The organism is Streptomyces guryensis (genome assembly GCF_021261325.1).
Lineage (GTDB): Bacteria > Actinomycetota > Actinomycetes > Streptomycetales > Streptomycetaceae > Streptomyces > Streptomyces guryensis.
This window is the reverse complement of record NZ_JAJSBI010000014.1, coordinates 113,862-226,426: the sequence shown is the minus strand read 5'-3', so window position 1 is coordinate 226,426 and position 112,565 is coordinate 113,862. Positions and strand designations below refer to the sequence as shown.

At 70.4% G+C, this 112,565-nt stretch carries 100 protein-coding genes, 1 tRNA gene and 6 pseudogenes (2 of these 107 cut by a window edge); 49 read left to right on the top strand and 58 right to left on the bottom strand.

Annotated features, from left to right (window positions below; all coding sequences use genetic code 11):
- Positions 1-86: pseudogene (locus LJ657_RS27155) on the bottom strand (transposase) (its annotated part extends 285 nt beyond the left edge of the window); the annotation flags it as partial.
- A 413-nt stretch (positions 87-499) separates the two neighbouring features.
- Here LJ657_RS27155 and LJ657_RS27150 point away from each other — a divergent pair.
- Complete coding sequence (locus LJ657_RS27150) at positions 500-697, top strand: hypothetical protein (RefSeq protein WP_232651370.1); 198 nt, start codon at positions 500-502, stop codon at positions 695-697.
- A gap of 356 nt (positions 698-1,053) precedes the next feature.
- Here the strand turns inward: LJ657_RS27150 and LJ657_RS27145 are convergent, their stop codons facing one another.
- The 3 genes from LJ657_RS27145 to LJ657_RS27135 form a co-directional block, all read right to left on the bottom strand.
- Positions 1,054-1,812: an SDR family NAD(P)-dependent oxidoreductase gene (locus tag LJ657_RS27145; protein ID WP_232651369.1), complete on the bottom strand. Its 759-nt coding sequence runs from the start codon at positions 1,810-1,812 to the stop codon at positions 1,054-1,056.
- A 913-nt stretch (positions 1,813-2,725) separates the two neighbouring features.
- Positions 2,726-2,887, bottom strand: a complete 162-nt coding sequence (locus tag LJ657_RS27140) for a hypothetical protein (protein ID WP_232651368.1) — start codon at positions 2,885-2,887, stop codon at positions 2,726-2,728.
- A gap of 134 nt (positions 2,888-3,021) precedes the next feature.
- Positions 3,022-3,864, bottom strand: a complete 843-nt coding sequence (locus tag LJ657_RS27135; RefSeq protein ID WP_308117088.1) for a group II intron maturase-specific domain-containing protein — start codon at positions 3,862-3,864, stop codon at positions 3,022-3,024.
- Between LJ657_RS27135 and LJ657_RS27130 the strand changes: the two genes are divergently transcribed.
- The gene (locus LJ657_RS27130; RefSeq protein ID WP_308117087.1) at positions 3,760-4,887 is read left to right on the top strand and encodes a recombinase family protein; all 1,128 of its coding nucleotides are present in this window, start codon (positions 3,760-3,762) and stop codon (positions 4,885-4,887) included. The genes LJ657_RS27135 and LJ657_RS27130 overlap by 105 nt on opposite strands.
- On the opposite strand, the gene LJ657_RS27125 is transcribed toward LJ657_RS27130, so the two are convergent.
- Positions 4,852-4,936 (bottom strand) — tRNA-Leu (locus LJ657_RS27125). The two genes, LJ657_RS27130 and LJ657_RS27125, sit on opposite strands and share 36 nt — an antisense overlap.
- 183 nt (positions 4,937-5,119) lie before the next feature.
- Positions 5,120-5,569, bottom strand: coding sequence for a MarR family winged helix-turn-helix transcriptional regulator (locus LJ657_RS27120; protein ID WP_232651365.1), 450 nt, complete (start codon positions 5,567-5,569; stop codon positions 5,120-5,122).
- A 61-nt stretch (positions 5,570-5,630) separates the two neighbouring features.
- Between LJ657_RS27120 and LJ657_RS27115 the strand changes: the two genes are divergently transcribed.
- Positions 5,631-6,533 carry an LLM class flavin-dependent oxidoreductase gene (locus LJ657_RS27115; RefSeq protein ID WP_232651364.1) on the top strand — a complete coding sequence of 301 codons (903 nt, stop codon included), beginning with the start codon at positions 5,631-5,633 and terminating at the stop codon, positions 6,531-6,533.
- Between the two features lie 24 nt (positions 6,534-6,557).
- On the opposite strand, the gene LJ657_RS27110 is transcribed toward LJ657_RS27115, so the two are convergent.
- The 3 genes from LJ657_RS27110 to sucC form a co-directional block, all read right to left on the bottom strand.
- The gene (locus tag LJ657_RS27110; RefSeq protein ID WP_232651363.1) at positions 6,558-8,099 is read right to left on the bottom strand and encodes an aldehyde dehydrogenase family protein; all 1,542 of its coding nucleotides are present in this window, start codon (positions 8,097-8,099) and stop codon (positions 6,558-6,560) included.
- Positions 8,100-8,236: 137 nt separating this feature from the next.
- Positions 8,237-9,136: a succinate--CoA ligase subunit alpha gene (gene sucD, locus LJ657_RS27105; protein ID WP_232651362.1), complete on the bottom strand. Its 900-nt coding sequence runs from the start codon at positions 9,134-9,136 to the stop codon at positions 8,237-8,239.
- An 11-nt stretch (positions 9,137-9,147) separates the two neighbouring features.
- Positions 9,148-10,278 carry an ADP-forming succinate--CoA ligase subunit beta gene (gene sucC, locus LJ657_RS27100; RefSeq protein WP_232651361.1) on the bottom strand — a complete coding sequence of 377 codons (1,131 nt, stop codon included), beginning with the start codon at positions 10,276-10,278 and terminating at the stop codon, positions 9,148-9,150.
- 145 nt (positions 10,279-10,423) lie between these two features.
- Here sucC and LJ657_RS27095 point away from each other — a divergent pair, with 145 nt between their 5' ends.
- From LJ657_RS27095 to LJ657_RS27075, 5 genes are all read left to right on the top strand, one after another.
- Positions 10,424-12,106 carry a thiamine pyrophosphate-binding protein gene (locus LJ657_RS27095; RefSeq protein ID WP_232651360.1) on the top strand — a complete coding sequence of 561 codons (1,683 nt, stop codon included), beginning with the start codon at positions 10,424-10,426 and terminating at the stop codon, positions 12,104-12,106.
- Between the two features lie 10 nt (positions 12,107-12,116).
- On the top strand, positions 12,117-13,358 hold the full coding sequence (gene frc, locus LJ657_RS27090; protein ID WP_232651359.1) for a formyl-CoA transferase: 1,242 nt from the start codon (positions 12,117-12,119) through the stop codon (positions 13,356-13,358).
- Positions 13,359-13,362: 4 nt separating this feature from the next.
- Positions 13,363-15,507 (top strand): acetate--CoA ligase family protein, encoded by a 2,145-nt coding sequence (locus LJ657_RS27085; RefSeq protein WP_232651358.1) that lies wholly within the window; start codon positions 13,363-13,365, stop codon positions 15,505-15,507.
- A gap of 121 nt (positions 15,508-15,628) precedes the next feature.
- Positions 15,629-17,017, top strand: coding sequence for an OFA family MFS transporter (locus LJ657_RS27080; protein ID WP_232651357.1), 1,389 nt, complete (start codon positions 15,629-15,631; stop codon positions 17,015-17,017).
- A gap of 1 nt (position 17,018) precedes the next feature.
- On the top strand, positions 17,019-18,425 hold the full coding sequence (locus LJ657_RS27075) for an OFA family MFS transporter (protein WP_232651356.1): 1,407 nt from the start codon (positions 17,019-17,021) through the stop codon (positions 18,423-18,425).
- A 368-nt stretch (positions 18,426-18,793) separates the two neighbouring features.
- Here LJ657_RS27075 and LJ657_RS27070 read toward each other — a convergent pair whose 3' ends face one another.
- The 4 genes from LJ657_RS27070 to LJ657_RS27060 all read right to left on the bottom strand — a co-directional run bounded on the left by LJ657_RS27070 (position 18,794) and on the right by LJ657_RS27060 (position 22,155).
- The gene (locus LJ657_RS27070; protein WP_232651355.1) at positions 18,794-19,471 is read right to left on the bottom strand and encodes a GntR family transcriptional regulator; all 678 of its coding nucleotides are present in this window, start codon (positions 19,469-19,471) and stop codon (positions 18,794-18,796) included.
- A 139-nt stretch (positions 19,472-19,610) separates the two neighbouring features.
- The gene (locus LJ657_RS27065; RefSeq protein WP_232651354.1) at positions 19,611-20,549 is read right to left on the bottom strand and encodes a beta-ketoacyl-ACP synthase III; all 939 of its coding nucleotides are present in this window, start codon (positions 20,547-20,549) and stop codon (positions 19,611-19,613) included.
- Between the two features lie 162 nt (positions 20,550-20,711).
- A complete protein-coding gene (locus LJ657_RS48245; RefSeq protein WP_260844764.1) occupies positions 20,712-20,846 on the bottom strand; it encodes an MFS transporter small subunit in 135 nt (44 codons plus the stop codon).
- Complete coding sequence (locus tag LJ657_RS27060) at positions 20,815-22,155, bottom strand: OFA family MFS transporter (RefSeq protein ID WP_232651353.1); 1,341 nt, start codon at positions 22,153-22,155, stop codon at positions 20,815-20,817. The genes LJ657_RS48245 and LJ657_RS27060 overlap by 32 nt, the downstream gene beginning before the upstream one ends.
- 220 nt (positions 22,156-22,375) lie before the next feature.
- On the opposite strand from LJ657_RS27060, the gene LJ657_RS27055 reads away from it, so the two are divergent.
- Genes LJ657_RS27055 through fdhD form a run of 5 tightly spaced genes read left to right on the top strand, consistent with a single transcriptional unit; the run spans position 22,376 to position 28,825 of the window.
- Positions 22,376-23,347 (top strand): 2-dehydropantoate 2-reductase, encoded by a 972-nt coding sequence (locus LJ657_RS27055; RefSeq protein WP_232651352.1) that lies wholly within the window; start codon positions 22,376-22,378, stop codon positions 23,345-23,347.
- Positions 23,348-23,357: 10 nt separating this feature from the next.
- On the top strand, positions 23,358-25,283 hold the full coding sequence (locus LJ657_RS27050; protein ID WP_232651351.1) for a molybdopterin oxidoreductase family protein: 1,926 nt from the start codon (positions 23,358-23,360) through the stop codon (positions 25,281-25,283).
- A gap of 4 nt (positions 25,284-25,287) precedes the next feature.
- Positions 25,288-27,111, top strand: coding sequence for an NADH-ubiquinone oxidoreductase-F iron-sulfur binding region domain-containing protein (locus tag LJ657_RS27045; RefSeq protein WP_232651350.1), 1,824 nt, complete (start codon positions 25,288-25,290; stop codon positions 27,109-27,111).
- Positions 27,108-27,968, top strand: a complete 861-nt coding sequence (locus LJ657_RS27040; RefSeq protein ID WP_232651349.1) for a 2Fe-2S iron-sulfur cluster-binding protein — start codon at positions 27,108-27,110, stop codon at positions 27,966-27,968. The genes LJ657_RS27045 and LJ657_RS27040 overlap by 4 nt, the downstream gene beginning before the upstream one ends.
- An 8-nt stretch (positions 27,969-27,976) precedes the next feature.
- The gene (gene fdhD, locus LJ657_RS27035; RefSeq protein ID WP_232651348.1) at positions 27,977-28,825 is read left to right on the top strand and encodes a formate dehydrogenase accessory sulfurtransferase FdhD; all 849 of its coding nucleotides are present in this window, start codon (positions 27,977-27,979) and stop codon (positions 28,823-28,825) included.
- A 97-nt stretch (positions 28,826-28,922) separates the two neighbouring features.
- Here the strand turns inward: fdhD and LJ657_RS27030 are convergent, their stop codons facing one another.
- Entirely contained in the window at positions 28,923-29,450 is a 528-nt protein-coding gene (locus LJ657_RS27030) for an isochorismatase family protein (RefSeq protein ID WP_232651347.1), read from the bottom strand.
- A 19-nt stretch (positions 29,451-29,469) separates the two neighbouring features.
- Positions 29,470-29,907, bottom strand: coding sequence for a MarR family winged helix-turn-helix transcriptional regulator (locus LJ657_RS27025; RefSeq protein ID WP_232651346.1), 438 nt, complete (start codon positions 29,905-29,907; stop codon positions 29,470-29,472).
- A gap of 113 nt (positions 29,908-30,020) precedes the next feature.
- Between LJ657_RS27025 and LJ657_RS27020 the strand changes: the two genes are divergently transcribed.
- The 3 genes and pseudogenes from LJ657_RS27020 (at position 30,021) to LJ657_RS27010 (ending at position 32,715) form a co-directional block, all read left to right on the top strand.
- A complete protein-coding gene (locus tag LJ657_RS27020; RefSeq protein WP_232651345.1) occupies positions 30,021-30,938 on the top strand; it encodes a quinone oxidoreductase family protein in 918 nt (305 codons plus the stop codon).
- Positions 30,939-30,966: 28 nt separating this feature from the next.
- A pseudogene (locus LJ657_RS27015) lies at positions 30,967-31,493 on the top strand (LamG-like jellyroll fold domain-containing protein); the annotation flags it as partial.
- Positions 31,494-31,503: 10 nt separating this feature from the next.
- Positions 31,504-32,715, top strand: a complete 1,212-nt coding sequence (locus LJ657_RS27010; RefSeq protein WP_232651344.1) for a DUF5005 domain-containing protein — start codon at positions 31,504-31,506, stop codon at positions 32,713-32,715.
- Here the strand turns inward: LJ657_RS27010 and LJ657_RS27005 are convergent.
- Entirely contained in the window at positions 32,651-33,673 is a 1,023-nt protein-coding gene (locus LJ657_RS27005; RefSeq protein WP_232651386.1) for a bile acid:sodium symporter family protein, read from the bottom strand. The genes LJ657_RS27010 and LJ657_RS27005 overlap by 65 nt on opposite strands.
- 189 nt (positions 33,674-33,862) lie before the next feature.
- On the opposite strand from LJ657_RS27005, the gene LJ657_RS27000 reads away from it, so the two are divergent.
- Positions 33,863-34,726: a LysR substrate-binding domain-containing protein gene (locus LJ657_RS27000; RefSeq protein ID WP_232651343.1), complete on the top strand. Its 864-nt coding sequence runs from the start codon at positions 33,863-33,865 to the stop codon at positions 34,724-34,726.
- 158 nt (positions 34,727-34,884) lie between these two features.
- On the opposite strand, the gene LJ657_RS26995 is transcribed toward LJ657_RS27000, so the two are convergent.
- Entirely contained in the window at positions 34,885-35,883 is a 999-nt protein-coding gene (locus tag LJ657_RS26995) for an Lrp/AsnC family transcriptional regulator (RefSeq protein WP_232651342.1), read from the bottom strand.
- A 111-nt stretch (positions 35,884-35,994) separates the two neighbouring features.
- Here LJ657_RS26995 and LJ657_RS26990 point away from each other — a divergent pair, with 111 nt between their 5' ends.
- Positions 35,995-37,503, top strand: coding sequence for an MFS transporter (locus LJ657_RS26990; protein WP_232651341.1), 1,509 nt, complete (start codon positions 35,995-35,997; stop codon positions 37,501-37,503).
- Positions 37,504-37,743: 240 nt separating this feature from the next.
- Entirely contained in the window at positions 37,744-39,570 is a 1,827-nt protein-coding gene (locus tag LJ657_RS26985; RefSeq protein WP_232651340.1) for an AMP-dependent synthetase/ligase, read from the top strand.
- Between the two features lie 18 nt (positions 39,571-39,588).
- Here the strand turns inward: LJ657_RS26985 and LJ657_RS26980 are convergent, their stop codons facing one another.
- From LJ657_RS26980 to LJ657_RS26960, 5 genes are read right to left on the bottom strand one after another with little or no spacing between them, the layout of a single operon-like run.
- Positions 39,589-41,619, bottom strand: coding sequence for a PQQ-dependent sugar dehydrogenase (locus tag LJ657_RS26980; protein WP_232651339.1), 2,031 nt, complete (start codon positions 41,617-41,619; stop codon positions 39,589-39,591).
- Positions 41,620-41,630: 11 nt separating this feature from the next.
- Entirely contained in the window at positions 41,631-46,136 is a 4,506-nt protein-coding gene (locus LJ657_RS26975) for a glycosyl hydrolase family 28 protein (RefSeq protein WP_232651338.1), read from the bottom strand.
- Positions 46,137-46,147: 11 nt separating this feature from the next.
- Positions 46,148-46,933 carry a heparin lyase I family protein gene (locus LJ657_RS26970; RefSeq protein WP_232651337.1) on the bottom strand — a complete coding sequence of 262 codons (786 nt, stop codon included), beginning with the start codon at positions 46,931-46,933 and terminating at the stop codon, positions 46,148-46,150.
- A 4-nt stretch (positions 46,934-46,937) separates the two neighbouring features.
- Positions 46,938-48,125, bottom strand: a complete 1,188-nt coding sequence (locus LJ657_RS26965; RefSeq protein ID WP_232651336.1) for a glycoside hydrolase family 88/105 protein — start codon at positions 48,123-48,125, stop codon at positions 46,938-46,940.
- The gene (locus LJ657_RS26960; RefSeq protein ID WP_232651335.1) at positions 48,122-48,295 is read right to left on the bottom strand and encodes a hypothetical protein; all 174 of its coding nucleotides are present in this window, start codon (positions 48,293-48,295) and stop codon (positions 48,122-48,124) included. Before LJ657_RS26960 ends, LJ657_RS26965 begins: the two co-directional genes overlap by 4 nt.
- Before the next feature lie 299 nt (positions 48,296-48,594).
- Here LJ657_RS26960 and LJ657_RS26955 point away from each other — a divergent pair, with 299 nt between their 5' ends.
- Positions 48,595-49,431, top strand: coding sequence for an aldo/keto reductase (locus LJ657_RS26955; protein WP_308117086.1), 837 nt, complete (start codon positions 48,595-48,597; stop codon positions 49,429-49,431).
- A 95-nt stretch (positions 49,432-49,526) separates the two neighbouring features.
- Here LJ657_RS26955 and LJ657_RS26950 read toward each other — a convergent pair whose 3' ends face one another.
- The gene (locus tag LJ657_RS26950) at positions 49,527-50,138 is read right to left on the bottom strand and encodes a hypothetical protein (RefSeq protein ID WP_232651334.1); all 612 of its coding nucleotides are present in this window, start codon (positions 50,136-50,138) and stop codon (positions 49,527-49,529) included.
- 204 nt (positions 50,139-50,342) lie between these two features.
- Between LJ657_RS26950 and LJ657_RS26945 the strand changes: the two genes are divergently transcribed.
- Complete coding sequence (locus tag LJ657_RS26945; protein ID WP_232651333.1) at positions 50,343-51,038, top strand: glycoside hydrolase family 75 protein; 696 nt, start codon at positions 50,343-50,345, stop codon at positions 51,036-51,038.
- 69 nt (positions 51,039-51,107) lie between these two features.
- On the opposite strand, the gene LJ657_RS26940 is transcribed toward LJ657_RS26945, so the two are convergent.
- Complete coding sequence (locus tag LJ657_RS26940) at positions 51,108-52,064, bottom strand: class I SAM-dependent methyltransferase (RefSeq protein ID WP_232651332.1); 957 nt, start codon at positions 52,062-52,064, stop codon at positions 51,108-51,110.
- 136 nt (positions 52,065-52,200) lie between these two features.
- Between LJ657_RS26940 and LJ657_RS26935 the strand changes: the two genes are divergently transcribed.
- On the top strand, positions 52,201-52,977 hold the full coding sequence (locus LJ657_RS26935) for a phytanoyl-CoA dioxygenase family protein (RefSeq protein WP_232651331.1): 777 nt from the start codon (positions 52,201-52,203) through the stop codon (positions 52,975-52,977).
- A 104-nt stretch (positions 52,978-53,081) separates the two neighbouring features.
- On the opposite strand, the gene LJ657_RS26930 is transcribed toward LJ657_RS26935, so the two are convergent.
- Both LJ657_RS26930 and LJ657_RS26925 read right to left on the bottom strand, forming a co-directional pair.
- Complete coding sequence (locus LJ657_RS26930; protein WP_232651330.1) at positions 53,082-54,797, bottom strand: glycoside hydrolase family 6 protein; 1,716 nt, start codon at positions 54,795-54,797, stop codon at positions 53,082-53,084.
- Positions 54,798-54,843: 46 nt separating this feature from the next.
- Positions 54,844-56,313, bottom strand: coding sequence for a cellulase family glycosylhydrolase (locus LJ657_RS26925; protein ID WP_232651329.1), 1,470 nt, complete (start codon positions 56,311-56,313; stop codon positions 54,844-54,846).
- Positions 56,314-56,605: 292 nt separating this feature from the next.
- Between LJ657_RS26925 and LJ657_RS26920 the strand changes: the two genes are divergently transcribed.
- The 3 genes from LJ657_RS26920 (at position 56,606) to LJ657_RS26910 (ending at position 62,827) form a co-directional block, all read left to right on the top strand.
- Positions 56,606-59,524 carry a glycoside hydrolase family 48 protein gene (locus LJ657_RS26920; RefSeq protein WP_232651328.1) on the top strand — a complete coding sequence of 973 codons (2,919 nt, stop codon included), beginning with the start codon at positions 56,606-56,608 and terminating at the stop codon, positions 59,522-59,524.
- Positions 59,525-59,763: 239 nt separating this feature from the next.
- The gene (locus LJ657_RS26915; RefSeq protein WP_232651327.1) at positions 59,764-62,433 is read left to right on the top strand and encodes a cellulose binding domain-containing protein; all 2,670 of its coding nucleotides are present in this window, start codon (positions 59,764-59,766) and stop codon (positions 62,431-62,433) included.
- A 118-nt stretch (positions 62,434-62,551) separates the two neighbouring features.
- Complete coding sequence (locus tag LJ657_RS26910; protein ID WP_232651326.1) at positions 62,552-62,827, top strand: hypothetical protein; 276 nt, start codon at positions 62,552-62,554, stop codon at positions 62,825-62,827.
- 49 nt (positions 62,828-62,876) lie between these two features.
- Here LJ657_RS26910 and LJ657_RS49075 read toward each other — a convergent pair.
- The 3 genes and pseudogenes from LJ657_RS49075 to LJ657_RS26900 form a co-directional block, all read right to left on the bottom strand.
- Positions 62,877-63,561, bottom strand: a pseudogene (locus LJ657_RS49075) (rhamnogalacturonan lyase family protein).
- 110 nt (positions 63,562-63,671) lie between these two features.
- Positions 63,672-64,133 (bottom strand): annotated as a pseudogene (locus LJ657_RS49070) (rhamnogalacturonan lyase family protein); the annotation flags it as partial.
- Between the two features lie 321 nt (positions 64,134-64,454).
- On the bottom strand, positions 64,455-65,405 hold the full coding sequence (locus LJ657_RS26900; protein ID WP_232651325.1) for a helix-turn-helix transcriptional regulator: 951 nt from the start codon (positions 65,403-65,405) through the stop codon (positions 64,455-64,457).
- A gap of 40 nt (positions 65,406-65,445) precedes the next feature.
- Here LJ657_RS26900 and LJ657_RS26895 point away from each other — a divergent pair, with 40 nt between their 5' ends.
- Positions 65,446-65,961, top strand: coding sequence for a hypothetical protein (locus LJ657_RS26895; RefSeq protein WP_232651324.1), 516 nt, complete (start codon positions 65,446-65,448; stop codon positions 65,959-65,961).
- A complete protein-coding gene (locus tag LJ657_RS26890) occupies positions 65,958-66,425 on the top strand; it encodes a hypothetical protein (protein WP_232651323.1) in 468 nt (155 codons plus the stop codon). Before LJ657_RS26895 ends, LJ657_RS26890 begins: the two co-directional genes overlap by 4 nt.
- Here the strand turns inward: LJ657_RS26890 and LJ657_RS26885 are convergent.
- The 3 genes from LJ657_RS26885 to LJ657_RS26875 form a co-directional block, all read right to left on the bottom strand.
- Positions 66,403-67,152: a class I SAM-dependent methyltransferase gene (locus tag LJ657_RS26885; RefSeq protein ID WP_232651322.1), complete on the bottom strand. Its 750-nt coding sequence runs from the start codon at positions 67,150-67,152 to the stop codon at positions 66,403-66,405. The genes LJ657_RS26890 and LJ657_RS26885 overlap by 23 nt on opposite strands.
- Before the next feature lie 5 nt (positions 67,153-67,157).
- Entirely contained in the window at positions 67,158-67,463 is a 306-nt protein-coding gene (locus tag LJ657_RS26880; RefSeq protein ID WP_232651321.1) for a 4a-hydroxytetrahydrobiopterin dehydratase, read from the bottom strand.
- 128 nt (positions 67,464-67,591) lie between these two features.
- Positions 67,592-68,668 (bottom strand): ADP-ribosylglycohydrolase family protein, encoded by a 1,077-nt coding sequence (locus LJ657_RS26875; protein WP_232651320.1) that lies wholly within the window; start codon positions 68,666-68,668, stop codon positions 67,592-67,594.
- Between the two features lie 30 nt (positions 68,669-68,698).
- On the opposite strand from LJ657_RS26875, the gene LJ657_RS26870 reads away from it, so the two are divergent.
- From LJ657_RS26870 to narI, 6 genes and pseudogenes are all read left to right on the top strand, one after another.
- Positions 68,699-69,535: a helix-turn-helix domain-containing protein gene (locus LJ657_RS26870; RefSeq protein WP_232651319.1), complete on the top strand. Its 837-nt coding sequence runs from the start codon at positions 68,699-68,701 to the stop codon at positions 69,533-69,535.
- A 192-nt stretch (positions 69,536-69,727) separates the two neighbouring features.
- Entirely contained in the window at positions 69,728-70,591 is an 864-nt protein-coding gene (locus LJ657_RS26865; RefSeq protein WP_232651318.1) for a Sco1979 family transcriptional regulator, read from the top strand.
- 41 nt (positions 70,592-70,632) lie between these two features.
- Positions 70,633-71,445 carry an SAM-dependent methyltransferase gene (locus LJ657_RS26860; protein ID WP_232651317.1) on the top strand — a complete coding sequence of 271 codons (813 nt, stop codon included), beginning with the start codon at positions 70,633-70,635 and terminating at the stop codon, positions 71,443-71,445.
- Between the two features lie 498 nt (positions 71,446-71,943).
- Positions 71,944-72,144: pseudogene (narY, locus tag LJ657_RS26855) on the top strand (nitrate reductase subunit beta); the annotation flags it as partial.
- Complete coding sequence (gene narJ, locus LJ657_RS26850) at positions 72,144-72,638, top strand: nitrate reductase molybdenum cofactor assembly chaperone (RefSeq protein WP_232651316.1); 495 nt, start codon at positions 72,144-72,146, stop codon at positions 72,636-72,638. The pseudogene narY and the gene narJ, both read left to right, overlap by 1 nt.
- Complete coding sequence (gene narI, locus LJ657_RS26845) at positions 72,635-73,357, top strand: respiratory nitrate reductase subunit gamma (protein ID WP_232651315.1); 723 nt, start codon at positions 72,635-72,637, stop codon at positions 73,355-73,357. The genes narJ and narI overlap by 4 nt, the downstream gene beginning before the upstream one ends.
- A gap of 3 nt (positions 73,358-73,360) precedes the next feature.
- Here narI and dnaK read toward each other — a convergent pair whose 3' ends face one another.
- The 4 genes from dnaK to LJ657_RS26825 form a co-directional block, all read right to left on the bottom strand.
- Positions 73,361-75,229, bottom strand: a complete 1,869-nt coding sequence (gene dnaK, locus LJ657_RS26840; RefSeq protein ID WP_232651314.1) for a molecular chaperone DnaK — start codon at positions 75,227-75,229, stop codon at positions 73,361-73,363.
- A 157-nt stretch (positions 75,230-75,386) separates the two neighbouring features.
- Positions 75,387-75,815: an OsmC family protein gene (locus tag LJ657_RS26835; RefSeq protein WP_232651313.1), complete on the bottom strand. Its 429-nt coding sequence runs from the start codon at positions 75,813-75,815 to the stop codon at positions 75,387-75,389.
- A gap of 116 nt (positions 75,816-75,931) precedes the next feature.
- On the bottom strand, positions 75,932-77,938 hold the full coding sequence (locus LJ657_RS26830; RefSeq protein ID WP_232651384.1) for an alkaline phosphatase family protein: 2,007 nt from the start codon (positions 77,936-77,938) through the stop codon (positions 75,932-75,934).
- Between the two features lie 152 nt (positions 77,939-78,090).
- The gene (locus LJ657_RS26825; RefSeq protein ID WP_232651312.1) at positions 78,091-78,492 is read right to left on the bottom strand and encodes a hypothetical protein; all 402 of its coding nucleotides are present in this window, start codon (positions 78,490-78,492) and stop codon (positions 78,091-78,093) included.
- A gap of 83 nt (positions 78,493-78,575) precedes the next feature.
- On the opposite strand from LJ657_RS26825, the gene LJ657_RS26820 reads away from it, so the two are divergent.
- Positions 78,576-79,349 carry an MBL fold metallo-hydrolase gene (locus LJ657_RS26820; RefSeq protein ID WP_232651311.1) on the top strand — a complete coding sequence of 258 codons (774 nt, stop codon included), beginning with the start codon at positions 78,576-78,578 and terminating at the stop codon, positions 79,347-79,349.
- Positions 79,346-79,966 (top strand): DedA family protein, encoded by a 621-nt coding sequence (locus LJ657_RS26815; RefSeq protein ID WP_232651310.1) that lies wholly within the window; start codon positions 79,346-79,348, stop codon positions 79,964-79,966. The genes LJ657_RS26820 and LJ657_RS26815 overlap by 4 nt, the downstream gene beginning before the upstream one ends.
- A gap of 90 nt (positions 79,967-80,056) precedes the next feature.
- Here LJ657_RS26815 and LJ657_RS26810 read toward each other — a convergent pair whose 3' ends face one another.
- The 4 genes from LJ657_RS26810 to LJ657_RS26795 form a co-directional block, all read right to left on the bottom strand.
- Positions 80,057-81,139: an MBL fold metallo-hydrolase gene (locus LJ657_RS26810; protein WP_232651309.1), complete on the bottom strand. Its 1,083-nt coding sequence runs from the start codon at positions 81,137-81,139 to the stop codon at positions 80,057-80,059.
- Positions 81,136-82,383 (bottom strand): aminotransferase class I/II-fold pyridoxal phosphate-dependent enzyme, encoded by a 1,248-nt coding sequence (locus LJ657_RS26805; protein ID WP_232651308.1) that lies wholly within the window; start codon positions 82,381-82,383, stop codon positions 81,136-81,138. Before LJ657_RS26805 ends, LJ657_RS26810 begins: the two co-directional genes overlap by 4 nt.
- A 106-nt stretch (positions 82,384-82,489) precedes the next feature.
- Positions 82,490-83,233, bottom strand: coding sequence for a hypothetical protein (locus LJ657_RS26800; RefSeq protein ID WP_232651387.1), 744 nt, complete (start codon positions 83,231-83,233; stop codon positions 82,490-82,492).
- A 178-nt stretch (positions 83,234-83,411) separates the two neighbouring features.
- Positions 83,412-84,131, bottom strand: a complete 720-nt coding sequence (locus LJ657_RS26795) for an ANTAR domain-containing response regulator (RefSeq protein WP_232651307.1) — start codon at positions 84,129-84,131, stop codon at positions 83,412-83,414.
- Positions 84,132-84,218: 87 nt separating this feature from the next.
- Between LJ657_RS26795 and LJ657_RS26790 the strand changes: the two genes are divergently transcribed.
- Entirely contained in the window at positions 84,219-85,352 is a 1,134-nt protein-coding gene (locus LJ657_RS26790; RefSeq protein WP_232651306.1) for a PAS domain-containing protein, read from the top strand.
- Here the strand turns inward: LJ657_RS26790 and LJ657_RS26785 are convergent.
- Positions 85,333-86,127, bottom strand: a complete 795-nt coding sequence (locus tag LJ657_RS26785) for an RNA polymerase sigma factor SigF (RefSeq protein WP_232651305.1) — start codon at positions 86,125-86,127, stop codon at positions 85,333-85,335. The genes LJ657_RS26790 and LJ657_RS26785 overlap by 20 nt on opposite strands.
- A gap of 266 nt (positions 86,128-86,393) precedes the next feature.
- Here LJ657_RS26785 and LJ657_RS26780 point away from each other — a divergent pair, with 266 nt between their 5' ends.
- From LJ657_RS26780 to LJ657_RS26750, 7 genes are all read left to right on the top strand, one after another.
- Positions 86,394-88,187: a thiamine pyrophosphate-requiring protein gene (locus LJ657_RS26780; protein ID WP_232651304.1), complete on the top strand. Its 1,794-nt coding sequence runs from the start codon at positions 86,394-86,396 to the stop codon at positions 88,185-88,187.
- 134 nt (positions 88,188-88,321) lie between these two features.
- The gene (locus LJ657_RS26775; protein WP_232651303.1) at positions 88,322-89,251 is read left to right on the top strand and encodes an LLM class flavin-dependent oxidoreductase; all 930 of its coding nucleotides are present in this window, start codon (positions 88,322-88,324) and stop codon (positions 89,249-89,251) included.
- A 331-nt stretch (positions 89,252-89,582) separates the two neighbouring features.
- The gene (locus LJ657_RS26770) at positions 89,583-89,975 is read left to right on the top strand and encodes a DUF2795 domain-containing protein (protein ID WP_232651302.1); all 393 of its coding nucleotides are present in this window, start codon (positions 89,583-89,585) and stop codon (positions 89,973-89,975) included.
- Between the two features lie 136 nt (positions 89,976-90,111).
- Complete coding sequence (locus LJ657_RS26765) at positions 90,112-90,552, top strand: CBS domain-containing protein (RefSeq protein ID WP_232651301.1); 441 nt, start codon at positions 90,112-90,114, stop codon at positions 90,550-90,552.
- The gene (locus LJ657_RS26760; RefSeq protein ID WP_232651300.1) at positions 90,549-91,262 is read left to right on the top strand and encodes a diguanylate cyclase; all 714 of its coding nucleotides are present in this window, start codon (positions 90,549-90,551) and stop codon (positions 91,260-91,262) included. The genes LJ657_RS26765 and LJ657_RS26760 overlap by 4 nt, the downstream gene beginning before the upstream one ends.
- A complete protein-coding gene (locus tag LJ657_RS26755; protein ID WP_232651299.1) occupies positions 91,244-91,786 on the top strand; it encodes a type 1 glutamine amidotransferase domain-containing protein in 543 nt (180 codons plus the stop codon). Before LJ657_RS26760 ends, LJ657_RS26755 begins: the two co-directional genes overlap by 19 nt.
- Positions 91,786-93,891: a catalase gene (locus LJ657_RS26750; protein ID WP_232651298.1), complete on the top strand. Its 2,106-nt coding sequence runs from the start codon at positions 91,786-91,788 to the stop codon at positions 93,889-93,891. The genes LJ657_RS26755 and LJ657_RS26750 overlap by 1 nt, the downstream gene beginning before the upstream one ends.
- 14 nt (positions 93,892-93,905) lie before the next feature.
- Here LJ657_RS26750 and LJ657_RS26745 read toward each other — a convergent pair whose 3' ends face one another.
- Positions 93,906-94,184: a DUF6158 family protein gene (locus LJ657_RS26745; protein ID WP_232651297.1), complete on the bottom strand. Its 279-nt coding sequence runs from the start codon at positions 94,182-94,184 to the stop codon at positions 93,906-93,908.
- 57 nt (positions 94,185-94,241) lie between these two features.
- Between LJ657_RS26745 and LJ657_RS26740 the strand changes: the two are divergent.
- Positions 94,242-95,390: pseudogene (locus LJ657_RS26740) on the top strand (baeRF2 domain-containing protein).
- A gap of 94 nt (positions 95,391-95,484) precedes the next feature.
- On the opposite strand, the gene LJ657_RS26735 reads toward LJ657_RS26740, so the two are convergent.
- A complete protein-coding gene (locus tag LJ657_RS26735; protein ID WP_232651296.1) occupies positions 95,485-97,104 on the bottom strand; it encodes an ATP-binding cassette domain-containing protein in 1,620 nt (539 codons plus the stop codon).
- Positions 97,105-97,146: 42 nt separating this feature from the next.
- Complete coding sequence (locus tag LJ657_RS26730; RefSeq protein WP_232651295.1) at positions 97,147-97,803, bottom strand: histidine phosphatase family protein; 657 nt, start codon at positions 97,801-97,803, stop codon at positions 97,147-97,149.
- A 71-nt stretch (positions 97,804-97,874) separates the two neighbouring features.
- Here LJ657_RS26730 and LJ657_RS26725 point away from each other — a divergent pair, with 71 nt between their 5' ends.
- From LJ657_RS26725 to LJ657_RS26715, 3 genes are all read left to right on the top strand, one after another.
- A complete protein-coding gene (locus tag LJ657_RS26725; protein WP_232651294.1) occupies positions 97,875-99,368 on the top strand; it encodes a bifunctional phosphatase PAP2/diacylglycerol kinase family protein in 1,494 nt (497 codons plus the stop codon).
- Between the two features lie 99 nt (positions 99,369-99,467).
- Complete coding sequence (locus tag LJ657_RS26720; RefSeq protein ID WP_232651293.1) at positions 99,468-100,289, top strand: class I SAM-dependent methyltransferase; 822 nt, start codon at positions 99,468-99,470, stop codon at positions 100,287-100,289.
- A gap of 42 nt (positions 100,290-100,331) precedes the next feature.
- Positions 100,332-100,502: a hydrophobic protein gene (locus LJ657_RS26715; protein ID WP_232651292.1), complete on the top strand. Its 171-nt coding sequence runs from the start codon at positions 100,332-100,334 to the stop codon at positions 100,500-100,502.
- 27 nt (positions 100,503-100,529) lie between these two features.
- Here LJ657_RS26715 and LJ657_RS26710 read toward each other — a convergent pair whose 3' ends face one another.
- The 13 genes from LJ657_RS26710 to LJ657_RS26650 are packed head-to-tail and all read right to left on the bottom strand — an operon-like array spanning position 100,530 to position 110,281.
- Positions 100,530-100,814, bottom strand: coding sequence for a gas vesicle protein K (locus LJ657_RS26710; RefSeq protein WP_232651291.1), 285 nt, complete (start codon positions 100,812-100,814; stop codon positions 100,530-100,532).
- Entirely contained in the window at positions 100,811-100,999 is a 189-nt protein-coding gene (locus LJ657_RS26705) for a gas vesicle protein (RefSeq protein ID WP_232651290.1), read from the bottom strand. Before LJ657_RS26705 ends, LJ657_RS26710 begins: the two co-directional genes overlap by 4 nt.
- Complete coding sequence (locus LJ657_RS26700) at positions 100,996-101,751, bottom strand: GvpL/GvpF family gas vesicle protein (protein ID WP_232651289.1); 756 nt, start codon at positions 101,749-101,751, stop codon at positions 100,996-100,998. The genes LJ657_RS26705 and LJ657_RS26700 overlap by 4 nt, the downstream gene beginning before the upstream one ends.
- Positions 101,748-102,086: a gas vesicle protein gene (locus LJ657_RS26695; protein WP_232651288.1), complete on the bottom strand. Its 339-nt coding sequence runs from the start codon at positions 102,084-102,086 to the stop codon at positions 101,748-101,750. The genes LJ657_RS26700 and LJ657_RS26695 overlap by 4 nt, the downstream gene beginning before the upstream one ends.
- The gene (locus LJ657_RS26690) at positions 102,083-103,162 is read right to left on the bottom strand and encodes an SRPBCC family protein (RefSeq protein WP_232651287.1); all 1,080 of its coding nucleotides are present in this window, start codon (positions 103,160-103,162) and stop codon (positions 102,083-102,085) included. The genes LJ657_RS26695 and LJ657_RS26690 overlap by 4 nt, the downstream gene beginning before the upstream one ends.
- Positions 103,162-103,935 (bottom strand): DNA primase, encoded by a 774-nt coding sequence (locus LJ657_RS26685; RefSeq protein WP_232651286.1) that lies wholly within the window; start codon positions 103,933-103,935, stop codon positions 103,162-103,164. Before LJ657_RS26685 ends, LJ657_RS26690 begins: the two co-directional genes overlap by 1 nt.
- Positions 103,932-104,195, bottom strand: coding sequence for a gas vesicle protein GvpG (locus LJ657_RS26680; RefSeq protein WP_232651285.1), 264 nt, complete (start codon positions 104,193-104,195; stop codon positions 103,932-103,934). The genes LJ657_RS26685 and LJ657_RS26680 overlap by 4 nt, the downstream gene beginning before the upstream one ends.
- Before the next feature lie 4 nt (positions 104,196-104,199).
- Complete coding sequence (locus LJ657_RS26675; protein ID WP_232651284.1) at positions 104,200-104,970, bottom strand: GvpL/GvpF family gas vesicle protein; 771 nt, start codon at positions 104,968-104,970, stop codon at positions 104,200-104,202.
- Positions 104,967-105,398 carry a gas vesicle structural protein GvpA gene (locus LJ657_RS26670; RefSeq protein ID WP_232651283.1) on the bottom strand — a complete coding sequence of 144 codons (432 nt, stop codon included), beginning with the start codon at positions 105,396-105,398 and terminating at the stop codon, positions 104,967-104,969. Before LJ657_RS26670 ends, LJ657_RS26675 begins: the two co-directional genes overlap by 4 nt.
- A 43-nt stretch (positions 105,399-105,441) precedes the next feature.
- Positions 105,442-105,786, bottom strand: a complete 345-nt coding sequence (locus LJ657_RS26665; protein ID WP_232651282.1) for a gas vesicle protein GvpO — start codon at positions 105,784-105,786, stop codon at positions 105,442-105,444.
- A 45-nt stretch (positions 105,787-105,831) separates the two neighbouring features.
- Entirely contained in the window at positions 105,832-106,764 is a 933-nt protein-coding gene (gene ligD / locus LJ657_RS26660) for a non-homologous end-joining DNA ligase (RefSeq protein ID WP_232651281.1), read from the bottom strand.
- Positions 106,761-108,617, bottom strand: a complete 1,857-nt coding sequence (locus tag LJ657_RS26655) for a transketolase (protein WP_232651280.1) — start codon at positions 108,615-108,617, stop codon at positions 106,761-106,763. Before LJ657_RS26655 ends, ligD begins: the two co-directional genes overlap by 4 nt.
- Entirely contained in the window at positions 108,614-110,281 is a 1,668-nt protein-coding gene (locus LJ657_RS26650) for an NAD(P)/FAD-dependent oxidoreductase (RefSeq protein WP_232651279.1), read from the bottom strand. The genes LJ657_RS26655 and LJ657_RS26650 overlap by 4 nt, the downstream gene beginning before the upstream one ends.
- A 148-nt stretch (positions 110,282-110,429) precedes the next feature.
- On the opposite strand from LJ657_RS26650, the gene LJ657_RS26645 reads away from it, so the two are divergent.
- Positions 110,430-111,389, top strand: a complete 960-nt coding sequence (locus tag LJ657_RS26645; protein ID WP_232651278.1) for an LLM class F420-dependent oxidoreductase — start codon at positions 110,430-110,432, stop codon at positions 111,387-111,389.
- A gap of 10 nt (positions 111,390-111,399) precedes the next feature.
- Positions 111,400-112,491 carry an enolase C-terminal domain-like protein gene (locus tag LJ657_RS26640; protein ID WP_232651277.1) on the top strand — a complete coding sequence of 364 codons (1,092 nt, stop codon included), beginning with the start codon at positions 111,400-111,402 and terminating at the stop codon, positions 112,489-112,491.
- Positions 112,492-112,529: 38 nt separating this feature from the next.
- Here the strand turns inward: LJ657_RS26640 and LJ657_RS26635 are convergent, their stop codons facing one another.
- Positions 112,530-112,565, bottom strand: the 3' end of a protein-coding gene (locus tag LJ657_RS26635) for an SDR family oxidoreductase (RefSeq protein ID WP_232651276.1). It continues 1,002 nt past the right edge of the window; 36 of the gene's 1,038 nt are visible here — the last part of the coding sequence; the start codon falls outside the window, past its right edge; its stop codon occupies positions 112,530-112,532.

The window sequence follows — 112,565 nt, the reverse complement described above, 5'->3', positions numbered from 1 at the left end:
ACCAGCCGGTCAGGATGCCGCTTGCGCCCCGGATGCCGAACTCGACGCTCAACCTTCGGCAGCAGCGGCTCGATCACCGCCCACAACTCGTCATCGACTTCCTTACGGCTTCGGCCGAGCCACTCCGCACCCCCGGATCAACGGTCCCGGAGTGACCCAACCACCTCGAAGATCATTTCGTTAGGAGTTCTAAGGCTGCGGGCGAGGTCGATGGCAACTCCATGCAGACGCCCGTGTCTGTGACGGCCCGTAGTCCGGGTGGAGGGCCTCGACCTCGATTTGGTCCGCGAAAGGATGTTGTTCCCACCGCTTCTGGTCGCTGGCCGCCGCGTCGAAGGCCGCCCCTGGCGATCGGCTACTGGTGTCCTCCCTCAGGGGCGCTGCCGGATGCTCTGGCGCGCCGTCCCACGACGCGTTCGCAGTCTCCCCACCTGCTCTGCCTCCTGACTGATCGTTCCTGTGACCGCTTGTTCCTCAGAACCACAGTGGAGTGGACCGCATGCATCAGCGTGCTGCCGTCGTATTTCCCGGCCAGGGTGGCTACCTTCCCAACGCCCTGACCGCCATGGCTCACCTGGACGAGGTGGCTGAAGTGCTGGACCAGGTGGACAAGGTGGCTGCCGAGGCCGGCACCGCCTCGGCGAGCGCCCTGCTCACCGGACCGCGGCGCACCTTTGGTGGACTCCCTGGTGCGTGATCCGGAGCGGCTCCATCTGGCCATCTACGCCGGTTCGATCGCCTCCTGGCGGCTGCTCTCGGGTCGGGCAGCTCGACGAGGTCCACCCGCTGCGCCCGCCGGCCCCGGGGCAGCACCCCGTGTCCCGCGACCCGGGCGTTCTTGACCCAGTCGGACCGCGGGTACGCCTGGAGGATGTAGAGGGTGCCGTCGACGACCACCGGGGCACCGGATTGGTCCGGGGCAGGCCGCTTTGGCGGCCGGGGACCGTGAGCAGGTGCATGGGCCCGAAGGGCAGCCTCATCCGGTGGAAGAGGATGACGACCTTGTTGCGGACCTTGTGCCGGGGGAAAGGGAGCGCTACGTGGTCATGCCGGTCACCTTTCGAGGACGCGTCGCGTGATGGCCCGCACCACGGACCGCGGCATGGCCCGCATGAGGGGGAGCCTGATCCGGTACGCCAGACCGGGCACAGTGGACGTCTGCCCTGCGGCCACCGCGTCCAGCCCTGCCCGGGCCACCTGACCCGCCGTCAGCCACTTGATGTTGGACAGCGTATCGGCCGACATCCCGGCCGCCTCGTGGAAGCCGGAGCGGGTCAGGCCCGTGTGCACGGTGGTGACGTGGACTCCGTGGCGGGCGACCTCCATGGCGAGGCTCTCGCCGAGCGACGACAGGAAGGCCTTGGAGGCGGCGTACGTCGCGGAGCGCGGCTTGGGCAGGACGGCGACGAGCGACGAGACGTTCACGATGCCGCCGGCACCGCGGGCGATCATGCCCGGCAGACAGGCGCGGGACAGCCGCAGGGGGACGACCGCGTTGAGCACCGCCGTGTGCAGCTCGCGCTCGGCGGGCAGCTCCGCGAAGTAACCGGAGCCGCTCGAACCGGCGTTGTTGACCAGGAGCTCCACGGGCCGCTCGGGATCCGTGAGCCGCTCCTCGGCCATCGCGAGCTGCTTCTCGTCGGTGAGGTCGAGCTGGAGCACCTCCACGGTCACACCGTGTGCGGACTCCAGCTCGCTCGCGAGCTGCTCGAGCAGGTGACCCCGCCGCGCCACGAGGACGAGGTCGACACCCTCCTCGGCCAGGAGCCTGGCGAACGCCTCGCCGATCCCGCTCGACGCCCCGGTGACCATGGCCGAAGCGTACGGAAATCTCCGCATGACATTCCTCAAATCTCTTCGGAAATTAGACTGGAAACGTCCGGACACATTAGCCGCTGCCGCGGGTGACGAGCCAGCGAATGGAAAGCATGGGCAGCCCTGGGGGGCAGGTTTATTCCGGCTTAAGCGACGGTTCATCGGCCGATGGTGAAATTCTGCCGCACGATTGGCCAGACTTCGAAAGTCCGCCGCCTGCACCACGTCCCCGTCCTCGTCGAAATGGCTGGTGTCGTTTCCATGAGTCCCTCCGCGCAAACGCGGGAACCACAGTCCCTTACAGTCGCGGATCGGCGGGTTCGCTGTAGTTCGTAACGTGCTTGCGGGCGGCGGCCGGACGACCCTCTGGCGTCGGCATCGTCTGCGGTGGCAGACCCGGGCGACGGCCTGGTGGAGGCGACGCCGGCGCGACCACTGCAGGCCGTGACGGATCCGCTCCTGGGGTGATGGTGGACGGTCCATCAGGACCAGGAGGCGGGCGATCTCGAAGGCGGTCAGCGCGATCGGGACGAGCTGGCCGGGGCCGGTGGGGTCGCTCGGGTCCCCCTGTGTGGGGTTCTGCGTCCTGGCCGCCGCCGCGCTCGGCGGCGGCGCGTACGGCCAGAAAGGCCGCGGCCAGCTGGGAGAAGGTGATGTGCCGGTACCAACCGTGGAAGTGACGGACCTCGTAGTCGGCCATTCCGGCGGCGGACTTCGCGAGCTTGATCGCTTCCTCGACGCGCCAGCGGGCGCCGGGTACCAGAACAAGGTCCTCGACCGAGGTGTCCTCCGGTCCCCAGCCCAGGTAGTAGTCCCGTTCCTCGGGCGTCTCGGCGTGGCGCCGGGCGATCAGCCAGCGGGCCGTGCCGGATCCGACCGGGGCATCGGGGGCGGGGATCCGGCGCACCCACTACTGCCAGATGCGCGTCTCCAGCTGGGAGCGGCCGGCGGGCAGCTCGATCCAGCCGTCCTCGGCCGCGCAGCGTTCCACGAGGCGCGCGAGGTGGCGCCGGCTTGGCGACACCCACACCCGCATCCGCCATGACCGCATCGACCAATCCGGCATCGTCATCCTGCGCATGGCAGGCAGACTCCACCACATCGGGGTCGGACGAACCCACGCCCGAACCAGCGTCATCCTGCTCGTCGACGACCACCACGTCCGCATCGTCAACGCCACCACCGGCCAACTCCTGCGCGAGCTGATCATCGACCCGACCCGCGACTACCAACCCGAGCACCCCACCAACAATCGGGTAGGAGGGCCGGGTCGCCCGGCCCTCCTCCCACACCACCGGACATGCGGGCCACGCATCCGGCGGTTGATCCAGCTGATCTCAACCGTTGCCAGGTCGGCTTGAGCATGCGCAGACCAAGATCGTCCCAGTAGGCGTTGGGTAGTGCCCGCGCAAGGACGGGAGAGCCCGCGACTCGCCAGTAGCCCTTGCCGGTGCCTCCCCATTCACGGGAGAGCCGCTCATTGATGCCGAGCTTTCGCAGCATGACCTGGCGCGTCCTGGGGCGCTTCCACTCCTTCCAGCGGATCTGTCTCATCCTGCGGCGGAACCACTCGTCCAGCCCGCTGAACACCCGTGGGCTGTCCACGAGCTGGAAATAGCCCATCCAGCCAGCCGTGAAACGGTTGATCTCCGCGATGCGTTCATCCATCGCGATGCTCCACTTCCGCGAGGTCAGTTCCCGGATGCGGTCCTTCCAGCGCACCAGCGCCTTCCGGTCGATCCGGGTCTGAACCCCGCCGCCCCGGGAGTAGAAGCCGAACCCCAGCATCGTCATGCCAGAGGCTGAGACCACCTTCGACTTCTCCCGGTTGACCTTCAGTTTCAGCCGCTGCTCGACCACGGCCGTGACCGAGGCGAGCACCCTGTGGGCGGCCCGCTTGCTCCGCACGAAGACGCGAACGTCGTCGGCATAGCGCACGAACCGGTGACCGCGCCCGAACAGTTCCCGGTCCAGGTCGTCGAGCATGATGTTCGACAGGACGGGCGAGAGCGGGGAGCCCTGCGGGGTCCCCCCTGCCCCTCCGCCCACGACGCCACCCGCAACCCCCACCGCAAGAAGACCGCCTGGCAAGCCGGAGCCGTGAGAGCGATCCTCATCAACCCCCGCTACACCGGCTACGAGATCTGGAACAAACAGCGCAAGGAGGAGCACCTCTACGACATCGACGACGTCACCCTCGGCCACCGCACCCGCATGACACACAACCCGGCCGAACAGTGGGTGTGGTCCAACAACGCCGCTCACGAGGCCATCGTCACCACCCAGCTCTTCGGCACCGTCAAGCAGATCCGCCAGCAGCGCTCCCGCATGCCGCAGCGCCTCGAACGCCCCGGAGGACAGCCGCGGGGGCAACGGACGTACGCACTGCGCGGACGGGTGCGATGTGCAATGTGCGGGCGCAAGATGCAGCCCGCGACAATCCGCCACACCATCTACTACCGATGCGAGTTCAAGGAACAGGAACAGTCCCTCCACCCCGGGCTGGATCACCCCCGCACCGTCTACCTCCGGGAGGACGTGGTATGCCGGGCTCTGGACCGGTGGATCGCGAAAGCCTTCGCCCCCGACCGGCTCACCGCCACCCTCACCGCCCTCGCCCAAGCCAGCGCGGCAGCAAACGCGGCCGAAACGCCCACACCGCAGCAGACCCAGGCCCGCAAAATGGTCAAGGAGTGCGAGCGGCGTCTCGCCCGCTACCAGGCCGCCCTCGAAGCCGGCGCCGACCCCGCCGTCGTCACTCAATGGATCAACGAAGCACAGGCAGACAAGCAGGCAGCACGCAAGAAGCTCGACACGCCACCTGCCGCCACCCGAAAGAAGGAAACTCCCCTCACCGCCGACCAGATCCGGGAGATCACTGAGAAGCTCGGAGACATCGCACAACGGGTGCAGGCCGTCAACCCAGAGAAGAAGAGCCCACTCTACGAAGCCCTCGGGATCACGATCAGTTACGAACATGCAGGTAGGGCCGCGACCGTAAGGTCGAGGCCCTTGTCCGCGTATCGCTATAGCGAGTGTCCGAGGGGGGACTTGAACCCCCACGCCCGATAAAGGGCACTAGCACCTCAAGCTAGCGCGTCTGCCATTCCGCCACCCGGACCAGGTGTCTGCCGCCTGACCGGGGGTGTTCCCCGTGGCGACATGGACAACAATACCAAGGTTTCAGAGCGCCTTTCACCTGCATATCCGGGCCGTGGAGACCGGCACCGGACGGGTGGGAACGAGTCCTGAAAGGTGTCACGAGAGGTAATCGGCCCATTACGTCCGCGCACCGTACCGGCAGTCACTCCGGGCCACGTTCCTCCGCCAGCAACATCTGCAGGGCCCGCACGAGCGTGGCTGCCGTGCCCTCGTCCAGTGGGGCGAGGAAACGGCGCTCGACCTCCCGGCGCGCCTTCTCCGCCCGCCCCAGGCACTCCCGGCCTGCGGGCGTCAGCTCGACGATGTTCTTGCGCCGGTCGTGCGGACTGCGCCGGCGCTCCACCAGCCCCTGGTCCTCCAGCCGGTCGATGAGCGCCACCATCGTGGTGCGGTCGACGCCGAGCCGCCCTGCCGCTTCGACCTGGGACAACGGCACGTCACCGGACAACACGACCAGCACGGCCAGTTCATGACCGTCGACGCCGTACGGCGCGAGGGCCTCGGCGGATGCCGTGGCCAGCTTGGACTGCGCGTGCTTGAGGAGGTAGCCGAGCCGGGATTCGAGGGGTGCGGGTCTCGCGTCTGCAGCCATGGTTTCGACTGTAACCGCCACTGATCGTCAGCACTCCTGATGATTTAGTATGCTGACGAATATGACGACTGTGCGTTTCGGCATCAAGACCACCCCGATGCATGTGCCCTACGAGGACATCCGTCGCGTCTGGCTGGAGGCCGACGAAGTCCCGGAGATAGAGGACGCCTGGCTGTGGGACCACCTGCTGCCGGTCGCCGGCCCCAAGGACGGGCAGATACACGAGGGCTGGACGCTGCTCAGCGCGCTGGCCGCGCAGACCGAGCGGCTGCGGCTCGGCCTGCTGGTGACGAGCAACCGGGTCCGCCCACCGGCCGTGCTGGGCAAGATGGCGTCGACCGTGGACGTGGTCTCGGGCGGGCGGCTGGTGGTGGGGCTCGGGGTCGGGGGCACGCATCAGCCGCCGGGCGCGGGCGGGATTCCGGGCGCGAATCCGGCGGTCGCCGAGTACGAGGCGTACGGGTTGACGCTGGTGCCCCCGGCTGAAGGCATCGCGCGGCTGGCGGAGACCATCGCGATCCTGAAGCTGATGTGGACACAGGATGTCTTCGACTTCGAGGGCCGCTACTTCCGGCTCAAGGCCACACGGAACGAACCCAAGCCCGTACAGCGGCCGGGTCCCCCGCTGCTGATCGGCGGCTGGGGCACCCGGCTGCTGCGGTTGGTCGCCGAGCACGCCGACGTCTGGAACGTCCCCGGCCCGCCGCACAACAGCGTGGAGTTCGTCGCCGAACGCGCGCGAGTGCTGGAGGCACACTGCGCCGAGCTGGGGCGCGACCCCGGCGAGATCACGCGGTCCGTCCAGGTACTGGTGTCCTACGACGACCCGGCGGCGACGCGAGCCACTCTGCGCGCGCTCGTCGCCGCCGGGACGAATCACGTCGTGCTCAGCCTGCCGCGCCCCTATCCGCGAGGAGTTGCACGGTGGCTGGCCGACGAGGTGATCGCCGGGTGGCGCTCCTAGAGCGGGGCGCCACCCGGCCGCCGGTCACGGCATGAGGTGGTAGTCCGGGAAGTTCCCCGGCAGCCGCTCCCCCGCCGGGCCCTGCGTCACGGCACGCACCAGGAGCTCCCCGCCGACGAACGCGCCGCGCCAGGACGCGCCGAAGCCGCCGAACAGTTCGTCGCAGTCACCGCGGGAGCGCGGCTTGCCGTGACCGACCTTGAACGCCCGGATCTGCGGGGCCAGTCGGTCGAAGGTCGCCCTGTCGTCCGTGGAGAGGGTGGCCACCAGCGCGCCGTTGGACGCGTTCATCGCGGCCAGCAGCTCCGCTTCCGTGTCGACCAGGACGATGCTGTCGACCGGGCCGAACGGTTCCGCGTGGTGCAGGGGTGAGGACGGCGGCGGGTTGAGCAGCGTGACCGGCTGGACGTACGCCGATATGTCCTGGCCGGGGAGGAACCGGCCGTCGGTCTCGCTGCTGCGGTGCAGCGGGACCGCGCCCCTGTCGATGGCCTCGGCGACCTGGTCGCGCAGCTCCTTGGCCTTGGCCGCGTTGATGACCGGTCCGAAGTCCAGCTGCGGAAACGGGTCGTCGCTGTTCTCGACCGCCAGCGGGTGGCCGACCCTGAGCGTGCGCACCGCCGGGAGGTACGCCGCCAGGAACTCGTCGAACAGCTGCCGCTGGACGACGAAGCGCGGGTACGCCGTGCAGCGCTGCTTGCCGTAGTCGAAGAGCTTGGGGATCACCGCGGCCAGTGCGTCCCAGTCCGAGTGGTTCCAGATGCCCCAGGTGTTGAGCCCTTCCTGTTCGAGTACATGGCGCTTGCCGAGGTCGGCGACGGCCGTGGCGACCGCCGCGCCGGTGTCTCGGCCGCCGACGAAGGAGACGCAGCCGATCTCGGGCGCCCGCACCAACGCCTCCGACAGCTCGCCTCCGCTGCCGCTGACGAGGGTGGCGGGAATGCCCTCGCGGGCAGCGAGCGCACAGGCCAGGGTCAGACAGGCGACGCCGCCGTCGGTCGGGGTCTTGGCGATCACCGCGTTGCCTGCCAGTGCCTGGACCAACATCGCGTGAACGAGCACGCTCATCGGATAGTTCCAGCTCGCGATGTTGGACACCGGCCCCTCCAGCGGGGCCCGCCCGTCGACCATCGGGGCGATACCGTCGACGTACCAGCGCACGCCGTCGATCGCCCGGTCGACGTCCGCCTGGGCGAGCCGCCAGGGCTTGCCGATCTCCCACACCAGGAGCAGGGCGAGGAGTTCGCGGTGCTCGGTGAGGGCGTCGAGGGTGGCCGCGACACGGGCGCGGCGCTCGTCGAGGGGGACGTGCCGCCAGGCGCGGTGCTGGTCGAGCGAGGCGCTCACGGCCTGGTGTGCGGTGCCGCGGTCGAGGCGGGGCGGGCCGGCGATGGGGCTGCCGTCGACGGGGCTGGTGGCGGGCAGCGCCCGGCCGTCGGCCTGCCAGACGGAGTTCCAGAGGTTGAGGACCCGGTCGTCCTGGAAGGCCTCCGGGGCGACGGACAGGCAGCGCTGCCAGGCGTCGGCCCAGGACGTGCCCGCCTTGAGGGTGAGGGTTGTTGCCATCGGGGTTTCTCCGCTCTCGGTGCACAGTCGGGGGCGGGGGGTGCATGGCTCGTCGCGCGCCGGCTCGCACTGCCGTGCGCGGACGTCGTACGAAGGACGCCGTGAGACACCCGGTGGTGCGTCACGGTCGCCCCGCATCAACTATGAGCGGCCGCGCGCCGGCGTTCGAGACACGCGAGCACAAGTTTCGCCGTCTCGGTCGGGGTGTTTCCCACACTGACCCCAGCCGCCTCCAGCGCCTCTTTTTTCGCCTGTGCGGTGCCGGAGGAGCCGGACACGATCGCGCCCGCGTGCCCCATCGTCTTGCCCTCAGGGGCGGTGAAGCCGGCGATGTAGCCGACGACGGGCTTGGTGACGTACTCGCGGACGTATGCGGCAGCGCGTTCCTCGGCGTCGCCGCCGATCTCGCCGATGAGGACGATCAGTTCGGTGTCGGGGTCGCCCTGGAAGGCGGCCAGGCAGTCGATGTGGGTGGTGCCGACGACCGGGTCGCCGCCGATTCCGACACAGGTCGAGAATCCGATGTCGCGGAGTTCGTACATGAGTTGGTAGGTGAGCGTGCCGGACTTGGACACCAGGCCGATGCGGCCGGGCTTGGTGATGTCGGCCGGGATGATGCCCGCGTTGGACTGGCCGGGGGTGATCAGGCCGGGGCAGTTGGGGCCGACGACGCGCGTGCCCTGCGCTTTCGCGTGCGCGTGGAAGGCGACGGAGTCGTGGACGGGGATGCCCTCGGTGATGACGACCGCGAGGCCGATGCCGGCGTCGGCGGCCTCGACCACGGCCGCCTTGGCAAAGGCGGGTGGCACGAAGACGACGGTGGCGTCGGCGCCGGTCGCCTGTATGCCGTCGGCGACCGATCCGAAGACGGGGACGCGACGGTCGTCGAAGTCGACGGTGCGGCCCGCCTTGCGCGGGTTGACGCCGCCGACGACGTTCGTGCCGGCCGCGAGCATGCGCCGGGTGTGCTTCATGCCCTCGCCGCCGGTCATGCCCTGGACGAGGACCTTGCTCTCCTTGGTGAGGTAGATGGCCATGTCGGGCTCCTTCAGCCGCTGGTGGCGAGTCGGGCGGCACGGCAGGCGGCGCCGTCCATGGTGGTGGCCTGCTGGACCAGGGGATGCGCGCGCTCGTCGAGGATGGCTCGGCCGCGGGCCGCGTTGTTGCCGTCGAGCCGCACGACCAGAGGTCTGGTCAACTGCACGCTGTCCAGGGCCTGCACGATGCCGTCGGCGACCGCGTCACAGGCGGTGATCCCGCCGAAGACGTTGACGAAGACCGACTTCACGGCCGGGTCGGACAGGATGACGGAGAGGCCGTCCGCCATGATCTGGGCGGAGGCTCCGCCGCCGATGTCGAGGAAGTTGGCGGGGCGGGCGCCGCAGCCCGCGACGACGTCGAGGGTCGACATGACCAGGCCCGCGCCGTTGCCGATGATGCCGACCTCGCCGTCCAGCTTGACGTAGTTGAGGCCCTTGGCGGCGGCGGCCGCCTCCAGCGGGTCGTCGTGCTCCATGCCCTCAGCACCCCAACGGGCCTGCCGGAAGCGGGCGTTGTCGTCGAGGGTGACCTTGCCGTCGAGGGCGAGGATCTGCCCCTGCTCGGTCCGCACGAGCGGGTTGACCTCGACGAGGACGGCGTCCTCGCGGACCAGGACCTCCCACAGTCGCACGAGGACGTCGACGGTCTGCGCCGGCAGTCCGGCCGCCTCGGCGATCTCGCTCGCCTTCGCCGAGGTCACGCCCTCGGCCGGGTCGATGTGGACCCGGGCCACCGCCTCCGGCCGGCTTGCGGCGACCTCCTCGATCTCCATGCCGCCCTCGGCGGAGGCGATGGCGAGGAAACGGCCCGCCGCACGGTCGAGCACGTAGGAGACGTAGAACTCGCTCTCGATGTCCACGGGTTGGGCCAGCATCACCTTGCCGACCGTGTGGCCCTTGATGTCCATGCCGAGGATCTGGCGTGCGGTGAGCTCCGCGGCGGCCGGGTCCGCGGCGAGCCTCACCCCGCCCGCCTTGCCGCGCCCACCGGTCTTGACCTGCGCCTTGACTACGACACGACCGCCGAGCCTGCGGGCGATCTCGCGTGCTTCCTTGGGCGAGTCGGCGACCTCGGCCCTCGGCACCACGATGCCGTGTTCCTCGAAGAGTTGCCTTGCCTGGTGTTCGTACAGGTCCATTTCGGCTCCTGACTCAAAAGTGCCGCACGCCCCCTGGACACCACCCACCGGATGCGGGATAACAAGGTTCATACAGTATTCGTCGACTGTATGCAATGTACCGCGAGAGCAGTTCGAACCCCCTACGAAGGGACAGGACTTCGCCATGCCCGACGACACCCAGGACGTGATTTCCGGTGGTCATCTCGTTGCCAAGGCACTCAAGGCCGAGGGGGTCGACCGCATCTACACCCTGTGCGGCGGCCACATCATCGACATCTACGACGGCTGCGTCGACGAGGGCATAGAGGTCGTCGACGTCCGCCACGAGCAGGTCGCCGCCCATGCCGCCGACGGTTACGCCCGCCTCACCGGCAAACCCGGCTGCGCGGTCGTCACCGCGGGCCCGGGCACGACGGACGCCGTCACCGGTGTCGCCAACGCCTTCCGCGCGGAGTCCCCGATGCTGCTGATCGGCGGCCAGGGCGCCCTCACCCAGCACAAGATGGGGTCCCTGCAGGACCTGCCGCACGTCGACATGATGACGCCCATCACCAAGTTCGCGGCGGCCGTGCCGGACACGGCCCGCGCGGCGGACATGGTGTCCATGGCGTTCCGCGAGTGCTACCACGGCGCGCCCGGCCCCTCCTTCCTGGAGATCCCGCGCGATGTGCTGGACGCCAAGGTGCCGGTGAGCAGGGCGCGTGTGCCGAAGTCCGGGTCCTACCGCGCCTCGACGCGCTCGGCAGGTGATCCGGAGGCGATCGAGAAACTCGCCGATCTGCTCGTCCACGCCGAGAAGCCGGCCATCCTGCTCGGCAGCCAGGTGTGGACGACCCGAGGCACCGAGGCGGCGATCGACCTCGTACGGACCCTCAACATCCCCGCCTACATGAACGGGGCGGGCCGCGGCACCCTCCCACCCGGCGACCCGCACCACTTCCAGCTGTCGCGGCGGTACGCCTTCTCCCACGCCGACGTCATCGTCGTCGTCGGCACCCCCTTCGACTTCCGCATGGGCTACGGCAAGCGGCTCTCCCCGGACGCGACCGTCGTGCAGATCGACCTCGACTACCGCACCGTCGGCAAGAACCGCGACATCGACCTAGGGATCGTCGGCGACGCCGGGCTGGTCCTGAAGTCGGTGGCCGAGGCCGCCTCCGGACGCATCAACGGGGGCGCCGCGAAGCGCAAGGAGTGGCTCGACGAGCTGCGCGCGGCCGAGCAGACCGCTCTCGAGAAGCGGCTCCCCAGCCTGAGGTCGGACGCCTCACCGATCCACCCGTACCGCCTGGTCAGCGAGATCAACGACTTCCTCACCGAGGACTCCGTCTACATCGGCGACGGCGGCGACATCGTCACCTTCTCCGGGCAGGTCGTCCAGCCCAAGTCACCCGGGCACTGGATGGACCCGGGCCCGCTCGGCACCCTCGGCGTCGGCGTCCCCTTCGTGCTCGCGGCCAAGCAGGCGCGCCCCGACAAGGAGGTCGTCGCCCTCTTCGGCGACGGCGCCTTCTCCCTCACCGGCTGGGACTTCGAGACCCTCGTCCGCTACGACCTCCCCTTCGTCGGCATCGTCGGCAACAACTCCTCCATGAACCAGATCCGCTACGGCCAGGCCCAGAAGTACGGCCTGGAGCGCGAGCGGGTCGGCAACACCCTCGGCGACGTGCACTACGACAAGTTCGCCCAGATGCTGGGCGGTTACGGCGAAGAGGTGCGCGACCCCGCCGACATCGGCCCGGCGCTGCGGCGCGCCCGTGAGTCGGGCAAGCCGTCGCTGATCAACGTCTGGGTCGACCCGGACGCGTACGCCCCCGGAACCATGAACCAGACCATGTACAAGTGAGGTGGCCCGCATGACTGGAACGCCCTCCAAGGCCCTCGCAGGCATCCGCGTCCTCGACATGACCCACGTCCAGTCCGGGCCCTCCGCCACCCAGCTGCTCGCCTGGCTCGGGGCGGACGTGGTCAAGCTGGAGGCGCCGACCGGTGACATCACACGGGGGCAGCTGCGCGACCTCCCGGACGTCGACTCCCTCTACTTCACGATGCTCAACTGCAACAAGCGGAGCATCACCCTCAACACCAAGACCGAGCGCGGCAAGGAGATCCTCACCGAGCTGATCCGGCGCTCCGACGTCATGGTCGAGAACTTCGGACCGGGCGCGGTCGACCGTATGGGCTTCACCTGGGACCGCATCCAGGAGATCAATCCACGGATCGTCTATGCCTCCATCAAGGGGTTCGGGGACGGCCCGTACACCAACTTCAAGGCGTACGAGGTCGTCGCGCAGGCCATGGGCGGGTCGATGTCGACCACCGGTTTCGAGGACGGGCCGCCGCTGGCGACGGGGGCCCAGATCGGGGACTCCGGCACGGGCGTCCACGCCGTGGCGGGCATCCTCGCGGCGCTGTTCCAGCGCGAGCACACCGGGCGCGGTCAGCGGGTGAACGTGGCCATGCAGCACGCTGTGCTCAACCTCTGCCGGGTGAAGCTGCGCGATCAGCAGCGCCTGGCCCACGGCCCGCTCGCTGAATATCCCAACGACGACTTCGGCACGGAGGTTCCCAGGTCCGGAAACGCGTCCGGCGGCGGCCAGCCGGGCTGGGCGGTCAAGTGCGCGCCGGGCGGCCCCAACGACTATGTGTACGTCATCGTGCAGCCCGTCGGCTGGCAGCCGCTCAGCGAGCTCATCGGCCGGCCGGAGCTGGCCGAGGACCCCGAGTGGGCGACGCCCCAGGCCCGGCTGCCCAAGCTCAGCAAGATGTTCCAGCTGATCGAGGAGTGGTCCTCGACGCTTCCCAAGTGGGAGGTGCTGGAGCGGCTCAACGCCCACAACATCCCGTGCGGGCCGATCCTGTCCACCAAGGAGATCATCGAGGACGACTCGCTGATCGCCAACGAGATGGTCGTCACCGTCCCGCACCCCGAGCGCGGCGAGTTCACGACGGTGGGCAGCCCGCTCAAGCTCTCCGACTCGCCGGTGGACGTGACCAGTTCACCTCTGCTGGGCGAGCACAACGAAGAGGTCTACATCGGCGAACTCGGCCTCGGCGACGAGGAACTGCGCCTGCTCAAGTCGAACGGAGTGATCTGACGTGATGGCCGAAGACCGGGAGCTGAGGGTGCGCTCGCTCCTCGACACTGTGCGGGCCGAGGGGCGGACCGCACTCACCGCACCCGAGGGCAAGGTGATCGCCGACGCGTACGGGATCGCCGTACCCGGCGAAGAACTGGCGACCGACGTCGACGAGGCCGTCGCGTACGCGGCGCGCTTCGGCGGGCCGGTCGTGATGAAGATCGTCTCCCCGGACATCCTGCACAAGACCGATGCCGGCGGGGTGATCGTCGGTGTCGAGGGCGCGGCCGACGTCCGGGCCGCGTTCCACAAAATCATCGAGAACGCCCGCGTGTACAAGGCGTCCGCGCGCATCGAAGGCGTGCAGGTCCAGGAGCTGCTCCCACAGGGGCAGGAGGTCATCGTCGGCGCGGTGACGGACCCGACCTTCGGGAAGGTCGTCGCCTTCGGGCTCGGCGGGGTGCTGGTCGAGGTCCTCAAGGACGTGACGTTCCGGCTGGCGCCGGTGAGCGCCGACGAGGCGCTGTCCATGCTGGACTCGATCAGGTCGGCGGAGATCCTGCACGGGGTGCGCGGCCAGGCAGGCGTGGACCGGTGGGCGATCGCCGAGCAGATCCGCCGGGTCTCCCAACTGGTCGCGGACTTCCCGGAGATCGCGGAGGTCGACCTCAACCCGGTGATCGCCACCCCTGAGGGCGCGGTCGCGGCGGACATCCGCGTGATCCTCGCCGAGTCGGTGCCGAAGCCTCGACGCAGGTACACGCGCGAGGAGATCCTCACGTCCATGCGCCGCCTGATGCAGCCCTCGTCGGTCGCCGTGATCGGTGCCTCGGGCGAGCAGGGCAAGATCGGCAATTCGGTGATGCGCAACCTCATCGACGGCGGCTTCGCCGGGGAGATCCATCCGGTGAACCCCAAGGCCGATGACATTCTGGGCCGCAAGGCGTACAAGAGTGTCACGGACGTTCCCGGTGAGGTGGACGTGGCGGTCTTCGCGATCCCCGCCAAGTTCGTGGCCTCGGCCCTGGAGGAGGTGGGACGCAAGAACATCCCCAACGCCGTGCTGATCCCCTCCGGGTTCGCGGAGACCGGCGAGCACGAACTCCAGGAGGAGATCGTCGCGATCGCCGAGCGGTACGGCGTGCGCCTGCTCGGGCCGAACATCTACGGCTACTACTCGACGTGGCAGGACCTGTGCGCCACGTTCTGCACGCCGTACGACGTCAAGGGCGGCGTCGCGCTGACCTCGCAGTCCGGTGGCATCGGGATGGCCATCCTGGGTTTCGCGCGCACCACGAAGACGGGCGTGTCGGCGATCGTGGGCCTGGGCAACAAGTCGGACCTGGACGAGGACGACCTGCTGACCTGGTTCGGCGAGGACCCGCACACCGAGTGCATCGCGATGCACCTGGAGGACCTCAAGGACGGCCGCGCCTTCGTGGAGGCCGCGCGGGCGACCGTGCCGAGGAAACCGGTCGTCGTGCTGAAGGCGGGCCGTACGGCGGCGGGTGCGAGGGCCGCCGGCTCGCACACCGGGGCGCTGGCGGGCGACGACGCCGTGTACGACGACATCCTCAGGCAGGCCGGCGTCATCAGGGCGCCCGGGCTGAACGAGATGCTCGAGTACGCGCGCGCGTTGCCGGTGCTTCCGGCCCCCCAGGGCGACAACGTCGTGATCATCACCGGGGCCGGCGGCAGCGGTGTGCTGCTGTCCGACGCGGTGACCGACAACGGCCTGTCCCTGATGGAGATCCCGCCGGACCTGGACGAGTCCTTCCGGAAGTTCATCCCGCCCTTCGGGGCCGCGGGCAACCCGGTCGACATCACCGGGGGCGAGCCGCCGTCGACGTACGAGGCGACGATCCGGCTGGGCCTTCAGGACCCGCGCATCCACGCGCTCGTCCTCGGCTACTGGCACACCATCGTCACCCCCCCGATGGTCTTCGCGGAGCTCACCGCGCGCGTGGTGGCCGAGTTCCGGGAGCGCGGCGTCGAGAAGCCCGTGGTGGCCTCCCTCGCGGGCGACGTCGAGGTCGAGGAGGCCTGCCAGTACCTCTACGAGCGAGGGGTCGTGGCGTACCCGTACACGACCGAGAAGCCGGTGGCCGTGCTCGGCGCGAAGTACCGGTGGGCGCGGGCGGCGGGGCTGTTGGGGGGCGGTTCATGAGGTGAGCGGAACGCGGGGCCGGCCGACAGTGCGGTCGGCCGGCCCCCGGGACCCGTGCGCACGCGAAAGGCATTGGACAGGGGGCGCTGGCCAGAGCTTTCGATGCAAGGGGTGCTGAGCGATGACAACCACCGACCAGTCGACGTCCGTCCCCTACAGGGAGGTGACGGATCGCAACGGCCGCGTGTACCGGATCGGTGAGTCCGATACCGACGTCATGGGCCGACCACGCAAGTGGATGGTCGTCCTGCCCTGGGTGGGCATGATGGGCACCAGCTCCGCCGAGTACGCGTTCACGTCGGCGGAGGACACGCTCCACGAGGCTCATCTGTGGAGCAGCGGACACATCTTCTGGCTGATGGGCGTCTGGGTGTTCTTCCAGGCGGCCGTGGCCTTCCCCGCCGGACAACTGCGGGAGAGCGGCAGACTGCCCGCCCGTACGGCGATGATCGTCGGCGCCGTCGGCACGATGATCGGCTATGTGTCGCTCGCGTACGCGCCGAACGTGGCCGTCGCGTATTTCGGCTTCGGTATGTGCAGCGGCATCGGCGCCGGCCTCGTCTACGCGACCTGCGTCAACATGGTCGGCAAGTGGTATCCGGAGCGCAAGGGCGGCAAGACGGGCTTCGTCAACGGCGGCTTCGCCTACGGGTCCGTGCCCTTCGTCTTCCTGTTCACCTCGTACATGGACCTGAGCAACTACCGGACCGTGCTCGCCTGTGCGGGCTTCGGGCTGTGCCTGGTGGTGGCCGCGGCCGGCTGGTTCTTCAAGGACCCGCCGAAGAACTGGTGGCCCGCACACGTCGACCCGCTGAGGCCGGGCGACGACCCGAAGATCCGCCGGGCCCTGGAGAAGAACCCGCCTGCCGTCAGGCAGTACACCCCCAAGGAGGCCGCCCGTACCCCCGTCCTGTGGATGATGTGGTTCTGTCTGCTGTGCACGGCCGGCATCAACATCTTCGGCATCGCCTTCCAGGTGCCGTTCGGCAAGGACATGGGGTTCGCGGGCGGGATCGTGGCCACGGCGATGTCCCTGAAGGCCCTCGTCAACGGCACCGGGCGCGGTGTCATCGGCTGGATCTCCGACCGCTACGGCCGCCGCAGCACACTGATCGTCGTCTGCATCGTGCTCGGCACGGCGCAGTTCGGCGTACTTGTCTCCGGCCAGACGGGCAGCATGCCGTTCTTCCTGTTCTGCTCCATGGTCTCCGGTTTCGGCGGCGGGGCGGTCTTCCCGCTGTTCGCCGCCATGACGGCGGACTACTTCGGCGAGAACAACAACGCCACCAACTACGGCATGGTCTACAGCTCGAAGCTGATCTCCGGGCTCCTCGGCTCCGGCCTGGGCGCGGTCGTCGTCGGCGCATGGGACTACCACGGCGCGTTCGTGCTGGCGGGTTCCATCGGCCTGGCCTCCGCGGTACTGGCGATCTTCCTGAAATCCCCGGGCCGGCCGAAGGCCCGGCACATCGTCCCCAACCCGCACCCGCTCGGCGAGGAGATGGCCTGACATGACCGCGGACCCCATCGCAGCCGGCAGTTCGTCGGCAGACCCCGACGCCGCACACCGTCCCTACCGTGAAGTGACCGACTCGCGCGGCCGCGTCTACCGCGTCGGCGAGACCGACCGGGACATCCTCGGACACTCCCGCAAACTCATGGTGTACCTGCCATGGGTGGCCATGATGGCCATCAGCGTCTTCGAATACGCGTACGGCTCCGCGGAGGACACGCTGTCCCATGCGCACGGCTGGACGCAGTCCAACACCTTCTGGATCCTCAGCGTCTGGGTCTTCTTCCAGGCCGGCATCGCCTTCCCGGCGGGCTGGATGCGCGAGAAGGGCATCCTGACGGCCCGCAAGGCCATGTACATCGGCTCCGGGATGTGTCTGGTCGGATTCCTCGCCCTGTCGCACCTGAGCAACGTGTGGCTGGCGATCCTGGGCTTCGGTGTCATCGGCGGGCTCGGTGCCGGCCTGGTCTACGCGACCTGCATCAACATGGTCGGCAAGTGGTTCCCGGAGCGCCGCGGCGCTCGCACCGGCTTCGTCAACGGCGGCTTCGCCTACGGGTCGCTGCCGTTCATCTTCATCTTCAACTACGCCTTCGACACCGGGAACTACCACCGCGTGCTGGACCTGATCGGCTGCTACATCATGATCGTGGTGTTCGGGTGTGCGTTCTTCTTCAAGGACCCGCCGAAGAACTGGTGGCCCGCGGACATCGACCCGCTGACCTTCTCCGGGGCCCAGAAGAGCGCAGAGAGCCTCGCCAAGAACCCGCCCGCGGCGAAGCAGTACACGCCCAAGGAGGCCATCAGGACGGGCATGCTGCCCCTGATGTGGATCTCCATAGTGATGACCGCCGGTGTGTCGATCTTCGGGATCTCCTTCCAGGTCGACTACGCCAAGGACGTCGGCTTCGGACCCCTGGTGGCGGCGTCCTCCATGGGTGTCATGGCGGTCATCAACGGCATCGGCCGCGGTGTGGTGGGCTGGCTGTCCGACAAGTGGGGCCGCAAGTCGACCCTGGTGTTCGTCATCGTCGTCCTGGGGCTGGCCCAGTTCGGTGTGATCCTTGCGGGTGAGATGAAGAGCGAGTGGCTCTTCCTGTTCTTCGCCTTCCTCTCCGGGTTCGGCGGCGGCGCGTTCTACCCGATGTTCGCGGCACTCACCCCGGACTACTTCGGGGAGAACTTCAACGCCACCAACTACGGGCTGGTGTACAGCGGAAAGCTGGTCAGCGGCCTGTTCGGCGGCGGCCTCGGCTCCATGGTGGTCTCGGCCTGGGGGTACAACGGGGCGTACGCGCTGGCCGGCGGCGTCTCGATGGTCGCGGCGGCGATCGCCCTGCTGCTGCGGCAGCCGGGGCACAGCAGTTCGGATGCGCTGACTCCGCAACCGCAGCCCGCTGGTTGACGGTTGGCGGCACGCGCGCGTGAGGAGGCCCTCCCCCGGTTGCGGGAAGGGCCTCCTCAGGCTGAACGGCCCCGTCGGCAGGAGGCAGGTCAGTGCGATGAGGCAGCAGGCCGCAGAGCAGACGCCTGGTGCATCGAGCCGATGTCCTCAGCCATCGCGGCGAAGAGCTCGGCCGCATGGGCCGCGAGCATGCACTCGCCGGGTCTGCGCCCATGCCTCAAGCGCCCCTGAGGGCAGGCGGGTTGATCGCCTCTCGGCGGTGAACTCCACCGGCGTTCGAGAGCATCCAATGACAGGACGAAGAAGGTCGCGCATCTACCCGTGCCCTCCAGCACCCGCAGCACGGCAGGCCTTCCGCCGGTGAGGTCCTACGACTTGGCCCGGTCGTGGTACGACCGCCGGGTGTGCTCCGTGTGTTCCCGCATCAGCTGCGTTGCCCGCTGCTCGTCCCGGTCGGAGATCGCTGCGATCAGCTCCCGGTGCTCGATCCAGGACTGCTGCCCGCGCTGCCGGGCGATCGGTGTGTAGTACCAGCGCACCCGGCGGTCGACCTGGGCCGCGAGTTCGGCGAGGACCGCGTTGCCCGCCAGCTCCATGATCTTCGTGTGGAAGCGGGCGTTCATCGTGACCGCGCCGTCCACGTCGTCCGCGGCGACGGCCTTCTCGCCCTCCGAGCACAGTTCTTCGAGCACCGCGATGCCGGCGCTGCCCGCGTTGGCGGCGGCGAGCCGGGCCGCCTCGGCCTCCAGCAGCGTGCGCACGGTGAGGAGCTGGTCGGCCTCCTCCTCTGTGGGCTCGTGAACGAACGCGCCCTGGGCGGGCCGCAGATCGACCCACCCCTCGGTGTTCAGCCGCTGCAGCGCCTCCCGCACCGGCTGACGCGACACACCGAGGTGGCCTGCGAGTTCACTTTCGACGAGGTGCTGGCCGGGCTGCAGGGCACGCGTGGTGATGAGTTCGAGGAGCGCCTCGTAGACGCGGTCGCGGAGCGGGCCGGGCCGTTCGAGCTTGGGTACCGCGCCCTGCGGCAGTCCTGTCGACAACATCGGTCGGTCCCCCTTCTGAGCAGCGCGGAGCAACTGCATCCGAAAAGCCAGTATGGATTGTCTTTCGTCTACAGTCTACGGCGCACACTGGCCAGTGGTACCGCGGGTCGAGTGCGTCACATCGGGCCGTACCCGCAGGTCACGGGCAGTGGACCACCTGTCCGGCGTACGACAGGTTCCCGCCGAAGCCGAACAGCAGCACCGGGTCCCCGGTGGAAATGGCGCCCTGTTCGACGAGCTTGGAGAAGGCGAGCGGGATGCTCGCCGCCGAGGTGTTCCCGGACTCGGCGACATCGCGCGCGACGACCGCGTTGACGGCACCCAGTTTCAGGGCCAGCGGCTCGATGATGCGCAGGTTCGCCTGGTGCAGCACGACTCCGGCGAGGTCCTCGGGGGCGAGTCCGGCGCGCTCGCAGGCCTTGCGGGCGATGGGCGGCAGCTGGGTGGTCGCCCAGCGGTAGACGCTCTGCCCCTCCTGCGCGAACCGCGCGGGAGTGCCCTCGATCCGTACCGCGTGCCCCATTTCGGGCACGGAGCCCCACAGCACGGGCCCGATGCCGGGTTCGTCCGAGGCCTCGACGACGGCGGCCCCGGCCCCGTCGCCGACCAGCACACAGGTGGTGCGGTCGCTCCAGTCGGTCACGTCGGACATCTTGTCGGCGCCGATGACCAGCGCCCGGGTCGAGGCCCCCGCCCGGACCGCGTGGTCTGCGGTGGCCAGGGCGTGGGTGAACCCGGCGCACACGACGTTGACGTCCATCGCGGCGGGCGAGGGGATGCCGAGCCGGGCGGCGACCCGGGCGGCCATGTTGGGCGAGCGGTCGACGGCGGTGGACGTGGCGACCAGGACCAGGTCGATGTCGCCGGGCGCGAGGCCCGCCGCCGCGAGCGCCTTGGCCGCGGCGTGGGCGGCCAGCTCGTCGACCGGCTCGTCGGGCCCGGCGATGTGGCGTGTGCGGATGCCCACCCGGGACGTGATCCACTCGTCACTGGTGTCGACCAGGCCCGCCAGGTCCTCGTTGGTGAGTACCTTGGCGGGCTGGTAGTGGCCGACGGCGGCGATGCGCGAGCCGTTCATTGGGTGGTCCCCCTCGTTGCCTTGGGTAGCGGGATCCACCAGTCTGATCAGTGACTCACGGGTACGGCGGCAGCCAAGACGACAGGATTCGGGCGCCCGTGTTGTCGGCTTCTGTCAGCCCGCGGGGAGGGAAGAGGGGACGCCCGAACACCTACCGATCAGTCACCCGGTGAACAGCTTGGTCGCCTTCTGTACGAGCTCGTACAGCCCGTAGGCGAGCGGTGCCCCCACCCACAGCCAGGCGAAGGCGATCAGCGGGCGCCGGTCAGGCGGACTCTGGCTGCTGTCGTTCGACATCGACGGTCTCCTCCCTGGGGGCGGGGATGTGGTGGCGGGCGTTGACGGGCCGGACGAGTTCGTTGGCGACGAAGCCGACGACGAGCAGGCCGATCATGATGATGAAGGAGAGCTCGTACAGGGAGGCGCCGCTCTTGCCGGCCGCCTTCTGGTGGTCGGCGATCCAGTTCACGATCAGCGGTCCGAGGACGCCGGCCGTGGACCAGGCGGTGAGCAGCCGCCCGTGGATGGCGCCGACCTGGTACGTCCCGAAGAGATCCTTCAGGTAGGCCGGAACGGTCGCGAACCCGCCGCCGTAGAAGGACAGGATCACCATCGCGCACAGGACGAACAGCGGCTTCGAGGAGTCACCGAACAGGGCGATCAGCGCGTACATCACGGCACCGAAGCCCAGATAGACGCGGTAGATGTTCTTGCGCCCGAGCAGGTCGGAGGTGGACGACCAGCCGATGCGGCCCGCCATGTTGGCGGCGGACAGCAGCGCCACGAAACCGGCCGAGGCCGAGACGGAGACGGGCGTCGACGTGTTCTTGAAGAAGTCCTGGATCATCGGAGCGGCCTTCTCCAGGATGCCGATGCCCGCGGTCACGTTCATGCAGAGCACGACCCACAGACACCAGAACTGCGGAGTGCGGACGGCCGTGTTGGCGGAGACCTGCGGCCCCTGGAAGGCACTCGGGGCGCCCGCTGTGCCTTCGCGGTTCTCGCCGCGCGGCACCCGCACCAGCAGCACGCCCAGCGCCATGAAGACGGCGTACGACAGCCCGTGCACGAGGAAGGCGAGCGCGATCCCCGAGCTGTCGGTGCCGAACGACTGCAGCATCTGCGTGGACCACGGCGAGGCGATGAGCGCGCCGCCGCCGAAGCCCATGATGGCGATGCCGGTGGCCATGCCTGGCCGGTCCGGGAACCACTTGATCAGCGTGGAGACGGGCGAGATGTAGCCGATACCGAGACCGATGCCGCCGACGAAGCCGTAGCCGAGGACGATCAGCCAGTACTGCTCGGTGGCCGCGCCCAGCGCGGAGATCAGGAAGCCGGACGAGAAGCAGACCAGGGCAACGGTCATCGCCCAGCGCGGCCCGTTGCGCTCCACCAGCGTGCCGCCGAACGCGGCGGACAGGCCGAGCATGACGATGGCGAGCTGGAAGGGCAGCGCGCTCTGGGTTCCGCTGAGGCCGAGCGAGGACTCCAGCGGCGGCTTGAACACGCTCCAGGCGTAGGCCTGGCCGATGGAGAGATGGACGGAGAGAGCGGCGGGGGGAACCAGCCAGCGGCTCCAGCCGGCCGGTGCGACAGGGGGACTCATGATCCCGAACGTAAGGGAACAGCAAGGGAGTTGAGAAGGCGACGCGTCGACCGTATGCGATGAGCGGTATGCGGGACGCGCCGAACGGTCGGACCGACCGGTTTTCCGATCCTGCGCGAACCCTTGCTGGCGCCATCCCCATACTGTAGACAATATTCAGTCGACAGAGTTCGACAGGTCATCTCCGCGGTATCCCTCGACCGAACGGAGCTCCCTCGTCATGAAAGTCGCAGTCCTCGGCGCCGGTGCGATCGGCGCCTACGTCGGTGCCGCGCTCCATCGCGCCGGTGCCGATGTGCATCTCGTCGCCCGTGGACCGCACTTGGCGGCCATGAGGCAGCACGGAGTACGGGTGCTCAGCCCGCGCGGCGACTTCACCGCGTACGCCCACGCCACCGAGGACCCGGCCGAGATCGGCCCGGTCGACTTCGTCCTCCTGGGTCTGAAGGCCAACTCGTACGCGGCGTGCGGGCCGCTGATCGAGCCCCTTCTGCACGACACCACGGCGGTGATCGCCGCCCAGAACGGCATCCCCTGGTGGTACTTCCACCGGCACGGCGGCCCCCACGACGGCCACCGCGTCGAGAGCGTGGACCCGGACGGCGCGGTCAGTGCGGTGCTCGCGCCCGAACGGGCCATCGGGTGTGTCGTCTACGCGGCCACCGAACTCGAAGGACCCGGTGTCGTACGGCACTTGGAAGGCACCCGGTTCTCCGTCGGCGAGCCGGACCGCAGCGTGTCCAGGCGCTGTCTGGACTTCAGCGAGGCCATGGTCGCCGGTGGCCTGAAGTGCCCGGTCGAGCCGGACCTGCGCAACGACATCTGGCTGAAGCTGCTCGGCAACATCTCCTTCAACCCGATCAGCGCGCTGGCCCGCGCCACCATGCGGCAGATGTGTCTGCACGGCGGCACCCGCAAGGTCATCGAGACCATGATGGCCGAGACCCTGGCCGTCGCCGAGGCCCTCGGCTGCGAGGTCGGCGTCTCCATCGAACGCCGCCTCGCCGGCGCCGAACGCGTCGGCGACCACCGCACCTCCACGCTCCAGGACCTGGAGCGCGGCAAGCCGCTCGAACTCGACGTACTCCTCGCGGCCGTCGTCGAGTTGGCGGAGATCACCGGCGTGGAGGTGCCCACCCTGCGCACCGTGCACGCCATCTCGGACCTGCTCGCGCTGAGGAGCGCCGCATGAGGAGTCTCGTATGAGGAAACGCGACCGGACCCCGAAGACCTACACCCGGCTCACCCACCCGCTGCTCCGCGACTCCCGCAACGAGCCGTTCCGGCAGGCGAGCTGGGAGGAGGCCCTGGACCGCGCGGCCCGCGGCCTGGAACGCAACCGCGGCGCGTTCGGCATGTTCTCCTGCGCCCGCGCGACCAACGAGATGAACTACGTGGCGCAGAAGTTCGCGCGGGTCGTCATGGGCACCAACAACGTCGACTCCTGCAACCGCACATGTCACGCCCCGAGCGTCGCCGGCCTGAGCGCGGCCTTCGGCTCCGGCGGCGGCACCTCCTCGTACGAGGAGATCGAGCACACCGACGTCATCGTGATGTGGGGCTCCAACGCCCGCTTCGCGCACCCGATCTTCTTCCAGCACGTGCTGAGGGGGATCAGGAACGGCGCCCGGATGTACGCGGTCGACCCGCGCCGCACGTCGACCGCCGAGTGGGCGGAGAGCTGGCTCGGCCTCAACGTCGGCACCGACATCCCGATGGCGCACGCCATCGGACGCGAGATCATCCACGCGGGCCTGGCGAACGAGGCGTTCATCGAGCGGGCGACGACCGGCTTCGAGGAGTACAAGGCACTCGTCGAGCCGTGGACGCTGTCGCTCGCGGAGAAGGTCACGGGCGTCCCGGCGCGTGCAATCCGGGAGTTGGCGCACGCCTACGCCCGCGCCGAGCGCGCCCAGCTGTGCTGGACCCTCGGCATCACCGAGCACCACAACGGCACCGACAACGTCCGCGCGCTGATCAACCTCTCCCTGCTGACCGGCCAGGTCGGCCGGTACGGCGCCGGGCTGCAGCCGCTGCGCGGCCAGAACAACGTGCAGGGCGGCGGCGACATGGGCGCCATCCCCAACCGCCTCCCCGGCTTCCAGGACATCCTCGACCCCGACTCCCGGCTGAAGTTCGAGTCGGCCTGGGACACCGTCATCCAGCCGCACTACGGGCTGAACCTGACGGAGATGTTCGAGGCGATGGAGGAGGGCTCCCTGAGGGCCGTCTACTGCATCGGCGAGAACCCGGCGCAGTCGGAGGCCGACAGCGAGCAGGCCGTACGGCGCATGAAGCAGCTGGACTTCCTGGTCGTGCAGGACATCTTCCTCACCAGGACGGCCGAGCTGGCGGACGTGATCCTGCCTGCCACCGCCGGCTGGGCGGAGACCGACGGCACCACCACCAACAGCGAGCGGCGGGTCCAGCGCGTGCGCCGGGCGGTCACCCCGCCGGGCGAGGCGCGCGAGGACATCGACATCATCTGCGAACTGGCGGCACGCCTCGGCCACGACTGGAAGTACGCCGACGCCGAGACCGTATGGAACGAGCTGCGCTCGGTCTCTCCGGACCACTACGGGATGACGTACGAACGCCTGGAGGAGCACCAGGGCATCCAGTGGCCGTGCCCGAGCACCGACGAGCTCGAACCGACCTATCTGCACGGCCGGCTGTGGGAGAAGGACCCGGCCGGGCGCGGAATGCCGGCGCCCTTCGGGATCGTCCAGCACGATCCGCCCGTGGACCTCACCGACGAGGAGTACCCGATCCGGCTGACGACCGGAAGGCGGCTGGACTCCTACAACACCGGTGTGCAGAGCGGTGGTTACGCCTCCCCGCTCCGCCGGGGCGAGTACATCGAGCTGTGCCCGGAGGACGCCGAGCGGTACGGGGTCGTGGTCGGCGAGGAGGTCCAGGTGTCCTCGCGGCGGGGTTCCGTGGTCGCTCCGGTGTGGGTGGACACGGCGCTGCGGCCCGGTCTCGCCTTCATGACCATGCACTTTCCCGACGAGGTGGACACCAACCAGCTGACGATCGAGGCGAACTGCCCGATCGCGGGAACGGCGGAGTTCAAGGCGTCGGCGATCCGGATCGAGAAGCTCCCCGTCGCGACCATCGTGAGGTGACCTGGTGGATCTGCACTTCGGCGACAGCAAGCCGACGGACGACGAACGGGCCGCGGTGGACGCCCTGCTGGGCCCTCCCGAGTCCTCCTGGGAGGGCGCGGACCGTTCCGACGCCGACCTGAGGTGGGCCCGCGGCGGCCGCGAGGCCCGGGAGCGGCGCGATCTGCTGTTGCCCGGGCTGCACGCGATCAACGACCGGGTCGGCTGGATCAGCGAAGGCGCCCTCGACCACCTGTGCCGGCGGCTGACCGTACCGCCGGCGGAGGCGTACGGCGTCGCCACCTTCTACGCCATGTTCTCGGTGAAGCCGCGCCCGGCCACCGTGCTGCACGTCTGCACCGACCTCGCGTGCGCGGCGGCCGGAGCCTCCGGGCTCTGCGCCCGGATCGAGGCGCGGCTGGGCCCGGGCAGCGGGGCGAGTGTCGAGCGCAGCCCCTGCCTGGGCCTGTGCGAGCGGGCGCCGGCGGCCCTCGCGATCAAGGCGGGGGAGCCGGTGCGTACGGCCGTGTCGGCGCCGGCGACGGTCGAGGCGGCCGTACTCGCCGCGAGCGCACCCGACTCGGCGCCGGAGGAACCGCCGGCGGCGATGGCGGTCCCTCAGGCGGGACAGGACGGACTGGTCCTGCTTCGGCGGGTCGGCGTGGCGGACCCGGAGAGTCTCGACGACTACCGCGCGCACGGCGGCTACACCGCCCTGCGCCGGGCCTTCGCGCTGGGCCCCGCGGGTGTCATCCGCGAGGTCACCGACTCCGGCCTGGTCGGGCGGGGCGGCGCCGCCTTCCCCACCGGCCGCAAATGGCAGGCCACGGCGTCGCAGCCCGACCACCCCCACTACCTCGTCTGCAACGCCGACGAATCCGAGCCGGGCACCTTCAAGGACCGCGTGCTCATGGAAGGCGACCCGTACGCGCTGGTCGAGGCGATGACCATCGCCGGGTACGCGACCGGCGCGCACCAGGGCTATCTCTATCTGCGCGGCGAGTACCCGCGGGCCCTGCGCCGCCTGGAGCACGCGATCACGCAGGCACGCGCGCGTGGCTTCCTCGGCGACGACGTCCTCGGCCAGGGCTACGCCTTCGACATCGAGATCCGGCGCGGTGCGGGCGCCTACATCTGCGGCGAGGAGACGGCCCTGTTCAACTCGATCGAGGGCCACCGCGGCGAGCCGCGCTCGAAGCCGCCCTTCCCGGTGGAGAAGGGCCTGTTCGGCAAGCCCACGGTCGAGAACAACGTCGAGACGCTGGTCAACGTCCTGCCGATCCTGACCATGGGCGCCCAGGCCTACGCGGCGATCGGCACCGGGAGGTCCACCGGGCCGAAGCTGTTCTGCGTCTCGGGCAGCGTGGACCGGCCGGGCATCTACGAGCTGCCGTTCGGCGCCACGCTCGGCGAGCTGCTGGACATGGCCGGCGTACGGGACCGGCTGCGCGGGGTTCTCCTCGGCGGCGCGGCGGGCGGCTTCGTACGGCCGGACGAACGGGACATCCCGCTCACCTTCGAAGGCACCCGCGAGGCGGGCACGACGCTCGGCTCGGGCGTCGTCATGGCCTTCGACGACACCGTCCCGCTGCCGCGGCTGCTGCTGCGCATCGCCGAGTTCTTCCGCGACGAGTCGTGCGGCCAGTGCGTGCCGTGCCGGGTGGGGACCGTGCGCCAGGAGGAGGCGCTGCACCGGATCGTGGAACGCACGGGCGCGGCGGCCGCCGACGACATCGCCCTGCTCAGAGAGGTCGGCCGCGCCATGCGGGACGCCTCGATCTGCGGCCTGGGACAGACCGCGTGGAACGCAGTGGAATCCGCCATAGACCGTCTGGGGGCGTACGAATGACCGTGACACCGCTGGGGATCCCGCGCCGGCTGCTGGAGTTCACGATCGACGGGGAGCCGGTGCGCGCTCCCGAGGGCTCGACGGTCCTCGACGCCTGCCGGGCGGCCGGGAAGGACGTGCCGACCCTGTGCGAGGGCGACACGCTGCGCCCCAAGAACGCCTGCCGGGTCTGTGTGGTCGAGGTGGAGGGATCCAGGACCCTGGTCCCGGCCTGCTCCCGCAGGGCCGAACCCGGCATGGAGGTCAGGACGGACAGCGAGCGGGCCCGCCACAGCCGCAAGATCGTCCTTGAACTCCTCGCCTCCTCGGTGGACTTGTCGACGACTCCACAAGTCGCTGAATGGATCAAGGCGTACGAGGCGAAGCCGGACCGCTTCGGCCCGGACGCGGCCCGCCTCGACGAGGAACCCAAGGTCGACAACGCACTGTACGTGCGCGACTACGACAAGTGCATCCTCTGCTACAAGTGCGTGGACGCCTGCGGCGACCAGTGGCAGAACACCTTCGCGATCTCGGTCTCCGGCCGCGGCTTCGACGCCCGGATCGCCGTCGAGCACGACGCGCCGCTCACCGACTCGGCATGCGTGTACTGCGGGAACTGCGTCGAGGTGTGCCCGACGGGGGCACTGTCGTTCAGGTCGGAGTTCGACATGCGCGCGGCGGGTACCTGGGACGAGTCTGCTCAGACGGAGACGACGACGGTGTGCGCGTACTGCGGAGTGGGCTGCAGCCTCACTCTCCACGTGCAGGACAATGAAATCGTGAAGGTCACCTCACCGCACGACAACCCGGTGACCCACGGCAACCTCTGCATCAAGGGCCGCTTCGGCTACCAGCACGTACAGAACCGGGACTGAGACACGACATGGGACGAGTCACGGAACGACGCAAGGTGATCCGCATCCGCGACGGGGTGATCTCCTCCCGCCCGGACACGCTCGTCGCCGAGGAACCGCTGGAGATCCGGCTGAACGGCAAGCCGCTCGCGATCACCATGCGCACCCCGGGTGACGACTTCGCGCTGGCCGCTGGCTTCCTGGTCAGCGAGGGCGTGCTCGCCGAGCAGGACGATCTGCAGAACATCGTGTACTGCGCGGGAGCCACGGTCGACGGCTCGAACACGTACAACGTGGTGGACGTGCGGACCGCGCCGGGCGTGAAGATCCCCGACATCACCCTGGAGCGGAACGTGTACACCACCTCGTCCTGCGGCCTGTGCGGCAAGGCGAGCCTGGACGCGGTGCGTACGACGGCCCGCTGGCCGATCGCCGACACTCCCCCGGTCCGGGTAGACCCCGAACTGCTCGCGAGCCTCCCCGACCGGCTCCGGGCGGCCCAGCGGGTCTTCGACCGGACCGGGGGCCTGCACGCGGCGGCCCTGTTCACCGAGGACGGCGAGCTGCTGGACATACGGGAGGACGTGGGCCGGCACAACGCGGTCGACAAGCTGGTGGGCCGCGCCCTGCAGAACGGCGACCTGCCGCTGTCCCGCACGATCCTGCTGGTCTCCGGCCGCGCCTCCTTCGAGCTGGCGCAGAAGGCGGTCATGGCCGGGATCCCGGTCCTGGCGGCGGTCTCGGCGCCCTCGTCGCTCGCCGTCGACCTGGCGGCGGAGACGGGCCTGACCCTCGTGGGCTTCCTGCGGGGCAGCTCCATGAACGTGTACGCGGGCGAGAACCGCATCGCTCTGCGGACCGCGGCCGCCCAGGGGTGACCGGCTCTCCGCGACACGGCGGCGGGGCCCCGGCCGGCGGGGAGCGCCCCCTGCGCCGCAGGGGCCCCGCCTCAGCTGCTCCCGCCGCCCTGCGGGATCAGCCCGCCACGAACCGCACCTCGGCCGTGGTCACCACGGTCCCCAGCCGCGGGAAGTCCAGCCGCACCGACGCGTCATGCTCGGCGGCCGTGAGCGCGGCCATCGCGTCCTCGACGAAGACCAGGTCATAGCCGAGGTCTCCGGCGGCGCGGGCGGTGGACTCGACGCCGAGGTTGGTGGCGATACCGCCGAAGACGAGCGTGTTGACGCCGCGGCCGCGCAGGAGGTCGTCCAGTCCCGTGCCCTGGAAGCCTCCGATGGTCCGCTTCACCACCTCCAGGTCGCCGTCCCGGGCCAGACCGGCCACCAGCCCGCTGCCGGGCGGCTGTTCGGCGACGCCGGGGCGTTCGACCCGGACGAGGACCACGGTCGCGCCCGCCGAGCGGAACGCGGTCGCCAACTCCTCGGCGGCGGACAGGACTTCGGTGCCCTTGCGGGGCTCCAGGGGCAGCGCGACGATCCGGTCCATCAGATCGACGAGGACCAGGGCGCTGCGCGCGGGATCGAGTGCGAGGGATACGGCCATGACGGAACGTTATCCGCCGTCAGCTCTCCGTGCCGGAAATCCGGATCAACAGGCTCATGAACTGGTCGCGTTCGGCCGCCGAGAGCGGCGCGAGCAGCTCGTCGTTGGCCGTGCGCGCCGCGCGCTCGCAGCGCTTCAGCAGCCGCGCACCCTGCCCGGTGACCGACACCGCGTTCTTGCGCCGGTCCCTGGGGTCCGGTTCGCGTACGACGAGGCCCTCGCGCTGCAGGTCGTTGAGGACACCGACCAGGTCCTTGGGGTCGAGCTGCACACTGCGCCCGAGGTCGGCCTGGGCGACGGGGCCGAGGTCGCGGACGGCGGAGAGCACCACGTGGTGCCACATCTTCAGCCCCTCGGCGGCCAGCGCCTCGGTCACCAGAGCGCGTCCGCGCGCGGCGGCACGACCGAGCAGCCAGCTGGGGAGGGAGCGGATCGCGGCGAGGGGAGCTTCGGGCATGCGGCCAGCCTAGCGAAAAGCCGTTGGACTTCCCAACGAGTCTCGGACTATCGTTGGGACTCCCAACGAATCTCGTGAACCCGCCGGGATCCCCGACGACCCATGGAGGTGTGATGCGCCGCGTCCGCTACGAGTCCACCGGTGGCCCGTTGCTTCTGGAGGAGGCCCCGGTCCCCGAGCCCGGTCCCGGCGAACTCCTCGTCCGCTGCGAGGCGGTGGGCGTCACGCTCCCCGTCGTCCGCAAGGTCACCGAGGCCGCCGAGCCGATCCCGCTGGGCGGTGAGACAGCGGGCGAGGTCGTGGCCGTCGGCGACGCAGTCACCCGGTTCCGCGTCGGTGAGCGCGTGACGGGGCTGTGCTTCGGACACGGATACGCCGACTTCGCACTCCTGCACGAAGCCATGGCCTCCCCCGTCCCGGACGGTGCCTCTGCGGTCGACGCGGTCACCCTCGTCCGCAGCGGTCTCGTCGCCCTCGGCGCCCTGGAAGCCGCGCACCCCGAACCCGGCGAGACGGCGCTGGTCACGGCCGCCGCGAGCGGAGTCGGCCACCTGGCCGTGCAGTTGGCGAAGGTGCGGGGCGCGACCCGGGTGGTGGGCGCCGTGTCCGATGCAGGGAAGGCACACTTCGTGCGCTCCCTCGGCGCACACGAAGTCGTCACGTACGGCGACGACAGCTGGGGAGATCCCGTCGACTACGCGTTGGACGCCGTCGGCGGCGAACTGCTCGCCCCTGCCGTGGCCGCGCTCGCTCCGGGTGGTCGACTGGTGGCGTACAGCTCGGGCGGCGGGACGATCCAGGCGTACGACCTGCTCGTCGGCGCCAAGTCCGTGATCGGCTTCCAGATGGCGCGGATCGCCCGTGGGAAGCCGGAACTGTACGAGCGCCGGCGCCAGGAGCTGTGGCGACTGTTCACGGAGGGCGCGCTGAGGCCTGCCGTGCACGGGGAGTTCGCGCTGGAGGACGCGGCGAAGGCGCACGCGGTGATCGAGTCGAGGCGCAATCTGGGCAAGGTGGTGCTGCGCCCCTGAAATCTGCGCTTGCACACCGAAACAGGGCTTCACGGCGTCGCTGTGGTTCCGCTACACGGCCACGACCGGTGAGCAGCCCCTGTGGTGGATGGGTGGGACCGGTACCAGCAGCTCCAGGTCTGGCTGCGCGCGGAGCCCGCGAGCAGCCGCATCCAGTGCCTGATCACCGTGCGCGACGGCGCGGCGGCCCCGCAGTCGGCGTCCGTACGTACTACCAGGGCCCACAACGACGGGCAGTGGCACCATCTGGCGCTGCGGCGCGATGGGGGTACCTCCCACGCGAGCGAAGCCGAGCCTGGGGGAGGACAGTTGACGCTGTTCATCGACGGTACGGAGCTCAGCACCGCCGATGTGCCCGGTTCGGTCAGCGGCAACTCGCCGTTCGGTGTGCACATCGGGCAGCGCATGGACAGCCGGGCCTTCTTCACCGGCTCGATCGACGACGTCCATGTGTGGGACCGGGCGCTGAGCGACGAGGCACTCGCCGCCCGGGAGGTGTCCTCGAAGGGCACCGTCCTGTGGCTGCCCATGGACCATGTGAGCAACAGCCACTAACGTCCCGTGGGTGCCCGCCGACGTACGAGCACGACAGCGAACGGGAACCGGCCTCGGCCTGCTGCTGGCCCTGGTTCTCGGGGCCGTGCTGCTCACCGTCCTCCCGGACCACGGTCGACGGGAGGGCGGCGCCTGTACACCGCACACGGTCGCCTCGTGGTCGGCCGACGACCGTCTCACCGGTGAGTTCGCCCGGTACGGCGACGACGCGACCCGTACCGACGACTGGACCGGCGGTGACGGCACCCACTCGGTGCGGCTGCCGGACGGGCGGGTCCTGTGGCTGTTCTCGGACACCTATCTCGGCCAGGTGCACCGCCCGCCCAACCCGGTGGGCGAGTCGTACCCGTGGCGGGACACCGCGGCCCCGCTGGTGCGCAACTCGGCCGTGGTGATGGACGGCAGGGGCCGTCCGGAGAGCACGCTCCCCACCCCGCTCTTCCCCGATCCGGCCCAGAACCAGTGGCGCTGGCCGGTCGCGGCCCGGGTCGAGCCGCGCTCCCCCGGTTCCTCCGAGCAGGTCGTCCGGGTGCTGCTGTGGGTGCGGGCGGCCGGGCAGTCGCCGTGGATCTACGGGGTGCCCACCGCGACCGAGGTCGCCACGCTCTCCCTGCCCGGTCTGCGGGTCGAGTCGGTGGTGAAGGTGCTGGACCAGAGCCTGGTGCCCGACCCCTCGCGGCGGATCCTGTTCGGTACGACGCTGGCCGAGAAGGGCGGTTGGACGTACGTCTTCGGCGGGGACGACGGGCGGGCCGTCTCCCGGCCGGCCTCGTCGGCGTATGTGGCGCGGGTGCCCGAGGGACGGCTCGGCGACGCGGCGGCCTGGCGGTACTGGGACGGTTCGGGTTGGGGTCTGCGGCCGCGGCCGGTGAGCGGGGCGAAGGTGGGCAGCGCGTTCTCGGTGGTGCGGGTGGAAGGCACGTATGTGCTGTTCACGATGGCCGCGGGGACGGCGGGGCTGACCACCGTGACCTCGTACTGGGCGTGCTCCCCCGTCGGGCCGTGGCACGGTCCGACGAGGAACTTCAGCCCTTCGCTGCCGACGGCCGGGGTCGCCGCGTACAACCCGCAGGTGCATCCCGAGCTGAGCGGCGACGGGCGGCTGGTGCTGAGCTACGACGTCAACTGGCTGGAGACGAGCGGTGCTTCGGCGAGCATCAACGCGAACGTGACCCTGTACCGACCGCGGTTCGTGACGGTGCGGGTGGCGCGGGCACGGTGACCTCGCCGGCTTCCTCCACGGGGTCCTTCGAGCGGCGCTTGGCGATCACCGCGCAGACCATCAGCTGCATCTGGTGGAAGAGCATCAGCGGCAGCACGGCCAGCGAGGCGTGGGCGCCGAACAGCACGCTCGCCATGGGCAGTCCGGAGGCGAGGGACTTCTTGGAGCCCGCGAACTGGATGGCGATCCGGTCCCCGCGGTCGAAGCGGAGCGCCTTGGCGCCGTACCAGGTCAGGGCGAGCATCACGGCGAGCAGAACGGCCTCCACGACCAGCAGGCCGCCCAGCCGGAGCGGGCTCACCTGGTGCCAGATGCCCTGGACCATGCCCTCGCTGAACGCGGTGTAGACGACCAGCAGGATGGAGCCGCGGTCGACCAGGCCGAGGACCTTCTTGTGCCGGGCGACGAAGCCACCGATCCAGCGACGCAGCACCTGCCCGGCGAGGAACGGCACCAGCAACTGCAGCACGATCTGGACGAGCGAGTCCGCCGAGAACCCTCCGGCGCTGCTGCCCAGCACGGCGGCGGCGAGCAGCGGTGTGACGACGATGCCGACGAGCGAGGAGAAGGAGCCCGCGCAGATCGCGGCGGGCACGTTGCCGCGGGCGATCGACGTGAAGGCTATCGACGACTGGATGGTGGAGGGGACGAGGGTGAGGAAGAGCAGCCCCTGGTAGAGCGGCTGGGTGAGGAAGACCGGGACGAGGCCGCGGGCGGCCAGGCCAAGCACCGGGAAGACGACGAACGTGCAGGCCAGGACCGTGACGTGGAGCCGCCAGTGCTTGAGTCCGTCCAGTGCCTCACGGGTGGACAGCCGTGCGCCGTAGAGGAAGAAGAGGAAGGCGATCGCGGCCGTGGAGGCACCGGAGGCCACGTCGGCCGCGGCTCCGCGCGCCGGGAGGAGGGCCGCGAGGCCCACCGTTCCGAGCAGCAGCAGGATGTACGGGTCGATCGGCATCCAAGTCGGCCATTGCAGGCGTTTCACGGTGCTCCACTTGCTTGTTGCTGTCGGCGGTCCGGGATCTGCCCGGTGTCTGTCCGGGGCCGGAGGGCCCCCGCTCATCGTCCTCCCCCGACGGCCGATCGGGAATCCGTCATACCGCTCTGACTGTCATCGCGAAACGTGATGAGCAGCTACCGTTGTCCCATGTACGACCCCTCCCACCTGCGTACCTTCCTGGCGGTGGCCCAGACGTTGAGCTTCACGCAGGCCGCGCGGCGGCTGGGGCTGCGCCAGTCCACCGTCAGCCAGCACGTGCGACGCCTGGAGGACGCCACCGGGCGGCAGCTGTTCTCCCGGGACACCCACTCCGTGGAGCTGACGGAGGACGGTGAGGCGATGCTCGGGTTCGCGCGGCGGATCCTTGAGGTGCAGGAGCAGGCGTCGGCGTTCTTCACGGGTACGCGGCTGCGCGGCCGGCTGCGCTTCGGCGCCTCGGAGGACTTCGTGCTGACCCGGCTGCCGGAGATCCTGGAGGGCTTCCGCTACGACCATCCCGAGGTGGACCTGGAGCTGACGGTCGAGCTGTCGGGCACGCTGCACGAACAGCTGGCGGCCGGGAAGCTGGACCTGGTACTGGCCAAGCGGCGGCCGGAGGATCCGCGGGGCGAGCTGGTCTGGCACGACGAACTGGTGTGGATCGGCGCGGAGCGGTTGCGCCTGGACGCGGACCGGCCCGTGCCGCTGATCGTGTTCCCGCCGCCGGGCATCACCCGTGCGCTCGCCTTCGAGTCCCTGGAGCGGCAGGGCCGGCCGTGGCGCATCGCCTGCACGAGCGGCAGCCTGAGCGCCCTGATCGCGGCGGCCCGGGCCGGCCTCGGCGTCATGGCGCACTCCCGCGGCCTGATCCCGCCGGGCCTGGTCCGCCTCCCCGACCGCTTCGGCCTGCCCGAACTCGGCCGCGTCGACTTCGTCCTGGTACACGGCACCCGCCGTACCTCGGCCCAGAGCGCGGCGGACGCACTGGCGGCGACGATCCTGGCGGGCGGGGACCGGCTGCACCGGCGCTGACCGCTCCGCGGGACGTGCCGCGACATGCCGTCGTTCGACCGGGGCGCCGTCATGGCTGGTCGCGCCCGCCCGGCGGAGCCGCAGACGGATACGGCCCCGCGCCCCTTCGGGGCGCTGCCGAACCGCAGCGATATGCGCCCGACCTGCTCGGGGCCTGGTCAGCGAGCCGGGAGCGGGTAGGTGAGCTGTTTTATACGGCGCATGAAGATGGTCGTCTCCACGTGCTGGACGCCTTCCAGTTGGCCCAGCGGGCCGCTGAGGTAGGCGTACAGGCCGGCGGTGCTCTCGGCCAGCGCGGTCGCGATGATGTTGCAGGGGCCCGTCGCCGCGGAGGCGTGGGCGATCTGGGGGTGGCCGGCGAGGGCCTCGCCGACGGAGTGCAGGGCGGCCGGGGCGGCGGTGATCCACAGCATCGCGGCCACCGGGTGGCCGACCACCTCCGGGTCGCTCTCCGAGTCGACGTACACGGCCTCCGAGGCGAACAGTGCCGCGAGGCGACGCTTGACCGCGGACTCGGACAGGCCGGTGGCGCGCTGCAGTTCGGGGTAGGTCGCCCGGCCGTCCCGCTCCAGCGCGGCCAGCAGCGGCTCGTCCTCCGCGGTGAGACGGGCGGGCCCGGCCGCAGGCTCGACCCGGGGGCGCAGGGCGTCTCTCTCCTCGGCGGTCAGTGCCCCGAACTTGCTGATCCAGCCCTGCGCGCCGCCGTAGAAGCGGTGCAGCAACTGATGGGCCCGGATCTCCACCACGCTGGGGGTGCGCGGGAGTTTGCCGAGGAGCAGGTCGTCGTGGTCGCCGGAGGTGCGCGGGCGAGTCAGGCACAGGACCTCGGTGCCGCCCGAAACGAGCCCGACCCAGCTGGTGTCGGGCCGCTTCGCCAGCGCGTCCCCGATGGCCGGGGCACTGTCCGGCGCGCAGCGCACCCGCAGCATCCACTGGTCGCTGCCGAGCCGGCCCGCGTCCCGCATCACCACGATCCGCAGCCCGCCCTCGGCGCACAGCCGGCGGTAGCGGCGGGCGACGGTCTGGTCGGAGACGCCGAGCACCGCCGCAATCCGGCTGAACGGCGCCCGGCCGTCCACCTCCAGCGCCGACAGCAGGCGCAGGTCGAGCTCGTCGAAACCGGGTGACAGCCGTGGTGCGTGGGAATTCGTCTCCATACCGCCTTCTGATGTCGGATTTCGGCATCTGGACGGCTACAGCCGCCGCGATCGCCCGGTCTGCCCCATCGTACGGAGTCCTACGCATCCATCGCACAAGGAGTTGAGGACATGCGTATATGGGGGCCGCTCACGGCCGTGTGCCTGAGCACGTTCATGTTGTTGCTGGACGTGACCATCGCGGTGGTCGCGCTGCCGGACATGGCGGCTTCGCTGCACGCGTCGCTGAGCGATCTGCAGTGGGTGATGGACGGATACGCGCTGGCGCTGGCCGCACTGCTGCTGGGGACGGGAGCCGCGGCCGACGTCCTGGGCCGGCGGCGGGTGCACGTCGTGGGTGTCGTGGTGTTCGCGACCGCCTCGCTGCTGTGCGGGCTGGCGGGCGGACCGGCGATGCTGATCGCCTCGCGCGCGCTGCAGGGGCTCGGCGGGGCCGCGATGCTGGCGACCACGCTGCCGCTGCTGGCCTCCGTCTACCAGGGCAAGCGGCGGTCGGTGGCGCTCGGTGTGTGGGGCGCGGTCAGCGGGGCTGCGGCAGCGGTGGGGCCGGTGCTCGGCGGGGTGCTGACGGACGGGCCGGGCTGGCGGTGGATCTTCTACGTCAATCTGCCGGTGAGTGTGGCCGCGGTGTGGCTGACGCTGAAGGTCGTCCCGGAGTCGCACGGCTCGCGCGAACGGCGCGTCGACTGGGCGGGCACGGTGACCTTCGCGGCCTTCGCGGGCGGCCTGACGTACGGGGCGGTGCGGGCCGGGGAGCACGGCTGGGGCGAGACCGGCACCCTCGTGACGTTCGCCGCGGCGGTCGCGGCGCTGGTCTGCTTCGTCGTGGTGGAGCGGCGCGGTGCCGACCCGCTGCTGGATCCGCGGCTGTTCCTCAAGCCCGCGTTCTCCGTGGTGATGGTGGGCGCGCTCGCCTTCAACGCGGGGGCGTTCGGTCTCATGGCGTACGACTCGATATGGATGCAGTCGCTGCTCGGGATGAGCCCGGTGGGCGGCGGTGCGGTGTTCCTGTGGATGTCGCTGGCGGCGTTCGTGGTGGCGGCGGCCGGCGGGCGGCTGCTGCACGGGGTGCCGGCGCGGATCACGGTCGGCGGCGGACTGCTGCTGGTCGGCTCGGGGCAGTTCTGCATGACGGTGCTGGACGCGGGGTCGACGGCGTCCGTGCTGGCGCCGGGGATGGTGCTGGTCGGTGTCGGTACGGGGCTGGTGGCGCCGGGCATCGCGGGCGCGGCGCTGGCGGCCGTACCGCCGCAGCGGTCCGGGATGGCGGGCGGCGCGGTCAACACCTTCCGGCAGCTCGGTCTGGCCCTCGGCATCGCCGTTTACGGCACGGTGCTGACGTCGCGCATGCAAGACACGCTGCCGCGCGACGCGGCCCACGCGTTGGCGGGAGGCGCGGCCGGAGCCCTGCGCGGCGGCTTCTCGGAGCATGCGCTGCGGTCGGCGTTCGCGTCGGGGCTCAACACGGCGGCGGTGGCGGCGGGGCTGACCGCGACGGTCGCCGGAGGGCTGGTGATCGTCCTGGTCAGGACCGTGCGCCCAACCCGGACGGAAGTAACGGAATCCTCCGCTCCGACGCTGACAGAGGAGGGGACGGCACCTCTCGGACACGGCCGCTGACCCCCCTCCGGGCCGGTTGCCAGGTCGTACAGATTCGGTGGAGATTACGGGACCGAAACTTACTCAACCGTCAGTTTTCTGTCCGACCCTTCCGGATGTGAGCGCATTTTCCGGCCGTGACCAGGGTGTACCTGAGCACTGCTCGGATTCGGCCCCCCTCCCGCCCTGTCGCCGTCTGGGGTAGCTTTCACGCCCTGCGGAGTAGCACTAAATCGGGCGTTGAGGAGCGGGGAGCGGGGTTTGCGCGAGTTCACCAACCCTCCGTTGACGTTGTCGCCGCCGGTGGGCGGCCTGGCCGACGTCGTCTTCGAGCGTGCCCAGGAAGACCCGCTGCACATCAGCCTCGGCCGCAAGGACGACCAGGGGCAGTGGCGTGATGTGACGGCGGCGGAGTTCCGGGACGAGGTGCTGGCCCTCGCCAAGGGGCTGCTGGCCCGGGGCATTCGCTTCGGCGACCGCGTCGCGATCATGTCCCGTACCCGCTACGAGTGGACGCTGTTCGACTTCGCGTTGTGGACGATCGGCGCCCAGGTGGTGCCGATCTACCCCACGTCCTCGGCGGAGCAGTGTTTCTGGATGCTCTACGACGCCGAGTGCTCGGCGGCGATCGTGGAGCACGAGGACCACGCGATGACGATCGCCAGCGTGATCGACCGGCTGCCGCAGCTGCACCAGCTGTGGCAGCTCGACATCGGAGCCGTGCAGGAGCTGTACGACGCGGGTGCGTACATCGACGACGAGGTGGTTCACCGGCACCGCCAGGCGGTCACCCCCGACTCGGTCGCGACGATCATCTACACCTCGGGCACCACCGGCCGTCCGAAGGGCTGTGTCATCACGCACGCCAGCTTCATGTACGAGGCGGACACGGTCGCCCAGCACATGGAGCCGGTATTCCACTCCAAGAAGGGCGACGAGGCGGCGACACTGCTGTTCCTGCCGCTCGCGCACGTCTTCGGGCGGATGGTGGAGGTCACCGGGATCCGCCACGGGATCCGCTTCGGCCACCAGCCTCAGATGAACGCCGCCACCCTGCTGCCCGACCTGCAGGCGTTCAAGCCGACGTTCATCCTCGCGGTGCCGTACATCTTCGAGAAGGTCTTCAACGCCTCGCGCCGCAAGGCCGAGAAGGACGGCAAGGCCGGGCCGTTCGAGAAGGCCGTCGAGATCGCCGTGAAGTACGCGGACGCCGTCGAGGCGAAGGCCTGGGGCATCGGACCCGGCCCGTCGGCGGGCCTGCGTGTGCAGCACCAGTTGTTCGACAAGCTCGTCTACTCCAAGCTGCGGGCCGCGATGGGCGGCCGCATCCGCAACGCCATCTCGGGCGGCTCCGCGATGGACCGCCGGCTCGGCCTGTTCTTCGCGGGCGCGGGAGTGCAGATCTACGAGGGCTACGGCCTCACGGAGTCGACGGCGGCCGCGACCGCCAACCCGCCCGAGCGCACTCGCTACGGCACCGTCGGCCAGCCCATCCCGGGCGTCACCGTGCACATCGCGGACGACGGCGAGATCTGGCTGCACGGCCCGAACGTCTTCCAGGGCTATCTCAACAACCAGAAGGCCACCGACGAGACCCTGCACGACGGCTGGCTCGCCACCGGCGACCTGGGCGCCCTCGACGAGGACGGCTTCCTCACCATCACCGGCCGCAAGAAGGAGATCCTGGTGACCTCCGGCGGCAAGAGCGTCTCCCCCGCTCTGCTGGAGGAGCGCGTCCGCGACCATCCGCTGGTCAACCAGTGCATCGTCGTCGGCAACGACCGCCCGTACATCGCCGCCCTGGTCACCCTCGACCAGGAGGCCGTCGAGCACTGGCTGACCATGCGCGGCAAACCGCGGATGTCCCCGGCCCAGCTGGTGCGGGACGCCGACCTGGAGACGGAGGTGCGGCGCTCGGTCGTAGCCGCCAACACCCTCGTCTCACAGGCCGAGTCGATCCGCACCTTCCGGATACTGGCCCAGCCGTTCACCGAGGAACACGGTCTGCTGACCCCGTCCCTGAAGCTGAAGCGCAAGGCCATCGAGAACGCCTACGCCAACGAGGTCGAGGCGCTCTACCGGGCCTGATCTCGTTCTGACACTCCATCAACTGATGTTGATTCGGAAGAGTTTGTCCGATCCGTCCGGCTGGTTTCCGTTGTTGTCGCAGTTGGTGGTCGACAGCCACAGCTGGTCGGCGCCCGGGACCTTGGTCACGGTCCGCAGACGGCCGTACGTGCCCACGTAGTACGCGGTGGGTGTGCCGACGCTCTCGTTGTCCCCGTTGATCGGGATCCGCCACAGCCGCTCACCGCGCAGGGACGCCATGTAGACGACGTTGCGGACGATCGCGATACCGCTCGGCGAGGCCTCCGCGACGTTCCAGGTGGCCTTCGGGTTGGTCATCCCGGATGTGCCGCAGCTGCCCTCGCAGATCGGCCAGCCGTAGTTGGCGCCCGGCTTGATGAGGTTGAGTTCGTCCTTGGCACTGTTGCCGAACTCCGCTTCCCACAGGCGGCCGTTGCGGTCGAAGGCAAGGCCCTGGGGATTGCGGTGGCCGAGGCTGTAGACGTAGTTGCCGAACGGGTTGCCGGGGGCCGGCTTCCCGTCCGTCGTCATGCGCAGGATCTTGCCGTTGAGGGAGTTCTTGTCCTGCGCCAGGTCGGGCGTCTGGGCCTCGCCGGTGGACACGTACAGATAGCCGTCGGGGCCGAAGGCGAGGCGGCCGCCGTTGTGGTAGCGGTTCTTCTTGATGCCCTGGAGCAGCACCTTGTAGTCGCTGAGCGCGGTGCCGTCGTAGGTCATGCGGACCACGCGGTTGCCCTCGTCCGCGGTGTGCATGAAGTAGACGTAGTGGTTGCTCTCCCACCCGGGGTCCACGGCGACGCCCAGGAGGCCGCCCTCGCCGTTGGTGGTGACCGCGTCGGGCACCGTGCCGACCGGGGTCCTCATGCCGTCCTTCGTGACCTTCCAGACGCGGAAGTCGTCCCGCTCGGTGACCAGTGCGCTCTGCCCGTCGGGCATCCAGTGGGTGCCCCAGGGGATCGTCCAGCCCGTCGACAGCGTGGCGACGGAGCTCGGGACGCCGCCGTCGGTCGTGCAGGCCCTGGTCGTGAAGGTGACGGTGTTGCCCGGCGCGGAGGTGTTGCCGGCCGCGTCGCGGGCGACGACGTCCAGCGCGTACGGACTGTTGCAGGCGAGCCCGGTCAGCGTGGTCGAGGTACCGCTGGTGACCGTCTTGTAGACCGTGGTGTCGCTGCGCACGTCGTACGCGACGACCGCCTTGTTGTCGGTCGAGGCGCCCCAGGCCAGTCGGGCGCTGTTCGCGGTGACGTCGGAGGCGGAGAGGGTGCCCGGTCTCGTCGGCGGGGTGGTGTCGGAGCTGGGTTTGGTGGTGCAGTCGACGACCGGGCTGGCGGCGGAGGTGTTGCCGGCCCCGTCGCGGGCGATGACGGTGAGGTTGTAGGTGGTGTCGGGGGTGAGTCCCGTGAGCGTCCTGCTGCTCGAACTGCCCGGTGCTTCACTGATCTTGTTGCCGTGCTCGTAGATGTCGTACGCCGTGACGCCCACGTTGTCGGTCGAGGCGCCCCAGGAGAGGGTGAGGCCGTTCTCGCCGATGTCCGAGCAGCCGGGTTGCCCGGGACGGGTCGGGGCCTGGGTGTCGGTCGCCGCGCCGATGGTGATGCGGTCGAGGTTGGGGCCGCCGTTGGCCGTGGTCGCGGTGGCGCGGATCTTGTGGGTGCCCGCGGTCAGCGGGACGTCGAGGGCCTTGGTGGCCCAGGTGTTCCAGTCGGCGGTGGCCGGGAAGGAGACCGCGGAGGCGATCACCGTCCCGTCCACGGAGAGGTCCATCGGGCGGTCGGTGGCGGTCCCGTTGGCGTATCGCAGGGCGACCGAGGCGGTGCCCGCGGAAACCGCGCTCACCGTGAACTCCACGGAGGAACCCTTGACGTTGGTGTAGTCGACGAAGCCGGTGCCCGTGTACCCGGTGTGGTTGGTGGCCACCGTGCCCTGCGAGACGACCGCGTCCTCGGCCTGGTAGTCGGTGGCGGCGATCGCGGTGCCCTGGCTCAGCCCCGCGAGGGGCAGCGCGAGGGCCGCGGCGACGCCGTACGGCAGAACTCTCTTCATCTTCATGGGTGTTCCCCTCAGCCCGTGTAGGGGGCGAAGACCTTGAGGGAGTCGACGGGCCTGACCCTGATCAGCCGTGTCTCTCCCGGGCGCAGGGTCGCGCTGTACGTGTCGGCGACCGTGCCCTTGTGCGCACCGGACCACAGGTCGGTGACGTCGCCGGAGCCGGTGAAGCCGACCTGCGACCAGTTCACGGTGACCGTGGAGTTGCCGGACGTACCGGTGTTGAACAGCGCCACCACGTAGTCGCCGCTGTTCTCGCGTTTGCTCCAGACCTGCCTGACACCACTGTTCACAACCCGTTTCGCGGCCACCCCGTCCTGGTCGACACCGATCAGCCGGTCGTTGGTCAGCATCGCCTCGTCGACGGGGTCGAGGTGGGTGAGATCGGTGCCGAGCAGCAGCGGCGAGGCCGCCATCGCCCACAGGGTGAAGTGGGAGCGGCGCTGGTCGGCGGTGAGACCTGCCGGGTCGCCGTTGCCGACCTCCAGGGAGTCCAGGTCGTTCCAGCCGCCGGGGCCGGCGTACGGCTGCCAGGAGGCGGCGGTGTTGAAGCGGGCGGAGACATGGGCCCAGTCGGTGAGCGGATAGCCGCTGCCGTTGGAGCCCGGGCCGCAGTAGCACTCGACGTCGCCCTGGGTGCGCCAGCTGTTGGCGAGCCCCCGCCAGGTGGCGGCGTCGGCGATCGGAAGGTTGTTGGACAGCGCGAAGTTGATGGGCCGTCCGCTCGCCCGCAGCGCCTTGTCCCAGGCCCGCACGTCCGGGACGTCCTGGCCGCCCACGCCGTCGATCTTCAGGTAGTCGACTCCCCATGAGGCGAACTGCCTGGCCCAGGAGTTCACGAACTCCTGCGCACCCGGCTTGGAGTAGTCGATGTAGTACATGTTCTTGCAGTTGTAGTTCTTCTCGGTCTTCGAGGTGTCCGCGATGTCCTTCGCGTGGTACGAGGTCCCCTCGATCGGCGTGTTGCGGGTGACGGCGTTCTTCGCGATGCCGGGGGTCACGTAGAAGCCGAACTTCAGGCCCTTGGAGTGGATGTAGTCGGCGAGTGCCTTGATGCCGTCCGGGAACTTGGCCGGGTCGACGGCCCAGCGGCCGTAGTTGTCGACGGCGAAGCCCTCGGAGTCGCACTTCTGCCAGAAGTCGTCGAGGTTGACGTACACGAAGCCGTGGTCCTTCAGGCCGCTCGACACCAGCGCGTCCGCCTGTGCCTTGATCTTCGCCTCGGTCGGTGAGCGGCGCACGAAACTCCAGCTGCTCCAGCCCATGGCGGGGCGCAGGGACTGCCCGTTGTCCGACCTGGGGGTGAAGGCCGCCGGTGTGGCGTACGAGGTGCCGATCCACGCCTCGTCGATGCGCAGCCGCTGGTAGCGGGTGGTGTCGGTGGAGGCGGCCCAGGTGGTGTCGACCTCCAGGCGGACATAGCGGGCGTCGGCCGCGGTGAGGTCGATGCCCTGGATGCCGCGGCGACTTGGGAGCTGACCGGTCTTGACCGCGCTCCCCCAGCTCGTGCCGTCGTTGCTCAGGTACACCTTGTAGTCCTTGATCCGCGCCGACTGCTCGGTGTCCGAGCGGGCGTAGGCGACGGAGTCCTCACGCTGGTTGAGGCCGATGTACTGGACCTTCTTCGCGGAGCCGAGGTCGAAGGTGAGGCTGACCGGCAAGGTCCTGTTGTTGTCCCAGTAGGTGAGGAAGTCGCCATCGCCGGCGGCCGCCCCGGTATGTCCGCTCGCGGAGGCGCTCGCTATCACCTTGACGCCGGCGAGGATGCCCTGACGGCCGGCGGTGGTGACCTTGAAGACGGTGTCGTACGGGTCCCAGTCCCCGAGGCCGGTCAGCGTCAGCACGCCGCCCGACTGCGACCACGAAACCGCTTTGCCGGTACGGAGGTTGGTGACGGAGGCGATGCGGTAGCCGTTGTCACGGATGCGCAGGGCGGACGTGCTCGGCGGGGTCAGGACGTGGAGGTACTGCCGGTTCGGGTCGTCCTTGGCGATGGTCGTCACGCCGTGCGCGCCGTCGTTCCAGAAGCCGGGCTTGAGGCCGCCGTACATGTAGCCGCCGCCCTCGGTGCCGTGCAGGGACTCCCAGACGGGGTCGAGGTAGGAGGCGGCGAAGTTGTTGAAGGCAGCCTGGTTGGCCGGGAACCTGCCGTTGACCTGTGCGGTCTCGGCCATCAGAGCCTTGACCGAAGAGCCCGCGTTGGTGATCAGCCGGCCCAGGGTGAGCTTCTTGTCGACGGCGGGGTCGGAGCCGTCGTACCACCAGGCGCCGGTCGAGGGCAGTTTGAAGTCGGCCTCGGTCAGGCGGGGTTGGGCGGTGTAGAGCGCCTGGGGGTAGTCGTAGGCGGGCGTCATCCCCGTCTTCTGCTCATTGCTGATCATGTCCATGATCGGCGTGTCTTCGTTGTTGTTGCTGAGCGTGTAGTTCGGGCGCTTCTGGTAGATCTGCCGGTAGAGGTCGTGGCTCTCCCAGTAGGCGTTGTCGTTGTCGATCCAGAAGCCGCCGAGGTCGGGGTAGCGGTCCATGACCTCGAAGAAGTTGTCGTAGCTGAACTGCCCGAAACCGTCGCGGGTGGTCAGGTCGACGTTCTTGCCCTTGTAGGCGGAGTAGGCCGCCGAGTCGAGCCACTCGTGGCCGCCCTCGTCGTGCCACTGGGGATCGTCGGTCATGTAGAGGATGACTTTCATGCCCTTGGCCTTGGCGGCGGTGATCAGCTCGCCGAGGAAGTCCCTCTTGGTGGAGCAGGAGCCCGGGATCCTGGAGGGCCAGGGGCGGGCGTAGCCGAGGCGGCTGTGGAAGGTGGCGAGGACGAGGTACTGGGTGTGCAGTTTCTTCGCCTCGTTCACCCAGTAGTCCGGTGTCCAGCCGCCGCTCGTGACGTCGTTCTCCCAGGCGGCGCAGCTGGTGTGGGCGGGCGCGGTGCGCAGGCCCCAGTGCAGGAAGAGACCGCCGACGGAGTTGCGCAGGAAGTCCTGGCGGGGGTTCTCCAGGTCGAGGGGCCGTACGGTGCTCGCGCAGTTCTCGGTGGATCCACTGATGGAGATCCGCAGTGTCACGCCGGTCGCGCAGTAACCGTCCACGTCCTGGAAGCCCAGGTCGTACGGCGAGTGGGAGCCCCGCCCCGCGGTGAAGTCGGTGAAGCGGATGCCGCTCGCCGCGTTCGCGATGACCGCGGGGCGGCCGTCGTCGGCGGCGAACCTGACCGAGCTGTCGGTGAAATGGACGTTGTCGGCGTTGTGCAGGTACCAGCCGTAGGCCGGTCGGGTGCCGATGGCCTTCGGGTTGTAGTCGCCGGGGTCGTTGGCCGGCACCGAGGTGGACATGGTGCCGTTGCCGCCGGGCACGGTGATGTGGACGTTGTTGAAGGTGACGCCGTTGATCCGGTGGCCGGTCTCGCCCCACAGCGTCGGGCTGAAGGACGGGCTGTCGCCGGTCGCCGTGATGTTGTCGTACGTGATGTCGCTGATCGATCCGACGCCGGGATGGTCGCCGCATCGCTTCCGGGTGCCGATCTTCTGCATGATCGGCGAGTGGACGTTGGTCATCGTGATGTCGCGGTAGTGCACGTCCGAGATCTTCGCGCCGTCCATCGACACCATGCCGAGGCCGGACTTGTCCGCGCCCTCGATGCGGATCTTCTCGAATTGGTAGTCGGAGAAGTCTCCGCAGGTCTCGGAGCCGAACATCAGGGCGTTGCAGCACCGGGCCGACAGAGTGGAGTCGTTGACGCGGACGTGGCCGTTGGGGAGCTTGGCGCCGAGGGCGTAGTCGCTCTTGAAGACGAGTGCGTCGTCGTTGGCCCTGATGTCGGCGTTCGTCACGGTGACGTTCGTCGTGGAGATGATGTTCCAGCCGTCGCGGTCGCTCGCGGTGTCGATGGTCAGCCGGTCCGAGGTGACGTTCTTGCAGCCGTTGATCAGCGCGGCGAAGTGGCCGCCGCGGCGCAGGGTGAGTCCGTCACCGATGCGGAGTCCGTCGCAGCGCGTGAGCGAGATGATCTTGTCGGCCTCACCGGGCTTCGGGTTGCCGGTGATCATGTCGCCCATGCCGTCGATGACGCCCTCGCCCACGAACCCGATGTCGGTCAGCCGGTCGCCATAGATCATCGCGTCGCGGAAGTGGCTGTGCCCGTAGTCCTGGTAGGCGTCGTACGGGTTGGACTCGGCCTTGTCGTAGGTGTCGGCACCGGAGCCCTGGATCGTGGCGCCCTTGTCGAGCTGGAGCGTCACATGGCTCTTCATGTGGATGGTGTTCTTGGATGTGTAGGCGCCGGCGGGGAAGCGGACGATGCCGCCGCCGTCGGCCGAACTGGCCGCCGTGATGGCCTTGTTGATGGCCGGGGTGTCGTTGGTGGAGCCGTCCGCCTCGGCGCCGTAGTCACGGACGTCGTAGACGGTGGCGGTGCGTGCGGTGTGGTGCGGGGCCGCGAGCGCGGCGGGGTGGGCGAGTCCGAGGACGACGGCGATGACGAAGAACACGATCGCCGCCGCTTCTGTCCGCCGCGTGGTGGGGGGTCTCATGTGACGGCCTCTCAGACGAGTTGATAGCCGCGGAGATCGGTGAGCAGCAGGTACGTGTCCTGCAGTGACCCGGAGGTGTCGCCGAGGGAGCGGTAGATACCCCATTTCGGGCGCACCCGGTCGGCGAGGAAGGTGTCGACCCCGGCCTTCGACGCGTCGATCACGGTCGAGCCGCCGGACTTGAGGATCCAGCGGACCGAGCCCGCCGAGCCGTTGCCGACCTTGATCTGGAAGTCGACGTCGGTCCATCGGTCGTGCAGGGGGTCCAGGTCGGTGCGGCCGACGAGGATGTCGTCGACGGCGAGCTTCAGCTCGATGGTCTGCCTGCCGTTCACCCGCCGCAGGGACTGCACGACGATGGGCGAGGTGCCGTTGCCCGGCTGCTTCATCTGCATGATGTGGGTGAAGGTGGTCGTGGCCTTCAGCGAGCTCGGGATGTACATCGAGTACGTGAGCCGCCAGGTCTGGCCCTGCGTCCACTTGAGATAGCTGCTGCCGCTGGTGCGCAGGCCGGTGACCTCCTGGCGCTGGCGGTCGGTCGAGGTGTCGCGGTCGACCGTGTGCATGGTGAAGCGCCAGTTGTCGCCGGTGGCGAAGATGTGCGGATGACCGGCGGGATGCGAGTTCGCGCGGTCGTCCTCGACGGTCTCGAAGGCCCCGAGGCCGTCGCCGCTCGCGGAGGGGGCCCACTTCTGCTGCCAGGAGGCGGCGTGGGCGGCGGTGGTCGACAGGCCGACCGCAGCCCCGGCGGCGCTCCCCAGAGCCGCGCCCAGCACAACCCTTCTGGATGTGCTCATGACACTAATCACCTCGCAGTTGCTTATTCATGATCAGGAAGGCGCCCAGCCCGTGGAAGTCGTTGGTGGCGCGGGTGCGGGCGGCGTAGTACGCGTAGTCGCCGACGTTGGTGCCGACGGAGATGTCGGCGAGGTCGGTACGGCCGTCAGGGCCGGTCGAGAGCCTGGCGAGCACGCCCTGGTAGCCCCGGCGGGCGACGTCTGCGTAGTGCGGGTCGAGGTAGTGCTGCTGAGCGCCGCGGGACAGGGCGTAGGTGAACATGCTGGAGCAGGACGTCTCGGTCCAGTTGTCACTCCGGCCGCCCTTGTCGATCACCTGGAACCAGCGACCGGTCGCCGGATCCTGGTACTTCTCCAGGCCGGCCGCCAACTTCCCGAAGATGCCGAGGAGTTGGGCCCGCCGCGGATGGTCCGCTGGGATCGCGTCCAGCACGTTGACGATCGCCATGGAGTACCAGCCGACCGCACGGCACCAGTGTTCGGGGGCGAGGCCGGTCTGCGGGTCGGCCCAGCTCGCGCTCCTCGACTCGTCGTAGGCGTGCCTGAGCAGACCGTTCGCCACCTGCAGATGGCTGCCGTAGACATAGAGCTGCCTGGCCGCCTCGTCGTCGGTGTACCCCGTGTCGCCGAACTCCTTGCCGTACTCGACGAGGAACGGGTTCACCATGTAGGCGCCGTCCGACCAGAGTTGGTGGGCGCGGGCGGCGGAGTCCGCATGCCAGAAGCCGCCGTCGGCGGTGCGCGGGTAGGTGGCGAGTCGGTCGAGGATCTTCTTCGCGGCCCGGCGGTAGCGGTCCTGACCCGTCTCGTGGTGCAGGATCACCAGCAGCCGGCCGGCCTGCATGCTGTCCAGGCTGTTGAAGGACTGGTCGATGGAGCCGTCACTCTTCACGAACCGGTCGACGTAGTTCTTGATGTACGTCAGGTAGCGGGCGTCGTGAGTGCGCTTGTACGTGAGGTACTGGCCGTAGAGGTAGAGGCCGACGGGGTAGGACCAGCCGCCGATGGTGCCCGGGGTGTAGCGGGCCACGGTGGAGTCGACGACGGCCACGGACCAGTCGGGAGCGGCGCGGTGTGCGGGCGCGGACGCCAGAGCGGCGGACGGGGGCGGTGTCGCCGCCGGCAGCGTGCCGAGGCCGGCGGCGACGAGGACGACTGTCGTCAGCGCCGTCCGCAGACGTCTGGGGCTCATGTTCCTCCCTTTCGGTGGACGTACACGAGGTCGGTGCGGCCGGCGTCGCCGGCGAGTGCGGTTTCCACCACTGCCCAGCCAGGGCTTTGCCAGACGTTTTCATCCGATGTCTCCGGTGTCTCCTGCTGGGGCTGTTCCGTCCGGAGGGCGTGAAGGAGCGTCTCGTTCATGCGGCCGCACCTGCTTTTCCGAGGGGTGGGGGTTGGATAGGCCCAGACAGGCGTGAGGTGTTCACATGAGTGCACCGGGTTCATGAACTCGTCCGGTGGCGCGATCCAGAGTTGCGGGAGGGAGGGTCGGCGTCAATGGTCCGGACCGAAGACGTCGGATGCATTTCCGGACAATCCCCGGATCCCTCAACTGACTCAGCGGTCAGTTCGGACGGATTCTCCCGTCAGGAATGCATGACCGCCCGTGATCGTTGACGATGGGAGTACCACCTGACGACAACCGTAAGGATCAAGAGCTCGTGAGCAGCAAGGTCCCCCCGATCATCCTCAACAACGGCGTCGAGATGCCCCAGCTGGGCTTCGGCGTCTGGCAGGTGCCGGACGACGAGGCGGAGCGGGCGGTCGCCACCGCACTGGAGGCCGGGTACCGCAGCATCGACACAGCGGCGATCTACGGCAACGAACAGGGCACCGGCAAGGCGATCGCGGCCTCCGGCGTCCCCCGCGAGGACATCTTCCTCACCACCAAGCTCTGGAACAGCGACCAAGGGTACGACTCCACGCTGCGCGCCTTCGACGCGTCACTGGACAAGCTCGGCGTGGAGTACGTCGACCTGTACCTGATCCACTGGCCGACGCCGGAACGCGACAAGTACGTCGACACGTACAAGGCGTTCGAGAAGCTGCACGCCGACGGCCGCATCCGGGCGATCGGCGTCTCCAACTTCGAGCCCGACCACCTTCGGCGGCTGATCGCCGAGACGTCGGTCATCCCGGCGGTCGACCAGATCGAGCTGCACCCGCACCTGCAGCAGCACGCGGCCCGCGAGTACCACGCGGAGCAGGGCATCGCCACCGAGGCCTGGTCGCCGCTCGGCCAGGGCAAAGGCCTCCTGGAGGTCCCGGCGATCGTCGCCATCGCCCAGAAGCACGGCCGCACCCCGGCCCAGGTCGTGCTGCGCTGGCACCTGCAGCTCGGCAACGTCGTGATCCCCAAGTCCGTGACGCCGTCCCGGATCAAGGAGAACATCGAGGTCTTCGACTTCAGCCTGGACACCGAGGACCTCGCGGCGATCAGCGCGCTCAACGAGGACCGGCGCCTGGGCCCGGACCCGTCTGCATTCAACCTGGCCTGACGGCCGCTTCGGTACACGGGTCGGCCCCCGCCGTTCAGCGGGGGCCGACCCGTGCCCGGAGACGACGCTCGGGCCGAACTCCCGCACGGGACGCGTCAGTCGCCCCGCACATCCGCGTGGACGACCTCGAACTCCTCCAGTCCGATCACGGTCACATGCGCCTTGGCCGCACCCTCGTGCCGGGCCGACGCCTGGGGTCCGCGGGACGCGGCGAGGGCGTTGCGATCCACGAACAGGGCGCCGACCATGCCGCGCCCCCGCTCCCGGTCGACATGGAGGGACGCCCCTGCCAGCCCCGGCAGGGTCTCGAGCCTCGGGACCACCGACGCCCGGAACGTGTCCGCGAGCAGATCGGCGTCCATGGGGTCGAACTCCAGCCTGGTGATCCGCAGTCCGCCGCCCGCCTCCGGCCGCCGCACCCGGTGGAAGACCACCGCCTCGTAGTTCTCGACCGCGGTCGTCGCCGCGAACGGTTCCAGTAGCGCGCCGCGCCGCTCACGCATGACCTCGTCGCTGTTGCGCCGGGCCTCCTCGGACTCCCACCAACTCACCGCCAGCAGCTTGCCGAGCTCCCGGTCCACGAAGATGCCGGCCCCCCGGTAGCCCGGACGCTCCTCCAGCAGATCCCGCCCCTGCGAGTTCAAGGACCTGATGGCCGTGTCGACCTTCGCGGGATCCCCCGTCGCATACACCGTGCGAACGAACATGACGCCTCGCCTCCCAGAAGTCGGGCGCATATCTGGATATTCCGTCTCTCCAGTCTTCTCCCTCGGGCAAACCGCTGCAATCAGTGCCGCTTACGGCGTCGCGAGGGGGGAGTCCAGACCAAGGGGTTGACGGGAGCACGCAAAGAGGGCCACCTTGTACGGCACCCGAGTAAGGAAACTTTCCTAACAGAAGGGTCCCCCACAGTGCGCATACGAACACTGGCCCTCGCCGCGGCCTCCGGGGCCGCGCTGCTCGCCGCCGGAGTACTCCCCGCGAACGCCTCCGGTACGGCACGACCGGCGTCCATCCGGGAGGGCTCGGTCAGCGCGTCCGACCTGCTCGCCAAGGTGACGTCGTGTCAGCAGGTCTCGAACGGCAAGTACAGGACGGACGACGAGACTTCGGCCACGATCCCCGTCTGCGGCAAGAACGGCGCGGTCTTCTGGAAGGCCGACATGGACATCGACTGCGACGGACAGCGCACCTCGAAGTGCAACGAGAACACCGACCCCTGGTACCAGGACGACACGGCGTTCCATCAGTCCAACGGCAAGCCGCTCAGGGCCGATTCGCTGCCTTACGTGGTCGTGCCCAGCTCCAGCAGCATCTGGAACTACTCAGCCGCCGGCATCAAAGGCGGCGGCGTGGTCGCCGTGATCTACAACAACAAGGTCGAGTACGCCGTCGTCGGCGACACCGGCCCCACGAAGATCATCGGCGAGGCCTCGTACGCCACCGCCCAGGCCCTCGGCATCGATTCCAACCCCGAGACCGGCGGCGCCGACTCCGGCGTCACCTACATCCTCTTCAAGAACTCGCAGGTGTCCCCCATCGAGAGCCACAGCGCGGCCGTCTCGCTGGGGGATCAGCTGGCGAAGAAGTTCCTGCAGAACAACTGAGGTTCGGTGCGCACGAGCATCGGGGCACCCCAACCATCGCTTGCTGAGATCCAGTTGGGGTGCCGCCCCTCACATCGCGTGGGCAGCCGTGTGCACCGTGTGTGCCGCCAGAACGAACACGTCCGGGCGGTGATGGACGCTCGCCTTGTCGTCGGGGTCGAGGAGCTGGTCGAGGGTGGCTCGGTCGGTGGCGTCGAGGTGGTCGCCGAGGCCGTCGCGGAGGCGGGAGAGGGAGGCGGCGACATAGGCGCGGGCGCGGTCCCTGGCCGGGGCGGGCAGGTCGAGCAGGAAGGTGCGGGTGCCGGTGGGCCGCAGGCCCGCGGCGGACATCAGGGCCGGCCAGTCCTCGGTCTCGTCGACCGCGCCGGGCAGGCTCGACCGCATCTCGGCGAACCACTCCTCCTCCAGCACGTCGAGGCGGGCCTGCAGACCGGGGCGGCCGATCCCGATGTCGCGGGGCAGGAACCGCGCGGGCAGACCGCCCTCCATGATCGCCAGGGTGCCGCCGGGCGCGAGCCGCGCGGCGAACGCTGCCAGGGCTGCCCGCTGGTCGCCGATGTGGTGCAGGCTGCGGCTGGCCCACAGCAGATCGGCTGGGTAGTCCAACTCGTCGAGTACGCCGGGCAGTTCACCGGTGAGCGTGCCGAAGCGATCGCCGACCCCCAGTCGGTCGGCGCGGGCACGGGCCCGCTCCAGCAGCGGTGCCGAGCCGTCGACCGCGACGACCCGGGCCCCTGGGAACGCCTCGGCGAGCAGACAGGCGACGACACCGGGCCCGCTGCCCGCGTCGACGATCAGCCCCGGCTCGGTCTGCTTGTCGGTCAGCCAGGTCATGGCCCGCTCGTACAGGGACGTGAACAGCTCCGCCTGCGATTCCAGCAGCGGAGCCATCTCGGCCCAGTCGATGTCGGTGTGATCGTGATGGCCGTGGCCGTGCGTGCCGTGGCTGTGCTTGCCCTGGTCGTGGTTGCCGTGGTCGCGGTTTCCCTGGTCGTGATCGCCGTGCTGGTGGTGTCCGTACGCCATGGGGGTCAGCCTCTCTCCGGGTGCCGCCCAGCGTGCGCCGACGCACCGCGTGAGAGCCAGCGCTGTTGCCGTCATGGCAAAAAGAGCCGGCAAAAACCAGGTGCGCGCGGCCGATCGTGTCACCCACCATGGCCCGATGGACGACGAACTGGTGGCGAGGTTCCTCACGGACGGGTTCGTGAAGATCGAGAGGGCGTTTCCGCCACGGGTCGCCGAGGACTGCGCGCGGCTGCTGTGGAAGGAGACGGGGTACGACCCCGAGGACCCCGGCACCTGGAAGGACCCGGTGGTCCGGGTGGGCGGCATGGCCCAGGGACCGTTCGCCGCGGCCGTCAACTCCCCTGTCCTGCACGAGGCGTTCGACCTGCTGGTGGGTGAGGGCCGCTGGATGCCGCGCTACTCCCTCGGAAGCTTCCCGCTGCGGTTCCCGCACGCGGAGGAGCCGGACGACGCGGGCTGGCACATCGAGGGAAGCTATCTGCCCGACGGTGTCGAGACCCGCTGGTACCACACCAACCTGCGCTCACGCGATCGCGCCCTGCTGATGCTGTTCCTCTTCTCCGAGGTCACCGAGCAGGACGCGCCCACCCGCATCCGGGTCGGCTCACACCTCGACGTACCTCCCGTCCTGGAGCCGTACGGCGAGAAGGGCGTCTCCATGCTGAAGATCGCCCCGCAGATCGTCGAGGCCTCCGCACACCGGCCCCTCGCGTACGCCACCGGAAACCCCGGCGACGTCTACCTCTGCCACCCCTTCCTGGTCCACGCGGCCCAGCCGAACCACGGCACCCGCCCCCGCTTCATGGCGCAGCCGCCGCTGATGCCGGCCGTTCCCTACGAGCTGGAGCGGCCGGACGGGGACTACTCGGCGGTGGAGTACGCGATCCGCCGGGGTCTGGCCCGGGAGGGCTGACCTCGGCGGATCACGTCAGTGCTGAGTCGCATTCGACCGGCTGGTGCTATGTCACATTCCACTGTCCGGTGCCATGTGACATGGCACTGCCCGCTCTCCCGGCGCTACAACGGCGGGTACGCATTCTGCATCAGCTGCTGGAACTGCGCCGAGAACCAGTGCCCCGACAACGGAGCGTTGGGCAACGCCCCCGACATGTTGTTGTTGTTCCGGGGGTTGCCTGTGTACGTCGGGTCGCACATGCGGTCGAAGCCCTTGCCCTCGTCGTTCGGGATCGCGGAGCTGGACCCGTCGGACTCACCCGGAGGCTTCATCCACACATAGGCGTCGATCCCGGCCGCCGGACTGGCCTGAGGACGCTCACCGAGACCGGCCCCGGACTGGTTGCACCAGTTGCCGACGTGGATACGGCGGTCGTAGCGCCCGCCGTCGACATACGCGTCCACACTGGTCGTCGGGCCGGGACCGGCGGGCCGGGCGGTGCCGCCCCACCCGTTCCTGGACGTGTCGATCAGCATGCCGATGCCGGAGTTGAAGCCGACGGAGACCAGTTCGTTGCGGAAGGCCTGCGCGTACGACAGCTCGTCCACGTACCGGTTCCAGTCGACCCACTTGGACTGGCGCACGGACGTGCCGTTCACCGTGTCGTTGATGCTGAAGTTGTTCTCCTTCAGGGCGCTGTAGTTCGCCGTGTCGGTGATGAAGCCCTGCACGTCGTCGACGGTCGCGCCCTCGCTGGTCGCCGCCTGCTTGAGCACGTTGGCGGAGGCCGCGAAGTTGTCGTCCCAGCCGAGCCAGCCATGGTGGCCGGCATCGACGTAGTTGTAGACGTTCGGGATCGCGCCGAGCTTGGCGAGCGCGTAGCCGACGCCCTTCACGTAGTTGCCGTTGGCGAGCATGGTGTCGCACGCGGGAGTTGCGGTGGCCCGGCTGCCGGTGTTGGTGACCAGGTTGGGCAGCGAGTCGAGCTCGACGGTGGTGACGATCCGCAGCGAGCTGTACTTGCTGTCCGCGAGGATCGCCGCGATCGGGTCGATGAACTGCGTCTTGTACTTGTCGATGTCCGTCGGCCCGAGTTCGCCGTTGGAGGCGAGGGCCGAGCAGTCGCGTCCGGGAAGGTCGTAGATGACGAGCTGGACGACTTCCTCGCCGCTGCCCTTCTGCGCGAGGGCCGCGTCGAGGTGGGCGCGCAGGCCCATCCCGCCGTTGACGCCGTTGATGGCGGCGATGCGGTCGAGCCAGACGCCGGTGGGCTGGTTGGAGACCCTGCTTCCGCCCGGCTCTGCGGCGGCATGCGCGGACCACTCCGGGTTCACGTACACCTTGGCGCCGGCGTACGGGTTGTCGACGCGGCCGCTCGGGTCAGGGGTGCCGCCGCCCCCGCCGCCTCCCCCGCTGCCGTCATCGACGTTGCAGGTCACGCCGTCGAGCGTGAACGATGTGGGCAGCGCGTTGGTGCCGCTGTAGGAGCCCTGGAAGCCGAAGCTGGCCGAACCGCCGGTCGCAAGCTGGCCGTTGTAGGTCTCGTTGGCGGCGGTGACGGCCGTACCGCTCTGGGTGAGCTTGGCGTTCCAGAAGCTGGTGACCTTCTGGTTGCCTGCGTACGACCACTTCACCGCCCAACTGCTCTTGGCGGCAGTGTTGTTGGTGACAGTGACGGCGGCTGTGAAGCCGGAGCCCCAGTCGTTCTGCACCTTGTAGTCGACGGTGCAGGGGACGGAGGCCGCGGAGGCGTCGCCGGGGACGACGGCCGTCGCGGTCCCGGCGGTCCCGGCGACCAGCGCCAGGGCGGCGAGTAACGCTGTTCTGGTAGGACTCATGAGTGCGGGTTTCCTTCTCCGATGCGGGAGTTGCGGGACAGGGGACTTACGGGTTGATGGCGCGCAGGTGATCGCGCAGCCCTGTGCCGTACGACGTGGGGGTCCCGTCGTAGTTGGAGATCAGGGAGGGACCGGAGGAGCAGTCCCAGGTGTTCCAGGTCCAGCCGAGATAGGACAGGCCCCGGTCGTCGAACCACTTCATGACCTGGTCGACGAACGAGTGCGAGCAGGTGTTCTCACCGATCTCCCCGGCCACCAGCGGCACCTGGGCCGCGACCGGGGCGAGGGTGGAGTTCCAGCAGCTCTCGTTGGCGCAGGTGTTGAAGTTGTAGACGTGGTACGCGGCGACGAGATTGCCTGTCGGGTCGGTCGGTTTGTACGTCAGCCACTGGCCGAGGTCGTTCGAGTACGCCAGACCGCCGGCCATGACGACGTTCTTGGCGCCCGTGCCGCGTACCGAGTCGACGAGGTCCTGCATGCCGGCGACCTGGTAGCCGATGCCGGGGCAGGTGCCTCCGTCCTTCCAGCACTGCCAGGCCTGGGCGGTGGTGGAGGTCGCCCGGTCCGGGTACGGCTCGTTGAACAGGTCGAACACGACCGCCTGGTCGGCCTTGAAGGTGCTGGCCACGGACGACCAGAACGACGGCGAGTACTGCATGTCCGGCATCGGCTTCTGGCAGGTGGCGTGCACGTCGGAGCAGCCCGCGGAGTTGCCGGTGTACTGGCCGTAGGTCCAGTGCAGGTCGAGGATCGGTGTCATGCCGTGCGCCTCCACCTTGGCCACCAGGTCCTTGACGGCGGCTATGTAGTTGGCGCCCGAGTACTCGGGTTTGATGGTGGAAAGGCCGAGCCAGCACTCCTCGTTGAGCGGGATGCGGACGGCGTTCGCCTTCCAGTCGGCGATCGCCTTGAGCGCGGCGTCGTCGACCGGGCCGTCCCAGATGCCGCGGCCCTGCACGCACATGAACTCGCCGCCGGAACGGTTGACGCCGAGCAGCCGGCGGTTCCTGCCGTCGGCGTCCACGAGCTTGTTCCCGGAGACATGCAGGGCGGGTGCGGTACCACTGGCAGGTGGCTCGGTCGGCGGCGGGGACGGCTCCGAATCGACGTTGCACGTCGTCCCGTTGAGCTTGAACGACGTCGGTTCGGCATTGGTCCCCGACCAGGAGGCGAGGAACCCGGCGCTGACGCTCGCGCCGGTGGCCAGCGAGCCGTTGTAGCTCTCGTTGGCCGCGGTCACCGTGGCACCGGACTGGGACCACTTGGCGTTCCAGCCCTGGCTGACCTTCTGGGCGTTCGCGAAGTCGAAGCTGACACTCCAACTGCTCACGGCCGTCGTGTTGTTGGTGATCTTCACGGCACCCTGGAAGCCGCTGTCCCACTGACTGGTGACGGAGTACTCCACCGAGCAGGCGGGCGTGGCTCCCTGTGCCGTGACGACCGGTGCGACCGCAGTGCCCACCAGGGCCACGGCTGCGGCAACGGTTAAAAGACCTGAACGCGGGGGGTGTCGCATGAGCGACTCCTTGCAGTTCGGGCGCGCCGTGACGGACGCGTCGACTGATGGAATCGCTCCCACTGGTGTCCATGAAGCTAGCGCCAAGTGACGGCAAAGGACAGGGGAGTCACAGACTTTCCTGACTTTGCCTCAGCTGAACCGCGCCTAAAACCCGTCGAATCTTTTCGACTCTTCAAGCACCTTGACCACCCTCGCGCCCGTCCCCACTATGGGAGCGCTCCCACTGGTTCAAGGCTTGTTGCTCCTCCCCTCCCCCACTCTTTTCCGAGCCGCAAGGAGGAACCAGCACATGAAGCCCAGAAGGAGACACAGAGCTGCTCGGCGGTTGTGGACCGCCGTGGTGGCGGCCCTCGCTCTTCCGCTCACGATGCTCGGCACCGGCACAACCCCCGCTCATGCGGCGGTACTTCAGTGCAGCGTCGACTACAAGACGAACGACTGGGGCTCCGGCTTCACCGCGGACCTGACCCTCACCAACCGCGGCACTGACGCCATCGACGGCTGGACCCTGACGTACGCCTACAGCGGCAACCAGAAGCTCAGCAACGGCTGGAACGGCACCTGGTCCCAGTCGGGCCAGTCGGTCACCGTGAAGGACGCCGGGTACAACGCGAAGATCGCCGCGGGCGCCGCCGTCTCCACCGGCGCGCAGTTCACCTACAGCGGCACCAACACCGCCCCCACCGGCTTCGCGATCAACGGCACCACCTGTGCCGGCGCGCACCAGCCGCCGGTCACCGTGCTGACCAGCCCCACCGCGGGCGCGGTCTACACGCAGGGCGACGCGGTCCCGCTCGCGGCCACCGCCGCCGCGGCCGACAGTGCGACGATCAGCAAGGTCGAGTTCTACGACGACACGACCCTGCTGGGCACGGACACCAGCGCGCCGTTCACGCTCTCGGCCTCCGGCTTGACCGTGGGCAGTCATTCGCTGGTGGCGAAGGCCTACGACAGCCTGGGCGCGTCCGCGGAGTCGACGCCCGTCGGCATCACGGTCGCCTCGGGCCCCGCCGTGGTGGCCTCGCCGGCCCAACTGGGCGTCCAGCAGGGCAAAACGGGCACCTACGACGTGACGCTGTCGACGCAGCCGAGCGCCAATGTGACCGTGACGACGGCCCGTGCGAGCGGCGCCTCGGGCCTGTCGGTCACCGGCGGCGCGACGCTCACGTTCACGCCCTCCAACTGGAGCACCGCGCAGAAGGTGACCATCACCGCCGACGCCTCCGGCACCGGTTCCGCGTCCTTCGAGTCGACGGCGACCGGCTACACGAAGGCAGCGGTCACGGTGACCGAGCTGGCCGCGCAGAAGGCGTACGACGCCCGCTTCCTGGATCTCTACGGGAAGATCACCAACCCGGCGAACGGCTACTTCTCACCGGAGGGCATCCCCTACCACTCGGTCGAGACGCTGATCGTCGAGGCCCCGGACCAGGGCCACGAGACCACGTCGGAGGCCTACAGCTACCTGCTGTGGCTCCAGGCGATGTACGGCAAGGTCACCGGTGACTGGTCCAAGTTCAACGGCGCCTGGGCTCTCATGGAGAAGTACATGATCCCGAACCACGCCGACCAGCCGACCAACTCCTTCTACAACGCCTCGAAGCCGGCGACCTACGCTCCCGAGCTGGACACCCCGAACGAGTACCCGGCGAAGCTCGACACGTCGGTCTCGGTCGGCTCCGATCCGATCGCGGGCGAGCTGAAGAGCGCGTACGGCACGGACGACGTGTACGGCATGCACTGGCTGGAGGACGTCGACAACACGTACGGCTACGGCGACACGCCCGGCGGCACGTGCGAGGGCGGGCCGACGGCGAAGGGACCGTCGTTCATCAACACCTTCCAGCGCGGCGCGCAGGAGTCGGTGTGGGAGACGGTGCCGCAGCCGACCTGCGACGCCTTCAAGTACGGCGGTACGAACGGGTACCTGGACCTGTTCACCGGCGACTCGTCGTACGCCAAGCAGTGGAAGTACACGGACGCCCCGGACGCCGACGCGCGTGCGGTGCAGGCCGCGTACTGGGCCGACGTGTGGGCGAAGCAGCAGGGCAAGGGCAGTGACGTGTCCGCGACCGTCGGCAAGGCCGCGAAGATGGGCGACTACCTGCGCTACGCCATGTACGACAAGTACTTCAAGAAGATCGGCAACTGTGTCGGTCCGTCGACCTGCCCGGCCGGGACCGGCAAGGACGCCTCCGACTATCTGCTGTCCTGGTACTACGCCTGGGGCGGCGCCACGGACACCAACGCGGGCTGGGCCTGGCGCATCGGCTCCAGTCATGTGCACGGCGGCTACCAGAACCCCCTGGCCGCGTACGCGCTGAGCTCCTACGCCGATCTGAAGCCCAAGTCCTCGACGGGCGCCTCCGACTGGGGCACCTCGCTCACCCGGCAGCTGGAGTTCTACCGCTGGCTGCAGTCCGACGAGGGCGCCATCGCGGGCGGTGCGACCAACAGCTGGGCGGGCCGTTACGCGACCCCGCCGGCCGGTACGCCGACCTTCTACGGCATGTACTACGACTGGGAGCCCGTCTACCACGACCCGCCGTCCAACCAGTGGTTCGGCTTCCAGGCGTGGTCGATGGAGCGGGTCGCCGAGTACTACCAGCAGACGGGGAACGCGCAGGCCAAGGCGATCCTCGACAAGTGGGTCAAATGGGCGCTGTCCAAGACCACGATCAACCCGGACGGCACCTATCTGATCCCGTCGACGCTGCAGTGGTCGGGGCAGCCCGACACGTGGAACGCGTCAAGTCCCGGCTCCAACAGCGGACTTCACGTCACGGTCGCCGATTACACCAATGACGTCGGTGTGGCGGCCGCGTACGCCAAGACGCTGACGTACTACGGCGCCAAGTCCGGTGACACGGCGGCGAAGACCACGGCGAAGGCGCTGCTGGACGGGATGTGGAACAACTACCAGGACGGTCTCGGTATCGCCGTGCCGGAGACCCGGGCCGACTACAACCGCTTCGGCGACAGTGTGTACGTGCCGAGCGGGTGGAGCGGCAAGATGCCGAACGGGGACGTCATCAACTCGTCCTCGACGTTCGCCTCGTTGCGGTCGTTCTACAAGAACGACCCTGCCTGGTCGAAGATCCAGGCGTATCTGGCGGGCGGGGCGGCGCCGTCGTTCACGTATCACCGGTTCTGGGCTCAGGCGGACATCGCCCTGGCCATGGGTTCGTACGCAGAGCTTCTCGAATAGTCCCCGCGAGGCGCTCCGCGGGTAGGGCCGTGTTTTGACCGCGGGTCCGTTGTGGTTGATCGCGCAGTTCCCCGCGCCCCTGTCGGGGCGCTGCTCACCGCCCGGTTTCGCGGAACCGCCTGAAAGCTCTGCGTACGTGGGTCCCGGCACCTGACGTCGGGGCCAATCGCCGGGCGGCCCCCACCCGCACTGGGGGTCGCCCGGCACTCGCGCGTTCCCCCGACGGAAGGACCCCCACCGTGCGAAGAACCCGTATCCTCACGGCTGTGCTGGCCCTCACGGCCGGCTTGCTGGCGGGCTCCCCACCCGCGCTCGCCGCCGGCAGCACCCCGAAAGTGAAACTCGCCGCGGACACGTACACCTGGAAGAACGCCCGGATCGACGGGGGTGGTTTCGTTCCCGGGATCGTCTTCAACCGCAGTGAGAAGAACCTGGCGTACGCCCGCACCGACATCGGCGGGGCCTACCGCTGGCAGGAGTCGACGAAGACCTGGACGCCGCTGCTGGACTCGGTCGGCTGGGGCGAGTGGGGGCACACCGGTGTCGTCAGCCTGGCCTCCGACTCCGTCGATCCGAACAAGGTGTACGCGGCCGTAGGGACGTACACCAACAGCTGGGATCCCACGAACGGTGCCGTGCTGCGATCCGGCGACCGGGGCGCCAGCTGGCAGAAGGCGGACCTCCCGTTCAAGCTCGGCGGGAACATGCCCGGCCGGGGCATGGGTGAGCGGCTCGCGATCGATCCGAACAAGGACAGCGTGCTGTATCTGGGGGCGCCCAGCGGGAAGGGGCTGTGGCGGTCGACGGACTCCGGTGCGACCTGGTCGCAGGTGACCGCCTTCCCCGACGTGGGGAACTACGTGCAGGATCCGAGCGACACGAGCGGGTACGCCTCCGACAACCAGGGGATCGTCTGGGTCACCTTCGACGAGTCCACCGGTACGTCCGGTACGGCCACGAAGACCATCTACGTCGGGGTCGCCGACAAGGACAACGCGGTCTACCGCTCGACGGACGCGGGCGCGAGCTGGACGAGGCTGGCCGGGCAGCCGACGGGGTATCTGGCGCACAAGGGTGTGCTGGACGCGCAGAACGGCTATCTGTATCTCGCCTACAGCGACAAGGGCGGCCCCTACGACGGCGGCAAGGGCCGGCTGTGGCGGTACGCGACCGCGACCGGCACCTGGACCGACATCAGCCCGGTCGCCGAGGCCGACACGTCCTACGGCTTCAGCGGACTGACCGTCGACCGCCGGCACCCCGGCACGGTCATGACGACGGCCTACAGCTCCTGGTGGCCGGACACGCAGATCTTCCGCTCCACCGACAGCGGCGGCACCTGGACGAAGGCGTGGGACTACACGTCGTATCCCAACCGCTCGAACCGCTACACGATGGACGTCTCGTCGTCCCCCTGGCTGACCTTCAACGCGAACCCCTCACCCCCCGAACAGGCCCCGAAACTGGGCTGGATGACGGAGTCGCTGGAGATCGACCCGTTCAACTCGGACCGGATGATGTACGGGACCGGGGCGACGCTCTACGGCACCGAGGACCTCACCAAGTGGGACAGCGGGGGCCAGTTCACCGTCAAGCCCATGGTGCGCGGGCTGGAGGAGACGGCCGTCAACGACCTCGCCGCTCCCCCGTCGGGCGGCGCCCAGCTGTTCAGCGCCCTCGGGGACATCGGCGGCTTCCGGCACACGGACCTGACCAAGACCCCGTCGATGATGTTCACCTCGCCGACGTTCACCACGACGACCGGCCTCGACTTCGCGGAGACCAACCCCAACACGGTCGTGCGGGTCGGCAACCTGGACTCCGGACCACACATCGCGTTCTCGACGGACAACGGGTCCAACTGGTTCGCGGGGACGGACCCTTCGGGTGTGTCAGGGGGCGGAACGGTGGCCGCGGCCTCGGACGGCAGCCGGTTCGTCTGGAGCCCGGCCGGCGCCGGCGTGCAGTACACGACCGGTTTCGGCTCGTCCTGGGCCGCGTCGAGCGGCATCCCCTCCGGCGCGACCGTCGAGTCCGACCGAGTCGACCCGAAGACCTTCTACGGCTTCAAGTCCGGGACGTTCTACGTCAGTTCGGACGGCGGAGCGACCTTCACCGCGTCCTCGGCCGGCGGCCTCCCCAGCGGGGACAGCGTCCGCTTCAAGGCGTTGCCCGGTACGAAGGGTGACGTGTGGCTCGCGGGCGGCGCCTCCGACGGCGCGTACGGCCTGTGGCACTCCACCGACGGCGGGGCGAGCTTCACCAAGCTGCCGAACGTCGAGCAGGCCGACACCGTCGGCTTCGGCATGGCGGCGCCGGGGGCCTCGTACCAGACCCTCTACACCAGCGCGAAGATCGGCGGCGTGCGCGGCATCTTCCGCTCGACCGACAAGGGCGCGACCTGGACCCGCATCAACGACGACGCCCACCAGTGGGGCTGGACGGGTGCGGCGATCACGGGTGACCCGCGGGTCTACGGACGGGTGTACGTCTCGACCGACGGGCGGGGCGTCATCTACGGCGACACGTCCGACACCGGCGCAGGCGGCGACAACGGCGGCGGTGGCGGCACCGACCCGACACCGACCGGAGCCTGCACGGTGACGTACAAGATCACCAACCAGTGGTCGGGCGGCTTCCAGGCCGACGTCCAGCTCACCAACACGGGTTCGAGCGCATGGAGCAGCTGGTCACTCGGCTGGTCCTTCGCGGACGGCCAGAAGATCACCCAGCTGTGGAACGCCGACTACACCCAGTCGGGCGGGGTGGTGACGGCGAAGAACGTGAGCTGGAACGGCACGGTGGCGGCCGGTTCGTCCGTGGGCTTCGGGTTCACCGGGAGCTGGTCGGGGTCGAACGCGCAACCCACGTCGTTCAGGCTGGGCGACCAGACCTGCACGGCCGCCTGACTGGGCCGAACGGTTGCCGGGAGTGATCCCCGAGTTGCGGAGCCCAAGGGGCCACCTGAATCTGATGGAACCTGATCAAGGAAGGTCCGGTCCCCACATGCCCGTCGAAAGGACAGTGATGTCGCAGCGCACACGCAAGTCGACCCGCTCCCGCGTCGCGGCGGTCCTCGCCGCTCCCGTAATCGCCCTGACCCTCATGGCGCCCTCCGCCTCTGCGGCCCCGGCCCCCGCCAAGTGCGAGGGAACCATCCATGTCTCCCTCCTGGGCCACCAGACCTGCGTCTCGTCCAAGGGGGACAACGACGACGAACACGGCGGGCTCTCGGGCCTTCTGGGTGTCGTGACCGGCCTCCTGGGCGGTCTGCTGGGTGGTCTCCTGGGTGGCGGGAGCTGACCCGGTGAGTGAGGCGGTCGCCCGCAGTCGGCGGGCGGCCGCCTCCGTGTCAGGGGGTGTGGACCGTCGGCCTCGGTGCCGTCGCCATCCCGTCGCCGATGAAGAAGCCCGGGTGCGGCGGCTGGTTGCAGGCCGTGTTCTGACAGGCCGGGGCCGTCCGGTACTGCGTGTCGTGCAGCAGGGTCGTGATCTTCGTGCTCGTCTCGTACGGCGTGGAGTGGATGTGCAGGGCCGTGTTGTCGCTCGTCGGCCGGGCGACCTCCTCGCGCCGGTCGCCCAGGATGTCGCCCGACAGGGACGGCGTCGCCTTGGTGCCGTTGTCGGAGTGGACGCCGGAGCCGGTCAGCAGACGGGTGTCGGACGAGGTGCCGTACCTGTCGATGCGGCTGTCGTCGAGGAGCTCGCGGACCGTGTCACCGTCCCACCAGGACAGGCAGTTGATGCTGGAGGGCTTGCGGGCCCCCCGAGACGCCCCGGCCGTTGTCGCCGTCGGCGGGCGTGGACCAGATGATCCGGCCCGTCTTCGCATCCGCCATGCGGGAAGCGGGCTTTGAACCGTCCTCGTCGACCTTGAACTCCTCCAGGCCGGGGCGGGACGAGTCGAGGTCACCCACATGCATGGCCTCGCCGTGGCCGTTCCTGGTGGTCCACAGGCCGCTGCCGTCGTCGTCGACGGCCGTCGAGCCGTACACGATCTCGTCCCTGCCGTCGCCGTCGACGTCCGCCACCGACATCTGGTGGTCGCCCTGACCGTCGTACCCCTTGCCGGAGTTGGTCGAGGAGTACGGTCCACCCGGTTGCCGTACGAGTCGCCCCACGAGGACACCGTGCCGCGCGCCGGGACATGGTCGACGGTCTGCATGGCCCTGCCGATCCGGCCGTTGAACATGGTCAGGTACTCGGGCCCGGAGAGCACGTAGCCGGATGAGTTGCGGTGGTCGGCCGAGGAACCGCCGACCCCCGCGCCCGTCCCGTCGACGGTGCCGTCCGCCGTCTTCATCGCGACCTCGGCCGTGCCGTCACCGTCGTAGTCGTACACCTGGAACTGTGTGTAGTGCGCGCCGGAGCGGATGTCGCGGCCAAGGTCGCTGCGCCACAGCCGGGTGCCGTCGAGCTTGATGCCGTCGATGAAGGCGTCACCCGTGTAGCCGGACCGGGAGTTGTCCTTGGCGTTCGTCGGCTGCCATTTGAGGACGAAGTCGAGCTGACCGTCGCCGGCCAGGTCGCCGACGGAGGCGTCGTTCGCCGTGTAGGGGTACGCGGCTCCGTCCGGGGTGGTGCCGCCTGCCGGTGGGCTGATCGGCACGCCCTCGTAGCCCGTGCGGAACTGGATCGCGTGCACCGAGTCGGCCTGCTCGACGCCGTTCACGATCGCGCGGACGGTGTAGTCGGCCTGGGCGGGGGCGCCGGCCTGGAAGTAGTTGGTGGAGCCCCGGCTCGAGCGAAGTCCGAGAGTTGGGGGAGGGCGGCGGCGGCCTCGGCGGTGGTGGGGGTCAGTGCCGTGAGTCCGGCGGCGACGAGGGCTGCCGCCCCGGTCACCGCCGAGAGGAGGGCTCGGCGTCTGCGGTGCCTGTGCGGGCGCTGCACGTGACGGACCTCCGGGTGAGGACGGACGGGTTCTGTCCCCTCAGCCGCCGTCGCTCTCCGCCAAGTCTCCGTATCTTCCGGCCAGTTGGGCCACCGTGCGGGCGATGCGCTCGCGCAGTTCGGGCGGCTGCAGCACCTCGATGTCCGCGCCCAGGCGGAGGAACTCGCCGTGGGCGTGCTCGACGGACTCGATGGGGACCGCGGCGAGGGTCCAGCCGTCTTCGTCCGTACGGCTGACGCCCGCCCTCGGCAGCCGTACGCCCGGCGCGAGCCGGACCAGTGCCTCGCCGCGGTACAGCCGGTCGTGGAAGCCGCGCTGGTACGCCGTCCAGTGGGCGGCCAGGTCGAAGTCGTCCGGGCGGGTGAACTCCTCGCCAGAGGTGGCAAGTTGGAGGATCTGGTCGACGCGGAAGGTGCGCGGGCCCGGGCCCGCGACGACGTACCAGCGGCCGGCCTTCAGCACCAGCCCGTACGGCTCCAGGCGGCGCTCCACGTCGGTGGGTTCGGCCCAGCGGCGGTACAGGACGTTCAGGACCCGGCTGTTCCAGACCGCGTCGGCCACCGCCGGCAGGTACGGCGCCTCTTCGGCGTCCGCGTACCAGCCGGGGGCGTCGAGGTGGAAGCGGCCGCTGATCCGGTCGGCGTGCGCGCGCAGCTCCGGGGGCAGCGCGGCACGGACCTTGAGCTGGGCGGCGGCGAGCACCGAGCCGAGGCCCAGCTCCGCGGCCGGACCGGGGGCGCCGGCGAGGAACAGGGCCTCGGCCTCGTCGGCGGTGAGGCCGGTCAGGCGCGTGCGGTAGCCGTCGAGCAGCCGGTAGCCGCCGGCGTGGCCCGCGTCGCCGTACAGCGGGACTCCTGCCGCGCCCAGCGCCTCGACGTCCCGGTAGACCGTGCGGACCGAGACCTCCAGCTCCTCGGCGAGCTGGGCGGCGGTCATCCGGCCCCGGGTCTGGAGCAGGAGGAGGATCGAGACGAGTCGGCCGGCCTTCACTGACACAGGATGTCCGTGAAATCGGCCTAGCGTCCTGTCCATGCCCTTCACGGAGAAATTCCTGACCGTGCCACCGCCCGTCGAGGTGGCGGGACGGCGGATCAAGCGCTACCACGTCACGGCCGACCCGGCGGGCATCGCACCCGGCGTCGAGAAGGCGGCGTACGAGATCCTGCCCGAGCTGCTGCCGGAGGCGGACGGCACTGCGCCCGCGACGTTCGTCGTCGTTCACCGGGGAAACGACGACGGCGCGTACATCAACGCCTACAGCTGGGTGTGGGACAACGTCCTGCACTACGCGAACGCGGCGGCGGGGCAGCCGGTGCTCGGCTGCCCCGACAAGGACCCCACCCTCCCCCACTCTCGACTTCGCTCGAGCGGGGGGACCCCCATCATCAGGCCCGAACTGCCCTGGATCGGCTGCGTCTTCGAGCTGCCGCCGATCCAGCACGAACGGGACGCCTGGGTACGGCACATGCTCGTGCCCGAAGTCCCGGACCTGGACGCCTACCTGTCCGACTCCCTGCCCGCAGGAACCACTGGAGAACGCCCATGAGCAGCCCGCACGACTTCGACTTCTTCCACGGCGAGTGGGAGGTCGCGCACCGCCGCCGCACCGACTTCCTCGACCCGGACAGCGACTGGGTGGAGTTCCCGGGCACCAGCCGGTGCCGCCCGTTGTTCGACGGGGCCGCGAACATCGACGAGATCGACATGCCGTACCTCGGCGCGAAGGGGCTGACCCTGCGCCTGTTCGACATGGAGCGCGAGGAATGGTCGCTGAACTGGTCCTCCAGCCACAGCGGCCGGCTCTTCCCACCCGTGATCGGCCGCTTCGAAGGCGACCGCGGCGAGTTCTACGGCGACGACACCCACGACGGCAAGGACGTGCGCGCGCGGTTCGTGTGGGCGGACGTGTCCCCCGCCTCCGCCCACTGGGAGCAGGCGTTCTCCGTCGACGGCGGGGAGACGTGGGTGACCAACTGGACGATGGACTTCAGTCGGCCACCGGCTTCCTGAAGGCCCGGAGGCTGAACTCCGGGTCGGGGCGCGGCCGTTCCTGGTCGGGCAGCGCCCTGAGCCGGGCGACGAACCGTTCGGTGAGCGGGTCGCCGGGCGGCAGCCGGGTGAACCAGCCGCGCCGCAGATCGGCGGCGGTGCGGCGGGGGCTGCGGCCCTGACCGCGACCCGGGAAACAGGCCTGCCCCGCCGGGTGCAGGCGGTGCGCGGCGGCGTACGACTCCACGAGCGGGGCGGCGTCCGGGGCCGGGCGGCGCGGGCGCGGGGCGAGGACGGCGTCGATGTCGCTGCCGACGTCGTGTGCGGCGGCCTTGTCGACGGTGGTGACGTACACGCCGCCGGGCTTCAGGACGCGGGCGCACTCGGCGACGACGGCGCGGACGTCCTCGGGTTCGTCGAGCAGGTGCAGCAGCCAGACACTGGTGACGGCGTCGAACGTCCCGTCGGGGAACGGCAGCCGGCGGCTGTCGGCCAGCAGGACGGAGCCGGGCAGGCGCCGGGCGGCCATCCGGGCCATGCCGTACGTCAGGTCGGCGCCCGTCACCCGGGTGGCGGGGCGCGCGGCCGCGAGGCGCCGGGTGACGATCCCGGTGCCGCAGCCGACGTCCAGGAGCCGGCCGGTGGCCGCCGGGATCAGGCCGAGTACGGCGTCGGCGGCGGCCGCGGCCCTCGGCTCGCCGCCGCGGCTGGCGTCGTACGCGCCGGCTTCCTTGTCGTAGTCGAGCACGAGCGTCAGTGTGCCCCGTGGGCCTGCGCGAGTTCCTCGACCCTCTGTGCGAGGCCGAAGTCGAGCTCGGTGACCTTGCCGCCGGCGCTGTGCGTGTTCACCGACAGGGAGACGGTGTTGTAGCCGAGGGTGAGGTCGGAGTGGTGGTCGAGCTCGTCCTGCACCTGGGCGATGTGGATGACCATCGCGGTGGCGGCGAAGTGCGAGCCGAGCCGGTAGGAGCGGGTGAGCCGGTCGTCGTCGACCGCCCAGCCCGGCAGCTCGGCCAGTCGGTCCTCGATCTCCTTCAGCGACAGGGGTTCGACGGGCATGGGTTCGCTCCTTCCTCGGCACGGGGTGCTTCTTCAGCGTGCCACAGCAACTGACTGCGGTCCTGGTCAGAAGGGTTCCCGGGGGCGGGCCGGGGACACCTCGGGACGGGGAGGGAACGGCTGTGCTCTCACCGCTCGTGCAGGCGCTCCGCCGCCAGGTCATCCGCGATCGCCGCGATCCTGGCTCTGCCCTCGACCCGCTCGACCCACGCGTGCGGCAGGCCGACGTCTCCGTGTACGGCGCCGAGGAGGTTGCCGCAGATGGAGCCGGTCGAGTCGCTGTCGCCGGAGTGGTTGACGGACAGCAGCAGGGCCTCCTTGACGTCCGGCTCGACGAGCGCGCAATAGACGCCCATCGCGAGGGCCTGCTCGGCGACCCAGCCCGCGCCGAGGGACTGGAGCTTCTCCGCGGTGGGCAAGCCCTGCGCGGCGAGGTCGAGGGCTCCCTCCAGAGCGGCTGTCGTCTCCTCGTGGCCGGGGTGGCGGGCCAGCAGCCGCAGCGTGCGCAGCACCGCGGCCTCCAGGGAGTCACCCTCCACGACGTGCGCCACGATCGCGGCCAGCGCGCCCGCCGCGTAGTAGCCGGTGGGGTGGCCGTGGGTGATCTGGGCGCCGCGGGCCGCCATGGCGAAGGCCTCGTCGGCGGAGTTGATCAGGCCGAAGGGAGCCGAGCGCATCACCGTGCCGCAGCCCTTGGAGTCGGGGTTGACCTGGCCCGGCTTGCCGTCGAGCGCAAGCCAGGGGTCGGGGGTGTACGCCTGGGCGACCCCGGAGAGGCAGGCGTTGCCGGGTGCGCGGCGGGAGTACAGCCAGGGCTCGTCGATCAGACCGCCCGTGGGGGTTCCCTGTTCCGGGCCCGGCTTCGACTGGGTCTCCAGCCAGCGCTCGTACGCCTGGAGCAGCATGTGCGACCAGGCACCGCCGATCCCCCTCATCCGCTCCCGGGCGTGCGCCTGGATCAGGGCCTCGACCGTGAACAAGGTCATCTGCGTGTCGTCACTGACCAAACCGACCGCGCCATACGCACCGGGCACGAACCCGGTCACGCCGCGCTCCCCGTGGACGGCGCGGATACGGTCCAGGGAGTTGAACTCGATGGGATAACCGAGGGCATCCCCGATCGCCCCGCCCAGCAGACAGCCCCGCGCTCTGGCCCGGTACACCGCGGCGGTCTCCAAGGTCGGCTTCAACGGCGGCCAGGTCATAAGGTGCGCTCCTCGACTACGGTCGTACGTATGACCATTGTCGCGACGGGAACCAGCACCACGGCCACCGCCCCCACCGACAAGGGCGTCGGCCCCCTCCTGCGGTCCTGGCGCGAGCGCCGCCGGGTGAGTCAGCTGGAGCTGGCGCTGCGGGCCGACTCCTCGGCGCGGCACATCAGCTTCATCGAGACGGGCCGTTCGCGGCCGAGCGAGGAGATGGTGCTCAGGCTCGCCGAGCATCTGGACGTGCCGGTGCGCGAGCGCAACTCCCTGCTGCTGGCGGCCGGTTACGCCCCGCACTACCCCGAGACCCCGCTCGACTCGCCCGCACTGGAGGCCCTGCGCCAGGGCATGGAGCGCCTCATCCAGTGCTACGAGCCCTACCCGGCGTTCGTCGTGGACTCGGTGTACGACGTGGTCGCAGCCAACCGGGGCATGATGATGTTCCTGGACGGCGTCGGGGAGGCGCTGCTCGAACCCCCGCTGAACGCCATGCGCTTGACGCTGCACCCCGAGGGTCTCGCGCCGCGGATCCGCAACCTCCCGGAATGGCGCGGGCATCTGCTCGCCCAGATGGAACGGGAGATCGCCCTGCACCGCTCCGCGCCGCTGCGGGCGCTGTACGAGGAGGTGGCGGCCTACCCGGTGCCCGAGCCGGAGCACAGCCACGACCCCGAACCGCCGGAACCCGTCCCCTGCTTCGCGCTCCCGATGCAGATCGAGCACGAGGGCCGGACACTGTCCTTCGTCTCGTCCATCTCCACCTTCAACACGCCCATGGACGTGACGGTCGCCGAGCTGGCCATCGAGACGCTCCTTCCGGCCGACCCGGCGACGGTCAAGTACCTCCAGTCGCTGATGCCCTGACGGGGCGCGGGGCTCTGTTTGATTTACGGCTACCGCCGCGTGGGCGCGACCAGCCACGACGGCGCCGCGGACGACAACGCCCAACCGCCGGACGGCCCGCGTGGCAAACGCCTCACCACCGAACCCGTGAGACTGTCAGCGGAACATGACACACTGCTGCGCGGTTACTTCGGCCCGTAGGGGAGGCGTGGCGTGAGTGAGCGGCGTCCCGCGCCCACCGTGGGCCAGGTGGTGCTCGGCAGGCGCCTGCAGGAGCTGCGGGAGGCGGCCCGGCTCAAACGTGAGGAGGCCGCACGCGTCCTGCGGGTTGCCCCCGCGACCGTACGGCGGATGGAGATGGCCGAGGTCGCCCTGAAGATCCCGTACGTCCAGGTGCTGCTGGAGACCTACGGCGTCCCGGACGACGAGGCGGCCGCGTTCGTCGCCCTGGCGGAGGAGGCCAACCGGCCGGGCTGGTGGCAGCGCTTCCACGACGTGCTGCCGGACTGGTTCAGCCTGTACGTGAGCCTGGAGGGCGCCGCCGGCATCATCCGCTCCTACGAGCCGCACTTCGTGCCCGGGCTGCTGCAGACCGAGGACTACGCACGTGCGGTGATGGAGGCGGGCACGGTCGGCCAGACCGGTCCGGAGACCATCGACCGGCATGTGTCCCTGCGGATGGCCCGGCAGCGGCTGCTGGACCGCCCGGATCCGCCCCACCTGTGGGTGATCATGGACGAAACGGTTTTGCGGCGCCCGGTGAGCATCCGCGGCGAGGTGATGCGCGAGCAGCTGGACAAGCTGCTGGAGTTCGCCGAGCGGGACCGGGTCACGCTCCAGATCGCCGAGTTCAAGGACGGCCCGCACCCGGGAACGTACGCACCCTTCACACTGTTCCGCTTCGGCGAGCCCGAGCTGCCCGACATGGTCTTCACCGAATATCTGACCGGCGCCCTGTACCTCGACTCGCGCAAGGAGGTGTCCGCGCATCTGGAGGTCCTCGACCACATGACGGCGCGGGCCGCGTCAGCCCAGCGCACGAAGAAGATCCTGCGGGAGCACCGCGAGGACTTCTGAGCCACCCACCGCACCTGTCCGACCGGAGGAGAAGCCCCCGCATGACCGGATCCGACGCCGCACCGCAGATCGACACCAGCCGGCCGCACCCCGCCCGCGTGTACGACTGGTGGCTGGGCGGCAAGGACAACTACCCGGTGGACGAGGAGCTGGCCCGGAGGATCCTCGCCCTGGACAACACCGCGGTGCGCGGGGCACGGGCCAACAGGCGGTTCATGCACCGGGCCGTCCGCGCCGTCGCCGAGGCGGGGAGCCGCCAGTTCCTGGACATCGGCACGGGCATCCCCACCGAGCCCAATCTGCACCAGGTGGCGCAGGCTGTGGCGCCCGAGTGCAGGGTGGTGTACGCGGACAACGACCCGATCGTGCTGCGGCACGCCCAGGCGCTGCTGCGCGGCTCGGAGGAGGGCCGCACGGACTATGTGCACGCGGACGTGCGGGACGTCGACACCTTGCTGCGGCAGGCCGCCGAGTCCCTCGACTTCTCGCGGCCGGTCGCACTGTCGCTGGTCGCGCTGACCCACTATCTCGGCGACCAAGCCGACGGCGACGACGTGCACGGCCTGCTGCAGAAGTACGTCGCGGCGCTCGCCCCGGGCAGCTACCTGATCCTTTCGCAGGTCACTGCCGACCTGAACCCCGAGGCGATCGCGAAGGCGGCCGGCGCCTTCCGCGCGAGCGGCACTCCCTTCCACCCCCGCCCGATCACCGAGTTCCAGCGCTTCTTCGAGGGCCTGGAACTGCTGGGACCTGGGGTGATCCCCGTGACCGGGTGGCGCCCGGAGGCGGAGGACGTGGCGGTGCAGGCGGAGGGCGTCGTGCCCGTGTACGCGGGGGTTGCCGTCAAGCGCTGACGTCGAGTGGCATGTGACATACCACTACCCGTGGCATGTCACATAGCACCTCACCACCCACCTGTGGCATGTCACATAACACCGCACCATTCCCGCCCGTGGCATGTGACACAGCACTGTCCGCCCCGCCGTCCCCCTGCACCCGTACGGCTGCTGTGAACAGGTGCGTTCCCCTGCTCGCCCCTAGCGTCGAAACACAGGGCGAGCAGGCGAGCAAGGGAGCGACGCAGGTGGCCGACACGCGAATACCGCCCGCCGAGCCGGGAGCCGCGCTGCTCCGCGCAGGACGGTTCTTCCGGCCTGGCACGCCCGCCCCCGACCTGCACAGCATCGCGCTCACCGGCGGACGCGAGGCCGACGCCTTCTACCTACCTCTTCGGTCCCATCGACACCCTGCGCTGCCATCGACACCCTGCGCATGCCCGGAGCCGGTACATGGCCTCGTTCTCCTCCGGCGGGGTCGGGATCACATACCGGTCCTCGTACTTGGCGATCGCGGCCGCCATCGGGCACGCGCGCCGGCTGGAGGAGTCCGCGCTGCCGCAGGGCTGCAGCCTCGACTACGAGGGCGGCCCCGGCGCGGGCGGCGACGGGCCGTTCGGCCAGGACTCGGGACGCAGGCGGCTGCCGCCGGTGTCGGTGGAGAACTTCCACGCCCTGCGCGAACGCCAGACCACGGATGAGACCAAGGAGACCTGATGCCCTCGGACGCCGTGCTGTACCAGGCGGCAGCGCTCTGCCTGACCTATCCCGACGACGACTTCCGCGCCCGGCTGCCCCTGCTGCGGGAAGCGGCCCCGCAGCTGCGGGAGTTCACCGACTACGCGGCCGTCACCCCACCGCAGGAGCTGGCCGCCCACTATGTCCAGGTCTTCGACTTCAAGAACCGGCACAGCCTCTATCTGAGCTGGTGGCGGGACGGGGACACCCGGCGGCGCGGTATGTCGCTGGTCCGCTTCAAGGACGTCTACCGCGCCGCCGGCCTGGAGTTCACCGGCGAGGAGCTGCCCGACTTCCTGCCCGCGGTACTGGAGTTCGCGGCCCGCACCGGGAACACGGACCTCCTCACGGAACACCGTGCGGGCCTGGGGCTGCTCCGGGCCCGGCTCACCGCCTTCGGTACCCCGTACGCGTCCGTCCTGGATGCCGTATGCGCCACCCTGCCGATCCCCCACACGGAGGTTCGCTCATGACCACGCTCCTGTGGGGCGTCCTGCCGTACGTCGCCTTCGCACTGCTCGTCGCCGGCCTGGTCTGGCGCTACCGCTACGACAAGTACGGCTGGACCACGCGTTCGTCGCAGGTGTACGAGTCGAAGCTGCTGAACATCGCCTCCCCGGCCTTCCACTACGGCATTCTCTTCGTGCTGGCGGGCCACCTCGTGGGCCTGTTCGTCCCGAAGTCGTGGACCGACTCGATCGGCGTCGGCGAGCACACGTACCACCCGTTCTCGCTCTACGGCGGGACGGCGGCCGGCGCGCTCACCGTCGCCGGAATCCTGCTGCTCATCCACCGGCGGCGCACGCACGCGCCGATCTTCCGGGCGACGACCGTGAACGACAAGCTGATGTACGTCGTCCTGCTCGCCGCCATCGCGATGGGCATGGCCGCGAAGCTCACCCACGTCTCCGGCGACGGCTACAACTACCATACTTCCATTGCCCCTTGGGCCCGCAGCCTGTTCACGCTGCAGCCGAAGACGTACCTGATGGAGGGCGTGCCGGTGCTGTACCGGGTCCACGCGACGATCGGCATGGCGCTGATCGCCCTGGTGCCGTACACCCGCCTGGTCCACATGTTCAGCGCGCCGGTGCCGTATCTGTTCCGCCCCTACGTGGTGTACCGCAGCCGCGACCCCAGGCAGCTGGGGCCGCGGCCGGAGCGGCGGGGCTGGGAGAAGACGGGCGCCTGAGGTCTACGCCGCGCCGCCCTTCGTGTCGCGGTCCTCGTCGACGATCTCCGCGTCGACCACGCCCTCCTCGTCCTGCGGTGGTGCGGTGTCCTGCTCGGTGCCGCTGCCGGAGGCGCCCTGGCCGGTCTGGGCGTACATGGCCTGGCCCATCTTCTGGCTGACGGTGGCGAGTTTCTCCACGCCGGTGCGCAACTCGTTGGTGTCCGCGTTCCGTTCCAGGAGGCCCTTGAGTTCCGTCGTGGCCGTCTCCACCTCCGCCCTGGTGTCGGCGGGGATCCGGTCCTCGTTGTCCCGGATGAACTTCTCGGTCTGGTAGACGAGCTGTTCGGCCTGGTTGCGGGTCTCGGCGGCCTCGCGGTTCTTGCGGTCCTCCTCGGCGTACTGCTCGGCCTCCCGCATCATGCGGTCGATGTCGTCCTTGGGAAGCGCCGAGCCACCGGTCACCGTCATCTTCTGTTCGCGGCCGGTGGCGAGGTCCTTGGCCGACACATGCATGATGCCGTTGGCGTCGATGTCGAAGGCGACCTCGATCTGCGGGACCCCGCGCGGGGCCGGGGGCAGCCCCGTGAGGTCGAAGACGCCCAGCTTCTTGTTGTACGCGGCGATCTCACGCTCGCCCTGGTAGACCTGGATGCCCACCGAGGGCTGGTTGTCGGTGGCGGTCGTGAAGATCTCCGAACGCCGGGTCGGGATGGTCGTGTTGCGCTCGATCAGCTTCGTCATGATGCCGCCCTTGGTCTCGATGCCGAGGGAGAGCGGGGTGACGTCGAGCAGCAGCACGTCCTTGACGTCGCCGCGGATGACACCGGCCTGGAGGGCCGCGCCGACGGCCACGACCTCGTCGGGGTTGACGCCCTTGTGCGGGTCCTTGCCGGTGAGTTCCTTGACCAGGTCGGTGACCGCGGGCATCCGGGTCGAACCGCCGACGAGGATCACGTGGTCGACCGCGGACAGCTTGATGCCGGCGTCCTTGACCGCCTGGTGGAAGGGGGCCTTGCAACGGTCGAGGAGGTCGGCGGTGAGCTCCTGGAACTGGGCGCGGGTCATCTTCTCGTCGAGGTGCAGCGGGCCCTCGGCGGAGGCGGTGATGTAGGGGAGGTTGATCGTCGTCTCGGACGAGCTGGACAGCTCGATCTTGGCCTTCTCGGCGCCCTCGCGCAGCCGCTGCACGGCCATCTTGTCATTGCCGAGGTCGACGCCGTACTGCCCCTTGAACTTCTTGACGAGGTACTCGACGATCCGCTGGTCCCAGTCGTCGCCGCCGAGGTGGGTGTCGCCGTTGGTCGCCTTGACCTCGATGACGCCGTCGCCGATCTCCAGCAGCGACACGTCGAAGGTGCCGCCGCCGAGGTCGAAGACCAGCACGGTCTGCTCCTCACCGCGGTCCAGGCCGTAGGCGAGGGCGGCGGCCGTCGGCTCGTTGATGATCCGCAGGACCTTCAGGCCCGCGATCTCCCCGGCCTCCTTGGTCGCCTGCCGCTGGGAGTCGTCGAAGTACGCCGGTACGGTGATCACCGCGTCCGTGACGTCCTCGCCGAGGTAGGACTCCGCGTCCCGCTTCAGCTTCTGCAGCACCCGCGCGGACAGCTCCTGCGCCCGGTAGCGGGTGCCGTCCACGGAGCCCTGCTCGGGGAAGCGCCAGCTCGCGTCGCCCATGTAGCGCTTCACCGAGCGGGCGGTCCGCTCCACGTTGGTCACGGCCTGCCGTTTGGCGACCTCCCCGACGAGCACCTCCCCGTTCTTGGCGAAGGCCACGACCGACGGTGTGGTCCTGGCCCCCTCCGCATTCGCGACGACGGTGGGTTCGCCGCCCTCCAGCACGGCGACCACCGAGTTCGTGGTCCCCAGATCGATCCCGACCGCACGTGCCATCTCCGTCCCCTTCCGCCAGGGCACTCTTCACACACCAGCACAAAACTTGAGTGCGCTGTTGTCAATGCCGCGTGCTCCGGGTACCCGGAAACGACGCTGCCGCGCCCCCTGTCTCGGGGGCGCGGCACCGAAGGACACCCAGGACGTACCGGGGATGTCAGGCGAGCTTCGCCGACAGGGTGATCGTCGTGCCGGTGAGGGCCTGGCTGACCGGGCAGTTCTTCTTGGCGTCCTCGGCGGCCGCGACGAACGCGTCGTTGTCGATGCCGGGGACCGTACCCTCGACGGTCAGGTGGATGCCCGTGATGCCCTCACCCGGCTGGAAATTCACGTCCGCCGAGGTGGTGAGCTTGGTGGGCGGGGTGCCGGCGCCGGCCAGGGCGTGTGAGAGCGCCATGGAGAAGCAGCTGGAGTGGGCGGCGGCGATCAGCTCCTCGGGGCTGGTCTTTCCGTTCGCGTCCTGGGAACGCGAGGCCCAGGTGACCGGCTGCTCGGCGATGGCACCGGAGGAGTCGAAGGAGACGACACCGTTGCCCTCGAGCAGGTTGCCTTCCCAGACGGTGTGTGCGGAGCGCGTGGTTGCCACGATGAATCCCTTCGAATTCTGGCTGTTCCTGTACGACCCCATCCGATCACATTCCGGCGCACGGCACCCGGAACACCGGACTCGTTCGCGTACGGCCCCACGGGCGCGGCCGGTTTTCAGGCGGCCCGCTCCTCCTCGCCCTCGTCGGTGACCGGCACCTGAGGACCGTCCGTCTCCCGCAGCCAGCGGCGCAGTACGCGGTGGATGTGCTCGGCACCGGTCAGCTCCTCGCCGTCCTCGACCGGCGCCGAGAAGACGAGCGGGGAGAGCAGGAACGGTCTGCCCTGTGCGCCACCCAGGCCGCCGTGCGAGCCGATCTGTTCCTCGAAGGCGAGGACCTCGCCGTCGGCCGGGTCGTGGAAGGAGTTGACCATGATGTCGGCGGTGTGCGGGAAGGAGTGGGTGCGGCGCACGGCGTCGGCGGCGCCGGGCCCGAACGCCTCCAACGGCCCTGGCTTGTCGTCGAGTTGGTCGAGCGGGATCTCGGCGCCGTACGCGCCCATCACGACCCCGCCGTGCTTCTCGCTGCGGACGAGCAGGAAGCCGACGCCGGGATGGTTGGCGAGGGTGGTCAGCAGCGCGGGATGGCGAGCGTCGATCTCCTCCTTGCTCATCCGGTGCGGCACATCCGGGAAGGAGACCAGGCCGAGGTTGCCGGAGGCCAGCACGAGGGGCTCCGAGCGACGGGTGGGCCGGTGCTGCTCCTCGCCCTCCTCGACGGGCCGGCGCAGCGCCGCGCGCACGGCCGCGCGGGCCTCGGCCCCGCTGTGGGTGCGCTGTGCCCTGCGCGGCACGGGCAGCCCGCAGCCGGCCCGCACCAGGTCGCCCAGGCCGAGGCCGTAGCGGGCACGGAAGGTCTCGCCGGGGCTCTGGCCGTGGTCGGACAGGACGACGATCCGGTACGGCCGCGGGGCGTGCTCGGCGACGTTGGCTATCAGCGCGAGGGCGCGGTCGAGGCGTTCGAGGACCTTCTCCGCGTCCCGGCTCGTCGGCCCGGAGTGGTGCGCCACCTCGTCGTAGGCCACCAGGTCGGCGTAGACGGCGGTGCGTCCGGCGAGCATGTCGCCCATCACCGCGGCGACGACGACGTCCCGTTCGACGACGGTCGCGAAGGCGCGGACGAAGGGGTAGAGGCCGCCGCGTGCGACGCGCGGGCGCTGCTTCCTGACGCGGGCGCGGGTCGACTCGCCTGTCTCACGGCCGACTTCGGCGACGAAGGACATGGCGGTGCGCACCGCGTTGGCCGGGTCGGAGAAGTACGCGAAGTAGCCCGCCCTGGACCGGTTCTCCCGGCCACGGCGACGGGTGGCGATGGACAGCACCAGTGCCTGCTCGTCGGCACCGCCGCTGAAGAGGTTGCCGCGGCTCGCGCCGTCGGCGGTGAGGAGGCCGCCGTCGCCGGTGTGCTCGACGGCCCGGCGCTGGAGTTCGGCGGCGCTGGTCGGCCGGTTGCAGACCATGACCTCGCGGGTGTTCTTCTCGTACCAGCGGAACGCCGGGACGTCGTGGTTGCTGCCGTGCAGGATGCCGAGCTGGCTGGCGCCGGTCTGGCTGGACCAGTCGGTGCGCCAGGGGGTGAGCCGGTGGGTGGAGTCCAGCCACCGGGCGAGGGTGGGCATCACGCCCTTGCCGACCGCCGCGAGGAGTACGTCGTGGCCGACGCCGTCGAGTTGCAGGAAGACCGTGCCGGGGCTGGACGGGCCGGGCGGCAGGCGTCTGCGGCGGCGGTCGGCGAGGCGGTAGAGGCGACGCCGGTACGCGTCGTCGTCGCGCACGGCCAGGGCGGCGCCGGTCGCGGAGGCCACGGCGGACATCACGGCGGCCACGACCACGGCCGTCTCCGGGGCCGCCTCGGCGCTGCTGGACGGGTTGAGCCGCAGCGCCACCAGCAGCAGGGACCCGTTCAGGACGAAGACGAGCAGTCCCAGCACCAGCGCCGGGATGAGCAGCAACAGCCGTACGAGCAGCGGCCAGACCAGGGCCGACAGCACACCGAAGGCCCCGGCGCCGAACGCGGCGGTGACGGCGATGTGCGTGGCGCTCTCGCCGTCGGCGGACTGGAGGCGGAAGTCCGGCAGGATCCCGGCGAGCACGAGCATGGTGACCGTGGAGACCGCCCACACCGCGACGCTCCGCCCCGTCTGACTGGCGACCCGCCGCCAACGCACGCCACGCACGCCCAGCCCACCTCACGTCCTGGCCCGTCGTCGGTGCGGGCCTGTACTTCAGACTGTCACACGGGTCGGACAATGCGGTCCGTGGCCGGGAGCGGGGCTCAGCGCCCGTCGTATCCGGCCGTCGGCATCGACAGACGGCGGTGCACCCGGGCTTTCATCTGGGCGTCGTAGCAGGGTTCCGCGAACCCCACCGTCTCCACCCGGACCCCTCGCCGGGCGCACTCCGCGGTGAACTCCTCGACGGACGACAGCGCGCTCTCCAGCACCCGGCGGCTGGGGGCCACGAACAGATCGATCCCGGGCCGGACGCCGTCCCACAGCACACAGTGGTCGGCCCGCAGTCCCCGCACCAGCAGCTCCCGGCTGACGATGTAGCCCCGCTCGGCGGCCCAGCGGGCGCACATCGCGTGCTGGCTGCGCGAGTCCACCAGGAAGGGATCGGCGTCCAGCTCCTCCAACGGCGTCAGACTCGCGATCGCCGTGACCCGCACCGGTCCCATGGCGTCCCCCTCACCTCCGGGTTTCGGCGCCGACCCTACTCCTGCCCGTAGGCTTCGGGGAGTCGCGCGAAGGAGGCAAAGAGGTGCCGGTGGAGATCACCTGGTGGGGTCACGCGACCTGTACCGTCGCGGACTCGGGCGTACGGCTGCTCACCGACCCCCTCTTCGCCCGCCGCCTCGCCCATCTCCGCCGCCGTCGCGGCGAGCTGCCGCCCCCCGCCGCCTGGCGCGCCGACGTGGCGCTGGTGTCGCATCTGCACGCCGACCACCTGCACGTTCCGTCACTGGAGCGGCTCGCCGAGGGCACGCGTCTGCTGGTGCCCCGGGGCGCACTCCGGGCCGTGCCGGGGCTGCGCCGGCTCAGCCACCTCACGGTGAGCGAGGTGGCGCCCGGGGACCGGGTGACGGTCGGTGAGGTGGGTGTACGGGCCGTTTCCGCACGGCACGACGGGCGGCGGCTGCCGCTCGGACCGCATCGCTCCCCCGCTCTCGGCTATGTCATCGAGGGCGAGGCACGGACGTACTTCGCCGGGGACACCGGGCTGTTCGACGCGATGGCGCAGGAGGTCGGGCGGGTCGATGTGGCGTTGCTGCCGGTGGGCGGCTGGGGGCCGTACCTCGGCACGGGACATCTGGACGCCGGGCGGGCGGCCCAGGCACTGGCCCGGCTGGCGCCGCGCAGTGCGGTGCCGGTGCACTACGGCACGTACTGGCCGATCGGGATGGACGCCGTGCGCCCCCATGAATTCCACGCGCCCGGCGACGAGTTCGTGCGCCTCGCGGCGGAGCACGCGCCGGAGGTCGCGGTGCACCGGCTCGGGCACGGGGAGAGTGTGCGCCTGGAGGTCGCGCGGTGACGTGGCTTGCCGCCACGGCGGCGATCGTGCCTCCGGAGTCGACCCAGCGGGCGATCGGCTATCCGTCGCTGTTCCTGCTGGTGCTCTTCGGGGCGCTGGTGCCGGTGATTCCCACGGGGGCGCTGGTGAGTTCGGCGGCCGTGGTCGCCTTTCACCAGACGGCGCCGTTCGCGTTGGCGCTGGTGTTCGTGACGGCTTCGCTGGCCGCGTTCCTCGGGGACGCGGCGCTGTACTGGCTGGGGCGGCGCGGGATGGGGTCGAAGAACGGGTCGCGGTGGCTGGAGGCGATTCGGGCTCGGGCGCCGGAGGAGCGGCTTGCGCAGGCGCAGGGGAAGTTGGCCGAGCACGGGGTTGCCGTGCTGGTGCTGTCCCGGCTGGTGCCGGCCGGGCGTATTCCGGTGATGTTGGCTTGCCTTGTGGCCGAGTGGCCGTTGCGGCGGTTTGCACGGGGCAACTTGCCGGCGTGCCTGGCTTGGGCTGCGACGTACCAAGTGATTGGGATTCTGGGTGGTTCCCTGTTCCCGGAACCTTGGCAAGGCGTGGTGGCTGCGGTTGCGTTGACCGTGGTCATCAGCGTGGTGCCGAGTGTGTGGAAACGGGTTCGATCTGCCGGGTGACGGTGTGTTGCGGGGCGCGGGTGCGTTGTGGTTTCTCGCGCTCACGCGGCGGAGCCGCATGTCGACACAGCCCCGCGCCCCTTCAGGGCGCTACAGGACCCGGGAGGCTCCTACCGGGAGGTCCCAGAGGTCATCGCGGGCCAAGCCTGCCTTCTGCCAGGCCGTACGCACCCGTGTGAGCGGTTCGAGTACCGGTTCCGCCGACAGTACGAACGTGCCCCAGTGCATAGGGGCCATCCTTTGCGCGCCCACGTCCTGGGCTGCGCGGACCGCCTCCTCCGGGTCGCAGTGGACGTCGCTGAGCCACCAGCGGGGGTCGTAGGCGCCGATCGGAAGCAGGGCCAGGTCGATGCCCGGGTAGCGCTCGCCGATCCGCGTGAACCAGTGGCCGTATCCCGTGTCACCCGCGAAATAGACGCGTTGGCCGTCTGGGGCCGTCACCACCCAGCCGCCCCACAAGGAGTGGCAGGCGTCGGTGAGGGTGCGCTTGGACCAGTGGTGGGCGGGGACGAAGTCGAAGCGGACGCCGTTCAGTTCGGCCGCTTCCCACCAGTCGAGTTCGGTGACGTTGGTGAAGCGGCGGCGGTGGAACCAGCGGGCGAGGCCCGCCGGGACGAACACCGGGGTGGTGCGCGGGAGCCGGCGCAGGGTGGGGGCGTCCATGTGGTCGTAGTGGTTGTGGCTGATGACGACCGCGTCGATGGGCGGCAGGGACTCCCAGGGGACTCCGACCGGGGTGATGCGCGCGGGGGTGCCGAGGATGCGGCGGGACCAGACCGGGTCGGTGAGGACGGTCAGGCCGCCGATCCGGACGACCCAACTGGCGTGTCCCGCCCAGGAGACGGCGACGGTGCGGGCGTCGACACGGGGCAGCGGGGCGGGCGCGAAGGGAAGTTTGGGGATGTCGGCCAGGCCTTCGCGTCCGGGACGGATGGAGCCCTCGCGGGCGAAGCGGGCCATGGCTTTCAGGCCGGGCAGCGGGGCGGTCAGGCGGCCGTGGAAGGTACGAGGCCACACCCGGCGTTCGCCCAGCGGGCGCGGTTCGGCGAGCGGGCGGGGTTCGGCGAGCGGCGGAAGGATGGGCGCGAACCCTGGCCCGGATGCCGTCTCGTCGGCGTCCCGGGTGGTCGTACCCGTGCTCGTGGTGGTGGTCGACTCGGACTGCTGCGTCATCGAGGAGGCTCCCATCGCTGAGCGTCGTCGCGGAGATCGTCGAAGACCGACTTCACATGGCTCAACGCGCGTTGCACGTGTGGCAGTTCCAACGGCGAGGGTGATGTGAGACATTCCGCGCGTTCCTCGTCCGTACGGCCCAGCAGCGGGCCGGTGGACAGGCGGACGCGCAGGGCGCCGAGTTCGTCGCCGAAGCGGTGGCCGCCCGGTGCGGGCATGCCGAGCCGGGCAGCGAGGAAGTCCTCCAGTTCCTGTGCGTCGCCGACACCGTGCGCCGACAGCGCGGAGCGCAGGGGGCCGAGGTCGGCGTAGAGGTGGCGGCCGGCCTGCGGGGGACGGGACAGGGTGCCCGCGGCGACGAGCGCCCCGTGGACGGCGGCGGCCACGCGCGCGTGCAGGCGCACGGTGGCGGCCATGCGCGCGGTGACGGGCTCCGGCTCCCCCAGTGCGTAGGCGGCCGGGGCGGCGACGGGGCCCGCGATCCGGGCGCCCAGCGCGGTGAGCACGTCGAGCACGCGCGCGTGGAGGTCACGGCCCGTCCCGCCCGCCGGAACGCGGGCCACCGCGGCCGGCCAGCCGGGGGGCAGCAGCGCGCCGGCCAGGTCGGTGACGACGGTGACGTGGTCGGGCAGCATCTCGGCGGGGCTGAGGAGCACTGTGTCGGGCGGGGCGTGCAGGGTGTCGCGCCAGGTCTCGTCGCTGACGAGGTGCAGCCCCTCCCCCGCGGCGGCCTCGACGCACTCGTGCAGGAGTTCGGGCGGGGCGACGGTGGCGGTGGGGTCGTCGGCGACCGACAGCACGAGCAGCCGCGGGTCACCGCCCTCGCCGCGCACCCTGCGCACGGTCTCCAGGAGGGCGTAAGGATCCGGCACGCCGCCGCACTCGGCCGGCGTCGCCACATGGAAGACGGGTCTGCCCAACAGGCGTGCGTACGGCGCCCACCAGGCCGCGCAGGGCCTCGGCACCAGGACGTCGCCGCCGACCGCGGCGGTCAGCGCGAGCAGCAGGGCGGGGGCGCCGGGGCCGGCGGCCACGCGTTCCGGTGCGGCGGGCAGGCCGCGCCGCTCCCAGTAGCCGCAGGCGGCCTCCTTCAGCTCGGGTCCGCCGCCGATGGGCTCCCCGTCGGCCCGTGCGGCGGCCGCGGCGAGCACGGCGGTGAGTTCGGGTGGTACGGGCAGGCCGTCCCCCGGCAGCGGTGGGCCGTAGCGGACGGGTCCGTGGCCTTCCGGGTCCGTCCGCCGCATGCGTACCTCCGCGCAGTCCCTGTGGGTGTCCGTCGCCGTGCTCCGAGTACCCAGGGTGCCGCTGCCGCATCGGAGTGCGCACGGGTTTCACCGGTCGCCCGGCGGGTCAGCGGTCCCAGGCGGGACCCTTGGGCCACAGCCGGTAGGCGGCTGCGCTCATCGCACCGACGATCAGGAGGCCGCCGGCGACGAGGGCGGGCACGGAGTCGGAGAAGGTGCCGCCCGCACCGGCCTGCACACCGTGCTGCATGCCGTTCTGCATGCCGTGGTCCATCCCGTTCTGCATCCCCGCGCCGCCGCAGGAGTCGGCGTCCGGCTCGGTGCAGGGCCGGCCTTGGTCATGGCCGCCGCCATCGCCCACATCGCCGCCGCCGACACCACCTCCGCCTCCGCCGCCGCCGACACCACCTCCGCCTCCGCCTCCGCCCAGATCGGCGCCCCCGCCGCCACCGTTGTCACCGCGTCCGGCGCCGCCACCGCCTCCGTCGTCGCCACGCCCGCCGCCACTGCTGTCGCCGGCCACCCCACCGTCGCTCCCGGCGACACCATCGCTGCCGTCGCCGCGGTTCACGCGGGAAGCCGCGCTCCACGCCTCGCTCTTGGCGCCGGGGGCCGTCGCGCAGGTGCCGTCGACGGTCGCGGAGTGTGCCCTCCCCGCGTTGGCCTGCGGGATGGTGGCGGGCGGCGGTCCGCCGGGTGATTCGCAGGCGACCGAGACGGTGACGCTGCCGCCCGGGGAGGCGCTGCTCGGGCCGGCCTCCGCGGCCGAGTCCGCGTAAGCGGCGGAGGCGAAGCCGAGCGTGGCACCGGCCAGGGCCGCGACGGACAGGACACGGGCGGTGCGAGGCATGGGGAGGGCTCCTTCGACGGGTGTGTTCTCAGGAGCACGGAGTCGTGCCCCATAGCCCATCTCAGCCCGCCCGGCGGTCAGGCGCGCGCGGCCGGGCCCCATTCGCGCTACGGAGACCGCCGAGCGGGTGACACGGCCCGCCCCTCGCCCAGGTGTCAGGACCTCGGTCCACCGGCCCTCAGTTCAGCAGCGCGGCCAGGTCCCTCTCCAGGCCGCGCCCCCGCCGTGCGACCACCACCGCCGCCACATCGGACAGCTTGCGGTTGCCGCCCTGCGAGATGCGGCGCAGCACCCCGAACGCGGCGTCCGCGTCGCAGCCCAGCACGTGCATGACGATGCCGCAGGCCTGGTCGACGACGGGACGGGAGCGCAGGGCGGTGCCGAGCTGGTCGAGTTCGGTGAGTGCGGCGCGGTAGGAGCGGTCGCGGACCAGGCATGTCATGGCGAAGTCGCCGAGCGCCCGGGCGGGCCCGTGCGGAACGTCCTCCAGGGCGCCGGGCCGGAAGCTGTAGAGGCTGAGCGTCACCGCCAGGCCGGAACGCCGGAAGGGCAGTGTGACGCTGGAGCGCACCCCGGAGTCGAGCGCCAGGGCGCGGTAGTCGGGCCAGCGGTCCTCGCTCAGCAGGTCGGAGCAGCGGGCGGGCTCGCCGCGTTCGAGGGCTGCCGGGATGGGGCCGTCGCCGGAGCGGAGTTGCACGGCGACGAGCGGGGCGAGATCGGGATGGGTGACGGCCGCGGGCCGTTCGCTGCCGCCCTCGGCCACCATTCCGCTCGCTCCGCAGCACTCGACGGTGCAGCGCGCGGCCTCCTCGACCAGTTCCGACAGCCGCCGCCCCGGGAGAACGGGCTCGGCCGACTCCGTGTCCCAACGGCGGGTGTGATGCCCGGTGTCCGGCATGGTGCACTCCTCCTCTCCCCGCGCACCTTCCCCTTCGCCCGGTCCGAAAACGGTGGTCCCGAACGGGAGTCGCGCTACGTTCCTCGCATGACGCAGACGGACGAGTTCGGTGAAGACCTCGCGGATTTTGTACGCCGCGTCGCGGAGTTGAAGACGGCGAGATCCGTGTCGGGCCGGGATCTGCCCACGGTGCTGGACGCGGCGATCTTCGAACTCGACCATGTCGCCGACCAGTTGTGGCCCCGGTACGAGCGGCTGACGACGGCGGGCCCGCCGCGCGCCGGCGCCTCGGCGGAGCACCAGGAGCAGCATCTGCTGCGCACCGTGTTCCAGCGCCTGCCGCTCCCGGTGGCGCTGATCGACAAGGAGACGGTGGTGCGGCGGCTGAACGGCGCGGCGACCGCCTTCACCGGCGCGCGGGCCGGTTATGCGACGGGCCGCCCGCTGACCGGACTGCTCGCCCACGCCGACCGGGCCGCGTTCCGCTCCCAGGCCGCGGCGGTGGCCCGCGGCGAGGGCGACCGCAGCCTCACCGTCCACCTCCAGCAGCAGCCGTCCGTCCCGGTGCGCGCGACGCTGGCAGCCGTACGCCCGAGCGGCGAGCCGCGCACGACGGTCCTGGTGGTCCTCCAGCCCGGCGGGCCCAGCGGCCCCGCCGTGCCGGCGGACCCCCCGGCGGGGCCGGTGCCGGACCTCGCCGAGACCACCCGGCACGCGGCCGTGATGGACCTCCTGGACGCGATGACCACGGCCCTGCTGACCACGGACCGGCAGGGCGTCCCGGAGGCGGCGGCGCGGGTGCTGCACGGCAGGTTCGCCGACTGGGTGATCGTCGACGCGGGGACGGACGGACTGTCCCGCAGGGCCGTGCTGGCCCCGCCGGACGGGAACACGGTCGCGCTCGAAGCGCAGGATCCGACCGACTGCCCCCTCGTCGTCGAGACGGCCCGGACCGGGTCCCCGGCGCTGCAGATCCGTCCGCCGGACCCGGATGCCTTCGGCCGGACCGCGGCGGACGGCGGTGGCCCCGTCGGCGCCCCCGTCCTCGTACAGGCGGACGTCACCTCACTGCTGTGCGTGCCGCTGACGGACGGAGACGTCGTGCGGGGCGTGCTCACGCTGTTCCGCTGCGGGCCCCGCCTGGCGTTCTCGATGGCGGAGGCGCAGGTGGTGGACATGATGTCCCGCCATCTTGCTCTGGTTATGCGGCCTCACGCATGATCTGGTCCCGCACCCGCGTGCAGCTCCGGCTGATCAGCCGGGACACATGCATCTGGGAGATCCCGAGCTGCTCGGCGATCCGGCTCTGTGTCATGTCGCCGAAGAACCGCATGTAGAGGATGGCCCGCTCCCGCTCGGGCAGCGCGGCCAGCCGGGGCTTGACGGACTCGCGGTCCACGACGGTGTCCAGCGCGGGGTCGGGCGAGCCGAGGGCGTCGCTCAGCGAGTAGCCGTCCTCACTGCCGGGCAGTTCGGCGTCGAGCGAGAGCGCGGTGAAGCTCTCCAGCGCCTCCAGCCCCACCAGGACGTCCTCCTGGCTCATGTTGGCGTGCTCGGCGATCTCCGCGACGGTGGGCCTGCGGCCCGGGATGGTCTGCGAGAGGTCCTGGCTGGCGAACCGGACGCGGTTGCGCAGGTCCTGCACCCGGCGCGGAACGTGCAGGGTCCACATGTGGTCGCGGAAGTGCCGTTTGATCTCGCCGGTGATGGTGGGCACGGCGTAGCTTTCGAACGCGTTGCCGAGTTCGGGGTCGTACCGGTCGACGGCCTTGACCAGGCCGAGAGCCGCCACCTGCCGCAGGTCCTCGAAGCTCTCGCCGCGGCTGCGGAAGCGTCCCGCGAGGCGGTCGGCCATCGGCAGCCAGGCCTCGACCACCTGCTCGCGCAGCGTGTCGCGCTGCTGGCCCGCGGGGAGCTTGGCGAGTTTACGGAAGGCGTCGGCGGTGTCGGGGGCGTCGTCGTGCGGGTGGTGCTTCGCGCTCACTTTGGTGGGCATGGTGCGTCGCAACTCCCTTGAAGGTGCTCTGGGGTGGACGGTCACCGTGGGAGTGCGGCCGCGCGCTCGGGACAGGCGGGGCCCGGGCGGCTCTGGGGCCTTCCCACGGGCGTGCCTCCTGTCCGAAGCACTGGAACTGCGCCTGCCCCGGCCCCTGGGCGGCAAACACCCTCGCCTGCCCGGACAATGTTTTCCGGAGGCCCACCGGGTGACTCGGCCCGCAGAGGACTGCTGCCCGATCACGTCAAGGCCCGGGAGGTCGACACATGAGCACCAAGGTCTCCGACCACATTCTGCAGCGACTGCGCGAGTGGGGTGTGGACCATGTCTTCGGCTACCCAGGAGACGGCATCAACGGCCTGCTGGCCGCCTGGGGCCGCGCCGAGAACAAGCCTCGTTTCGTCCAGTCCCGGCACGAGGAGATGTCCGCGTTCGAGGCGGTCGGCTACGCCAAGTTCAGCGGCCGTCTCGGAGTGTGCGCGGCGACCTCGGGGCCCGGAGCGATCCACCTGCTCAACGGCCTCTACGACGCCAAGCTCGACCATGTGCCGGTGCTTGCGATCGTCGGCCAGACGCACCGCACGGCGATGGGCGGCTCGTACCAGCAGGAGGTCGATCTGCACACCCTGTTCAAGGACGTCGCCTCGGACTTCATCGAGACGGTGACGGTCCCCGAGCAGCTGCCCAACGTCATCGACCGCGCGATCCGCACCGCGTACGCCCGCCGCGCCCCCACCGCGATCATCGTCCCGGGGGACGTCCAGGAGCTCGACTACTCCCCGCCCACGCACGAGTTCAAGATGGTGCCCTCCAGCCTGGGCCGCTCCACCTGGACGGCGGTCCCGTCCGAGGAGTCCGTCCAGCAGGCGGCAGAGATCCTCAACTCCGGTGACAAGGTGGCGATCCTGGTCGGTCAGGGCGCCGCAGGGGCGCGCGCCGAGGTGGAGCAGATCGCCGGGCTGCTGAAGGCCGGCGTGGCCAAGGCGCTGCTCGGCAAGGACGTCCTCAGCGACGAACTCCCCTACGTCACCGGCTCGATCGGCCTGCTGGGCACGCGCCCGTCGTACGAGCTGATGCGGGACTGCGACACCCTGCTGACCATCGGTTCGTCCTTCCCGTACACGCAGTTCATGCCGGACTTCGGCAAGGCGCGCGGGGTGCAGATCGACATCGATCCGCACATGGTCGGGATGCGTTACCCGTACGAGGTGAATCTCGTGGGCGACGCGAAGGCGACCCTTCAGGCGCTGATCCCGCTGCTCAGTGAGGACCGCGGGCGCGAGTGGCACGATCAGGTGTGCGCGAACGTGACGCGCTGGCGCGAGGTGATGGGGCGGCGGGCGGAGCTGTCGGCCGATCCGATCAACCCGGAGTACGTCGTCCATGCGCTGGACGCACTGTTGCCGGCCGACGCGATCGTCAGTTCCGACTCGGGTTCGGCGGCCAACTGGTACGCACGGCACCTGACGATGAAGCCGGGGATGCGCTCCTCGCTGTCCGGCACGCTCGCGACGATGGGCTGCGGGGTGCCGTACGCGATCGGTGCGAAGTTCGCGCATCCGGACCGGCCCGCGATCGCGCTGGTCGGGGACGGTGCGATGCAGATGAACGGCATGGCGGAGCTGATCACCGCCGCCAAGTACCGGGACCTGTGGGAGGATCCGCGGCTTGTCATCGCCGTGTTCAACAACCACGATCTCAACCAGGTCACCTGGGAGATGCGGGCCATGGAGGGCGCTCCGTCCTTCCTGCCCTCGCAGGAGATCCCGGACGTGCAGTACGCGGCGTTCGCCCGTTCGCTGGGTCTGACCGGCATCCGGGTGGAGAAGCCGGAGGACGTCGAGGCGGGCTGGCGGGCCGGTCTGGAGGCGGACGGCCCCGCGGTGATCGAGTTCCTGACGGACCCCGCGGTCCCGCCGATCCCGCCGCACGCCACCTGGGAGCAGATGGAGGCGACCGCCGCCTCGATCCTGAAGGGCGACGCGGACCGCGGCTCCATGATCAAGCAGGGGCTGAAGGCGAAGGTGCAGGAGTTCCTGCCGGGGCGGGAGAAGCACTAGCCCGTACCGCGTTGACGCCTGGGGCCGGCACGAAGCGCGCGGCCCGAGCATGGGGCCGTTCCTTGTCCGACACCCCGGACTCCGCTGCTGGAAACGCCGTTGATCGGCATGTCACCAGCACATAGGTTCCGAGGATGACGAACGTACGGATCGGTGTGATGTACGACCGCGACTGGGCGCCGGAGGAACTGCCCGGGTTCGCGCGGCGGGCCGAGGCTCTCGGCGTGGACGACCTGTGGGTGGTCGAGGACCTCGGGTGGAACGGCGGGGTGTCGGCGGCGGCCGTGGCGCTGGGCGCGACCGAACGCATCCGGGTGGGCCTCGGCATCGCGCCTGCCCCGCTGCGCAGCCCGGCGCTGCTGGCGATGGAACTGGCCACGCTGGCACGGGTGTTCCCGGGGCGGCTGGTGGCCGGGATAGGCCACGGGGTGCGGGAGTGGATGGCACAGGTGGGCGTCGCGCCGCGCTCGCCGCTCGCTCTGCTGGAGGAGACGGTCACCGCGGTGCGCACCCTGCTGCGCGGGGGGCGGGTGGAGCTGGCGGGTCGTGAAGTCCGTCTGGACGGCGTCCGGTTGGTGCATCCACCGGCCGAGGTGCCGCCGGTGGTCGCGGGCGTCGTACGCCCCCGTTCGCTCGAACTGTCCGGCCGGGTCGCGGACGGCACCGTGATCACCGAGGGCCACGGCCCCGGCGATCTGGAGAACGCCCGTGCGCTGACGGCCAAGGGCGGCGCCTCGCCCGGGCACACCCTGACGGTGCTCGCCTTCGCCTCCGTCGGTGACGACGCCGACGAGGTGGCCCGCGCCCTGCACCCGCACATCGAAGGTCACGCCGCCTGGCTCGGCCGCCCGCGGGACGAGGTGTTCACCGTCGCCGGACCCGCCTCCCAGGCCGCCCAGCGGATCGGCGAACTCGCGGCAGCCGGTGCGGACACCGTCGTCCTGCGGATCGCCGGCGCCGAGCCGCTGCGGCAGCTGGAGGCCCTGCTGGAGGCGGCCGGGCCGAGGGTCAGCGCGGAGGGTGCGGGGACGGGTGGCGGCGGCGGTTCCGGCGCGCGGGCCTGAACGCGTTCGTTCCTGAAGCAACCATGCGGACCGGGCGCCGCGGGCCCTGTAGGACCGGGAGTGGCACTGTCGCGCCGAGTGGGCCGACCGGGGCGTCATCGCCCGGGTCGGCCTTCTTGACGGGTAGCAGAAGCTCCTCGTAACGGCCGAGTGCGAGCACCATGCCGAGCATGAGAAGCGGGATGATCACGGCAAGCAGTGCCATGGCCGTTTCCTCCCCGAGGATGTGCGTGGAGGGCTGGTGACGGGTTCCCGGCTTTCGGGGCGCAAACCCTGTGTCGGCCTCCGGTCCGCGGGTACGCGGTGGTCCCCCGAAGATCTGGAGGGAATCATGCAGCGAGGCAGTGACCGGCTGAGCGTCCACCGTGACGAAGAGATGAAGCACGAACTTCAGGGTCTGCTCCGGTCCGGGCACCCCACGCGGACCGAGGAATGGCACGACCCGGAGCCCACCGCCGACGACGACCCGGAGGTCGCGGGCGGTCCGATCGCACCGGGACGCTCCCGCGCGTCCCTGGCGGCGGTCCGGACGGAACTGGCCCGGCACCTGAACCGCCACGTGTTCCCCGCCGGCCCTCGCGAACTCGCCCACGCGCTGCGCCGGGCGTATGCGCCCGACGCCCTGATCGACCCGGTGGAGCGGCTGCCCCGCGCGGCGCGCTATGCCACCGTCCAGGAGCTGGCGGAGGCCCTCGCCGGGACTGGGCGGGAGCGACGGACGTAGACCGGCACGGCCGGATCCTGCGCCTTGCCGAGGTACGGGGTCCGCCGGGACGCATGGGCCCCCGGCGCAGGGGTACTGCGGGCGGCGTCACGCCGCCGACGGCCGGGAGCCGGGAACGGAGGAAGGACCCACAGTGATGGCAGTGATCGCTGATTTCGTCAGGGAGGTCATGACGCCGGGCGTGGTCGCCGTCCGCCCGGACGCGTCACTCGTCGAGGCGGCGCAGCTCATGCGGTCGCAGGGCATCGGTGACGTGCTGGTGGCCGACGGGCAGCAGGTCGTGGGGGTGCTCACCGATCGTGACATCACCGTGCGGGCGGTGGCGGACGGCGCCGATCCGCTGACGGTGAGCGCGCAGTCCGTGTGCACGGCGGATCCGGTGCTGGTCGGCCCGGACGATCCCGTCCCGGCCGCCGTGGCGCTGATGCGCGCGCACGCCGTCCGCCGGCTGCCGGTCGTGGAGGACGGGCTCCCGGTCGGGATGGTGAGCCTCGGTGATCTGGCCACGGTGCAGGACCCGGACTCGGCGCTCGCCGAGATCAGCCGTGCCGTGCCGGACGGCCGGGGCACCGTATGAGCGGGGACCAGGCCGCCGAGACCAGTGCGACCGGCGTCAAGGTCGACGTCGGTGATGTGACCACCCGGCATCTGCTGTACGGGCTGCTGCCCGGCTGGATCGTGCCCGGTCTCGCCGACCGGGTGATGCACCGGCGCAGCCGCATCGAGGACACGGCGGGCAGCAAGGAGTCGCTGATCCTCCCCCACTGCCTTGAGGGCGCGGGAGGTGCCCCCACGTCGATGATGACCGAGGTGGGCATCCCCATCGCGCTGATCTTGCGCCACGAGGTCAACCCGCTGCTCCTGACGGTGCAGTTGGGGGGCGCGGCGGTGCACGAGGCGGCCCCGCTGTGGGATGTCCGTACGGCGGTGGAGAGCGACCGTGAGATCACGCCACTGGAGCAGCACATCCACAGCTTCCTGGAGGCGCTGCCCTACGGCGCGCTGTCCGCGCTGATGTGTCTGCACGCGGACCAGGTCAAGAGCCTGCTCCGCGGCGGCCGAAGCGGCGGCGACGCCTGGCGTCCGGGGCCGCGCCGCCGCCCGCTGTCCCTCGGCTGTCTCGCGGACATCGCCGCCGCGATCGCCGCCTGTGTGGTGCTGCCGCACGGCGAGGAACTCGTGCGCTGTGTGCGCGCGGGCCGCCGCGACAAGAAGCGCGCCACGACCGACGAGGCCGACTGGCGTGCTGTGAAAGGAGTTGAACCCTCATGCGTATCGCATTCCTGACCGCACCCGAGGGCGTGGAGCAGATCGAGCTCACCGAACCGTGGCAGGCGGCGAAGGACGCCGGCCACGAGCCCGTGCTGGTGTCGACGAAGTCCGGTGAGATCCAGGCGTTCGATCACCTCGACAAGGCGGACACCTTCCCGGTGGACGAGGTCGTGGGCGAGACGTCGGCCGGCTCCTTCGGCGGGCTGGTCCTGCCGGGCGGCGTGGCCAACCCCGACTTCCTCCGCATGGACGAGAAGGCGGTCGCGTTCGTACGGGACTTCTTCGACCGGGGCCGGCCCGTCGCCGCGATCTGCCACGCCCCGTGGACGCTGGTCGAGGCGGACGTCGTACGGGGCCGTGAGCTGACCTCCTGGCCGAGCCTGCAGACCGACATCCGCAACGCGGGCGGCACCTGGGTCGACGAGCAGGTGAAGATCGACGACAACGGCGCCGGCAAGCTGGTCACCAGCCGCAAGCCGGACGACCTGAAGGCGTTCTGCGACGCCTTCCTGCATGTGTTCGCAGAGGGGGCCGGCTGATGGGCTCCCCCGCCGACCGGAAGCAGCAGCAGCGCGAGTCCTTCCACGCCGACGACCCGGCGGGCGGGCCGCTCACCACCGACCAGGGCGTCGAGGTCGACCACACCGACGACTCGCTGGCCGCAGGCGAGCGCGGTCCGACCCTGATGGAGGACTTCCACTTCCGCGAGAAGCTGACCCACTTCGACCACGAACGGATCCCGGAGCGGGTGGTGCACGCGCGGGGCGCGGGCGCGTACGGCTACTTCGAACCGTACGAGTCCTGCGCGGAGTTCACGCGCGCCGCCTTCCTGCAGGACCCCGCCGTGCAGACGCCGGTCTTCGTCCGGTTCTCGACGGTGCAGGGGCCGCGCGGCTCGGCGGACACCGTGCGGGACGTACGAGGCTTCGCTACCAAGTTCTACACGTCGGAGGGCAATTACGACCTGGTCGGGAACAACTTCCCGGTCTTCTTCATCCAGGACGGCATCAAGTTCCCCGACTTCGTGCACGCGGTGAAGCCGGAGCCGCACAACGACATCCCGACGGGCGCCTCCGCGCACGACACCCTGTGGGACTTCGTGTCGCTGCAGCCGGAGACGCTGCACGCGATCATGTGGCTGATGTCGGACCGGGCGATCCCGCGCAGCTACCGCATGATGCAGGGCTTCGGCGTGCACACCTTCCGGTTCGTGAACGCCGACGGGCGCGGCACCTTCGTGAAGTTCCACTGGAAGCCGAAGCTGGGCGTGCACTCGCTGGTGTGGGACGAGGCACAAGAGTGCCAGGGACGCGACCCGGACTTCAACCGGCGTGACCTGTGGGACGCGATCGAGGCGGGCGAGTACCCGGAGTGGGAGCTGGGCGTCCAACTCGTGCCGGAGGAGGACGAGTTCGCCTTCGACTTCGACCTGCTGGACGCGACGAAGATCATCCCGGAGGAGCAGGTGCCGGTCCGTCCGATCGGCCGGATGGTCCTCAACCGCAACCCGGAGAACTTCTTCGCGGAGACGGAGCAGGTCGCCTTCCACACCGGCAACGTGGTCCCCGGCATCGACTTCACCAACGACCCGCTGCTCCAGGCGCGCAACTTCTCCTATCTGGACACCCAGTTGATCCGGCTCGGCGGCCCCAACTTCGCGCAGATCCCGGTCAACCGGCCGGTGGCACCCGTGCGCACCAACCAGCGCGACGGCTACCACCAGAGCGCGATCCACCGGGGCACGAACTACTTCCCGAACTCCCTCGGCGGCGGCTGCCCGGCCCACGCCGGGGTGGACGCGAACGCCTACACGCACTATGCGGAACGCGTCGACGGCGCCAAGATCCGCAAGCGCAGCGAGAGCTTCAAGGACCACTACAGCCAGCCCGCGATGTTCTTCCACAGCATGGCGGACTGGGAGAAGCAGCACATCGTGGCGGCCTTCCGGTTCGAGCTCGGCAAGGTCGACGCGATGACGGTCCGCGCCCGCACGGTCGAGCAACTGGCCAAGGTGGACGGGGGGTTGGCGAGCGAGGTGGCGCGCGGCATCGGGGTGCCGGAGCCGGACGGCGCCGAGCCGGGGACGTACAAGCTCGCCTCGCCCGCACTCAGCATCGAGTCACTGCGCGGCGACGGCTCGATCCGCACCCGGCAGATCGCGGTCCTCGTCACCGACGGCGTGGACGCCGAGCAGGTGGCCTCCGTACGGGAGGCGCTGGCGGCCGAGGGCGCGATCGTCGAGGCGCTGGCGCCGACGGACGGCACGGTCACCGGTACCGACGGTGCCTCGTACACCGTCGACCGCGCCCTGCCGACCGTCGCCTCCGTGCTGTACGACGCGGTCCTGCTGCCCGGCGGGCCGGACGGAACGCCGCCCGCGGCCACGGACCCGGACGCGCTGCGCTTCGTGCGGGACGCCTACCGGCACGGCAAGCCGGTGGGCGCGCTCGGCTCGGGCGTGGGCGTCCTGTCGGCCCTGGAACCCGACGGCCTGCGGCTGTCCACCGGGTCCGGGCACACGGTGTCCGACCGGGGCGTGGTGACGGACACGTCACCGGGCACCGCGGACACCGAGTTCGTACGGGCGTTCGTCGATGCGATGGCGGCGCACCGGCATTGGGATCGGCCGCCGGTACGCCACTGAGCAGGCGCCGTGGGTCACGTGCGGGGAGTCGCCGACTCCCCGCACGTGCGGTCCCGTGCCCCTTCTCGGGTGCGGCCCGCGGCGACCATGCGCCGCGGGTTGCGGCGCAGGAACTCGCCCTCCAGCTGGGCCATGCGATCGTTGTGGGCCCGCAGCGCGTCGGTCGAGCCGTACAGCAGCGTGTCGTGGCGCGTGCGGTGGATCGTCTCCAGCTCCTTCATGAGCTGCTGGTCGTCCAGCCGGCTGGGGTCGACTCCGGTCATGGTGGCACCCCGCTCGTCGTGTTCGTCCATGCGGTCCGGGTACCCGCCCGGTGAACGCCAGTCCCAAGCGGCATCCGGGAGAGAACCATGGATCTCGCCTTTCTGCATCCACTCTACGAACATCAGGGCCCCTGGGCCTCCGTGTACGTCGACACCTCCCGGCATACGGAGGACACGCCCCACGAGCGCCACCTGACGGCGGTGGCGCTCGCCCGCGACCTCGAACGGCAGGGGGCGGACCAGGCGACGTGCCAGGCCGTCCTCGATGCCCTGGACGAACTGCAGCACTCCTCCGAGCCGAACGGGCGTGCCCTTTTCGCCCACGCCGGCGAGATCGTGCTGGACCCTCCCCCACTGCCTGAACGGCATGGGAGGTACCCCCACCTGGCCCGGCCCCCGCAGTGAGACAGCGCCCACTGGGCGCCGCTGCCGCACACCGCGCCCCTGCTGGAGCTGGCCGGCGAGGACCCGGTCTGCGTGGTGGCGTACGTCGACCGCAAGGGCGCGGACTTCGAGCTGCGCACCTCGCTGGGCCGGCGTGAGGCGGGCACGGTCACCGGGCGGCAGTGGCCCGGACACCGCACGACCACGGCGAACTGGTCGGTGCGGCACTTCCAGCTCAAGGTGGAGAACACCTGGGAGCACAACGCGGCCGAGATCGCCGACGCGCTCGTCGTCTGCCAGGAGGAGACCCGCGCCGACCTGCTGGTTCTGGTGGGTGAGGAGCGGGAGAAGCGGGCCGTGCACGACCGGCTGCCCCGGCGGCTGCAGGACATGGCCGTCGAGGCCCCGCACGGCAGCGGCAGCAGGCTGCTCGACGAGGACGTCGAGCAGGCCCGCACGGAGCACGTACGGCAGCGGGCCGAGCGGGAGCTGGAGCGGTTCCTGGCGGCTCGCCGACCGGACACCGAAGGGCGCTCGGGGGCCGTGGAGGGCGTTCCCGCCCTGGTCGAGGCCGCCCGCGAGCACCGCATCGACGAGCTGCTGATCCGCCCCGACGGCCCCGACACCCACCGGGAGGTGTGGATCGGCGAGCACCCCGACCAGCTGGCGGTCCGCCGCACGGACCTGAAGATCCTCGGCGAACAGCGCTCCTGGCCGGCCCGCGCGGACGACGCCCTGATCCGCTCAGCGGTGACGACAGGCGCCCCGGCCCTTTCGCTGACCCCGGCGGCAGAGGCGTCCGGCGGCCAGATCCCGGCAGGAGGCCTGGGTGCACTGCTGCGCTGGACGTGACGAAATCAGCCCGTCCGGCGTGTGAGGACGAGGCCCCTTGAGGGCCGAAGCGGGGGCCGTGGGGGCAGCAGCCCCCTGGCCCCCGGCCGCCGGGCTACCGCACCCGCTCCACACGCCGCTCGTCCCACACCGGCTCGACACTCTCCCGCACACGCCCGTCACTGCCGAACACCAGATACCGGTCGAAGGACCGAGCGAACCAGCGGTCATGAGTGACCGCAAGAACCGTGCCGTCGAAGGCCTCCAGCCCCTCCTGAAGCGCTTCCGCGGACTCCAGGTCGAGGTTGTCGGTCGGCTCGTCCAGCAGCAGAGCCGTGACGCCCTCCAGCTCGAGGAGCAGGATCTGGAACCGGGCCTGCTGCCCGCCGGACAGCCGGTCGAAGGTCTGCTCCGCCTGGTTCGTGAGCTCGTAGCGCCGCAGGCGGGACATGGCGGCGCCCCGGTCCTGGGAGTGTTCCTGCCACAGGATGTCCAGCAGCCTGCGGCCCTGCAGCTCGGGGTGGGCGTGCGTCTGCGCGAAGTGCCCCGGCACGACCCGCGCCCCGAGCCTCCACTCCCCCGTGTGCGCCACCTCGTCGCCGGCCAGCAGCCGCAGGAAGTGCGACTTGCCGGAACCGTTGGAGCCGAGGACGGCGACCCGCTCGCCGTAGAAGACCTCCAGGTCGAAGGGTTTCATCAGGCCGGTCAGCTCAAGTCCCTTGCAGGTGACGGCTCTTACTCCGGTACGGCCGCCCTTGATCCGCATCCTGATGTCCTGCTCGCGCGGCGGCTCGGGCGGCGGGCCCGCCTCCTCGAACTTGCGCAGCCGGGTCTGCGCGGCCTGATAGCGGGACGCCAGTTCATGGCTGATGGAGGCCGCCTGACGGAGGTTCAGGACCAGCTTCTTCAGCTGGGCGTGCTTCTCGTCCCAGCGGCGGCGCAGCTCCTCGAAGCGGGCGAAGCGTTCGCGCCGGGCGTCGTGGTAGGTGGCGAAGCCGCCGCCGTGCACCCAGGCGTCGGCCCCGGCGGGCGAGGGCTCCACCGAGACGATCTTCTCCGCGGCGCGGGCGAGGAGTTCGCGGTCGTGGGAGACGAACAGGACCGTCTTGCGGGTCTCCTTCAGCCGCTCCTCCAGCCAGCGCTTGCCGGGCACGTCGAGGTAGTTGTCGGGCTCGTCGAGCAGCAGCACCTCGTCGGTGCCGCGCAGCAGCGCCTCCAGCACGAGCCGCTTCTGCTCACCGCCGGACAGCGTGCGCACCTGCCGGAACTGCGCCTTCTCGTAGGGCACCCCGAGCGCCGCCGTGGTGCACATGTCCCACAGCGTCTCCGCCTCGTACCCGCGCGCCTCGGCCCAGTCCGCGAGGGCCTGCGCGTACTGCAGCTGGGCCGCCTCGTCGTCGACCGTCATGATGCCGTGCTCGGCCTTGTCGACGGCCTGCGCGGCCTCGCGGATACGGGGCGGCGCCACGGACACCAGCAGGTCCCGTACGGTCGTCTCGTCCCGTACGGACCCCACGAACTGCCGCATCACGCCGAGGCCGCCACCGACGGTGACGGTGCCGCCGTGCGGTTTCAGCTCGCCGGAGATCAGCCGCAGCAGGGTCGTCTTGCCGGCGCCGTTGGGGCCGACGAGCGCCACTACGGCGCCTTCGCCCACCCGGAACGACACATCGCCGAGCAGGGCCCTCCCGTCGGGGAGGTGGTACTCGAGGTGCGCGGCTTCCAGATGTCCCATGAGGAGGCATTCTGCGGGCCACGCCCGGGGTCCGGCAAACGCTTATGGGGTTTCGTCGAGCGGGCGCCCCGCGGGTCCGCCCTCGCCCGCCGGGGCCACCACGGCGCCCGCCCACGACAGGGCCTTCCAGCCGTCGGCGGGCGAGCCCTCCAGGATCACCACGCCGGTGTTGTCCAGGGGGCGCGCGGCGGCGAAGGGGACGTCGACGTTGTCGGCGCGGGCCGCGGTCCACATGCGGATCGCCGCGCCGTGACTGACCATGGCGACTGTCCCGGCGCCGCTGTCCGCGGCCTCCGCGACGACGTCGTCGTAGCGGGCCAGCGCCTCGGCGCCGCTCTCGCCGCCCGGCATCCGCAGCTCGGTGTCCCCGGCCGCCCACGCGAAGACGGTCTTCATGTAGAGCGCGCCCTGCTCGGTGTCGCCGGGCAGCATCTCCAGGTCGCCCGCGGTGAGCTCGCGGATGCCGTCCCGGACCAGGACCTCCAGGCCGCGGGCGGCGGCCAGCGGGGCGGCGGTGAGCTGCGTACGCACCAGGGTGGAGGCGTACAGGGCCTCGATGTCCTCGTCGGCGAGCGCCGCGGGGAGGGCGGCGGCCTGCTGCTCGCCGAGTGCGGTCAACCCAGGGCCCGGGACGGCGGTGTCGAGCAGGAAATCGACGTTCGAGGGGGTCTGACCGTGGCGTATGAGGAGCAGACGCATACAGGGGCCCTCCGGGTGTCGATCAGCGCCCGCGGGACAAGAAACGGGCACTTCAGGGTACCCGTGACCGCATGAGCCCCGATGTCGACCTCACCGTCCCGAAGCCCGGCCCGCACCCGCTGCGCAACCGGCTGCTCGCGCTCGACTGCCGTCTCTTCGAGTTCGCCGCCGAGCGGAACTGGCCGGCCGCCGAGCGGGTGCTGCCCCGGCTGAGCCGGAGCGCGAACCACGGTGTGCTGTGGTTCGCGGCGGCGGCCGCCATGGCAGCGAGCCGTACCCCGCGGGCCCGCCGCGCCGCCGCGCGCGGTCTCGCCTCGCTCAGCCTGGCCTCCCTGACGATCAACACGCTCGGCAAGCGCTCGGTGCGCCGCCCCCGGCCGGTGCTGGATCCCGTGCCGCTGGTGCGGCAGCTGAAGCGGCAGCCGATCACGACCTCGTTCCCGTCCGGGCACGCCGCGTCGGCAGCCGCGTTCGCGGCCGGCGTCGCGCTGGAGTCACCGGCCTGGGGTGCGGTGGTCGCTCCCGTCGCCTGGTCCGTGGCGCTCTCCCGCGTGTACACGGGGGTGCACTTCCCGAGCGACGTGCTGGCGGGCGCGGCTCTGGGCGCGGGCGCCGCGTTCGCCGTACGGGGCCTGGTTCCGACCCGTGCGGGGGCTCTGCCGCCGGCCCGGCCCCGCGCCGAGGTCCCGGCACTGCCCGACGGCGAGGGACTGTTCCTGGTGGCCAACGTCGCCTCGGGCACCGCCGATCGCGTGCGCGCCCTGCACGACAGCCTGCCGAAGGCCGAGGTCGTCGAGTGCGAACCGGCCGATGTGCGAGCCGAGTTGGAGAAGGCGGCAGCCCATGCACGGGTGCTCGGCGTGTGCGGCGGCGACGGCACGGTCAACGCGGCCGCCGAGGTCGCCCTGCGCCACGACCTGCCGCTCGCGGTGCTGCCCGGCGGCACCCTGAACCACTTCGCCTACGACCTGGGGGTGGAGGACGTCCGCGATCTGAGCCGGGCGGTCCAGCAGGGCGAGGCGGTGCGTGTGGACGTCGGCCGGTTCGACTGCGGCACGCAGCAGGGCGTCTTCCTCAACACCTGCAGCCTGGGCGTCTATCCGGAGCTGGTGCGGGAGCGGGACCGCTGGTCGGGCCGGATCGGCGGCTGGCCGGCCGGGGTGCTCGCGGCCCTGCGCGTCCTGCGCACCGGCCGGCATCCCCTGGAGGCCGAGGTCCGCGGCCAGGCACGCCCGCTGTGGCTGCTGTTCGTCGGCAACGGCACCTACCACCGGATGGGCCTGGCGCCCGGCCGCCGGCTCGACCTCGCGGACGGGCAGCTCGACGTACGGGTGGTGCACGGCGGCCGCCGCCCCGCGCTGCGGCTGCTCGCGGCCGCGCTGGCGGGCCCGCTGACCCGCTCTCCCGCCCACGCGGCGGTCCAGGTGGGCCGCCTGCACCTGGAGGACGTCGCCCCCGGCACGCTTCTCGCCCATGACGGCGAAGTCACCGAGGCGGAGGGCGAGGTGACACTGGAGAAACTCCCCGAGGCGCTCACGGTGTACCGCCCCCTCACCAATAACTGACGTCCCGTCAGTCCATATTGCAAAACGCTGGTCTCATCATTCGACATGCGAGCGTACGGTGATGCGTACCGACAAGACGTCGAACAGGGGAGTTCAGCCATGTCGAAGCCGCAGGAGACCGCCGTCTACACGCACGGGCACCACGAGTCGGTGCTGCGCTCCCACACCTGGCGGACCGCCGCCAACTCCGCGGCCTATCTGCTCGGTTCGCTGAAGCCCCACATGAAGATCCTGGACATCGGCTGCGGCCCGGGCACGATCACCGCCGACCTGGCGGAGCTGGTCCCCGACGGGCACGTCACCGGCGTCGACCACGCGCCGGGGATCCTGGACCAGGCCCGGGCCACGGCCGCCGAACGGGGCCTGGCCAACGTCGACTTCGCGGTCGCGGACGTGCACGCCCTGGACTACCCCGACGACACCTTCTGCGTGGTCCACGCACACCAGGTGCTGCAGCACGTCGGCGACCCCGTGCGGGCGCTTCGCGAGATGGCGCGGGTGACGAAGCCGGGCGGGTTCATCGCCGTCCGCGACTCGGACTACGCGGCCATGACCTGGTATCCCGCGTCCCAGGGGATGGACGACTGGCTGGACCTGTACCGGCGGGTGGCCCGCGCCAACGGCGGCGAGCCGGACGCCGGGCGGCGGCTGAAGTCCTGGGCGCTGCGGGCGGGCCTGAGCGACATCACCGCCACCTCCGGCACCTGGACCTTCGCCACGCCGCAGGAGCGGGCCTGGTGGAGCGGGCTGTGGGCGGACCGTACGCTCGCGTCGGCCTACGCGGAGCGGGCCACGGAGGGCGGACACGCCACGACCGGGCAGCTGCGGGCCGTGTCGGACGCCTGGCGGGAGTGGGGCACGCAGGACGACGGCTGGTTCAGTGTGCTGCACGGAGAGATTCTGTGCCGAAAGGGCGCCTGAATCTCCATTTCCGGGATACCCGGTCAATAGGAGGTTCGAATTATGGTTGCTGTTCTGCTCGTACTGCTCCTGGCGCTGATTCTTTTCGGCGCTGGATTCGCACTGAAGATACTGTGGTGGGTTGCACTGGCGGTTATCGTGCTGTGGCTGCTGGGATTCCTGGTGCGCGGCACAACAGCGGCCGGAGGCAGGGGGCGCTGGTACCGCTGGTAGTCAGTCCCGGGGAAGCAACGGTGGTAGTCAGTCCCGGGGAAGCAACGGCCCGAGCGGCCCGAGGTCCAGATTCAGGTCCTCGGGCCGCAGTCCGTAGCGCTCGCGCAGTTCGGTCATGCGGTCGTCGAGCAGCATGAGCGTGAGCCCGATCCGCTCCTCCTGCTCCTCGCTGAGATCCCCTGTGTCGAAGCGGCGCAGCGCCTGGCGCTCCATGAGCTGGCGCAGCAGCTCGACCACGGTCAGCACGAGTTTGACGAGGTCACGCTCGACGGTGTCGGGTTCCAGGTCCAGCCGGTTGCGGTGTGCGGTCACGTGAGTTCCCCCCAGGGCGCGGGCACCTGTTCGTTGACAGAGCTGATCAGCGCGTTCAGGTCGATGCGGACGAGGTCGACGTCCGCGATGCGCAGCGTGATGTCGCCCGTGACGACGACGCCGCCGGCCAGCAGCCGGTCCAGCAGGTCCACGAGGGCGACCTCACGGCGTTCGACGACGGTCACGGTGCCTCCTCCACAAAGGAATACGCGGCCCAGGGGCCGGTGAGTTCGACACGCATTCCCGGTATGTCGTCCTTCGCCCGGTCCACCAGTTCCACGAATTCCTCGGAGTCGTCGCGCGGCACCAGATAGGCGGCGTTGAGCACATTCCGTCCCGGCGCTGCGGAAAGCGCGGAATTCTGCGGGGCGTGCAGCCGGGAATCCTCGGCGTACGAGGACAGCGTCGTGTGCAGCCGGGTCGCGAACGTCTCAGCCTTCTCCCACAGGTCCTCGTGCGCCCTCGCACGCATCCGCCGCTGCTGTAGATAGTCCCGGCCCGACGCGGCCTTCTCGACCAGCCGGGCCGTTTCGGCCGGCTCGGCGTCGGCGTACACCTTGACGCCCCATTCCACCCGCCCGTCCAGCCGGTCGAGGGTGCGCCGGAAACCGTCCTCGCGCGCCTCCATCATGACCCGTACGCCGCTGTCGTCCCGGAAGACCGTGCCGAGTCGCAGCGGCAGGGGCGTGGTCACGACGGTGAGCGCGTCGATCACGCCCTGGTGGAGGCGTGCGGTCTCGGTGAGCCAGTCCAGGTCCTCCAGATGGGCGTGGAGCGGGGCTTCGGCGAAGTCCCGCTCCGGCACATGGCTGACCACGGCGACGAGGCCGTGGTGGGTCAGCATTCTGGGCGGATCACCCGCCACACCCTTCAACTGGGACTGCAGTGCGGCGCCGAAGGGGTGGCAGACGGCGTAGACGTAGCGAAGTCCGGTCATGAGCCCTCCTTCTGGGCGCGGCCGGACTCCAGCTGCTCAAGCCGGGCCAGCCGCTCCCGCAACTCGGCGTTCTCCTGGGCGAGTTCGTCGCGGCGGGCGCCGGAGGACAAGGCCGGATCGGTCTCCCACCAGTCGATGCCCATCTCCTTGGCCTTGTCGACCGAGGCGACGATGAGCCGCAGCTTGATGGTGAGGAGTTCGATGTCGAGCAGGTTGACCCGGATGTCACCGGCGATGACGATGCCCTTGTCCAGCACGCGCTCGAGGATGTCGGCGAGGTTGGCGCTGCCGCCGCTGGATCCGTACGGCTCGGGCAGCCGGCCGGCCATGGTCATCGACGGCTCCCGCCGTGGGCGGGCTCGTACTCGGGTTCCTGCTCATCCTCGTACTCGTCCTCGTCTTCCTCTTCGTACTCGCCCTCGGGCTCTTCTTCTCCTTCTTCCTGACCCTCCTCGTCGTCCTCGTCCTCGTCCTCGAACTCCTCTTCCTCTCCGCTGGGTTCCTCCTCCTCGTCGTACTCCCCGTTCTCCTCCTCGGCGACCGCGTCCTCATGGCTGCGGACGACCTCGCCGTCGCTGATCTCGCCGCGCCAGCCGTCCTCCGCCTCGCCCTTGAGAGTGATGAAGCGGACGAAGTTCTTGAGGTCGAGCCGGGCTCTGCGGCCCTGGGCGCGCCAGAGGTTGCCGGTCTTCTCGAACAGGCCCTTGGGGTAGTACTCGATGACCAGCAGGACGCGGGTGAGGCTGTCGTCGAGCCGGTGGAAGGAGACGACGCCCTTGGTGGTGCCCTTGCCGCCCTCGGACGTCCAGGAGATCTTCTCGTCCGGAACCTGCTCGGTGGTCTTCGCCTTCCAGCTGCGGTTGGACCAGAAGACCTTGAGCTGCCAGTCGGACTCGGTGTCGTCGGCGCGGTTCGCGCTCTTGACGCCCTTAGCGAAGGTGCTGAAGTCCTGGTACTGGGTCCACTGGTCGTAGGCGGTGCGCTTGGGGACGCCGACGTCGACGGACTCGATGATGACCGTCGGCTTGTTGCCCGCCCCGCGCTTGCGCTTGCCCTTGCCTCCGCCGAGGTTCTTGAAGGCCTCGACGACATTGTCCTTGGCCCGGGTGGCGCCGGTCTCCAGCGCGGCGCGCAGGGGGCCCTTGCCCTCGGCGAGCTTGCGACCGCCGTCGAGGGCGAGCTTGGCGAAGCCCGGGCTGTTCCCCTCGGCGATGTCGTTCAGCTTCAGGGTGGTCTCGCCGAGTTTGCGGCCGGCCCCGGCCAGCAGGCGGGTGGCCTGGGCGGCCAGGTATTCCTGCAGTTCGGCCTTGAGCCGGTCGGCGGCCTCGCTGTGGGCCAGGTCGGTCAGTGGGCCGGTCGCCTCTTTGGCGCCGCGCGCGGCGGAGGTCGCGGATCCCAGTGTCTCGGTCATCACTCACCGCCTCCCTTCGGCAGACGGGCCCGGGCTGCGCGGGACCCGCCCCTGGCGGTGGCCGTCTTGCGGGCGGCCGTCCTCTTGGTGGCGGACTTCTTCGCCGTCGTCTGTTGGGACGCGGCCTTCTTGGCCGGCGCCTTCTTCGCCGGTGACCTCTTCGCGGCCGCCTTCTTGGCCGGGGCCTTCTTGGCGGACTTCTTCGCGGCCTTCTTGGCAGGCTTGGGCGCCGGACCCCGCTCGGCCTCGTCGACCGGAGGCTCCTCCTCACTCTCCGCCTCGTCGACCTCCTCGTCCGCCGGCTCCCCCTCCTCGGACTCCTCGCCGGCCGGCTCCTCGTCCTCGTCCTCGTAGTCGTCCGCGTAGTCGTCCCGCGAACCCTCCCCCTCGGCCTCCTCCGATTCCTCGTTCTCGTCCTCGTCCTCGTCCTCAAGGAGGTCCTTCGCCCGGCCCGTCGCGCCCGAGAGCTGGTCGCGGACCTGCGCGGTACGTCCGTGGAGGCGGTCGGCGAGGGCGTCGATCTGCCGCTCCACCATCGCGCCCGAGGCCGCCTTGCCCACGCCGCGCAGGTCCTCGCGCAGCTGGTCCCCGATCTCCTTGAACTGCGGATTGTTCTGCAGCTGCTGGGACGCCAGGTCCGCGAGCGCCCGCGGGCTCAGATGCATCCGCTTGCCCGCCACCAGGGTGCCGACGGCGAACGCCAGTTTCATCTTCTTCGTACGTCCGAGGACGTATCCGGCCCCTATCGCGAGGCCGAGTCCCACTCGGTTCATCGTGCCGTCCCGTCACCTGGGGCCGCGCCACCGCGCAGACCGATGTCCAGCCGGTCCAGAAGCTCGTCCTCCCGTCGGTCGAACTCCTCCTCGTCGATCTCGCCCGCCTCCAGCTGCTCCTCGAGCCGGCCGAGTTCCGCCCTGACGGTGGCCGGGTCGTAGTAGATCCGTTCCGCCTCGTGCAGGACCTGTTCGATCACCCATGCGCTGCCGCGCACCGGGGCGAAGGGCAACAGGACCAGCTCCTTGATCAGTCCCACGACCTCACCCCTGAGTACTGGCCGGGCCGGCGATGCTGCCCGCGTGCTCCGCGGGACCGGGCTCGACGAAGCTGTACGGCGGCAGCGGGCCGTTGACGCGCAGCTCGATGTGCGGATGGCCCTTGCGGACCTGCTCCACCTCGGCCAGGAACGACTCGGCCAATGCGCGCTCGACCAGGAAGGACAGGTTCACCAGCCAGCCGGTGGACTCGGGGCCCGCGCTCACGGCGGCCGCGACCGGTTCCAGGGCGCTCTGCACCGCGGCCGCGTCCTCGGCCTCCCGGTCCTTGACGGCGGCCACGACCATCTCGCCGAGCTGCAGCTTCTGTTCGTAGCTGCCGCCGCCCGCCTTCCGGTTGGCCTCGGTCATGGCGCGGATCTCGGCGTTCTCGGACATCACGCGGTGCAGGACGGCGTCTTCCTGGTGCGTGGCCTTGACGTTGTACTCGACCTTGCCGTCCAGGGCGCGCAGCCGCTCCTTGTAGTGGTCGGCGCGTTCGGCGAGCACGCCGGTGACCGTGTCGTCGTCCGCGGCCACGCTGCCGAACCGCATGGGCAGTACGACGCCCTCCGCGCCCGCCTCGGCGAGCACGCTCTGGTGGGCGAGCAGGTCCTTGCGCTTGGGCCGCAGCCCCTCGGGGGCGTCGCTCACGACGGCCGCCAGGTCGCCCTCCTGGAGGACACGAACCGGGCGGGGCGGGTCGCCGACTCCGCTCAGGCCCTCGGGGAGCGCGGCATGCGAACTCGCTGTGATGCCATACACGTACGTGCTCACTCCTGCTCCTCCTTCCTGCGCGAGGACGTGGTCTTGCGGGCGCGCGGCCGGGACTCGGTGTCCCGCTCACGGCCCTCACCACGTGCTTGCTGGAAAGCGTCGGAGATGGTCTCCGCCGCTCCGGAGAGCGCGCCCTTGGACTTGCCGCGGGCGCCGGACTCGGTGATCTCGCCGACGAGGTCGGGCAGGCCCGGATCCTTGCGCGGCCCTGCCTCCAGGTCGAGGCGGTTGCACGCCTCGGCGAAGCGGAGATAGGTGTCGACGCTGGCCACGACGACACGTACGTCGATCTTGAGGATCTCGATGCCGACCAGGGAGACCCGCACGAACGCGTCGATCACGAGACCCCTGTCGAGGACGAGTTCCAGAACGTCGTAAAGGCCACTGGAGCCGCCTCCGCCGCTCTGCTGTGCCGGGACAACGGTCATGCCGACCGCGCCTCCTTGTCTGGGTTGAGTTCGGGACGACGGCCTAGCGGCCGCCGGGCCTGTGTGCGTCGGCCCGTCCGCGTTCGTAGCGGCGGACGCGCCGGTAGCCGGTCAGTTGTCCCTCGGGGTCCAGATCGACCTGATAGCTCGCCATCAGGCTCATCGTGTCCGGCACGCGGGCCAGCTCCAGGACCTCGACCTCCAGGGACCAGCCGTCCTCCGTCTGCTCGAAGGACGAGACGTTCTCGGCGGCCATGCCGGTCAGCTCCGCGAGCTGCATACGCGCCTGGCGCAGCACCTCGACGGGACTCGGCCGGTTGTCCGCCGCGTTCTCCTTGTCGGAGTCCCGTGGACTCTGCGAATTTCTGGTGTCTTTTGTGTCAGCCATGGCCACCTCTGCGACCGGGTGGCCGCAATAGCGCTGGCCAAACCTTCAGGAGCCACGCAACGCGTCGAGCCTGCGCCGGGCCGGTCCCAGGGAGCGTCCACGGCTCATGACCCCGGCCCAGGGATCGGTGCGGGCCTGCTCGACGGCGTCGGCGACGGTCCAGCGGCGGGCGGTCAGCGCCGGGTCGTCCAGCTGGGCCCAGGTGAGAGGGGTGGCCACCGGGGCGCCGGGCCGCGCGCGGACGGCGAGGGGCGCGACCGCGGTCTGCGCGTAGGCGTTGCGGCCCACGTCGAGGTAGAGCCGGTCGCCGCGCTCCTTCTTGCGTACGGCGGTGGTGAGGCGGTCGGGGTGGGCCTCGGCCAGGGTGTCGGCGACGTCGCGGGCGAACTCGCGGACCGCGTCGAAGCCGTGCCGGCCGTTCAGCGGCACGACGACGTGCAGTCCGCGCGAGCCGGTGGTCATCAGTGCCGAGGGGAGCTGCAGCTCGTCGAGGAGTTCCCCGAGCAGCACGGCCGCCTCGCGCACCGCAGCGAAGTCGTCACCGGCCGGGTCCAGGTCGAAGACCATCCGGTCGGGCCGGTGGAGGTGGCCGACCCGGGACAGCCAGCGGTGCAGGGTGAGGCTGGCCTGGTCGGCCAGGTAGAGGAGGGTGGCCAAGTCGTCGCACACGGTGTGGCAGACGGTGCCGCCCTCCTTGGGCACCTCGATGCGGCTGATCCACTCCGGATAGTTGTCGGGGGTGTTCTTCTGCATGAAGCGCGGGCCGTCCAGGCCGTCCGGATGGCGTTCCAGCATCAGCGGGCGGCCGCGCAGATGGGGCAGCATGAGCGGGGCGGCGGACCGGTAGTAGTCGACGAGATCGCCCTTGGTGTACTCCTTCGCACGGCCGTCGCCGTTGCCGGGGAACAGCACCTTGTCGGCCCGGTGGACCTCCACGGTGCGGCGCCCGGCACGCACCGTGCGTACATCGCCGCTCACCGCACGACCGCCTCCTCCACCAGCAGCTTCCCGGCCGCCGCGATCGACTCGGCGTCGATGCCCGCGGCGTGCAGTTGCTGGTCCGGGGCGGCCGAGCCCGGCATCGTACGGACGGCCAGGCGCACCAGCCGCGGTACCGGCCGCCCGTCGAGGAACGCGTCCAGGACGGCGTCGCCGAGGCCGCCCTCCTCGCGGTGGTCCTCGACGGTGACCAGGCAGCCGGTGTCCTCGGCGGCGCGGCGCAGGGTGCGCCGGTCGACGGGCTTGACCGAGTAGAGGTCGATGACGCGGGCCTGGATGCCGTCCCGCTCCAGCGCGTCGGCGGCGGCCAGCGCCTCGGCCACGGTGACGCCCGCGGCGACGAGGGTCAGCCGGTCGTGCGCGGAGGAGCGCAGCACCTTGCTGCCACCGATGGGGAACTCCTCCTCGGGGCCGTAGATCACTCGGCTCTCACCGCGCGAGGTGCGCAGATACCGGATGCCCTCGCAGCCCGCCATCGCTGCGACGAGCTGCGCGGTCTGGTTGGCGTCGCACGGGTACAGCACGGTCGAGCCGTGCACCGCCCGCATCATCGCCAGGTCCTCCAGGCCCATCTGGGACGGGCCGTCCTGCCCGATGGCGACGCCCGCGTGCGAACCGACGAGGTTGATGCCGGCGCCGCTGACGGACGCCATGCGCACGAAGTCGTACGCGCGGGTCAGGAAGGCCGCGAACGTGGCGGCGTACGGCACCCAGCCGCGGGAGGCGAGGCCCACCGCGGCGGCGACCATCTGCTGCTCGGCGATGTAGCACTCGAAGTACCGGTCGGGGTGCTCCTTGGCGAAGAACTCGGCCCGGGTGGAGTCGCCGACCTCGCCGTCGAGGGCCACGATGTCGCTGCGGCCGGTGCCGAGGGCGGTGAGCGCCTGCCCGTAGGCGTCACGGGTGGCGACCCCCTTCTCGGGGGAGCCCTTCTCCCAGCGGGGCAGTTCGAAGTGCCCGGCGCGCACGGCGTGCAGCATGCGGGTGGCGGTCGGCTCGTGGACGTATACGCGGAGGTCGCGGGGGCCGCCGAGTTCGGCGATCGCCTCGTCGGCGTCCTTGAGGGGCTTGCCGTGCAGTCCCTCGCGGTCCTGGGCGGAGGCGACGCCCTTGCCCTTGAGGGTGCGGGCCAGGATCACGGTCGGCTGTCCGTTGGTCGAGACCGCCTCGCCGTACGCTCGGTCGACGGCGTCCACGTCATGTCCGTCCACCTCGATGGTGTGCCAGCCGAAGGCCTGGAAGCGGCGGGCGTAGGCGTCGAGGTCGTGCCCGTGCCGGGTCGGTCCGCGCTGTCCCAGGCGGTTCACGTCGACGATCGCGGTGAGGTTGTCCAGATGCTCGTACGCCGCGTGCTCGGCGGCCTCCCAGATCGACCCCTCGGCCAGCTCACTGTCCCCGCACAGCACCCACACCCGGTATCCGTTGCGGTCCAGCCGCTTACCGGAGAGCGCGATGCCGACGCCGACGGGCAGCCCCTGGCCGAGCGACCCGGTGGCCGTCTCGACCCACGGAAGCCTGCGCGGCGTCGGATGCCCCTCAAGACGGCTGCCCAGTTTGCGGAAGGTGAGCAGCTCGCCGTCCTCGATGGCGCCGGCGGCCTTGTAGGCGGCGTAGAGGAGGGGCGAGGCGTGCCCCTTGGACAGCACGAAGCGGTCGTTGCCGGGGTGGGCGGGCCGCTCGAAGTCATAGCGGAAGTGGTGCGCGAGCAGTACGGCCATCAGGTCCGCGGCGGACATCGAGGACGTCGGGTGCCCGGACCCCGCGGCATCGGCCGCACGCACACTGTCCACACGCAACTGCTGTGCCAACTCGACGAGTTCGTCGGTATTCATGAGTCTCCTTCCGCGGGATGTCGCTTCACTGGGCCCGGGGGTTCGCCACCGGGTTGGTTCCCGGCCGCCTCAGAGGCCGGCTGCCCCTTGGCGGGCTCACCACCGGACCGATTCCTGGCCGGCCCACCACCGGACCGATTCCTGGCGGGCTCACCGCCGGGTTGGTTCCTGGCGGGCTCACCGCCTGGCTGGTTCCTGGCGGCCTCACCGCCGAACCCGCCCTTCGCGGGCTCACCGCCCGGCTGGTTCCTCGCCAGCTCGGCAATGTGCTCCGATGGCGGAGCACTGGCCGGGGTGGTGTCGCCCGGCGTGGCCGCCCCCGGGCCCGAGCCGGTCGACGCGGTCTGACGGGGCTCCGGTCGGCCCGGGACGCGGGCCAGTTCCGGGGAGGCCGTGTCCAGGGGGACCGACCATGACCGGACGAGTCCCAACTGGACTGCCTGGCGCGGGAGTACGGAGTCCAGGAGCCAGTCCGCGGCGACGCGGACGCGGTTGCCGGGCATGGCCGCGAGGTGGTAGCCGCGGGTGACCGCTCCGGCCAGCGGGCCGGGCAGGGGGATGCCGAGCGGGTTGGCGGCTGCCTTCGTGCCGCCCAGGTCGACGACGAAGCCCAGGTCGCGGTGGCGGTAGGCGCGCCGCTCGCCGACGCCGAGGGATGCGGCGACGTTCTGCGCCACGACCTTGCCGTGCCGCCAGGCGTGCTGCGCGGTCATCGGCGTGTACGTGCCGGGGTTGTTCAGGTCCGGCACCGCGGCCGCGTCGCCGCACGCGAACACCTCGGGACGGCCCGGCACCTGGAGGTGCGGGTCGACGAGGAGCCGGCCGCGTTCCAGCGGCTGCCCGGTGGACTCGACGAGCGGATCGGGCCGTACGCCGACGCACCACACCAGCGTGCGGGTGTCCACGAACTCGCCGTCGGTCAGCAGCACCCCGTCCCGGGTGGCCTCCTTCACGGAGGTCCCCATGCGCACCTCGACGCCCCGCTGCCGCAGCACCCGGTCGGCGGTCTGCGCGAGCCGTTCGTGCATCTCGGGCAGGACGCGCGGCGCGATGTCGAGCAGCATCCAGCGCGGCCGCATGCCGTGCCGCAGCGGGTGCCTGCGGACCTGCGCGTCGGTGTACATCTGCCCGTGCGCGGCGACCTCCGTCCCGGTGTATCCGGCGCCGACCACCACGAAGGTGCACCGCGCCGCGCGGCTCTTCGGGTCGTCCTCGGTGGCGGCGAGTTCCACCTGCCGGGTGACGTGGTCGCGCAGGTACAGCGCCTCGGGCAACCCCCGGAAACCGTGCGCGTGCTCGGCCACACCCGGGATGGGCAGCAGCTTGTTGACGCTGCCGACGGCGAGCACCAGCCGGTCGTACGCCAGCGTGCCGCCCCCGCCCTCCGGGTCGGTGTAGTGCACGGACCGCCCGTCCAGGTCGACGGAGTCGGCCTCGCCGAGCACCAGCCGGACGTGCGGCAGGGTGCCGGACAGGGAGACGGACACCCGGCGGGGTTCCAGGATCCCGGCGGCGACCTGGGGCAGCAGGGGCAGATACAGGAAGTAGTCGGTCGGGTTCAGCAGGGTGATCTCGGCCTTGTGCCGTACCAGCCGGGACAGGGCTCGGGCCGTCCGGTACCCGGCGAATCCGGCACCGACGATCACGATGCGGGGTCGACTCACGTTCGCCTCCGGCGCTGTCGCGGACGTCGTGCGGAGCCTTCCGCGTCCCCCTGGCCAGGCCCCCCAAACGTCCGCCGGTTTCCACGCCCGGCGCCGGGTACCCGGAGCGGACCAGCCCCCACGCCCCAGTCCTCCGGAGGTGCTCCCCATGCCCGAGTACGGCTACTTCCTCTCGTGCGAGGAGTTCGGTCCCGCGGAACTCGTCGAACAGGCGAGGATGGCGGAGCAGGCCGGATTCCAGTCGCTGTGGATCTCGGACCACTACCACCCGTGGAACGGCACACAGGGCCAGAGCCCGTTCGTCTGGTCGGTGATCGGCGCGCTCTCGGAGGCGGTGTCGCTGCCCGTCGAAACGGCGGTCACCTGCCCCACCGTGCGCATCCACCCGGCGGTGGTCGCCCAGGCCGCGGCGACCTCGGCGGTGATGTCGAACGGCCGCTTCCGGCTCGGGGTGGGCACCGGTGAGGCCCTCAACGAGCACATCCTCGGGCACGTCTGGCCGCCCGCGAGTGTCCGCATGGAGATGCTGGAGGAGGCGATCCAGATCATGCGCCGCCTGTTCACCGGCGAGGAGGTCAGCCACCACGGCACCCACTACACGGTGGAGAACGCCCGCCTGTACACGGTCCCCGACGAACCCGTCCCGATCGACATCTCCGGATTCGGCCCGGCGGCGACACAGCTCGCCGGACGCGTGGGCGACGGCTACATCACGATGATGCCGGACGCCTCGATGGTCGAGCAGTTCCGCAAGGGCGGTGGCGGCGGCAAGCCGGTCATCGGCGGCACCAAGCTCTGCTACGGCACCGACCGCGAAGAGGCCGTACGCACGGTGCACAAGCGGTGGTTCAACCAGTTCCTGCCGGGCGAGATGGGCCAGATCCTGCCCTCGCCGAGCCATTTCGAGCAGCTGGCGCCGCTGGTCACCGAGGAGATGGTGCGCGAGAAGGCGGTGTGCGGCGACGACGTCGACGAACACGTCTCGGCCCTGCGGGCCTTCACCGACGCCGGCTTCGACCGGGTCTACGTCAACCAGATCGGCCCCGACCAGCGCGGCTTCTTCGACTTCTACCGTACGAAGGTCCTGCCGCAGCTGCAGCAGGCGTGAGGGAGCCGCGATGAAACTCCACCGCCCCGTCGTCTCCGTCTACACGGTGCCGACCGACGCTCCCGAGGCCGACGGCACGCTGGCCTGGGACTCCACGACCATGGTGATCGCCGAGGTGACGACGGGCGACGAGACCGGCACGGGCTGGACCTACGGCCCGCCGGCGGTCGGCGACTTCCTGCGCGACCACCTCGCCCCGCTCGTCGAGGGCCGCTCCGCCCTCGACATCCCCTCCGTGCACGACGCGATGTGCCGCTCCGTCCGCAACGCGGGCCGCCCCGGAATCGCCGCGGGCGCGATCTCGGCGGTGGACATCGCCCTGTGGGACCTCAAGGCCCGCCTCCTCGAACTCCCGCTGGCCCGGCTGCTCGGCGTGTGCCGCGAGCGGGTCCCGGTCTACGGCAGCGGCGGCTTCACGACGTACCACGACACCCATCTGGCCGCGCAGCTGAACGGCTGGGTGCACGGGCAGCACATCCCGCGCGTGAAGATCAAGATCGGGGAGAGCTGGGGCCGCGCGGTCCCACGCGATCTGGCCCGCGTTCACGCGGCACGCCAAGTGATCGGCTCCGAGGCCGAGTTGTACGTCGACGCGAACGGCGCGTACACCCGCAAACAGGCCGTCCGCGTCGGCCGTGCCCTCGCCGACCATGGCGTCGGCTGGTTCGAGGAGCCGGTCTCCTCCGACGACCTGACGGGTCTGCGCCTGGTCCGCGACGCCCTGGTGTGCGACGTGACGGCCGGCGAGTACGGCTACGACCTCCCCTACTTCGCCCGCATGATCGAGGCCGGGTCGGTCGACTGCCTCCAGATCGACGCGACGCGCTGCGGCGGCATCACGGAGTTCCTGCGCGCCGCCGCGCTCGCCCAGGCCCACGGCCTGGAGGTATCCACGCACTGCGCCCCGCACGCCCACGCCGCGGCGGCCGCCTCGCTGCCCAACATCCGCCACATGGAGTGGTTCCACGACCATGTGCGCATCGAGGACATGTTCTTCGACGGTGCGCTGGATCCGATGGGGGGCACGGTGCGCCCGCTGGCCGGTCTGGGCCACGGGCTGACTCTGCGGACGGACGAGGTGGAGGAGTACCGGGTCGGGTGACGGCCTGACGGCGGAGGGGTACCGGCTCGCGTGATGGCTCAACGGCGGACGAGCCGGGTCAGTTTCCGTGCGGC

Excerpts from the sequence above, each read along its gene's own strand:
- LJ657_RS27150 (WP_232651370.1), top strand. The coding sequence starts at position 500 with ATGCATCAGCGTGCTGCCGTCGTATTTCCCGGCCAGGGTGGCTACCTT.
- LJ657_RS27145 (WP_232651369.1), bottom strand. The coding sequence starts at position 1,812 with ATGGTCACCGGGGCGTCGAGCGGGATCGGCGAGGCGTTCGCCAGGCTC.
- LJ657_RS27140 (WP_232651368.1), bottom strand. The coding sequence starts at position 2,887 with ATGACGATGCCGGATTGGTCGATGCGGTCATGGCGGATGCGGGTGTGG.
- LJ657_RS27120 (WP_232651365.1), bottom strand. The coding sequence starts at position 5,569 with ATGGCTGCAGACGCGAGACCCGCACCCCTCGAATCCCGGCTCGGCTAC.
- LJ657_RS27115 (WP_232651364.1), top strand. The coding sequence starts at position 5,631 with ATGACGACTGTGCGTTTCGGCATCAAGACCACCCCGATGCATGTGCCC.
- LJ657_RS27110 (WP_232651363.1), bottom strand. The coding sequence starts at position 8,099 with ATGGCAACAACCCTCACCCTCAAGGCGGGCACGTCCTGGGCCGACGCC.
- sucD (WP_232651362.1), bottom strand. The coding sequence starts at position 9,136 with ATGGCCATCTACCTCACCAAGGAGAGCAAGGTCCTCGTCCAGGGCATG.
- sucC (WP_232651361.1), bottom strand. The coding sequence starts at position 10,278 with ATGGACCTGTACGAACACCAGGCAAGGCAACTCTTCGAGGAACACGGC.
- LJ657_RS27095 (WP_232651360.1), top strand. The coding sequence starts at position 10,424 with ATGCCCGACGACACCCAGGACGTGATTTCCGGTGGTCATCTCGTTGCC.
- frc (WP_232651359.1), top strand. The coding sequence starts at position 12,117 with ATGACTGGAACGCCCTCCAAGGCCCTCGCAGGCATCCGCGTCCTCGAC.
- LJ657_RS27085 (WP_232651358.1), top strand. The coding sequence starts at position 13,363 with ATGGCCGAAGACCGGGAGCTGAGGGTGCGCTCGCTCCTCGACACTGTG.
- LJ657_RS27080 (WP_232651357.1), top strand. The coding sequence starts at position 15,629 with ATGACAACCACCGACCAGTCGACGTCCGTCCCCTACAGGGAGGTGACG.
- LJ657_RS27075 (WP_232651356.1), top strand. The coding sequence starts at position 17,019 with ATGACCGCGGACCCCATCGCAGCCGGCAGTTCGTCGGCAGACCCCGAC.
- LJ657_RS27070 (WP_232651355.1), bottom strand. The coding sequence starts at position 19,471 with ATGTTGTCGACAGGACTGCCGCAGGGCGCGGTACCCAAGCTCGAACGG.
- LJ657_RS27065 (WP_232651354.1), bottom strand. The coding sequence starts at position 20,549 with ATGAACGGCTCGCGCATCGCCGCCGTCGGCCACTACCAGCCCGCCAAG.
- LJ657_RS48245 (WP_260844764.1), bottom strand. The coding sequence starts at position 20,846 with ATGTCGAACGACAGCAGCCAGAGTCCGCCTGACCGGCGCCCGCTGATC.
- LJ657_RS27060 (WP_232651353.1), bottom strand. The coding sequence starts at position 22,155 with ATGAGTCCCCCTGTCGCACCGGCCGGCTGGAGCCGCTGGCTGGTTCCC.
- LJ657_RS27055 (WP_232651352.1), top strand. The coding sequence starts at position 22,376 with ATGAAAGTCGCAGTCCTCGGCGCCGGTGCGATCGGCGCCTACGTCGGT.
- LJ657_RS27050 (WP_232651351.1), top strand. The coding sequence starts at position 23,358 with ATGAGGAAACGCGACCGGACCCCGAAGACCTACACCCGGCTCACCCAC.
- LJ657_RS27040 (WP_232651349.1), top strand. The coding sequence starts at position 27,108 with ATGACCGTGACACCGCTGGGGATCCCGCGCCGGCTGCTGGAGTTCACG.
- fdhD (WP_232651348.1), top strand. The coding sequence starts at position 27,977 with ATGGGACGAGTCACGGAACGACGCAAGGTGATCCGCATCCGCGACGGG.
- LJ657_RS27030 (WP_232651347.1), bottom strand. The coding sequence starts at position 29,450 with ATGGCCGTATCCCTCGCACTCGATCCCGCGCGCAGCGCCCTGGTCCTC.
- LJ657_RS27025 (WP_232651346.1), bottom strand. The coding sequence starts at position 29,907 with ATGCCCGAAGCTCCCCTCGCCGCGATCCGCTCCCTCCCCAGCTGGCTG.
- LJ657_RS27020 (WP_232651345.1), top strand. The coding sequence starts at position 30,021 with ATGCGCCGCGTCCGCTACGAGTCCACCGGTGGCCCGTTGCTTCTGGAG.
- LJ657_RS27005 (WP_232651386.1), bottom strand. The coding sequence starts at position 33,673 with ATGCCGATCGACCCGTACATCCTGCTGCTGCTCGGAACGGTGGGCCTC.
- LJ657_RS27000 (WP_232651343.1), top strand. The coding sequence starts at position 33,863 with ATGTACGACCCCTCCCACCTGCGTACCTTCCTGGCGGTGGCCCAGACG.
- LJ657_RS26995 (WP_232651342.1), bottom strand. The coding sequence starts at position 35,883 with ATGGAGACGAATTCCCACGCACCACGGCTGTCACCCGGTTTCGACGAG.
- LJ657_RS26990 (WP_232651341.1), top strand. The coding sequence starts at position 35,995 with ATGCGTATATGGGGGCCGCTCACGGCCGTGTGCCTGAGCACGTTCATG.
- LJ657_RS26980 (WP_232651339.1), bottom strand. The coding sequence starts at position 41,619 with ATGAAGATGAAGAGAGTTCTGCCGTACGGCGTCGCCGCGGCCCTCGCG.
- LJ657_RS26975 (WP_232651338.1), bottom strand. The coding sequence starts at position 46,136 with ATGAGACCCCCCACCACGCGGCGGACAGAAGCGGCGGCGATCGTGTTC.
- LJ657_RS26970 (WP_232651337.1), bottom strand. The coding sequence starts at position 46,933 with ATGAGCACATCCAGAAGGGTTGTGCTGGGCGCGGCTCTGGGGAGCGCC.
- LJ657_RS26965 (WP_232651336.1), bottom strand. The coding sequence starts at position 48,125 with ATGAGCCCCAGACGTCTGCGGACGGCGCTGACGACAGTCGTCCTCGTC.
- LJ657_RS26960 (WP_232651335.1), bottom strand. The coding sequence starts at position 48,295 with ATGAACGAGACGCTCCTTCACGCCCTCCGGACGGAACAGCCCCAGCAG.
- LJ657_RS26950 (WP_232651334.1), bottom strand. The coding sequence starts at position 50,138 with ATGTTCGTTCGCACGGTGTATGCGACGGGGGATCCCGCGAAGGTCGAC.
- LJ657_RS26940 (WP_232651332.1), bottom strand. The coding sequence starts at position 52,064 with ATGGCGTACGGACACCACCAGCACGGCGATCACGACCAGGGAAACCGC.
- LJ657_RS26935 (WP_232651331.1), top strand. The coding sequence starts at position 52,201 with ATGGACGACGAACTGGTGGCGAGGTTCCTCACGGACGGGTTCGTGAAG.
- LJ657_RS26930 (WP_232651330.1), bottom strand. The coding sequence starts at position 54,797 with ATGAGTCCTACCAGAACAGCGTTACTCGCCGCCCTGGCGCTGGTCGCC.
- LJ657_RS26925 (WP_232651329.1), bottom strand. The coding sequence starts at position 56,313 with ATGCGACACCCCCCGCGTTCAGGTCTTTTAACCGTTGCCGCAGCCGTG.
- LJ657_RS26920 (WP_232651328.1), top strand. The coding sequence starts at position 56,606 with ATGAAGCCCAGAAGGAGACACAGAGCTGCTCGGCGGTTGTGGACCGCC.
- LJ657_RS26910 (WP_232651326.1), top strand. The coding sequence starts at position 62,552 with ATGTCGCAGCGCACACGCAAGTCGACCCGCTCCCGCGTCGCGGCGGTC.
- LJ657_RS26895 (WP_232651324.1), top strand. The coding sequence starts at position 65,446 with ATGCCCTTCACGGAGAAATTCCTGACCGTGCCACCGCCCGTCGAGGTG.
- LJ657_RS26890 (WP_232651323.1), top strand. The coding sequence starts at position 65,958 with ATGAGCAGCCCGCACGACTTCGACTTCTTCCACGGCGAGTGGGAGGTC.
- LJ657_RS26880 (WP_232651321.1), bottom strand. The coding sequence starts at position 67,463 with ATGCCCGTCGAACCCCTGTCGCTGAAGGAGATCGAGGACCGACTGGCC.
- LJ657_RS26875 (WP_232651320.1), bottom strand. The coding sequence starts at position 68,668 with ATGACCTGGCCGCCGTTGAAGCCGACCTTGGAGACCGCCGCGGTGTAC.
- LJ657_RS26870 (WP_232651319.1), top strand. The coding sequence starts at position 68,699 with ATGACCATTGTCGCGACGGGAACCAGCACCACGGCCACCGCCCCCACC.
- LJ657_RS26860 (WP_232651317.1), top strand. The coding sequence starts at position 70,633 with ATGACCGGATCCGACGCCGCACCGCAGATCGACACCAGCCGGCCGCAC.
- narJ (WP_232651316.1), top strand. The coding sequence starts at position 72,144 with ATGCCCTCGGACGCCGTGCTGTACCAGGCGGCAGCGCTCTGCCTGACC.
- narI (WP_232651315.1), top strand. The coding sequence starts at position 72,635 with ATGACCACGCTCCTGTGGGGCGTCCTGCCGTACGTCGCCTTCGCACTG.
- dnaK (WP_232651314.1), bottom strand. The coding sequence starts at position 75,229 with ATGGCACGTGCGGTCGGGATCGATCTGGGGACCACGAACTCGGTGGTC.
- LJ657_RS26825 (WP_232651312.1), bottom strand. The coding sequence starts at position 78,492 with ATGGGACCGGTGCGGGTCACGGCGATCGCGAGTCTGACGCCGTTGGAG.
- LJ657_RS26810 (WP_232651309.1), bottom strand. The coding sequence starts at position 81,139 with ATGACGCAGCAGTCCGAGTCGACCACCACCACGAGCACGGGTACGACC.
- LJ657_RS26805 (WP_232651308.1), bottom strand. The coding sequence starts at position 82,383 with ATGCGGCGGACGGACCCGGAAGGCCACGGACCCGTCCGCTACGGCCCA.
- LJ657_RS26800 (WP_232651387.1), bottom strand. The coding sequence starts at position 83,233 with ATGCCTCGCACCGCCCGTGTCCTGTCCGTCGCGGCCCTGGCCGGTGCC.
- LJ657_RS26795 (WP_232651307.1), bottom strand. The coding sequence starts at position 84,131 with ATGCCGGACACCGGGCATCACACCCGCCGTTGGGACACGGAGTCGGCC.
- LJ657_RS26790 (WP_232651306.1), top strand. The coding sequence starts at position 84,219 with ATGACGCAGACGGACGAGTTCGGTGAAGACCTCGCGGATTTTGTACGC.
- LJ657_RS26785 (WP_232651305.1), bottom strand. The coding sequence starts at position 86,127 with ATGCCCACCAAAGTGAGCGCGAAGCACCACCCGCACGACGACGCCCCC.
- LJ657_RS26780 (WP_232651304.1), top strand. The coding sequence starts at position 86,394 with ATGAGCACCAAGGTCTCCGACCACATTCTGCAGCGACTGCGCGAGTGG.
- LJ657_RS26775 (WP_232651303.1), top strand. The coding sequence starts at position 88,322 with ATGACGAACGTACGGATCGGTGTGATGTACGACCGCGACTGGGCGCCG.
- LJ657_RS26770 (WP_232651302.1), top strand. The coding sequence starts at position 89,583 with ATGCAGCGAGGCAGTGACCGGCTGAGCGTCCACCGTGACGAAGAGATG.
- LJ657_RS26765 (WP_232651301.1), top strand. The coding sequence starts at position 90,112 with ATGGCAGTGATCGCTGATTTCGTCAGGGAGGTCATGACGCCGGGCGTG.
- LJ657_RS26760 (WP_232651300.1), top strand. The coding sequence starts at position 90,549 with ATGAGCGGGGACCAGGCCGCCGAGACCAGTGCGACCGGCGTCAAGGTC.
- LJ657_RS26755 (WP_232651299.1), top strand. The coding sequence starts at position 91,244 with ATGCGTATCGCATTCCTGACCGCACCCGAGGGCGTGGAGCAGATCGAG.
- LJ657_RS26750 (WP_232651298.1), top strand. The coding sequence starts at position 91,786 with ATGGGCTCCCCCGCCGACCGGAAGCAGCAGCAGCGCGAGTCCTTCCAC.
- LJ657_RS26745 (WP_232651297.1), bottom strand. The coding sequence starts at position 94,184 with ATGGACGAACACGACGAGCGGGGTGCCACCATGACCGGAGTCGACCCC.
- LJ657_RS26735 (WP_232651296.1), bottom strand. The coding sequence starts at position 97,104 with ATGGGACATCTGGAAGCCGCGCACCTCGAGTACCACCTCCCCGACGGG.
- LJ657_RS26730 (WP_232651295.1), bottom strand. The coding sequence starts at position 97,803 with ATGCGTCTGCTCCTCATACGCCACGGTCAGACCCCCTCGAACGTCGAT.
- LJ657_RS26725 (WP_232651294.1), top strand. The coding sequence starts at position 97,875 with ATGAGCCCCGATGTCGACCTCACCGTCCCGAAGCCCGGCCCGCACCCG.
- LJ657_RS26720 (WP_232651293.1), top strand. The coding sequence starts at position 99,468 with ATGTCGAAGCCGCAGGAGACCGCCGTCTACACGCACGGGCACCACGAG.
- LJ657_RS26715 (WP_232651292.1), top strand. The coding sequence starts at position 100,332 with ATGGTTGCTGTTCTGCTCGTACTGCTCCTGGCGCTGATTCTTTTCGGC.
- LJ657_RS26700 (WP_232651289.1), bottom strand. The coding sequence starts at position 101,751 with ATGACCGGACTTCGCTACGTCTACGCCGTCTGCCACCCCTTCGGCGCC.
- LJ657_RS26695 (WP_232651288.1), bottom strand. The coding sequence starts at position 102,086 with ATGACCATGGCCGGCCGGCTGCCCGAGCCGTACGGATCCAGCGGCGGC.
- LJ657_RS26690 (WP_232651287.1), bottom strand. The coding sequence starts at position 103,162 with ATGACCGAGACACTGGGATCCGCGACCTCCGCCGCGCGCGGCGCCAAA.
- LJ657_RS26685 (WP_232651286.1), bottom strand. The coding sequence starts at position 103,935 with ATGAACCGAGTGGGACTCGGCCTCGCGATAGGGGCCGGATACGTCCTC.
- LJ657_RS26670 (WP_232651283.1), bottom strand. The coding sequence starts at position 105,398 with ATGACCGTTGTCCCGGCACAGCAGAGCGGCGGAGGCGGCTCCAGTGGC.
- LJ657_RS26665 (WP_232651282.1), bottom strand. The coding sequence starts at position 105,786 with ATGGCTGACACAAAAGACACCAGAAATTCGCAGAGTCCACGGGACTCC.
- LJ657_RS26655 (WP_232651280.1), bottom strand. The coding sequence starts at position 108,617 with ATGAATACCGACGAACTCGTCGAGTTGGCACAGCAGTTGCGTGTGGAC.
- LJ657_RS26645 (WP_232651278.1), top strand. The coding sequence starts at position 110,430 with ATGCCCGAGTACGGCTACTTCCTCTCGTGCGAGGAGTTCGGTCCCGCG.
- LJ657_RS26640 (WP_232651277.1), top strand. The coding sequence starts at position 111,400 with ATGAAACTCCACCGCCCCGTCGTCTCCGTCTACACGGTGCCGACCGAC.